This is a genomic window from Alteromonas sp. 38 (assembly GCF_902506055.1).
Lineage (GTDB): Bacteria > Pseudomonadota > Gammaproteobacteria > Enterobacterales > Alteromonadaceae > Alteromonas > Alteromonas lipotrueae.
In genome coordinates this window covers 807,399-922,741 of the sequence record NZ_LR733300.1, presented here as the reverse complement: position 1 = coordinate 922,741, position 115,343 = coordinate 807,399, and the positions used below count along the sequence as shown (strand labels likewise).

At 43.4% G+C, this 115,343-nt stretch carries 106 protein-coding genes and 1 other RNA gene (2 of these 107 cut by a window edge); 44 read left to right on the top strand and 63 right to left on the bottom strand.

Going from position 1 to position 115,343, the window contains the following annotated elements:
• Positions 1-951: the 5' portion of a helix-turn-helix domain-containing protein gene (locus tag FLAVO9R_RS03940; protein ID WP_232370577.1), read on the bottom strand. The gene continues 27 nt to the left of window position 1, outside the view; only the first 951 of its 978 coding nucleotides appear in the window; its start codon is at positions 949-951; its stop codon lies off the left edge, out of view.
• 510 nt (positions 952-1,461) lie between these two features.
• Between FLAVO9R_RS03940 and FLAVO9R_RS03935 the strand changes: the two genes are divergently transcribed.
• Entirely contained in the window at positions 1,462-3,147 is a 1,686-nt protein-coding gene (locus FLAVO9R_RS03935; protein WP_159528954.1) for a glycoside hydrolase family 9 protein, read from the top strand.
• A gap of 294 nt (positions 3,148-3,441) precedes the next feature.
• Here the strand turns inward: FLAVO9R_RS03935 and xylA are convergent, their stop codons facing one another.
• On the bottom strand, positions 3,442-4,761 hold the full coding sequence (gene xylA / locus FLAVO9R_RS03930) for a xylose isomerase (protein ID WP_159528952.1): 1,320 nt from the start codon (positions 4,759-4,761) through the stop codon (positions 3,442-3,444).
• Positions 4,762-4,822: 61 nt separating this feature from the next.
• Positions 4,823-6,283 carry a xylulokinase gene (gene xylB / locus FLAVO9R_RS03925; RefSeq protein ID WP_159528950.1) on the bottom strand — a complete coding sequence of 487 codons (1,461 nt, stop codon included), beginning with the start codon at positions 6,281-6,283 and terminating at the stop codon, positions 4,823-4,825.
• Between the two features lie 172 nt (positions 6,284-6,455).
• On the opposite strand from xylB, the gene FLAVO9R_RS03920 reads away from it, so the two are divergent.
• The 4 genes from FLAVO9R_RS03920 (at position 6,456) to FLAVO9R_RS03905 (ending at position 10,578) form a co-directional block, all read left to right on the top strand.
• On the top strand, positions 6,456-7,670 hold the full coding sequence (locus FLAVO9R_RS03920; RefSeq protein WP_159528948.1) for a XylR family transcriptional regulator: 1,215 nt from the start codon (positions 6,456-6,458) through the stop codon (positions 7,668-7,670).
• A 32-nt stretch (positions 7,671-7,702) separates the two neighbouring features.
• Positions 7,703-9,121 carry a sugar porter family MFS transporter gene (locus FLAVO9R_RS03915; protein ID WP_159528946.1) on the top strand — a complete coding sequence of 473 codons (1,419 nt, stop codon included), beginning with the start codon at positions 7,703-7,705 and terminating at the stop codon, positions 9,119-9,121.
• A gap of 309 nt (positions 9,122-9,430) precedes the next feature.
• A complete protein-coding gene (trhA, locus tag FLAVO9R_RS03910; protein ID WP_159528944.1) occupies positions 9,431-10,066 on the top strand; it encodes a PAQR family membrane homeostasis protein TrhA in 636 nt (211 codons plus the stop codon).
• Complete coding sequence (locus FLAVO9R_RS03905; protein WP_159528942.1) at positions 10,063-10,578, top strand: hypothetical protein; 516 nt, start codon at positions 10,063-10,065, stop codon at positions 10,576-10,578. Before trhA ends, FLAVO9R_RS03905 begins: the two co-directional genes overlap by 4 nt.
• A 60-nt stretch (positions 10,579-10,638) precedes the next feature.
• On the opposite strand, the gene FLAVO9R_RS03900 is transcribed toward FLAVO9R_RS03905, so the two are convergent.
• From FLAVO9R_RS03900 to FLAVO9R_RS03885, 4 genes are all read right to left on the bottom strand, one after another.
• Positions 10,639-11,550, bottom strand: a complete 912-nt coding sequence (locus FLAVO9R_RS03900; protein WP_159528940.1) for a hypothetical protein — start codon at positions 11,548-11,550, stop codon at positions 10,639-10,641.
• A 16-nt stretch (positions 11,551-11,566) separates the two neighbouring features.
• The gene (locus FLAVO9R_RS03895) at positions 11,567-12,289 is read right to left on the bottom strand and encodes a hypothetical protein (protein ID WP_159528938.1); all 723 of its coding nucleotides are present in this window, start codon (positions 12,287-12,289) and stop codon (positions 11,567-11,569) included.
• Positions 12,290-12,820, bottom strand: coding sequence for an RNA polymerase sigma factor (locus tag FLAVO9R_RS03890; protein WP_159528936.1), 531 nt, complete (start codon positions 12,818-12,820; stop codon positions 12,290-12,292).
• 93 nt (positions 12,821-12,913) lie between these two features.
• Positions 12,914-13,822 carry a hydrogen peroxide-inducible genes activator gene (locus tag FLAVO9R_RS03885; protein ID WP_126873054.1) on the bottom strand — a complete coding sequence of 303 codons (909 nt, stop codon included), beginning with the start codon at positions 13,820-13,822 and terminating at the stop codon, positions 12,914-12,916.
• Positions 13,823-14,022: 200 nt separating this feature from the next.
• Here FLAVO9R_RS03885 and FLAVO9R_RS03880 point away from each other — a divergent pair, with 200 nt between their 5' ends.
• Positions 14,023-15,021, top strand: coding sequence for a universal stress protein (locus tag FLAVO9R_RS03880; protein WP_126873053.1), 999 nt, complete (start codon positions 14,023-14,025; stop codon positions 15,019-15,021).
• A 105-nt stretch (positions 15,022-15,126) separates the two neighbouring features.
• On the opposite strand, the gene FLAVO9R_RS03875 is transcribed toward FLAVO9R_RS03880, so the two are convergent.
• From FLAVO9R_RS03875 to FLAVO9R_RS03855, 5 genes are all read right to left on the bottom strand, one after another.
• Complete coding sequence (locus tag FLAVO9R_RS03875; protein WP_013785310.1) at positions 15,127-16,395, bottom strand: inorganic phosphate transporter; 1,269 nt, start codon at positions 16,393-16,395, stop codon at positions 15,127-15,129.
• Between the two features lie 290 nt (positions 16,396-16,685).
• Positions 16,686-17,402 (bottom strand): phosphate signaling complex protein PhoU, encoded by a 717-nt coding sequence (gene phoU / locus FLAVO9R_RS03870; RefSeq protein ID WP_013785311.1) that lies wholly within the window; start codon positions 17,400-17,402, stop codon positions 16,686-16,688.
• A 36-nt stretch (positions 17,403-17,438) separates the two neighbouring features.
• Entirely contained in the window at positions 17,439-18,245 is an 807-nt protein-coding gene (gene pstB / locus FLAVO9R_RS03865; RefSeq protein ID WP_013785312.1) for a phosphate ABC transporter ATP-binding protein PstB, read from the bottom strand.
• Positions 18,246-18,253: 8 nt separating this feature from the next.
• Entirely contained in the window at positions 18,254-19,831 is a 1,578-nt protein-coding gene (gene pstA, locus FLAVO9R_RS03860) for a phosphate ABC transporter permease PstA (RefSeq protein WP_159528934.1), read from the bottom strand.
• Positions 19,824-22,007: an ABC transporter permease subunit gene (locus tag FLAVO9R_RS03855; RefSeq protein ID WP_159528932.1), complete on the bottom strand. Its 2,184-nt coding sequence runs from the start codon at positions 22,005-22,007 to the stop codon at positions 19,824-19,826. Before FLAVO9R_RS03855 ends, pstA begins: the two co-directional genes overlap by 8 nt.
• Before the next feature lie 250 nt (positions 22,008-22,257).
• Between FLAVO9R_RS03855 and FLAVO9R_RS03850 the strand changes: the two genes are divergently transcribed.
• From FLAVO9R_RS03850 to ppx, 3 genes are all read left to right on the top strand, one after another.
• On the top strand, positions 22,258-22,764 hold the full coding sequence (locus tag FLAVO9R_RS03850; protein ID WP_159528930.1) for a glycine cleavage system protein R: 507 nt from the start codon (positions 22,258-22,260) through the stop codon (positions 22,762-22,764).
• 146 nt (positions 22,765-22,910) lie between these two features.
• Entirely contained in the window at positions 22,911-24,989 is a 2,079-nt protein-coding gene (gene ppk1 / locus FLAVO9R_RS03845; RefSeq protein ID WP_159528928.1) for a polyphosphate kinase 1, read from the top strand.
• An 8-nt stretch (positions 24,990-24,997) separates the two neighbouring features.
• A complete protein-coding gene (gene ppx, locus FLAVO9R_RS03840; RefSeq protein ID WP_159528908.1) occupies positions 24,998-26,527 on the top strand; it encodes an exopolyphosphatase in 1,530 nt (509 codons plus the stop codon).
• Between the two features lie 136 nt (positions 26,528-26,663).
• Here the strand turns inward: ppx and FLAVO9R_RS03835 are convergent, their stop codons facing one another.
• The 4 genes from FLAVO9R_RS03835 to tkt form a co-directional block, all read right to left on the bottom strand.
• The gene (locus FLAVO9R_RS03835) at positions 26,664-27,563 is read right to left on the bottom strand and encodes a fructose bisphosphate aldolase (RefSeq protein ID WP_159528906.1); all 900 of its coding nucleotides are present in this window, start codon (positions 27,561-27,563) and stop codon (positions 26,664-26,666) included.
• Between the two features lie 122 nt (positions 27,564-27,685).
• On the bottom strand, positions 27,686-28,861 hold the full coding sequence (locus tag FLAVO9R_RS03830; RefSeq protein ID WP_159528904.1) for a phosphoglycerate kinase: 1,176 nt from the start codon (positions 28,859-28,861) through the stop codon (positions 27,686-27,688).
• A gap of 77 nt (positions 28,862-28,938) precedes the next feature.
• Positions 28,939-29,949: an erythrose-4-phosphate dehydrogenase gene (epd, locus tag FLAVO9R_RS03825; protein ID WP_159528903.1), complete on the bottom strand. Its 1,011-nt coding sequence runs from the start codon at positions 29,947-29,949 to the stop codon at positions 28,939-28,941.
• Between the two features lie 17 nt (positions 29,950-29,966).
• Positions 29,967-31,961, bottom strand: a complete 1,995-nt coding sequence (tkt, locus tag FLAVO9R_RS03820; RefSeq protein ID WP_159528901.1) for a transketolase — start codon at positions 31,959-31,961, stop codon at positions 29,967-29,969.
• 387 nt (positions 31,962-32,348) lie between these two features.
• Between tkt and metK the strand changes: the two genes are divergently transcribed.
• Positions 32,349-33,494 (top strand): methionine adenosyltransferase, encoded by a 1,146-nt coding sequence (gene metK / locus FLAVO9R_RS03815; protein WP_159528899.1) that lies wholly within the window; start codon positions 32,349-32,351, stop codon positions 33,492-33,494.
• 118 nt (positions 33,495-33,612) lie between these two features.
• On the opposite strand, the gene FLAVO9R_RS03810 is transcribed toward metK, so the two are convergent.
• On the bottom strand, positions 33,613-34,140 hold the full coding sequence (locus tag FLAVO9R_RS03810) for a CYTH domain-containing protein (RefSeq protein WP_159528897.1): 528 nt from the start codon (positions 34,138-34,140) through the stop codon (positions 33,613-33,615).
• A gap of 318 nt (positions 34,141-34,458) precedes the next feature.
• Between FLAVO9R_RS03810 and FLAVO9R_RS03805 the strand changes: the two genes are divergently transcribed.
• Positions 34,459-34,929 (top strand): hypothetical protein, encoded by a 471-nt coding sequence (locus tag FLAVO9R_RS03805; RefSeq protein WP_159528895.1) that lies wholly within the window; start codon positions 34,459-34,461, stop codon positions 34,927-34,929.
• 27 nt (positions 34,930-34,956) lie between these two features.
• Here FLAVO9R_RS03805 and FLAVO9R_RS03800 read toward each other — a convergent pair whose 3' ends face one another.
• Both FLAVO9R_RS03800 and FLAVO9R_RS03795 read right to left on the bottom strand, forming a co-directional pair.
• The gene (locus FLAVO9R_RS03800) at positions 34,957-35,511 is read right to left on the bottom strand and encodes a 3'-5' exonuclease (protein WP_232370576.1); all 555 of its coding nucleotides are present in this window, start codon (positions 35,509-35,511) and stop codon (positions 34,957-34,959) included.
• A gap of 189 nt (positions 35,512-35,700) precedes the next feature.
• Positions 35,701-36,849, bottom strand: a complete 1,149-nt coding sequence (locus FLAVO9R_RS03795; protein ID WP_159528893.1) for an iron-containing alcohol dehydrogenase — start codon at positions 36,847-36,849, stop codon at positions 35,701-35,703.
• Positions 36,850-36,933: 84 nt separating this feature from the next.
• Between FLAVO9R_RS03795 and FLAVO9R_RS03790 the strand changes: the two genes are divergently transcribed.
• From FLAVO9R_RS03790 to FLAVO9R_RS03775, 5 genes are all read left to right on the top strand, one after another.
• Entirely contained in the window at positions 36,934-37,848 is a 915-nt protein-coding gene (locus FLAVO9R_RS03790) for an AraC family transcriptional regulator (RefSeq protein WP_159528891.1), read from the top strand.
• Positions 37,849-37,957: 109 nt separating this feature from the next.
• The gene (locus FLAVO9R_RS03785) at positions 37,958-39,199 is read left to right on the top strand and encodes an ABC transporter substrate-binding protein (protein WP_232370575.1); all 1,242 of its coding nucleotides are present in this window, start codon (positions 37,958-37,960) and stop codon (positions 39,197-39,199) included.
• Positions 39,199-42,069: an ATP-binding protein gene (locus tag FLAVO9R_RS03780; protein ID WP_159528889.1), complete on the top strand. Its 2,871-nt coding sequence runs from the start codon at positions 39,199-39,201 to the stop codon at positions 42,067-42,069. Before FLAVO9R_RS03785 ends, FLAVO9R_RS03780 begins: the two co-directional genes overlap by 1 nt.
• A 155-nt stretch (positions 42,070-42,224) precedes the next feature.
• Positions 42,225-42,683, top strand: a complete 459-nt coding sequence (locus tag FLAVO9R_RS20420; protein WP_232370574.1) for a hypothetical protein — start codon at positions 42,225-42,227, stop codon at positions 42,681-42,683.
• An 89-nt stretch (positions 42,684-42,772) separates the two neighbouring features.
• A complete protein-coding gene (locus tag FLAVO9R_RS03775) occupies positions 42,773-44,110 on the top strand; it encodes a putative bifunctional diguanylate cyclase/phosphodiesterase (protein ID WP_232370573.1) in 1,338 nt (445 codons plus the stop codon).
• Positions 44,111-44,152: 42 nt separating this feature from the next.
• Here FLAVO9R_RS03775 and rnpB read toward each other — a convergent pair.
• The 4 genes from rnpB to FLAVO9R_RS03755 all read right to left on the bottom strand — a co-directional run bounded on the left by rnpB (position 44,153) and on the right by FLAVO9R_RS03755 (position 49,157).
• An RNA gene (gene rnpB, locus FLAVO9R_RS03770) (RNase P RNA component class A) lies at positions 44,153-44,502 on the bottom strand.
• Positions 44,503-44,555: 53 nt separating this feature from the next.
• Entirely contained in the window at positions 44,556-46,016 is a 1,461-nt protein-coding gene (locus tag FLAVO9R_RS03765; protein ID WP_159528887.1) for a potassium/proton antiporter, read from the bottom strand.
• A 90-nt stretch (positions 46,017-46,106) separates the two neighbouring features.
• On the bottom strand, positions 46,107-48,692 hold the full coding sequence (secD, locus tag FLAVO9R_RS03760) for a protein translocase subunit SecD (protein WP_159528885.1): 2,586 nt from the start codon (positions 48,690-48,692) through the stop codon (positions 46,107-46,109).
• A 69-nt stretch (positions 48,693-48,761) separates the two neighbouring features.
• The gene (locus FLAVO9R_RS03755) at positions 48,762-49,157 is read right to left on the bottom strand and encodes a hypothetical protein (protein ID WP_159528883.1); all 396 of its coding nucleotides are present in this window, start codon (positions 49,155-49,157) and stop codon (positions 48,762-48,764) included.
• A 499-nt stretch (positions 49,158-49,656) separates the two neighbouring features.
• Here FLAVO9R_RS03755 and FLAVO9R_RS03750 point away from each other — a divergent pair, with 499 nt between their 5' ends.
• From FLAVO9R_RS03750 to FLAVO9R_RS03725, 6 genes are all read left to right on the top strand, one after another.
• Positions 49,657-50,481 (top strand): hypothetical protein, encoded by an 825-nt coding sequence (locus FLAVO9R_RS03750; protein ID WP_159528881.1) that lies wholly within the window; start codon positions 49,657-49,659, stop codon positions 50,479-50,481.
• A 125-nt stretch (positions 50,482-50,606) separates the two neighbouring features.
• The gene (locus FLAVO9R_RS03745; protein ID WP_232370572.1) at positions 50,607-51,335 is read left to right on the top strand and encodes a phage tail protein; all 729 of its coding nucleotides are present in this window, start codon (positions 50,607-50,609) and stop codon (positions 51,333-51,335) included.
• A gap of 18 nt (positions 51,336-51,353) precedes the next feature.
• Positions 51,354-52,064 carry a phage tail protein gene (locus FLAVO9R_RS03740; RefSeq protein ID WP_159528879.1) on the top strand — a complete coding sequence of 237 codons (711 nt, stop codon included), beginning with the start codon at positions 51,354-51,356 and terminating at the stop codon, positions 52,062-52,064.
• A gap of 19 nt (positions 52,065-52,083) precedes the next feature.
• Complete coding sequence (locus tag FLAVO9R_RS03735; RefSeq protein ID WP_232370571.1) at positions 52,084-52,791, top strand: phage tail protein; 708 nt, start codon at positions 52,084-52,086, stop codon at positions 52,789-52,791.
• A complete protein-coding gene (locus tag FLAVO9R_RS03730) occupies positions 52,749-53,744 on the top strand; it encodes a hypothetical protein (RefSeq protein WP_159528877.1) in 996 nt (331 codons plus the stop codon). The genes FLAVO9R_RS03735 and FLAVO9R_RS03730 overlap by 43 nt, the downstream gene beginning before the upstream one ends.
• Positions 53,745-53,979: 235 nt before the next feature.
• The gene (locus tag FLAVO9R_RS03725; protein ID WP_013785336.1) at positions 53,980-54,504 is read left to right on the top strand and encodes a DUF421 domain-containing protein; all 525 of its coding nucleotides are present in this window, start codon (positions 53,980-53,982) and stop codon (positions 54,502-54,504) included.
• 28 nt (positions 54,505-54,532) lie between these two features.
• Here FLAVO9R_RS03725 and FLAVO9R_RS03720 read toward each other — a convergent pair whose 3' ends face one another.
• A complete protein-coding gene (locus FLAVO9R_RS03720; protein WP_159528875.1) occupies positions 54,533-55,732 on the bottom strand; it encodes a helix-turn-helix domain-containing protein in 1,200 nt (399 codons plus the stop codon).
• Positions 55,733-55,931: 199 nt separating this feature from the next.
• Here FLAVO9R_RS03720 and FLAVO9R_RS03715 point away from each other — a divergent pair, with 199 nt between their 5' ends.
• On the top strand, positions 55,932-56,846 hold the full coding sequence (locus FLAVO9R_RS03715) for a DUF2306 domain-containing protein (protein WP_159528873.1): 915 nt from the start codon (positions 55,932-55,934) through the stop codon (positions 56,844-56,846).
• Positions 56,847-57,327: 481 nt separating this feature from the next.
• Here the strand turns inward: FLAVO9R_RS03715 and FLAVO9R_RS03710 are convergent, their stop codons facing one another.
• The 9 genes from FLAVO9R_RS03710 to FLAVO9R_RS03670 form a co-directional block, all read right to left on the bottom strand.
• The gene (locus tag FLAVO9R_RS03710) at positions 57,328-57,876 is read right to left on the bottom strand and encodes a restriction endonuclease (protein ID WP_159528871.1); all 549 of its coding nucleotides are present in this window, start codon (positions 57,874-57,876) and stop codon (positions 57,328-57,330) included.
• A 34-nt stretch (positions 57,877-57,910) separates the two neighbouring features.
• Positions 57,911-58,579 carry a hypothetical protein gene (locus FLAVO9R_RS03705; protein ID WP_159528869.1) on the bottom strand — a complete coding sequence of 223 codons (669 nt, stop codon included), beginning with the start codon at positions 58,577-58,579 and terminating at the stop codon, positions 57,911-57,913.
• 622 nt (positions 58,580-59,201) lie between these two features.
• On the bottom strand, positions 59,202-59,507 hold the full coding sequence (locus FLAVO9R_RS03700) for a hypothetical protein (protein WP_159528867.1): 306 nt from the start codon (positions 59,505-59,507) through the stop codon (positions 59,202-59,204).
• A 257-nt stretch (positions 59,508-59,764) separates the two neighbouring features.
• Positions 59,765-60,028, bottom strand: a complete 264-nt coding sequence (locus FLAVO9R_RS03695; protein WP_159528865.1) for a hypothetical protein — start codon at positions 60,026-60,028, stop codon at positions 59,765-59,767.
• Complete coding sequence (locus FLAVO9R_RS03690; RefSeq protein ID WP_159528863.1) at positions 60,015-61,625, bottom strand: TnsD family Tn7-like transposition protein; 1,611 nt, start codon at positions 61,623-61,625, stop codon at positions 60,015-60,017. The genes FLAVO9R_RS03695 and FLAVO9R_RS03690 overlap by 14 nt, the downstream gene beginning before the upstream one ends.
• The gene (locus FLAVO9R_RS03685) at positions 61,622-62,536 is read right to left on the bottom strand and encodes a hypothetical protein (protein ID WP_159528861.1); all 915 of its coding nucleotides are present in this window, start codon (positions 62,534-62,536) and stop codon (positions 61,622-61,624) included. The genes FLAVO9R_RS03690 and FLAVO9R_RS03685 overlap by 4 nt, the downstream gene beginning before the upstream one ends.
• Positions 62,537-62,540: 4 nt before the next feature.
• Positions 62,541-63,836, bottom strand: coding sequence for an AAA family ATPase (locus FLAVO9R_RS03680; RefSeq protein WP_159528859.1), 1,296 nt, complete (start codon positions 63,834-63,836; stop codon positions 62,541-62,543).
• Complete coding sequence (locus FLAVO9R_RS03675; RefSeq protein ID WP_159528857.1) at positions 63,829-66,036, bottom strand: integrase catalytic domain-containing protein; 2,208 nt, start codon at positions 66,034-66,036, stop codon at positions 63,829-63,831. The genes FLAVO9R_RS03680 and FLAVO9R_RS03675 overlap by 8 nt, the downstream gene beginning before the upstream one ends.
• Entirely contained in the window at positions 66,024-66,926 is a 903-nt protein-coding gene (locus FLAVO9R_RS03670) for a TnsA endonuclease N-terminal domain-containing protein (protein ID WP_159528855.1), read from the bottom strand. The genes FLAVO9R_RS03675 and FLAVO9R_RS03670 overlap by 13 nt, the downstream gene beginning before the upstream one ends.
• 1,469 nt (positions 66,927-68,395) lie before the next feature.
• On the opposite strand from FLAVO9R_RS03670, the gene FLAVO9R_RS03665 reads away from it, so the two are divergent.
• Genes FLAVO9R_RS03665 through FLAVO9R_RS03655 form a run of 3 tightly spaced genes read left to right on the top strand, consistent with a single transcriptional unit; the run spans position 68,396 to position 70,836 of the window.
• Positions 68,396-69,289 (top strand): type IV toxin-antitoxin system AbiEi family antitoxin domain-containing protein, encoded by an 894-nt coding sequence (locus FLAVO9R_RS03665; protein WP_159528853.1) that lies wholly within the window; start codon positions 68,396-68,398, stop codon positions 69,287-69,289.
• 13 nt (positions 69,290-69,302) lie between these two features.
• The gene (locus tag FLAVO9R_RS03660) at positions 69,303-70,178 is read left to right on the top strand and encodes a nucleotidyl transferase AbiEii/AbiGii toxin family protein (RefSeq protein WP_159528851.1); all 876 of its coding nucleotides are present in this window, start codon (positions 69,303-69,305) and stop codon (positions 70,176-70,178) included.
• Entirely contained in the window at positions 70,165-70,836 is a 672-nt protein-coding gene (locus FLAVO9R_RS03655) for a PP2C family protein-serine/threonine phosphatase (RefSeq protein ID WP_159528849.1), read from the top strand. The genes FLAVO9R_RS03660 and FLAVO9R_RS03655 overlap by 14 nt, the downstream gene beginning before the upstream one ends.
• 210 nt (positions 70,837-71,046) lie before the next feature.
• Here the strand turns inward: FLAVO9R_RS03655 and FLAVO9R_RS03650 are convergent, their stop codons facing one another.
• Positions 71,047-71,769, bottom strand: a complete 723-nt coding sequence (locus tag FLAVO9R_RS03650) for a YebC/PmpR family DNA-binding transcriptional regulator (protein ID WP_159528847.1) — start codon at positions 71,767-71,769, stop codon at positions 71,047-71,049.
• A 120-nt stretch (positions 71,770-71,889) separates the two neighbouring features.
• A complete protein-coding gene (gene zapE, locus FLAVO9R_RS03645) occupies positions 71,890-72,987 on the bottom strand; it encodes a cell division protein ZapE (protein WP_159528845.1) in 1,098 nt (365 codons plus the stop codon).
• A 263-nt stretch (positions 72,988-73,250) separates the two neighbouring features.
• On the opposite strand from zapE, the gene FLAVO9R_RS03640 reads away from it, so the two are divergent.
• The 3 genes from FLAVO9R_RS03640 (at position 73,251) to FLAVO9R_RS03630 (ending at position 76,461) form a co-directional block, all read left to right on the top strand.
• Positions 73,251-73,688 carry a ZapG family protein gene (locus FLAVO9R_RS03640; protein ID WP_159528843.1) on the top strand — a complete coding sequence of 146 codons (438 nt, stop codon included), beginning with the start codon at positions 73,251-73,253 and terminating at the stop codon, positions 73,686-73,688.
• Positions 73,689-73,774: 86 nt separating this feature from the next.
• Positions 73,775-75,136 (top strand): DegQ family serine endoprotease, encoded by a 1,362-nt coding sequence (locus tag FLAVO9R_RS03635; RefSeq protein WP_373996586.1) that lies wholly within the window; start codon positions 73,775-73,777, stop codon positions 75,134-75,136.
• Between the two features lie 254 nt (positions 75,137-75,390).
• Positions 75,391-76,461, top strand: coding sequence for a trypsin-like peptidase domain-containing protein (locus tag FLAVO9R_RS03630; RefSeq protein WP_159528839.1), 1,071 nt, complete (start codon positions 75,391-75,393; stop codon positions 76,459-76,461).
• 150 nt (positions 76,462-76,611) lie between these two features.
• Here FLAVO9R_RS03630 and murA read toward each other — a convergent pair whose 3' ends face one another.
• From murA to mlaF, 7 genes are all read right to left on the bottom strand, one after another.
• Positions 76,612-77,874, bottom strand: a complete 1,263-nt coding sequence (gene murA / locus FLAVO9R_RS03625) for a UDP-N-acetylglucosamine 1-carboxyvinyltransferase (RefSeq protein ID WP_159528837.1) — start codon at positions 77,872-77,874, stop codon at positions 76,612-76,614.
• A 14-nt stretch (positions 77,875-77,888) separates the two neighbouring features.
• Positions 77,889-78,146, bottom strand: coding sequence for a BolA family protein (locus FLAVO9R_RS03620; protein ID WP_126872504.1), 258 nt, complete (start codon positions 78,144-78,146; stop codon positions 77,889-77,891).
• 44 nt (positions 78,147-78,190) lie between these two features.
• Positions 78,191-78,499 carry an STAS domain-containing protein gene (locus FLAVO9R_RS03615; RefSeq protein ID WP_159528835.1) on the bottom strand — a complete coding sequence of 103 codons (309 nt, stop codon included), beginning with the start codon at positions 78,497-78,499 and terminating at the stop codon, positions 78,191-78,193.
• Entirely contained in the window at positions 78,496-79,149 is a 654-nt protein-coding gene (locus FLAVO9R_RS03610; RefSeq protein WP_373996587.1) for an MlaC/ttg2D family ABC transporter substrate-binding protein, read from the bottom strand. Before FLAVO9R_RS03610 ends, FLAVO9R_RS03615 begins: the two co-directional genes overlap by 4 nt.
• Before the next feature lie 110 nt (positions 79,150-79,259).
• Complete coding sequence (gene mlaD, locus FLAVO9R_RS03605) at positions 79,260-79,733, bottom strand: outer membrane lipid asymmetry maintenance protein MlaD (RefSeq protein WP_159528831.1); 474 nt, start codon at positions 79,731-79,733, stop codon at positions 79,260-79,262.
• A gap of 9 nt (positions 79,734-79,742) precedes the next feature.
• Positions 79,743-80,519 carry a lipid asymmetry maintenance ABC transporter permease subunit MlaE gene (gene mlaE / locus FLAVO9R_RS03600; protein WP_013785352.1) on the bottom strand — a complete coding sequence of 259 codons (777 nt, stop codon included), beginning with the start codon at positions 80,517-80,519 and terminating at the stop codon, positions 79,743-79,745.
• Positions 80,516-81,316 carry a phospholipid ABC transporter ATP-binding protein MlaF gene (mlaF, locus tag FLAVO9R_RS03595; protein WP_159534367.1) on the bottom strand — a complete coding sequence of 267 codons (801 nt, stop codon included), beginning with the start codon at positions 81,314-81,316 and terminating at the stop codon, positions 80,516-80,518. Before mlaF ends, mlaE begins: the two co-directional genes overlap by 4 nt.
• A gap of 416 nt (positions 81,317-81,732) precedes the next feature.
• Here mlaF and FLAVO9R_RS03590 point away from each other — a divergent pair, with 416 nt between their 5' ends.
• The 12 genes from FLAVO9R_RS03590 (at position 81,733) to mgtE (ending at position 91,066) form a co-directional block, all read left to right on the top strand.
• The gene (locus FLAVO9R_RS03590) at positions 81,733-82,689 is read left to right on the top strand and encodes a calcium/sodium antiporter (RefSeq protein ID WP_159534365.1); all 957 of its coding nucleotides are present in this window, start codon (positions 81,733-81,735) and stop codon (positions 82,687-82,689) included.
• Complete coding sequence (locus tag FLAVO9R_RS03585) at positions 82,689-83,663, top strand: KpsF/GutQ family sugar-phosphate isomerase (RefSeq protein ID WP_159528829.1); 975 nt, start codon at positions 82,689-82,691, stop codon at positions 83,661-83,663. Before FLAVO9R_RS03590 ends, FLAVO9R_RS03585 begins: the two co-directional genes overlap by 1 nt.
• A complete protein-coding gene (kdsC, locus tag FLAVO9R_RS03580; protein ID WP_159528827.1) occupies positions 83,663-84,229 on the top strand; it encodes a 3-deoxy-manno-octulosonate-8-phosphatase KdsC in 567 nt (188 codons plus the stop codon). Before FLAVO9R_RS03585 ends, kdsC begins: the two co-directional genes overlap by 1 nt.
• A complete protein-coding gene (lptC, locus tag FLAVO9R_RS03575; protein ID WP_159528825.1) occupies positions 84,226-84,804 on the top strand; it encodes an LPS export ABC transporter periplasmic protein LptC in 579 nt (192 codons plus the stop codon). The genes kdsC and lptC overlap by 4 nt, the downstream gene beginning before the upstream one ends.
• Positions 84,773-85,336, top strand: a complete 564-nt coding sequence (lptA, locus tag FLAVO9R_RS03570; protein WP_159528823.1) for a lipopolysaccharide transport periplasmic protein LptA — start codon at positions 84,773-84,775, stop codon at positions 85,334-85,336. The genes lptC and lptA overlap by 32 nt, the downstream gene beginning before the upstream one ends.
• A 2-nt stretch (positions 85,337-85,338) precedes the next feature.
• A complete protein-coding gene (gene lptB, locus FLAVO9R_RS03565) occupies positions 85,339-86,064 on the top strand; it encodes an LPS export ABC transporter ATP-binding protein (protein ID WP_057793757.1) in 726 nt (241 codons plus the stop codon).
• Between the two features lie 75 nt (positions 86,065-86,139).
• Positions 86,140-87,624 carry an RNA polymerase factor sigma-54 gene (locus FLAVO9R_RS03560; protein ID WP_159528821.1) on the top strand — a complete coding sequence of 495 codons (1,485 nt, stop codon included), beginning with the start codon at positions 86,140-86,142 and terminating at the stop codon, positions 87,622-87,624.
• A 29-nt stretch (positions 87,625-87,653) separates the two neighbouring features.
• Complete coding sequence (hpf, locus tag FLAVO9R_RS03555) at positions 87,654-87,941, top strand: ribosome hibernation promoting factor (RefSeq protein ID WP_013785361.1); 288 nt, start codon at positions 87,654-87,656, stop codon at positions 87,939-87,941.
• Positions 87,942-87,949: 8 nt separating this feature from the next.
• Positions 87,950-88,393, top strand: coding sequence for a PTS IIA-like nitrogen regulatory protein PtsN (gene ptsN, locus FLAVO9R_RS03550; protein WP_159528819.1), 444 nt, complete (start codon positions 87,950-87,952; stop codon positions 88,391-88,393).
• Positions 88,394-88,431: 38 nt separating this feature from the next.
• Positions 88,432-89,277, top strand: a complete 846-nt coding sequence (gene rapZ, locus FLAVO9R_RS03545; RefSeq protein ID WP_041453031.1) for an RNase adapter RapZ — start codon at positions 88,432-88,434, stop codon at positions 89,275-89,277.
• On the top strand, positions 89,277-89,549 hold the full coding sequence (locus tag FLAVO9R_RS03540; RefSeq protein WP_013785364.1) for an HPr family phosphocarrier protein: 273 nt from the start codon (positions 89,277-89,279) through the stop codon (positions 89,547-89,549). Before rapZ ends, FLAVO9R_RS03540 begins: the two co-directional genes overlap by 1 nt.
• A gap of 158 nt (positions 89,550-89,707) precedes the next feature.
• Complete coding sequence (mgtE, locus tag FLAVO9R_RS03535) at positions 89,708-91,066, top strand: magnesium transporter (RefSeq protein WP_159528817.1); 1,359 nt, start codon at positions 89,708-89,710, stop codon at positions 91,064-91,066.
• A 37-nt stretch (positions 91,067-91,103) separates the two neighbouring features.
• Here the strand turns inward: mgtE and FLAVO9R_RS03530 are convergent, their stop codons facing one another.
• From FLAVO9R_RS03530 to rplM, 10 genes are all read right to left on the bottom strand, one after another.
• The gene (locus FLAVO9R_RS03530) at positions 91,104-93,122 is read right to left on the bottom strand and encodes a cache domain-containing protein (RefSeq protein WP_159528816.1); all 2,019 of its coding nucleotides are present in this window, start codon (positions 93,120-93,122) and stop codon (positions 91,104-91,106) included.
• A 187-nt stretch (positions 93,123-93,309) separates the two neighbouring features.
• Entirely contained in the window at positions 93,310-94,203 is an 894-nt protein-coding gene (locus FLAVO9R_RS03525) for an AraC family transcriptional regulator (protein WP_159528814.1), read from the bottom strand.
• Positions 94,204-94,435: 232 nt separating this feature from the next.
• A complete protein-coding gene (locus tag FLAVO9R_RS03520; protein WP_159528812.1) occupies positions 94,436-94,789 on the bottom strand; it encodes a tRNA-binding protein in 354 nt (117 codons plus the stop codon).
• 222 nt (positions 94,790-95,011) lie between these two features.
• Positions 95,012-95,467, bottom strand: coding sequence for a ClpXP protease specificity-enhancing factor (locus tag FLAVO9R_RS03515; RefSeq protein WP_159528810.1), 456 nt, complete (start codon positions 95,465-95,467; stop codon positions 95,012-95,014).
• Positions 95,464-96,096 (bottom strand): stringent starvation protein SspA, encoded by a 633-nt coding sequence (gene sspA / locus FLAVO9R_RS03510; protein ID WP_013785368.1) that lies wholly within the window; start codon positions 96,094-96,096, stop codon positions 95,464-95,466. Before sspA ends, FLAVO9R_RS03515 begins: the two co-directional genes overlap by 4 nt.
• 109 nt (positions 96,097-96,205) lie before the next feature.
• On the bottom strand, positions 96,206-96,940 hold the full coding sequence (locus FLAVO9R_RS03505) for a cytochrome c1 (protein WP_126872493.1): 735 nt from the start codon (positions 96,938-96,940) through the stop codon (positions 96,206-96,208).
• Positions 96,940-98,202 (bottom strand): cytochrome b, encoded by a 1,263-nt coding sequence (locus FLAVO9R_RS03500; protein WP_013785370.1) that lies wholly within the window; start codon positions 98,200-98,202, stop codon positions 96,940-96,942. Before FLAVO9R_RS03500 ends, FLAVO9R_RS03505 begins: the two co-directional genes overlap by 1 nt.
• Position 98,203: 1 nt before the next feature.
• Positions 98,204-98,836: a ubiquinol-cytochrome c reductase iron-sulfur subunit gene (gene petA / locus FLAVO9R_RS03495; RefSeq protein WP_013785371.1), complete on the bottom strand. Its 633-nt coding sequence runs from the start codon at positions 98,834-98,836 to the stop codon at positions 98,204-98,206.
• 484 nt (positions 98,837-99,320) lie between these two features.
• On the bottom strand, positions 99,321-99,713 hold the full coding sequence (rpsI, locus tag FLAVO9R_RS03490; protein WP_013785377.1) for a 30S ribosomal protein S9: 393 nt from the start codon (positions 99,711-99,713) through the stop codon (positions 99,321-99,323).
• Between the two features lie 12 nt (positions 99,714-99,725).
• Positions 99,726-100,154 (bottom strand): 50S ribosomal protein L13, encoded by a 429-nt coding sequence (gene rplM / locus FLAVO9R_RS03485; protein ID WP_013785378.1) that lies wholly within the window; start codon positions 100,152-100,154, stop codon positions 99,726-99,728.
• A gap of 286 nt (positions 100,155-100,440) precedes the next feature.
• Here rplM and FLAVO9R_RS03480 point away from each other — a divergent pair, with 286 nt between their 5' ends.
• Together FLAVO9R_RS03480 and FLAVO9R_RS03475 are read left to right on the top strand one after the other, a co-directional pair.
• Positions 100,441-101,331, top strand: coding sequence for a transporter substrate-binding domain-containing protein (locus FLAVO9R_RS03480; RefSeq protein ID WP_159528808.1), 891 nt, complete (start codon positions 100,441-100,443; stop codon positions 101,329-101,331).
• Positions 101,332-101,424: 93 nt separating this feature from the next.
• Positions 101,425-102,069, top strand: a complete 645-nt coding sequence (locus FLAVO9R_RS03475) for a tetratricopeptide repeat protein (protein WP_159528806.1) — start codon at positions 101,425-101,427, stop codon at positions 102,067-102,069.
• Between the two features lie 31 nt (positions 102,070-102,100).
• Here the strand turns inward: FLAVO9R_RS03475 and mazG are convergent, their stop codons facing one another.
• From mazG to djlA, 11 genes are all read right to left on the bottom strand, one after another.
• A complete protein-coding gene (mazG, locus tag FLAVO9R_RS03470; protein WP_159528804.1) occupies positions 102,101-103,042 on the bottom strand; it encodes a nucleoside triphosphate pyrophosphohydrolase in 942 nt (313 codons plus the stop codon).
• A complete protein-coding gene (relA, locus tag FLAVO9R_RS03465) occupies positions 103,020-105,203 on the bottom strand; it encodes a GTP diphosphokinase (protein ID WP_159528802.1) in 2,184 nt (727 codons plus the stop codon). The genes mazG and relA overlap by 23 nt, the downstream gene beginning before the upstream one ends.
• A 12-nt stretch (positions 105,204-105,215) precedes the next feature.
• Positions 105,216-106,637 (bottom strand): 23S rRNA (uracil(1939)-C(5))-methyltransferase RlmD, encoded by a 1,422-nt coding sequence (rlmD, locus tag FLAVO9R_RS03460; RefSeq protein ID WP_159528800.1) that lies wholly within the window; start codon positions 106,635-106,637, stop codon positions 105,216-105,218.
• A gap of 17 nt (positions 106,638-106,654) precedes the next feature.
• Positions 106,655-107,032, bottom strand: a complete 378-nt coding sequence (gene acpS / locus FLAVO9R_RS03455; RefSeq protein ID WP_159528798.1) for a holo-ACP synthase — start codon at positions 107,030-107,032, stop codon at positions 106,655-106,657.
• Positions 107,033-107,086: 54 nt separating this feature from the next.
• Positions 107,087-107,824, bottom strand: coding sequence for a pyridoxine 5'-phosphate synthase (pdxJ, locus tag FLAVO9R_RS03450; RefSeq protein ID WP_159528796.1), 738 nt, complete (start codon positions 107,822-107,824; stop codon positions 107,087-107,089).
• Between the two features lie 155 nt (positions 107,825-107,979).
• Complete coding sequence (gene recO / locus FLAVO9R_RS03445; protein ID WP_159528794.1) at positions 107,980-108,693, bottom strand: DNA repair protein RecO; 714 nt, start codon at positions 108,691-108,693, stop codon at positions 107,980-107,982.
• Between the two features lie 84 nt (positions 108,694-108,777).
• A complete protein-coding gene (locus FLAVO9R_RS03440) occupies positions 108,778-109,053 on the bottom strand; it encodes a hypothetical protein (RefSeq protein WP_159528792.1) in 276 nt (91 codons plus the stop codon).
• A 41-nt stretch (positions 109,054-109,094) separates the two neighbouring features.
• Positions 109,095-110,816, bottom strand: coding sequence for a single-stranded-DNA-specific exonuclease RecJ (recJ, locus tag FLAVO9R_RS03435; RefSeq protein ID WP_159534363.1), 1,722 nt, complete (start codon positions 110,814-110,816; stop codon positions 109,095-109,097).
• Positions 110,817-110,954: 138 nt separating this feature from the next.
• Positions 110,955-111,677, bottom strand: coding sequence for a bifunctional protein-disulfide isomerase/oxidoreductase DsbC (gene dsbC, locus FLAVO9R_RS03430; RefSeq protein WP_159528790.1), 723 nt, complete (start codon positions 111,675-111,677; stop codon positions 110,955-110,957).
• Positions 111,678-111,860: 183 nt separating this feature from the next.
• Positions 111,861-112,778 (bottom strand): site-specific tyrosine recombinase XerD, encoded by a 918-nt coding sequence (gene xerD / locus FLAVO9R_RS03425; protein WP_159528788.1) that lies wholly within the window; start codon positions 112,776-112,778, stop codon positions 111,861-111,863.
• Positions 112,778-113,644, bottom strand: a complete 867-nt coding sequence (djlA, locus tag FLAVO9R_RS03420) for a co-chaperone DjlA (protein ID WP_159528786.1) — start codon at positions 113,642-113,644, stop codon at positions 112,778-112,780. The genes xerD and djlA overlap by 1 nt, the downstream gene beginning before the upstream one ends.
• Before the next feature lie 441 nt (positions 113,645-114,085).
• Here djlA and FLAVO9R_RS03415 point away from each other — a divergent pair, with 441 nt between their 5' ends.
• Positions 114,086-115,343, top strand: partial view of an LPS-assembly protein LptD gene (locus FLAVO9R_RS03415; protein ID WP_159528784.1) — the 5' portion only. Its footprint extends 977 nt past the window's final position; the window shows 1,258 of its 2,235 coding nt (coding positions 1-1,258); it begins with the start codon at positions 114,086-114,088; its stop codon lies beyond the right edge, outside the window.

Here is a 115,343-nt window from a genome sequence, read left to right as displayed (position 1 = left end):
GGTAGGTGTTTTCTCTGTTAACTTTTTAAAGAACGTATTAAATGTGGCTTTACTGTTAAAGCCCGCTGCATCCATTATATCTAACATGGTCGCGCGGCGATTCGACTCGCTTTCTAATAGCAATTTACTCTCTTCAATTCGGTAATGATTAATAAACTCAAAAAAGTTTTTATTAAAATGATGATTAATAATATGAGAGAGAACCCGAGGGGGGACGTCTAATTGGTTTGCCAGATTTTCCAACGTTAGTAGATGGTTCAAATAAGGCTTGTTTAAATGCATGTAACGGGTGATTTTATCAACCTGCCGAACGTCTATTTTCGGTTTTTCTTTTGTGGCCGCGGGGGTAAGCTTACTGTCAATTCCACGAAATATGGTGGAATAACCTGCACTAAAGAATATCAGTCCAGATATCATTAACAAAACCGCATAGTTTGAACTTAGACCTATAAACCCATGGTCGATATAGAGCCCAAATTCATACGCAGAAACAATGGCAAGCGCCGTTACTACGGCAATAACTCTAACAACTAAAAAGCCTATAACTAACGCTTTTAACCACGTCAAATCCACACTCTCAGTTTCTGCAACTTGTTGTTTAAGCTGCCTCTGATAACTATTGAGTTCTATTAGGCACAACACCCCGCACGCCACTCGAAAAGCTTCACGAAACAAATATATTGCTCGCTCTACGAATGGAGTATTGGCAATAATATCCCCCTGCAAGGCGGCAATTTTCACAGCCTCATCTTCAAGCCACCAATTGTTAGCAAAATAGATGGCGTAAACCAAGAAAGGCAGTAAGAAAAGCAGGTCGTAGCGTCTGAACTGGTAGTCTTTGTATATTAGACTACGAATGTAGAAAAGTAATAATGGCGCTTCAACCCAGTACGCGAGTCCGAATGAGTAAAAAAGGTTTGGTGAAAAAGACAACGCTATAGAACGAAACATCTCTCCAAAATTGATTAGATTGTCTAAAGGAATTGCCGCTTGTGAAAGTAAAAAGGCGGCGAGCAAAAAATGTGTTTTTCTTTTGCCGCGCTTGAGTGTCGCCAAGAAAAGAGCAAATAAAAGGCACTGAAAAACAGTGAACAGCAAGACCATATCATGAAAGTTAAACAAAACGATTTTCATTAATAACCAAACACTTTTTTATTGTTTTATAACGTGTTCAATACCGTGACGCAAGAAGCGAATTGACCTAAATTGTGTAAATGGAATGTTTTTTTTCTTAGCCATCAACCAAACATGTCTACATTCGTTTAAATACACGTACAAAGCGTCTATTTCTACGCTTTGCGCCTTTAGTAAGACGACTTATCGTTGTATTTTGACAAAAATGTAACAACTTAAAACCACATAACACTAGGGTCTCTAATGTATCGCTTCTTGTCAGTTAGTTCGCGAATTATGAACCGAACCTTATTTCTTTTGCTATTAGTCGGTCTGACGAGTTTGATCTTGAACGGATGTGCAGATGACAATGGCAAATCTAAATTTCAACAAGCTCGCTCAGAAAAGCCCTTGAGTATTAAACTCAATCAGGTGGGATACCTACCAAATGGGAAAAAGCATGCACTTGTGCCAACGTCAGCATCAGGCAAATTTTCAATAAAGCGCTCAACGAGCGATGACGTTGTCTATCAAGGAGAGTTGGAAGTAACTAGCTCGTGGGACCTTAGTAATGACCCATCGTTAAAATTAGCGAGTTTTAATGACTTCGATGAACTTGGAGAATTTTACTTAGACGTTAAAGGTATACCGCCCTCTTTGCCCTTTACCATAAGCCCAACTATTTATGATGACGCCCATCGCGCTGCATTTAAGTCGTACTATTTTAATCGCTCTGGTATGGCGCTAAGTGAAGAATATGCTGGGCAATGGAAGCGACCAGCTGGTCATCTGGATACGCAAGTTAGTGTGCACTCCTCTGCCGCCACCTCTTCAATGGACGCTCTTAGCGCTCTGCCCTCTGAAAAGGGCTGGTATGATGCAGGCGACTACGGAAAATATACTGTTAATGCTGGCATTGCGACTTATACGTTACTTGCCGCTTACGAGCACTACCCTCAATACTATGAAACGGTAGACGTCGCGATCCCAGAATCAAACGACGGGGTTGCCGATTTACTAAACGAAGTGCGTTGGAACCTAGACTGGATGGCAAGTATGCAGCGCCACGACGGGGCCGTATTTCATAAGCTCACGACGTTAGAATGGGCAGGTGTTGAAATGCCCCACGAAGATAATGCGCAGCGGTTTATGATTGGTGTATCCACAAGCGCTACGTTAGATTTCGCCGCCACAATGGCAATGGCGAGCCGTATTTACAAAGACCTAGCACCCGATGTAGCCCACCAATGGTTGCAACAAGCTGAAGCAGCGTGGCAATGGGCGACCCTCAACCCTGATGTTCGCTATGTACAACCTGATGATGTACAAAGCGGCGAGTATGGCGATGACCAATTCGACGACGAATTTTTCTGGGCGGCGTCCGAGCTATACATCGCCACAGAGAATACCCGTTACCTCAGTCAAATTGAAAATAGTGAAATCAATTTTAGTATACCTGGGTGGGCAGATGTTGAAACATTAGGCCTGATTTCATTATTGAAAAATGCGCAGGACAAGCTGTCAGTTTCGCAGCTTATTCGGCTAGAATCTGCTTTTATCGCGCTGGCTGAAAAAATTACCGAGCAGGTATCTACCTCACCTTATTTAGTGCCAATGCAAGAAGATGATTTTGTGTGGGGGAGTAATAGTGTGCTCCTCAATAAAGCCTTTATTCTTTTAGCCGCATATGAAATCAACGGCACTGCAAAATATAAAGATGCAGTCTACGACAGTATTTCTTATATCTTCGGCATGAACCCAACAGGCTATAGCTTCGTTACAGGCTATGGAAGCCTCACGCCTATGTCACCCCATCACCGTATTTCAGCAAGCGATGGAGTGATAGCGCCTGTACCTGGCATGCTAGTGGGTGGGCCGCATGCAGGGCGTCAAGATGAATGCGATTATCCCTACCCTGAACCAGCAGAATCTTACATTGACGATTGGTGCAGCTTTTCTACCAATGAAATTGCTATTAATTGGAATGCGCCCTTGGTATATGTTTTAGGTGCTATTAACGCGTTGCCACAGTAAATCTGCATGGTAATGCCATTCAAAAAGAACGCGCATGGTATAAAATTTCAACCCTGCTGCGCTTTTTTATACTTCATTCGTTGACGTCGGTTAGCATGAAGGCGTTTTTGTATAAAGGTGTTCTGGCATGGAACGCCCCTGCACAAAGTGAGTTGGCATCATTGGCTTCGCGCCATCAGCAGCTTGTATAAACTGGTGTAGTGAATCTGGGGTGAAAAGACTTTTTGTAAACAGTGCTTGAATAAAGCAAAAAAAAGCTGCCATTGGCAGCTTTTTTTATTTCTTCACATGCATTTATTTATAAATAATTTGGTTTACGTAGTTCTCCAGCCCCTCTTGTTTTCCAGAGAATGGCTTAGGATCTAAGCCATTAGCTAGCGCATGTTTCGCCAGGGATTCTAAAGACATATTACCTTCTAAAATTTTCTGCCCAACTGTTGAACCCCATCCAGCATAGCGATTTTCCACATTCTGTGTGAGCACGTCATTTGAAAGCATTTCATATGCTTTCTTTAAACCCAGCGCACAGGTATCCATTCCACCTATATGACCTAAGAACAGGTCTTCTGCATCCAAACTTTGGCGTCGTAATTTGGTATCGAAGTTAAAGCCGCCCGATGTGTAGCCACCATTTTTCAGTATTTCATAGCAAATGAGGGTCATTTCTTCTACCGAATTAGGAAATTGATCGGTATCCCAGCCTAATTGCGCGTCTCCACGGTTCGCATCAATGGAACCAAAAATACCTAGCGCAAAAGCTGTCGCTATTTCGTGATGGAAAGAATGGCCAGAGAGTGTGGCGTGATTCGCTTCAATATTTACCGCAAATTCTTTCTCTAAACCAAACTCTTTTAAGAAGCCATAAACAGTTGCAGTATCGTAGTCGTATTGATGCTTAGTAGGCTCTTGTGGTTTTGGCTCAATTAATAATAATCCGTCAAAGCCGATTTTGTGTTTATGCTCAACAACCATGTTCATAAAGCGCCCAAATTGCTGACGCTCTCGTTTTAAATCTGTGTTTAAGAGCGTTTCATAGCCCTCTCGCCCCCCCCACAAAACATAATTCTCACCGCCAAGTGCCTTCGTTGCATTCATGGCGTGATAAACTTGGGTCGCGGCACGAGTGAATATTTCAGGGTTCGGGTTTGTGGCAGCGCCAGACATGTAACGTGGGTGACTAAAAACATTGGCTGTGCCCCAAAGCAACTTCATGCCAGTCTCTTCTTGCTTACGTGCAAGCACATCTGTCATTTCTGAAAGATTGCGAATGTATTCGTTAACTGAATTGCCTTCAGGGGCGACATCAATATCATGAAAGCAATAGAATGGTGCGCCTAGTTTTTCAAAAAAAGAAAAGGCCACATCGGCTTTTTGCTTAGCACGTTCCATGGGATCACCGGCTGCAAGCCAGGGCCTATTGAAAGTACCAGTGCCAAATACATCAGCACCATCCCAACAGAAATTATGCCAATAGCACGCAGCAAACCGCAGGTGCTCTTCCATCGTTTTCCCACCCACCTCTTCTTTCGGATTATAGTGTTTGAAGGCAAGAGGATTAGTCGACTCCGCCCCCTCATATTTTATGGTAGGGATGTTTTCGAAGTAGTTATTCATGGTTTTTCCTTTATCTAAAATGCGTAATAAATGACGATAAGCTTTGAGCTCGCTTGCGTTGCTACGTGAAGAAAGGCTCTACTGCGTAATAAAGTTCTCGAAACTGTTGACGCTTAAGAAGGTATCTATTGTGAATGTCTTTCTGAGGGCTGTAAGACGCTTCAAGAGGCGGCTTAAAACAAACATCACTTGGCGCTAACTGAGGGTTAGCAGCAAGCTTGGCTAATCGCGCGGCACCCAAAGCCGGCCCCACATCGCCGCCCTCTCTATACTCTAAAGCGTAGCCGCTGATGTCGCTGAGAAGCTGTCGCCAGAATATGCTTTTAGCGCCCCCGCCGATGAGGCTAATAGATGTTGTCGTCACGCCACTTTGGTGTACGGCATCGATGCCATCTGCAAGCGCCATCGATACCCCTTCAACAACAGCGCGAGCCATATGTACACGGCGAGTCGACGCCGACACACCAAAAAAAGCGGCTTTTGCAGAAGGGTTATTGTGAGGTGTTCTTTCACCCGTTAAGTAGGGTAAAAATAAAGGGGTTTCTGAATCTAACTGGGTGGTATTGCGCTGAATGTCTTCCATCATTTCAACTACATCTTTGTAGCCACTTTGAAGGCAATACCATTCTAAACAACTTGCGGCACTGAGCATAACGGACATCATATGCCACCGGTCAGGCAATGCATGACAAAAGCTATGAACCGCTTGTGCAGTATTCACTGAAAACCTTTCGGTAACAGCGAAATAGACACCTGAGGTACCTAGTGACAACATGGCATGTCCGGGCTCGAAAATACCACAGCCTATCGCGCCAGCAGCATTGTCTCCTGCGCCACCAGCAATCACGACATTATGCATACCCCACCGCTCAGCCAGTGAAGCTTTTAAAGTGCCAGTCACTTCACTTCCTTCAAAGAGCGCAGGCATATTATCAACTCCAAGACCACATGATGCTAATAACACTTCATCCCATTGACGCGTTTCAGTATTCAACCACATGGTGCCAGCAGCATCAGACATATCAGATGCAAACTCGCCGCTAAGTTGATATCTTAAAAAATCTTTGGGTAGCAACACTTTACTTACTTTCGCAAATACCTCGGGCTCATATTTTTTAACCCAAAGTAGCTTGGGGGCGGTGAACCCCGCCATAATGACGTTGCCTGTGCGCATAGCTGAATCAGGAACGGCCTTGTTTAGCTCGTCACATTCGGCAACACAGCGTCCATCGTTCCACAGGATTGCTGGCCTTAGCACGTTCCCTGACTCGTCAAGCAGCGTTGCACCGTGCATTTGGCCACTTAAACCTATCGACTTAACATTGGACAATTCAATCTGTTCAGATAGCTCATCTAAACAATCGCACGTTGCCTTCCACCATTCGCCAGCATCTTGTTCGGACCACAACGGCTTAGGCATGGATACATTAAGCGGCCTGCTTACTGAGACCGTAATTACCCCCTCCTCATCCATTAACACTGTTTTTACACTGGATGTGCCTAAATCTACTCCTAAGTACATAGTCTTTCCGCGGTTATATGAGGCTATGCCTTAAATATTGATTACTAAAAGCGTCAATATCAATTATGAAATTTTGTAATCGTTTTGTTAATTACCACTTACTCGTTTAGTATATTTAAAACTAATAAACGTAATTGGTTTTACGTAATTTGTTTATATTCAGGAATTAACTATGGTTGAAAAAGCGCACAGTATTACGCTGCTTTTGAATGCAAGTAAGATATTTGATAGGCAAATAATTGAAGGTATCGGAAGCTACCTGCAAGCATCAAATGCCGATTGGGACCTGTATTTAGAAGAAGACTTTTTAACTCGTCTTGAGCATTTTGATGAGTGGAGTGGCGACGGCGTTATTGCAGACTTTGACAACCCCGCTATTGAGCAAGCGCTGAGTAACACCAAGATACCAGTCGTAGCGATAGGCGGCTCTTACCAAGATGATGCTAGCTATCCAAATGTACCCTATGTGGCGACAGACAATTATGCTTTAGTGGAAGCCGCTTTCAATCATTTACGGCATAAAGGAATTGAAAGGTTTGCATTCTACGGCTCGCCAATTGGCAAAGCGCAAAGGTGGGCGCAAGAAAGAGAGCAAGCCATGCTGTCTCTCGCGACACACTATGGCTATGAATGTTATGTCTATCGAGGCCATGCGGTTAGAGCCGAAACGTGGCAATATTCTCAGAAGCGCTTAACCGATTGGCTTAAAAGCCTACCCTCTCCCACAGGGATAGTGGCAGTGACAGATTCTCGCGCGCGCCACCTTCTTCAAGCGTGCGATCACCTAGGCTTTCTTATTCCAGAAAGGTTTGCCGTGATAGGCATTGATGACGATGAACTAACACGCTTTTTAAGCCGAGTTAGCTTGACGTCTGTACGACAAGGTAGTTTGGAAATGGGGTATCAGGCAGCACGATTACTGCACAAGCAATTAAACGGAACCGCAATAAAAAACAAACAATTGTTAGTCCCCCCTGTGACGGTAGCAGAACGCCAGTCTACTGATTTCAAAGCGATTAAAGATCCACTTGTAATGCAAGCGTCCCATTACATTCACATGAATGCGTGTAAGGGAATTAAAGTAGACCAAGTGCTAGATCATGTAGGCATCTCGAGATCTAACTTGGAATCGCGATTTCGAGAAGAAAGAGGCCATAGTATTCATACAGAAATACACAACGAAAAACTAAACCGCGCATGCCAAATGCTCAAAGAAACTGATGCCAATAGTGGTGATATAGCCAAGCGTTGCGGCTATCCGTCGGTGCAGTATATGTATGCTTTGTTTCGAAAGCACTTTGATAAAACGCCCGTTGAATACCGTCAAGATTCACAGCCCAACCATTTTGAAAATGAGCCAAGCTCATCAGTCATAAAAGCCAGTTGATATCGGAACCTTACCTTAAAGAGAATAATAATATGGACACTACAACAAATATTGACCTGCCTAATGAAGCCTCGGGGAATGGCTTCGTTTTATTTATTACTATCGTGGCTACCATCGGAGGCTTTCTATTTGGATTCGATAGCGGGGTAATTAATGGAACTGTAGAAGGGCTAAGCGTAGCATTTCAATCAGAGAGTGTCGGTACAGGATTTAATGTATCCAGTATGCTACTTGGATGTGCAGTAGGTGCTTTTTTTGCTGGTCGTTTAGCTGATAGATACGGAAGGAAGTCATTGCTCCTTGTAGCCGCAACCTTTTTCCTGGTTAGTGCATGGGGCTCAGGTATAGCAGGCAGCGGATCGGAATTCGTTATATATCGTATTATTGGAGGACTTGCCGTAGGGGCAGCGTCGGTTATGGCACCTGCTTATATTGCAGAAGTCGCACCGGCAAAGTATCGCGGCATGCTGGCGTCTATTCAACAAATAGCCATTATTAGCGGCTTGTTCGCTGCTTTTCTAAGTAACTATTTTCTTGCCGACTATGCGTCAGGTTCTACACAGGTGCTTTGGTTAAATTTTGAAGCGTGGCGTTGGATGTTCTGGATGGAAGTCATCCCAGCATTGCTGTTTTTCCTCATGTTACTTTTTATACCAGAAAGCCCTCGCTTTTTAGTGGTTAAGAAAAAAACAGATAAAGCGAGTGAAGTATTGGGCAAACTTTATGGCGCTAATGGGCAAAAGAAACTGGCCGAAATTGAAGCGTCTTTGTCGCAAGATCATAAACCGCAATTAAAAGATCTTATTGATAAAAACTCTGGAAAAGTAAGATCAATTGTTTGGATAGGGATTGGGTTGGCTGCACTTCAGCAGTTAGTTGGGATCAACGTTGTATTCTATTACGGTGCCGTATTGTGGCAAGCCGTGGGCTTTTCAGAAGCAGATGCACTACTCATTAATGTGATAAGCGGAGCTATCAGCATCGCGGCATGTGTTGTGGCGCTATCTGTTATCGACAAGATTGGAAGAAAACCATTGCTTAAATGGGGTTCTATAGGCATGACGGTATCGCTTGCCGTAGTAACGTTAGCCTTCCTAAACTCAGAACAACATGTTGATGGCAGGCTGGCGTTAAATGAATGGGGGCCTGTTGCACTCATCGCTGCCAATCTTTATGTATTCTGCTTTAACTTTTCTTGGGGGCCGGTAATGTGGGTAATGCTAGGAGAAATGTTTCCTAACCAATTAAGAGGCTCCGGCTTGGCCGTAAGCGGGTTAGTGCAGTGGTTTACTAACTTTGTTATCACATGGTCTTTCCCAATGCTTCTTGCAGGAATAGGCCTTGCGGGTGCTTACGGACTGTATGCTTTCTTTGCCTTGCTCTCTATCGGCTTCGTTCTTCGCTATGTTTATGAAACAAAGGGCTTAGAGTTAGAAGAAATGAAGGGTTAACTACGCCCATGACTACATAACGTAAACAAGACTCTACGTTCAACACTTTTACTGATTGTCATTCACACGCGATGAGATAAGTGACGAATACTTTTAGCGACAATGATACGAAAGGTTACGCCTTCATCAACGTACAATGTAAAATTGTCATACTCGTCGACAACGCTTCTGTTATACTTTAGCGAACAAGTGTACGCTGAAAGCGCGCTAAATGAATTACACGCGTTAAGGTACAAACATATCGCACAATTGTATTAGCAATAAACGTATCAGTACGGCCGCTAGATTAAAATAGAGTTGGAGGAAGTCATGACAAGTATTACGGCAAAAGCCTATTCTGTATTGGAAGAATGGCTTAACAGTATCAGTCATGGTGTTGGTTTTATTGCTGCCATTGTAGGTATGGTATTTCTACTCTACCGCGCAGATAACACCCTAACCATTACCGCCGCTGCGATATACGGCGCTACGCTCATTCTTATGTTTTTGAGCTCTACCCTTTATCATGCTACGTCACACCATAAGGCAAAGGGCTGGCTAAAGCTATTCGACCACAGTGCAATATATTTGTTGATAGCAGGTACTTACACACCTTTATTGTTAGTGTCGATTGGAGGCGTACTTGGCATCACCATGACGGCGGTAATTTGGTGTTTAGCTCTTGGTGGCGTTGCCTTTAAGCTTATTGCGCAGCACCGTTTTCCAAAAATATCCGTGATGACCTACTTATTGATGGGGTGGATTGCCATTGGGCTCATTTACCCGCTGTATGTTGCGCTACCAGGTGCTGGATTATGGTTACTGGTCGCGGGTGGTTTATGCTTCAGCCTTGGGGTGTGTTTTTATGTGGCGAAAAAGGTAAAATATACTCATGCTATCTGGCATGTGTTCGTATTAGGCGGGTGCAGCTGCCATTACTTCTCAATATATTATTATGTGGTATGAATAAAAACGAATCATCATCTGTATCCCAAGGTACAAATCGCCAAACATCCCTTGCGTGGTTTTCACTTAGCGCTGGAAAGATCTGTCTGGGGCAAAAACCGACATCTGATACCTATGCAAGGTTGAAAGGGTTGGGGGTTACTCACCTTGCCACGGTACAAACCGGTGAAGAAGATGCCCCTGTTATTCGCGATGGAGCTAAAGCAGCTGGGTTAGAGTGGATATGGCTGCCTTTTTTACACCCTTCAGCAGATTCACCTACCGATGATGTTCACTTGCATCAATATCTGCACGAACTGTCGCAGATGCTATCTGAAGGCGCCAGTGTGTACTTACACTGTGATGGTTCACAGCATCGCTGTAGCTTACTGTTTTATGCCTTGTGTCATTATTGCCGCGTGCCTTCAAACAGTGCTTACAGTGCATTACATAGCTTTGGGGCAAGTTCGGCAAATGGGTTGTCGCGCGGTGAACTACAATGGGCGGCAGAACTCGGCCATACCGCCCCTTAGTTAGTGTCGTAATCGTATTGCGTACGCGCTGGTTTTGAATGTCTGGTTTTAATAGTACAGTTAAAAGGTATAAATAGTAGCGCTAGTCAATAGTGCTTCGGCGTCAATTTTCTCTTGTACACATGCTTTTATTTTGGCTTTGCTGAACACATAAATTCGGTCGTGCTTGTTATTATCATCGCCGTATTCAAAGTCTTTTAATATCATGCTGACGTGTTCTCCCTCAGGTAACCCCCTAAGTCCTGCGCCAAATCGGCAAAATGTGCTGCCAATACTGGCTTCAAAGTTAGCCAAAAATGAACGATAGGCTTGCTGACGACTTTCCTTTTGTTTCGCTAATTTTACTTGCTGCTCACCTTCTAATTGACGTACTTCTTCTTCTAGTTCCGCCGACTGGGCATTTATTGATGCTAAAGACGATTCAAGTTCCTGCATTTCTTTTTCAAGCGCTTCTTTTCTATCGTCATCAGCTTGTCTTAATTCAAAAGACATATCGCGCTTGCGGCGCTCGAGCTCGCGAGTTTCCCACGCTAATTCTCTAGAGCGAGAGCGGATATCACGTATTTGGTCGTTGTTATCTTCAAAAACCTCGGCAATTCGACGGCTTGCTTCGCCCGCAAAATCTTCCCATTCACGGCTTAGCTCAAAAACAATACCACCACCTTCTGGGGCAACCGGCGCTGCTGGAGGCGTTGGCATGCCTTCCACCATGGCTTCAATATCGTGGATCCAATCAGCACTTTTGCCTCGTACAGACACAGTGAACACTGCCCCCTGCCCCGCTAGATAACTGCTTTCTAGTCGCGATACTCGCCACCCTTTTGGATTGGCGTTTTGACGAAAAGCGGTGTTCATTACGCCCGACATAATTTCCAATTCATCTGACAAAGACGCATAAGAAGTAGCATTACTTTGGGCAAAGGTTAACGCACTAACACTGGTTAGTAAGCAAAGAGATAATAGTCTTTTCATAAGGGCTACCTATTGGTTATTCGTCTAATGGAGACGCTGAATTCGAGTTGGGAAGCACAACGCTATATCCCATACCTATGCCATCAATTTCATCTTGTAACTTGCTAAACTGACGGGCGTAAAATCGCTGATCATCAATGCGCTGATCGTTAATAAATTGAAGCAACTCAGCAAAATCTTGCTTACGCGCCTCTCGGCTAGAAGCCAATAAATATTGAGTGAGCTCGGCACTCGTCTGCTGTTGCTGTGCAGCAAGTGATTGTGCATATTCTTTAAACAACACTTGATTCGCTTCTTGGTACATTTCCCGCTGCTGTTTTACTTGCTGGCGCACTTGCACACGCACTTGTTCGGCAACCAAGCTTGATAGCTGCTCGGCATCTACATTGTTTGGTGTTTGCGCCGTTAGTAACTTCCCATTATCTTTATTGGGCATACCCGTAAACACCAATACAATGGCAACCGCGGATAGCGCACAAGCCAGTGCAGGGAAGCCTTGCCACTGAAACCAACTCGATTTATCTTGTGCTGGAAATAGCTGTGCTTTATTCCAATCAGGCACTGGGGGCGCAACAAATTCACTGGCGCAGCCTGCCAGAGCACTGGCATTATCAGCCGCGGCTGCAAACACGCTATCTTGGGCGTATTTTTTAGAAAATGTCGCTTTTTGTTCTTGGGTAAGGCTGTTGTTTACCCACGCGATAATTAATGCTTCATTGGTATGGTCAGGTTGATTCATTTATTCCAACTCCAACTTTAATTTGGTTAGTGCGCTATACAAACGCGACTTGGCGGTATTAACCGAAATATCCATTTGCTCTGCAATTTCTTCAAAAGTGAACTGCCCAAAAAATTTCAGCTCCACCACAGCTTTTTGTGCCAAGGGCAAAGCTTGCATAGCTTGCGTTACCGCCCGACTTTGGCGGTCGCTGGTAAGCTGCATTTCAGGGCATGAAGCTTCACATAGAGGCTCTGAAATATCATCGATATCGGTAAACGCTTTTCGCTTTCGGTACAGCTCCATACATCGACAATGGGCTATTCGATACAGCCAGCTTTTAAATGTGCCGTCGCCGCGATAATTCGCCAGGCTTCGATAAACCGAGACAAAAATATCCTGCATCAAATCAGAGGCGTCATGGCTATTTCCGGTCATGCGGATACCGTATTGGTACATGGCCGTTTCATAGCGCGAAATAAGCGTGAACCACGCTTTTCTGTTGCCTTTTAATGCTTGTTGTACGAGTTTTTCATCCCGTTTTATGAACACTGCGTTCCCCGCGATATAGGTGTTTTTTTATATTCCCTACTCTTACAGTCGACGCAGTGGGCGAAAAAGTTTGAAACTTTTTCGCCAAAAACATTATTTAAGGGTGGGAACAGGTAGAAGAGGAGAGATGATTTCGCCAATACGACGAAACAATTGCATACGCGTAGTGCCTGAACGCCACACTAAACCTATTTCTCTAAAGCCTTGCTCTTCGGCGGCAAAACTTTTTAAGTTGGTGTGTGCCAAGATAGATTGGTTAATGGCAAGCTCGGGTAAGAAGGTATAACCCATTTTACTGTTTGCAAGCTGTACCAAAGTGTACAAGCTACTGGCAGCTACAGAGCTTATTTGGTCGCTGTGCTGAAGGTTACATGCACTAACCGCGTGGCCGGTCATACAGTGCTCTTGTTGCAGTAAGAAAATACTCTTCTTGGGTAAAGAAGAAATATCGACGGGGTCGGGCAATTTGTCAGCCATTTCTTCATGGGCCACAAGATGGAAAGGGTCGTGCCCCAATACCATTTGCTTACACCCTGGCGTTTCCATCGGTAACGCTAAAATAAGTAAGTCTAAACGCCCATCAATTAACTGCTGAAGCAGCTTTTCCGTAGTGTCTTCTTGCATCTCAACATTGATGTCAGGCAAGAAGGCGTTAAATGCTCCCAGCATGCCTTCAAACAAAAATGGCGCGATGGTGGGGATAACACCTAGCTTCAGTGTACCTCGTTGCCAATTCCCTGCATTTTGTGCGTATTCCACCAGCTCACCGGCTTCTTGCAGCAGCAACTTGCTTCGTTCAACAATATCTAACCCCAATGAAGTAAACACAAAAGTCTTGTGCTCCCGTTCCAGCAACTGGCTGCCAAAATGTTCTTCTAGGTTTTGAATTGCCGTGCTCAATGTAGATTGGCTTACATTACAACGCTGGGCAGCGCGGTGAAAATGCTGCTCTTGATATAGGGTAACTAGGTAATGTAAGTGTTTGAGATTAGGCCACTTCATAACAACTCTTTACTGATTAGGAAATTAGGTTTTAATCTAGCACAAAGATTACAAAAGACCCAATAAGAATACGGTTATTACCCTTTTATGAAATCGCACTTTGTTATGATGTAAATCATGCTTTCAAGGTAGCAAGCTTGCAAATCAAGCGTTAGGATGAAGAATAAGAACGTATAGCGCCTCAATAGCTAAGGATTTCTATGGACAGCCATTTTACTAATATTTTATGTGTACTCAGTGACTCACATCGCCAAGACGATGTGGTTGCCCAGGCCATTCATATTGCAAAGAGCAATCAAGCATCACTAACCATTATGCTTACCTTAGAAGCCCTGCCCCCTAATGCAAATATGGTAATGGAGTCATTTGCCTATATCGACTCACACCAATCTATGGAGTCTCAGGCAAGAAATTGGCTTACCGAGCAGGAAGAAACATGGTCGAAAGAGTACCCCGTGCAAACCGTAGTCAAAATCGGACACCCACTGATTGATATTGTAACCGACGTGCTAAGACACCATTACGACTTGGTTATTAAACGAAGCGAAGAAGGCTTTTTAGACCGCCTATTTGGCGGGTTAGATATACGCCTGTTTCGTAAATGCCCCTGTCCGGTTTGGGTGTTAAGTAAGAAAAACCGTAGCCAATATAAAAACGTGGTGGCGGCACTCGATTTAAATTATCACTACCCTAAACACGAAATCTCAATTCGCAAAAAGCTTAATTTAGATATATTACGCCATGCTGCCCGCATCGCTATGTTGGAATTTGCACAGCTTCATATTGTGCATGTTTTTGATGCAGTCCCGGAGAACATCGTACGAGATGGTTTTATTACCGTAGACAATGACCAAATGGAAACCGACCTCGCCAAAATTCATGACGAGAGAGAGCAAGCCCTCGAATCGTTATTAAGCGAATTAGAAAGTGAACTAGCCCCTGACATTATCGACTTCTTGCAACCTGAAAAGCATATTGTGCATGGTTATCCTCGTAGAGAGATAGCGGCTACCACAAAATCACTTAATACTGATGTTATTGTAATGGGTACTGTGGCCCGTATTGGCGTTCCAGGCTTTATTATGGGCGGTACGGCAGAAGAGACTATTCAACAACTTAACTGCGCGGTGGTAGGCATTAAGCCCGAGGGGTTTGACTCTCCCATCAAGCTTGATGAATCTGAACAGGCTGAAGAGTAGCGAATACAAAATAGCGCGGGCTTCCGCGCTATTTAAATATACGCGTTATTAAAAAAACAAAAACCGCGTTAAACGCGGTTTTTGTTTTCAAATCTTAATAGGCAATTAAACGCCGAAAGCTGCCTTCAGTGCGAAGAAGAAAATAATGGAAAGAATTGCGCCTGCAGGCAGGGTAACAATCCACGACACCACAATATTTCTTACGATGCCGAGATTAAGCGCAGAGACGCCTCTGGCCAGCCCCACACCTAACACCGCGCCCACAAGGGTTTGCGTAGTTGAAATAGGAAGACCGGTTCCTGACGCTATCACTACAGTAGTAGCTGCCGCTAATTCGGCCGCGAAACCACGGCTTGGCGTAAGGTGAGTAATACCTTGGCCGATAGTTTTAATGACGCGGTGACCGAATATGGCTAAACCAAGCACAATACCCAAACCACCAAGCGGTAAAATCCACCATGCTAGGTTGGCACTGGCATTAATTTCACCGCCAGAAGTCACCACACTCACTACCGCGGCCAAAGGCCCAATAGCGTTAGCAACATCATTTGAACCATGCGCAAATGCCATACAACAGGCAGTAACAACCATGAGTAAGGCGAACACTTTTTCCACATTGGCAGCTTGTAAATCAGCGTCTTCTGAACCGCTGAACTTCATGCGACCAATAAACCACTTACCAATTATGGCTAATATAATAGCGATAATCACAGCCAATATATAACCGTTCACGGCGCTCATTTCTAAGCCCACGTGTTTAAGCCCTTTTTTAATGGTAACTAGCGACATAATGAAGCCTGCTAGTGCCATATAGAACGGAACATAACGCTTGGCATTTTCAAACGGAGATTTGGTTTCAAAGATAAGTTTATGGGCACTCATGAAAATAAGGTATGCAATAATGCCCGAAATAGCTGGCGTCACTACCCAACTACCAACAATGCCGCCTACTTTGCCCCATGCTACCGCGTCCATACTAACGCCAGTTGCGGTAAAGCCGATAATAGCGCCAATAATAGAATGCGTAGTAGATACAGGCCATCCTAGCCAAGATGCAAAGGCTAACCATATACCTGCTGCAAACAGAGACGAAATCATACCGAGTACGAGGTACTCAGGAATAGCGGAAAAATACTCTGGATCAATAATACCCTTACGAATGGTAGAGGTTACTTCCCCACCCGCCAAGTATGCTCCGGCGAACTCAAAAATCATGGCAATAACAATTGCCTGTTTTATTGTTAACGCTTTAGAACCAACAGATGTTCCCATTGCATTGGCGACGTCATTTGCACCAATACCCCAAGCCATAATGAAGCCGACACCGGCAGCAAGGAGAATAAGAATGAGACCATAACTCTCGAAAAATTCCACGGATAACCGCTCCTGATCTTTACGCGATTTAAGCTAGCTACTGCCACATCACCCGACAAATGTACGGCTATGATGAAGACAAAAAATGATAGTTACACGGCAAAACGATTCTTAGCAAAGGCTTAGATTATTTTTTGCACGAATTATACTTTGCTGCGGCGCATGATAGCGTAATCGTCTGCAGAGCCATAGTGAAAATCTACGAAAAAACAGAAAACGCAACGGAATTAAATTCATACGATGATAATTTGGGCAAGTGTTGCGGTTTTGTGACAGTTTTTGAGCATTTTTTAACTCAAATCTTCTAACTTTTGATGAATGTTTTCTAGCGGCGTATGCCTTACATCCGTCCCCCTGGTTAAATAAACTACGTATTCGCACACGTTTTTACACCTATCTCCAATCCGCTCTAAGGAACGCATGGCCCACAACACGTCTAGCCAGTCTTGCATATCTTCTGTGGTTTTTTCCATTTCTGTGGTGGTGTAGGTAAGCAGGCGTTTATATTCGCTGTCTATTCGGTTGTCTTGTTTATACACCGCCAAGGCTGCACTTTCATCCTGACGCGCAAACGCATCGAACGTACCCCGCATCATCGCCGCTACACGTTCGCCGATTAACAACATGCTGCTTTTAATAGTGTCAGAGCTGGGTAATTTATTACGGGTGACCAGCTTAGCGATACGTTCTATTTCGTCGCCCATTCTTTCAATGTCGGTGATGGCTTTAGAAATGGTCATGATTAAGCGTAGATCGCTTGCCGTAGGATGGCGCTTGGCGATAATTCGAATACATTCTTCATCTATCTGGATTTCCATAGAGTTAATCTTAAGGTCATTCAACACCACTTTTTCTGCCAAGCCAGGGTGGTTTAATTTAAGCGCTTTTAAGGTATCTAATAATTGCTGTTCTACTTCGCCGCCCATGGTTAATACCGAGTTTCTTAAATTTTCCAACTCAATATTAAAGGTTCCGGAAATATGGGTATTCAGTGCAACCTGACGCATTGTATCGCTCCTATTCACTACTGCTGATTCTGCTAATTAGCCGTAGCGGCCAGTAATATAATCTTCAGTCTGTTTCTTCTCTGGCATAGTGAATAGCGAATCGCTGTCTGCATATTCAACCAATCGCCCCTGATGGAAGAACGCCGTGTAATCTGAAACTCGAGAGGCTTGCTGCATATTGTGGGTAACAATCACTATGGTACAACGCTTCTTAAGCTCAGCCATCAACTCCTCAATGAATAAGGTCGTTAATGGGTCTAGCGCTGAGGTAGGCTCATCTAACAACAAAATGTCGGGTTTGAGCGCTAGCGCTCTGGCAATAACAAGGCGCTGTTGCTGACCACCGGATAATGCATTAGCCGACTCAAACAACCTGTCTTTAACTTCATCCCATAACGCTGCTTCTTTTAATGCGCTTTCTACCGCATCGTCTAGATGGCGACGAGTTTTAATGCCTTGCAGGCGAAGTCCGTAACATACGTTATCGTATATACTCATGGGAAAAGGATTAGGCCGCTGGAATACCATACCTACTTGGGTACGCAGCCGCGACACGTTCACTTTTTTACTATTGATGTTGCGACCACCAATATTAATTTCACCCTCGTATTTGCAGCCATCGTACAAATCGTTAAGCCTATTGAAGCAATTAACCAAGGTAGATTTCCCGCACCCACTTTGCCCGATTAATGCGGTGATTTTGTTTTTTGGAATACGCATAGAAATGTCGTTAAGCACATGCTTATTTCCAAACCATAAATTAAGGTTACGCACATCGATAGCCGTGGTGTCATCAGTGATGTCGGCCACGTTGAGCGTATTGCGTTCAAACAACTTCAGCATGTAAAAGGTTACCCTTGTAAATAGCGCTTTCTTAACCGCGTTCTTAGTATAACTGCCAGCACATTCAATACAAATACCACTATTAGCAGTAGCAAGCAGGCGGCAAACATCATTGAAGAATTCTTCGCATCAGTATGACTATGAAAAGCGCCATCATAAATAAGTACGCCCAAGTGCATGAATTGACGTTCTAAATGCAGATACGGGAACTCTCCATCTATAGGTAGCGTAGGAGCAAATTTCACCGCTCCAACCAGCATTAGAGGCGCGACTTCGCCTGCCGCCCTAGCGATTGCCAAAATGACGCCTGTCATTATTCCGGGTGACGCTATGGGCAGAATGGTTTTAGCGATAGTTTCTACCTTGGTGGCGCCAAGTGCATAACTTCCCCGCTTCAACCCTTCTGGTACCCGCCGCAAGCCTTCTTCGGTGGCAACAATAACGACTGGCAAGGTTAAAATAGCCATGGTCAAACTCGCCCAGAACACACCTGGGGTCCCCATGGTGGGCGCTGGCAATCTATCAGCAAAGAAAAGTGCATCTATATTGCCACCCAAGGTATAAACAAAAAAGCCTAAACCAAAAACCCCGTAAACAATTGAAGGTACGCCCGCCATATTACTAACGCTTATTCTTATAGCGGTGGTAAACGGCGTATCTGGAGCGTATTCACTCAAATAGATAGCCGCAAGTACGCCAAAAGGCGTCACGATAATGGTCATTAAAAATACCATCAGCACGGTGCCAAATAGCGCGGGATATACCCCTCCAGACGTATTCGCCTGTTTGGGAGAATCAGTAAGGAAGGTAGCAATACGACTAAATACCACCTGCCATTTTTCAAAATAGCTAAGCTGGCTTACATAATCGACGCTTTTAATTTCCGACACCCGAATAGCGTACGCTTGCGCATTGGCAAAAGTGACGCTGAGTTCGTATTCGTCTCGCTCTTCCTCTAGATGAATAACTTCATGCTGCCAGCGTTCAAACTGAGTCTCTAAGCGCTCTCTTGCCGGTGCATTTTGATCAACACCTTTGCTATCTAGTGATGCCAAAGATTCATGAATGGGCGATAGTCGCTCGCGTCTAATTTTCTCAATTTGAGCACTTAGTGCCGATACTCTGTTTTGAATATCTGAAAACAGCGACAAGTCTTCCCGTCGGCTGTCTGGTGTAGATAAAAACTCTGGCTGTCCCAATACAAAGCGACCATCTTTTGTTTTTATTTCGGCACTGCCGTAAGCAAGTTCTTTGTTAATAATATCCGCACTGGCCAACTGCATTTGTGAGCCGTAAGGGCTTTGTTCGTCAGCAAAGTGAACTTGATATATTTGCTCTACTTCGTCTGCCATATAAAGCTGAGCGAACATTTTATGTTCGGATTTAGCACTTTCATTGGCTCCGGTAACTTTATATGTCACATCATAAATGGGCTCAGGCCAAAAATACGCACCACCACGAAAGGTAATAAGGAACAACACACTCACCAAAGCAATTAACAGCAAGCTAGTAAAAAACGCCGTTAACGATATCACTAGCGACTGGCGATGAACGGCATTAAAGCCGCCTTTGAACATATTATTCATAATAAGATCTACTGCGTAAGCGTTGACGAGTAAATTCAGCAATCGTATTTACAACAAACGTGAAAACAAACAGTATGCCAGCGGTAAAGAACAGAATTTGATAGTGTGCAGATGACACATCGGCTTCGGGTAATTCTATGGCTAAGTTGGCCGTTAATGCCCGTAAGCCTTCAATTAAGCCCCAGCTCGATATTGGGGTGTTTCCCGTCACCATGAGCACAATCATGGTTTCCCCGAATGCGCGACCAAAACCCAGCATAATCGCCGCCATAATGCCCGGAAACGCGACATGCAGTACTATATATTTAAGGGTTTGAAGCCGCGTGGCGCCCAACGCAAATGATGCATGCTTTAACTCATCGGGCACGCCCCCAATGGCATCTTCAGCAATGGAGTAAATACTCGGTGAAATAGCCACACCTAAGGCTATCGCCACCACTATCGTCGTTTTTCCTATGGGGCTATCAGACTCAGCGGCTAGCATGTCAAAACCATCTACATTAATTAAGCTAAAGAACCATTCTGGCGCCCATGCCACACTAATGTAACCCAATATAAAAACGCCAAGTAACGCAAAGCCCAACTCAGCGCCATGTCGAAGTTTAGCGGGTAGGCGGTCGGCAACAGGGCGTTGAAAAAACGCCACGGCAATGAGTACAAATGGAACAACAATAAGAAAAAAAGCAAAAGAAAATAGAAACTGTTCAGCCATGGGGGCTAGCCAAATGGCAGCGATAAAACCAATAAGCACACTGGGAACAGCTTCTAGCATTTCGATAGCGGGCTTCAGGGCATGGCGAAGTCGCTCTTTTGCAAAAAAGGCGGTGTATATCGCTGCACCTATTGCTACCGGTATAGCAATAAACAAAGCCAGTAGCGACGCTTTCAAGCTACCTATAATTAACGGCGTAAGACTAAACTTGGCCTCTTGGAAATCCGTGGCGTTTGTGGTTTGCCACACCGTATCTGCTTCGGTATATCCCTCATAATGTTGCGGCGCAAATAGCGACCGCCACGTAGTAATGCCGCTTAAATTATTCGCCCGCCAAATGAAAATAGAATCATCGTTATAGCCGTAAAGACGGTTGCCAAACCAAGAGATTGATTGCATGGGTTCAGGCAAATCAATTGTCGTAACCACTTCACCTGATACTCGATTTATAAATAGTAGGCGTTGTTTATCGGTAAGCGCTGCCACCACATTAATACTGGCATGCTCTTTTATATCAATCAGCCGTTCGTCCGCGTTCAAAAGGAACTGGTAGGTTTCAATGAAACCGAGCGTGTTCGCATCGCGATGTAATACCCAGCGGGTAACTTGGTTAGTGCCATCTTGTAAGAAAAACGTTCTGTCTTTCTCTAGAGATAAAATAGAAATGTCATTACGGCTGAGTTTATCAAAAGACGCTAACAGCGAGAGCTGTGATTCATCCTCGAAAAGCCGTGAAAGGAACAAGTGTGCTCCTTTTTCTACCAACACCATTTGTGCACCAGGCAACAAATGTACTTTATCGACATTGGCAAAGAACTTATCAACCATTTGCGTAGGATTGAGTTGGTTCACTCCTCGTATATATGTGCCCGACTGTGTATGCAGCGCTATTGCCGCCCACTTAGATGAGAACGCAAATTGCCAAGACGTAGTTTGTGACCAATACTTGCCCGGTAGAGCAAAAGATATTGTAGAGGACACAAGGCTTGAAGGTTGAGCTAAAGGGTCTGAATGATTCGCGATTATTACACTGCGATACGCTAACGATCTGACGGGCACCACCCGAACTTGCCCGCCCGCAGAGATATCCACAATCGCATTTTCGCCCATTAAAGAGGTCGTCGACAACTGATGTTCACAAGGGCGAATATAGTCGTGATGCTTAGCGAAATCATTATCTTTGTAGCCATATAAGCTTAAACGGCAATCCTCACCGTTAGTTACCACTAATTGGCCGCCAAGCAAATCTCCAGCGCTTTCTACTTGGCTACCTTCGGGTAATGCAAGCTGGTGCTCTTTCTCAATATTAGGCACTAACGCCAGAGGTAAAGCCTGACTAACAAGGTGCGAAATTAAAATAACCAGCGTCAGCAATACCAGCCCACCAAAGCCGGTGACGATATATCGCCCCCACTTATCATTGCGTTGGCGTTTTTTATTGATGCTATCGCTGTAGGAAGTCATTCTTATTTAATAATATTATCAGGTGTAAATTACACTGGTGAGCAGTGTAAGTTTTGTTATGCTAATAGCAAGCGAAAACTTTTGGGTTAGTTCCGGTGAATAACGCCTAAAGTAAGCAGCCTCAAACACTGTTGCTATCAAGGTTTATTAACAATACTAACCAGTAGCGCTTTTTCAGTGTGACTTATGGTATTACCGTAAAACCACAGTAGCAAACGTATTTCTACAGATTCTGGAATAGGAGTTTCTCATGCAATCGCTCATTATTAGTATTATGGGTAAAGACAAGCCTGGTTTGGTTGATACGCTAGCTAAGTGCATTTACAAGCACAAAGGTAATTGGCAAGGCTCTAGCTTTGCACATATGGCGGGCATGTTTACCGGCTTTGTTGAAGTACACGTTCCCGCTGACGAGAACGAAAAACTTGTCGACGCGCTAAATGCCATTTCCGATTTATCGGTTCAGTCTGTGGCAGTGAATACATCAACCAATTCATTAACGAATCAACTTACCGTTGATGTAATGGGCAACGACAAAGCCGGCATAGTGCAAGAGTTAACCTCGGTGCTAAACCAATTTAACCTTAACATCCTCAACTTCTCATCACGCTGCGAAAGCGCACCTAACTGGGGAAGTTTAATCTTTAAAGCTAATGCAGTTATTGCGGTGCCTGAAGGGTTTGATGACGATGCGTTGCAAGACGCCCTTGAATCGTTGGCGAACGACTTGGTAGTGGATATACAGGCCAAGCAATAAGGCCCTAGCGACACAGAAAGGTTTCAAATCACCTCGTTGAGTTAAGGGACTACGAATTAACCCTATTATATCTAAGGGTTGTCACAGTAATGTCATTGACTGATGTCAGTCTTTGGCCATTTTAAGAAGTGAAAAAACGATAAATTATGGATAACCCAGAACTATATTATCCCAAAGAACTTAGCTGGTTAGCATTTAACGAAAGGGTTTTGCAGGAAGCTGCAGATAAGAACAACCCTGTAGTAGAACGTATTCGGTTTTTAGGTATTTACTCCAATAATCTTGACGAATTTTATCGTGTTCGTGCTGCTGACGTAAAACGCCAAATAACGATTGCCCAAAATGATGGCAACGAAGAAGAGGCGGAAAAGCAAACCGCGCTAATGGCGATTATTCAGCAAAAGGTTGTTCAGCTTTCCGACAAGTTCGACCATATTCATAAAGACGTTTTAAAAGCGCTCGCGCGATACAATATTCATATTCTGCAAAAGCATGAATTAAACGAGTATCAAAAGCAGTGGGTACGTAACTTCTTCGTCAATAAGGTGCTTCGCCATATAGCCCCTATCATTATTGACAAGAAAATGGACTTGTTAAGCCGTTTAAATGGCACATCTGTTTATTTGTATGTCGCGCTGCGCCGTAAAGACCGCAACACGCGCTATGCGGTTATTCAGGTGCCTACGTCTGAAATGTCTCGCTTTATGCTTATTCCGCCGGAAAAGAGTCGAAAGAAAAAGCATATTATTATGCTCGATGACATGATTCAGCTTAGCTTAGAAGACATTTTCCGCGGCTTTGTTAAATTTGACGAAGTCGAGTCATTTTCATTCAAGATGACCCGAGACGCCGAATACTCTATCAATGACGAGATTGACGAAAGTTATGTAGAAAAAATGTCTGAGAGCATGAAACAGCGCTTAATTGCCGAGCCTGTTCGGGTTATTTACGACAACGATATGCCTGAAGATATGATGCAGGATTTACGTAAGCGTTTACGTATAACTAAACTCGATACCATGCATGCTGCAGGGCACTATCGTAACTTTAAAGACTTCATTGGCTTTCCAAACGTGGGCCGCGAATATTTAGAGCATGCTCCGCTACCGGCTATCGACAGCAACGCTTTTTCCAATTTTAATACGGTATTCGATGCCATTACCGCCCACGATATTCTACTGTATTACCCATATCACCGATTCTTACATGTTACCGAATTTGTCCGCCAAGCAGCATTCGACCCTAGCGTAAAATCTATTCGCATTAATATTTATCGTGTGGCCAGTAACTCTCGCATTATCAACTCGCTCATTGATGCCGTTGATAACGGTAAAAAGGTGACCGTAGTGGTAGAACTGCGCGCTCGCTTTGATGAAGAGGCCAACATTGAATGGTCTAAACGCATGACCGATGCGGGTATTCGCGTAGTGCTCGGCGTGCCAACCTTAAAAATTCACTCGAAGCTTTGCGTGATCACCCGCGAAGAACGTGGCGCGATGATTAACTATGCGCATTTTGGTACGGGTAACTTCAACGAAAAAACCGCAAAAATCTATACCGATTACAGTTTATTCACTCGAAACCAAGAATTGGCCAATGAAGCGGTGGCAGTATTTGACCTTATTCAATACCCTTTCCGCCGGTATAAATTTCAGCATTTGCAGATTTCACCGTTAAACGCGAGAACCCGAATTCAGTCACTTATTCGTCAAGAAATTCAGCATTTAAAAGAAGGCCGTCCTGCACAAATTACCTTTAAGATTAATAACCTTGTTGATAAGGAATTAATGGATGATTTGTATCGGGCCAGTCAAGCAGGGGTGAAAATTCGCGGTATTGTTCGCGGGATGTGTTCCATAATACCTGGCTTAAAAGGTATTAGCGAAAACATTGAAATCATCTCTATTGTCGATAGGTTCTTAGAGCACCCTAGGGTGATGGTATTTGAAGGCGGCGGCGAGAGAAAAGTGTTTATTTCTTCTGCTGACTGGATGACCCGCAATATGGACAACCGCATAGAAGTAGGCTGCCCTATTTACGATAAAAACCTGCAACAGCGCATTGTCGATATTATGGATATACAATTCCGTGATACGCTTAAAGCGAGAGTGATTGACAAGGAACAAAGCAACAAGTACGTTGCTCGAGGCAATCGCAAGAAATTACGTTCACAAATAGAGATTTACGACTATCTTGTGAAAGAAGAAAAAGAAGCAGGAAAATAAAACCCTAAATGACTCAGCATGAATCTGTTTTTGATACCGTTGAAAGCCGTGAGGTTAATAAAGTAGCCGCGTTAGATATTGGCTCGAATAGCTTTCACCTTGTGGTAGCGCGTATTGTTGCTGGGTCTGTTCAAATTCTGCATCGCGTTAAACAAAAAGTAAGGTTAGCTGAGGGGTTGGACGACGACAATATTTTGTCTGATGAAGCCATGGAGCGTGGTTTAAAGATGCTACGTATTGTGGCTGAAAGTCTACGCGGTTTCGAACCCGACTCGGTTCGTATTGTGGCCACACACACTCTGCGCAAGGCCAAAAACGCCGACCACTTCATTAATGCCGCGAAAGATATTCTGCCCTACCCTGTAGAAGTAATTTCAGGCGTGGAGGAAGCCCGCCTGATTTACTCTGGCGTAGCACATACTAACCATGCTGATGGACAACAGTTAGTGGTGGATATCGGTGGGGGCTCAACAGAATTTGTGATTGGCGAGGGCTTCAACCCACTTATTTGCCGCAGTTTGCAAATGGGCTGTGTTAGCTACACTAAGCGATTCTTCCCAGACGGGTCATTAAAAAACAAATCTTTTGAGCTGGCCATTACTGCGGCTGAACAAGAGCTGGAATTTATTCAAGATAAGTACCGCAAGCTGGGTTGGGTACAATGTGTTGGTACGTCGGGCACAATTCGCTCGTTGTTCACTTTATGCCAACAAGATAGACCCAACGACCACGATATACCCGTTACGCTCAAGAGTCTGCGTAACTTAATGAAGCAGTTTATTAGTGCAGGTCATATCGACAAACTCAACTACCCTGATTTAACCGAAGACAGACGCGTGGTTATTGCCGGCGGTTTGGCTATATTAGTGGCAGTATTTAAAGCGCTAGAAATAGACACTTTGGTTTATTCCCCTGCTGCATTACGCGAAGGCGTGATTTACCAGATGGAAGATGAGCTGCATCATGCCGATATACGCGGCAGAACAGCTAGCAGCTTAGCTACCCGCTACGATGTTGATACCGCGCAAGCTACGCTTGTGCTTAACACGTCACTTAACCTCTTTAGCCATGCTGAAAAAGCCTGGAAACTTAAACACCACGACTTTAAAAGCATGTTGGGTTGGGCGGCGTTGTTGCATGAAGTGGGCATTCAAATTAACTCGCGCGGTGTGCAGCGCCACAGTGCCTATATTCTCGCTAACGTAGATATGCCTGGATTTACGCAAGAACAACAAGAATTATTAGCCACCCTAGTACGTTTTCATAGAAAGAAAGTGCGGGCGAACGATCTTCCCAACTTTAACTTGTACGATTTAGCGGCCGTTAAAAAGCTTATCGCTTTATTACGTATTGGCGCGTTGCTCAATATCAAACGCCAAGAAGGCTTCTTGCCGGATATAGAGATTGATGCAGATAAGAACGGCTTAAGCCTTACTTTTCCTAAAGATTGGTTGGAAGAAAAACCAATTCTGGCAGCAGACTTGGTTCGAGAAAGTGCGTATTGGAAGGCGTTAGACTTAACCCTTTCTATTAAATAAGCCGGTTTGCGAGCAATAGAAAAGGGAGCATTAATGCTCCCTTTTTACGTTTTACGTTTTACGTCAACGTATTTCAGGACGGGACATAACTAACAAAAAAGGGGCGCTGACAAGCGCCCCTTTTAAACAATAAAACTTATGCTTTTGAAGCTTGGTAAATACCTTCAATCGCACCATCTAGTGTCGCTTCAAACTCGTCATCAGACTGTTTGTCAGAAACACCTTCAGTTAGTGCTCTTGAGAAACTTGCGATAATGCCTTGGTTTTCTGAAAGCTTCGCATTGGCTTCTTCACGGTTGTAACCGCCAGATAATGCTACCACTTTACGTACACGAGGATGATCAACAAGCTCTTTATAGAAGTTAGCTTCATTAGGCAGTGTAAGCTTTAACATCACTTCTTGGCCTTCGCTCAACAAATTAAGCTGAGTAAGAATTTCAAGTTTAAGCAGTGCTTCTGCTTCCGCTTTTTGAGGACTATGAATATCTACTTCAGGTTCAATGATAGGCACTAAACCTGCTGCGATGATTTGCTTACCTACTTCGAACTGCTGCTCTACCACATCTTTAATACCTTGATGATTGGCCAGTTTTACCACTGAACGCATCTTGGTGCCAAAGACATCTTGGGCAACGGCTTTAGCCAGTAACGCATCTAGACCAACAATCGGCTTCATCACCTGTACACCGTTGTTCTCTTCAACAAGCCCTTTATCCACTTTCAAGAAAGGAATAACGCGCTTCTTCTGCCACAAGTAGTGGGCAGTAGACATACCTTCAATTTCACGGTCTAGGGTATTTTCAAATAAAATAGCGCCTAGAACACGCTCGCCACTGAAAGGGGTGCTGGTGATAATACGTGTACGCATTTGGTGAACAAGGTTAAACATTTCTTCGTCAGAGCTGTATTCTGACTCTTCAATGCCATATAAACGTAGCGCTTTTGGTGTACTACCGCCGCTTTGATCCAAAGCTGCAATAAAACCAACTTGCGTGTTAAGTTTATCTAGCATGGCCTGCTGTGCTTGTGATGCCATTGCAACACTCCTTTTTTATAATACTGCTCTAAGAACAGGTGTAGGGTTTATCGTTATATGCCGACGTACTTCAATGTATCGCCGGCGAAAATCGGAATCGATTTTTTAGTAGTCTGCTAATTTTATTTGTTTTTTTCTTCTAGCATGGCTACTGCAGGTAATGTTTTGCCTTCTAAAAACTCTAGAAATGCACCACCACCTGTAGAGATATAAGATATCTTATCAGCGATTTCATATTTATCTACTGCTGCCAGTGTATCACCACCACCTGCAATTGAGAACGCATCGCTATCAGCAATGGCTTCGGCTAACGCCTTTGTACCAGCACTGAATTGTTCAAATTCAAATACACCAACAGGGCCATTCCAAACAATAGTGCCCGCATTTTTAATAATGCTTTCAAGAGCTTTTGAGGAATCAGGGCCAATATCAAAAATCATGTCATCGTCAGCGACATCGCTAACGGCTTTAAGCGTCGCTTCTGTGTTTTCATCAAAGGCTTTACCCACTACCACATCGGTAGGTACTGGAATATTCCCACCATTTGATACTGCATCGCTCATTAGCTGCTTAGCTTGCTCGGTTAAGTCCATTTCAACCAACGACTTACCTACGTTATGACCTTGCGCGGCAATAAACGTATTGGCAATACCGCCGCCAACAATAAGCTGGTCAACTTTTTCCGCTAAGGTTTTCAGTACGGTAAGCTTAGTTGATACCTTAGACCCGCCTACAATGGCTACCATTGGACGTTTAGGGTTATCTAGGGCTTTGCCTAGTGCATCTAGTTCTGCCGCAAGAAGTGGGCCTGCACACGCTTTAGTGGCAAATTTTGCCACACCATGGGTAGACGCTTGTGCACGGTGCGCGGTGCCAAATGCATCCATCACGAAAATATCGCAAAGGGCTGCATATTGCTTGGATAGGGTTTCGTCGTCGCTTTTCTCACCTTCGTTAAAGCGTACGTTTTCTAGAATAACTAATGAGCCTGGTGCTACATCAACACCTTCCAAATAGTTTTTTTCTAAAGTAACCGGTACGTCTAGCGCGTCGTTCAAATAATTCACAACAGGCTGAAGTGAGAATTCTTCCGCTGGCTCACCTTCGGTAGGACGGCCTAGATGCGACATTACCATTACCGCAGCACCAGCATCTAACGCCGCTTTAATAGTAGGAATGGAAGCTTTAATACGCGCATCAGAGGTCACTACGCCATCTTTTACTGGCACGTTTAAATCTTGTCTTATTAATACGCGTTGACCATTTAAGGCCAAATCACTCATACTTGGAATTGCCATTGTCTTTCCCTTGTTAATCGAATAACTGTGAAAGCTGCCAAGGCTGGCGCTACCAACCTTGGCAGCAAAATTCTTAATTAGCTTGCGTCATACATTGCTTGCGCAGTGTCGAGCATTCTGTTTGCAAAACCCCATTCGTTGTCACACCACACTAGTGTTTTTACCAGTTGCTTATGACTTACGCGGGTTTGCGTACCATCCACAATACAAGAGTGAGGATCGTGATTGAAATCAACAGAAACTAGCGGCTCTTCAGTGTAATCTAAAATACCCTGCAATCGCCCTGCTTTCACTCGCTTGAGTGCTTGATTGACATCCGCAATAGTCACTTGCGTACTTAAGGTTACACTTAAATCCATTGCAGTAACATTAATGGTTGGCACCCGTACCGCAATAGCTTCAAATTTACCTGCAAATTTAGGCAAAATACGCTCTATTCCCGCCGCTAACCGTGTGTCTACCGGAATAATAGACTGACTGGCTGCGCGAGTACGGCGTAAATCTGGGTGGTAAGCATCAATTACTTGCTGATCATGCATAGAAGCGTGAATAGTGGTAATAGTTCCGCTTTCAACCCCAAAGGCCGCGTCTAGCGCTTGAATAACCGGCACGATACAGTTAGTGGTGCACGACCCGTTAGACACCAACTTATGCGCCGCTTTCAGCGTGTCATCGTTAGTACCAAAAATGATAGTGTTGTCTAAATCTGGCGAGCCTGGAGAGGAAAAAAGTACCTTTTCTGCGCCTGCATTAATATGTGCCTGCCCCGATACTCTATCATCGAACTTACCTGTGCATTCCAGCACAATATCTACCCCAATTTCGCGCCAAGGTAGTAAGTTGATATCCGGTTGTGCTAACAAGCGAATAGCATCGCCTGCCACGTTAAGTGTGTTGTTTTCTAGTGTCACATCAAAACCGAACCGCCCGTGGGCGGTATCGTATTTTAATAAGTGAGCTATACCTTCTGGCTTAGCAACATCGTTAATCGCAACCACATTAAAGTGGTTATTGCGCCCGCTTTCATAAAGCGCGCGCAATACATTGCGACCAATACGACCAAACCCGTTTATGGCAATGTTTACCATAGACTGCGGTGACCTCGTTAGCTAAGAGACAATGCTGCCTCTACCACTGCTTCAGTAGTAATATTGAAATGTTTGAACAAGTCACCTGCTGGTGCTGATTCACCGAACGTATCCATCCCAATGATGGCGCCGTTGAAACCTACGTACTTGTACCAGCTTTCTTTAGATAACGCTTCAACTGCAACGCGCTTAGTTACGCTAGAAGGCAATACGCTTTCACGGTAATCCGCTGATTGACGGTCGAAAACGTCGGTAGAAGGCATAGAAACTACACGAACCGCTTTACCATCTGCAGTTAGTTTATCTGCTGCTTCAACAGCAAGTTGAACTTCAGACCCTGTAGCAATAAAGATGTATTCAGGCGTGCCTGCACAATCTTTAAGCACATAACCACCTTTGGCAACGTCAGCAACTTGCTGTTCGTTACGTTCTTGCTGAGGCAAACCTTGGCGAGTGAAGATCAACGTTGAAGGACCATCGTTGCGCTCAATCGCGAACTTCCATGCAATAGCAGATTCAACTTGGTCACATGGACGCCAGTTATCTAGGTTTGGTGTAGCACGCAGCGCCACTACTTGCTCTACAGGTTGGTGAGTTGGACCATCTTCACCCAAACCAATTGAATCGTGAGTGTATACGAAAATAGCAGGTTGCTTCATAAGCGCCGCCATACGTACCGCATTGCGAGCGTATTCCATAAACATTAGGAATGTAGCACCGTAAGCTTTAAAACCACCATGAAGGGTAATACCGTTCATCATGGCCGACATACCGAACTCACGTACACCGTAATAAATGTAGTTACCCGATGCGTCAGTGGCTTCAACGCCTTTACTGCCATCCCAAATAGTCAGGTTTGAACCGGCTAAGTCGGCAGAGCCGCCTAGAAGTTCTGGTAACAAAGGACCAAATGCATTTAATGCATTTTGTGATGCTTTACGTGACGCAATGTTTTGCGGGTTAGCTTGCAAATCAGCAATGATTTTATCCGCTTTATCGCTGAAGTCTGCTGGCAATTCGCCATTTACACGACGCTTAAATTCAGCGGCTAATTCAGGGTATGCACTTTCATATGCTGCGAAGGCGTCGTTCCACGCGCTTTCAGCATCGCCGCCCTTGCCTTTAGCATCCCAACCGGCATAAATGTCGTCTGGAATTTCAAACGCACCGTGGGTCCAACCAAGCTTTTCGCGGGTAGCAATAATTTCGTCATCACCTAATGGTGCACCGTGGCAAGACTCAGTGCCTTCTTTGTTTGGCGAACCAAAACCAATCACCGTTTTACAGCAAATTAGCGTAGGCTGAGCGCTGTTCGATTTAGCTTGTTCAATAGCGGCTTTAATTTGTTCAGCGTCATGACCGTCAACACCTTCAATCACTTCCCAGCCGTAGCTTTTAAAGCGTGCTGGTGTGTCATCGGTAAACCAACCTTCTACTTCACCGTCAATTGAAATGCCGTTGTCATCCCAGAAACCAATAAGTTTGCCCAGGCCTAATGTGCCCGCTAGTGAACAGGTTTCATGAGAAATACCTTCCATCAGGCAGCCATCGCCCATGAAGGTATAGGTGTAGTGATCGACAATATCATGGCCATCACGGTTAAACTGAGCCGCTAATACTTTTTCAGCTAGCGCCATACCTACTGCGTTACTAACGCCTTGGCCAAGTGGGCCAGTGGTAGTTTCAACACCTGGTGCATACCCATATTCTGGATGGCCTGGCGTTTTAGAGTGCAGCTGGCGGAAGTTCTTAAGCTCTTCAATAGGCAGTTCATAGCCTGAAAGGTGAAGCAAAGAGTACAACAGCATAGAGCCGTGACCGTTTGAAAGCACGAAGCGGTCTCTGTTTGCCCAAGACGGGTTTGCTGGGTTGTGTGATAGAAAATCACCCCATAGTACCTCGGCAATATCAGCCATCCCCATAGGGGCGCCTGGGTGACCAGATTTGGCCTGTTGAACAGCGTCCATGCTTAAAGCACGGATGGCATTGGCAAGTTCACGACGAGAGGGCATGTTGTCTCCTGATTTATTTGTAGCTGAATTTCGCTAAGGGAACACTGTGGGCAAAATCCCTTTGTTCAACCTTAAAGCGCTGCATTGCTGTATATCGTAATGTGGGCGTTATTCTTACCCATGCCACCATTCAGTTCAATGGCTTTTCATTGCCATTACCGAAAGTTGGCTAAAATAATGAATATTCACATCATTCCTTTGCAAGCCAATGTCGCTTCACTAGGAAAGCGTGGCTAAATTTACTCAATTATCTATAAAAGTGATCCGCGACTGTCAACAAATCGTAACGAAAGGACTTTTAGACGTCTAGAAGTAAAGACTGGTATTTATACCTTGTTTTAGTACAATACTCACCTATTTTGAACAATAAACGCTTATGGAGCATGTATGGCCACGCATTTATTCACCTCCGAGTCAGTGTCTGAAGGACACCCGGACAAAATCGCCGACCAAATCTCAGATGCGGTTCTAGATGCTATTCTAGAACAAGATCCTCGTGCCCGCGTGGCCTGTGAGACTTACGTTAAAACCGGAATGGTATTGGTAGGTGGTGAAGTCACTACCTCAGCGTGGGTTGATATTGAAGAAATCACACGTAAAACGGTAAGAGACATAGGCTACGTTCACTCTGATATGGGTTTCGATGCTGATTCTTGTGCCGTATTAAACGCTATTGGTAAACAGTCGCCAGATATCAACCAAGGCGTTGACCGCGAAAGCTTAGAAGAACAAGGTGCAGGCGACCAAGGCTTGATGTTTGGTTACGCCAGTGACGAAACTGATGTATTGATGCCAGCGCCTATTACTTATTCTCACCGCTTGGTACAGAAACAAGCTGAAGTGAGAAAATCTGGCAAGCTAGACTTTTTGCGCCCTGATGCGAAAAGCCAAATTACCTTTAAGTACGAAAACGACAAACCTGTAGGCATCGATGCCGTAGTACTTTCTACTCAACATTGTGACTCAGTTTCTACTGCGCAAGTACGCGAAGCGGTAATGGAAGAAATTATCAAACCAGTGCTTCCTAGCGAATGGATTGATAGCAACACCCGTTTCCACATTAACCCTACTGGTCGCTTTGTTATTGGCGGACCTGTCGGTGATTGTGGTCTAACTGGTCGTAAAATCATTGTAGATACCTACGGTGGTATGGCCCGTCACGGTGGTGGTGCTTTCTCAGGTAAAGATCCTTCAAAAGTAGACAGAAGCGCGGCATACGCAGGCCGTTATGTTGCTAAGAACATTGTTGCTGCTGGACTAGCTAAGCGTTGTGAAATTCAAGTGTCTTACGCCATTGGTGTTGCCGAGCCAACCTCTATCAGTATAGATACTTTCGGTACCGGCGTAGTTGATGAGAAAACTCTAGTGGCCTTGGTTCGCGAACATTTCGATTTACGCCCTTATGGCTTAATCAAAATGCTTGATTTAGAACGCGCTATTTACTTACCTACTGCTGCTTATGGTCACTTCGGCCGTGAAGCCTTCCCGTGGGAAGCGACTGATAAAGCTGAAGCGCTCCGCTCAGCGGTTTAGTCTGCTCAGCGCCGTTAATCTAGCTCAAAACTGAAAAAGGGTCGCTTTGTAAAGCGACCCTTTTTAATTTCAGGTCATTAATTTGCTATAGCTTGGCGATAGCGTGCTTATATTTTGGCTATATGGAACCTGCGAGAATGGAAGCACTTTTCGTACTCCCACTCGCTATGACCATATCAGGCAAGCCAAATCGCGCTAACGCAACATTTTGAAATTCTTTCTTGTGGGTCACTTCCGTTTCAGCAAAATCTGGCGGCAAAAACTGTCGACTACTCATTTCACTGTCAAATTCAACTTCCACTACTTTCAACGGTGCTAAGTTACCGGTGAAAATATCTATCACCAGCTGAGCTCCAAAAAAGTCGATACGATATCGCTGCTTTTCCACCCGCATATTTTGGGTTAAAGGCCATAAATCAGCGAATTGCTCAGAATCCAACGCAATTCGCGTGTCTCTGCGTTTAAGGCCAACACCTTGTTTAACGGCCATGGTGTAGTTACCGCCTTCATCTCTAATTCGAATATGCTTATCCGGCTCGGTGGCTAAATAACCTTGTCTTATTGCCACAGGTTTTCGTGTATCTAACAAACCTTCTGGCACATAGCTTACTAAAAACTTTCGTTCAAATTCCCATTCCGTTTGCATCACTCACCTCCGGCCATGTTCCCTATTTGAAAGTACTGCTTTGCCTACTAAATTGAAGTAAGTCTTACTACTACCCTTTAAAAGTTAGTTCACAATAGAAATATCTAACAAGTTTATTTTTAACCTTTTAGATAAAAGACTACACTTACTATTCAGCACTCATTTTTTGTTTCAGTTTTGTGTCAAATTTTTATTTTAAAGTTAGGCACATAGGGCGAACAAAATACACTCGTGGCTATGAAGCTACCACTTATATTTATAATAATCGGTAGTCATTAGAACAAGTTAACGCTGTCTCACTCGACCAGGAAATTTTTCATGAAAACATACCCAACTTGCGTGGTTTGTTTAATATTGCTTGCCCCTTTGAGTGCCGCTTATAGTGAGGCCGCTGATTGGGACAGCTACTACGGCCCTATCGTGTTTAAAAGCGAAAAGATAGCAAAGTGGAAAATTAAAAGTCGCTTCAATGAAACGCGCCTCGAATCCATACCTGGCTACGATAGTCATTTTAATGCCAGCAAAAATAGTCAACTATCAATTCGCGCTCACCGTGCGTTAACGCTACTTTTCGAACAACAAATATATGCCTCGTTTAATACGAGTCACTCACCTTTACAGTACTATCCTGAATGGCGCTATATACCCGAAGACTTAGGCACTTTTACTCGATTGGGTTGGCTAGTTGGTGACGAGAGTGGTTTAAATATGGCGCTGGAATTTGAACATCGAGAAGTAGGAGATAAAGAAAATAATGCGCTTACGTTAGGTGTTCAATACTTTTTCTAATGTCTGGAAGAACCCTTAATGCGGGTTCTAATTTTTGTGTTTTGCTGCTTCCACCTGATTACGGGTTTCCACATACGTGCTTTGAATAACTTTTGCATCGGTACTTGCTCGATGGCGACGGTCGTCGCTTTGCGATTCAATATTTGATTTAACGCCGTGCCAAAGTGCCATTTGAGGTTCGCTTAACACATACTCTAATGCACGACATGAAAAAGACATTTGAACCGAGGCTGCTGCAAAAAGTTTAATAAGCCAAGGGTTATCTACCACCCAACCATCGCTGTACACAATGGTATTGCTTAAAAAGGCGTTAAGCTCGTGGCACACTTTGACCGGACAAACGCCGTAAGTGTTCAACATGGCTCTGGTGATACCATGCAAAGACTCTGCTTCTTTATCCCAATGAACCCAACTATCAAAGGGACGAATGAGTTTGCACCATTTTGCACCATCATAGCGCACTATCCCTATTTCAATAGGATAACTACGGGCACCAAACCCACTGGCTTCCAAATCAATAATGGAAGGGGGATAATTTCTCTGCAAGCTAACTCCCATCTGCGCTGACGTAAAATGCGCCATACCTTCTTTAAACCTAATAAATTAACTCAGAAAGCGCAAACGGAATTGAAAATCATACTTCTGTTGTATAATTAAAAAACAAATCGACACTTCATCTACCGTGTTAATAGTAGAATCGTGCCAATTTGTATTATTGTACAATCAGAGCGCGAGCTATAAATAAAGCGACAGCCCGCTTTTAGGTGGTTATTACTCAGCCACTGCCAAGTTGAGAATTTGCTCACTTACTTCTGGGGTAATGGCACCCGTTTCACCGAGTGAGAGCATTTTGTTTCCTTTCAGCTTTTCGACCACAGCATTAACGGCACTTTGCTTGTCGCCTTCATGCTCAGTAAGCTGGGTAGCGACTTCAAGACTCTGATAGAACGCTTCGATAGCGTCGATAGTTCGAAGCGCAATATCATCGCTCTCGTCTAAACCAAATACATTTTGGCCCATCTGCGACAACTTTACTGACTTAGTGTCAAGTTGAACCCGTAGTAGTGACGGCTGAACAATCGCTAATGAACGAGCGTGATCTACACCATAAAGTGCCGTGAGTTCGTGGCCGATCATATGGGTAGCCCAGTCTTGCGCAACACCCGAACCGATAAGACCGTTCAATGCCTGGTTTGCAGACCACATTAGGTTAGCGCGCCATGCATCATCTTTGTTATTAATTTTTCCGCCAAGTTGAATGAGGGTTTTCAGCAAAGTCTCGGCGTAACCATCTTGAACCGGTGCATTTTGCGGGAAGGTTAAGTACTGCTCGCAAACGTGAACAAAGGCATCGACTAAGCCGTTAACTACTTGGCGATGCGGAAGGCTTTTTATTACATCAGGGTCTAATACAGCAAATTGCGGATAAACCAATGGAGACATAAACGCCAATTTTTGCTTTGTCGCTTTTTTACTAATAACAGAGCCGCCGTTAGATTCAGAGCCTGTTGCTGGCAAGGTCAGAATGGCACCGATAGGCAGCGCGTTATCAACGGTGTGCTTGCCCGTTAGAATATCCCAGCCTTCCCCCTCATATACGGCGCTTGCCGCAATATATTTGGCACCATCGATAACGCTACCACCGCCTACTGCAAGAATATAGTCAACGCCGGTCTCTTTAATTAGCGCAACAGCTTTGTCTAGCGTTTCAATGGTTGGGTTGGGTTCAACGCCACCGAAAGATTCCCAATTGTAGCCTACTAGCGCGTTTTCTACTTGCTCATACACGCCATTTTTTTTAATAGAACCGCCGCCAAATAACACTAATACGCGGCTGTCTTTTGGGATCAGGGTATTGATTGAGCCAATCTGCCCTTGGCCAAATTGAATGCGAGTTGGGTTGCTGAATGAAAATTTCATAGTCTTTCCTCTGTCATTACATGCTTGTGTTAATGCATAATAGTGCTATTACGCGTAAACAAACCGTCTATTTCTGGAAAAAATTTGCCTATTTCTACAAACAATACTGTTTCCACTCCTGATATGATTTTATTAAGTCAAATTCTAAAGCAGTTTTTAAGCACCCTCGGTAAATCAGCGCTTAGTGGCGTGAGCAAAACGGATATAGAGGGCATACGAGTTTTTCGCGACCCTCATGGAAGCCCCAAGCAGCCTCTACTTTATCAGTCAGGCATTATTATCATGTTACAAGGCACTAAACGCTTGTATGTTGATAATCGTGAAATAGAATACAAGAAAGGCGATTACATTGTTTTCGGTGTGCCCTTGCCTGCTCAGTGTGCAGCAACCTTGGATGATGACGACTGCATATTGGGTTTAGTCATTGATATTCCCGCTTCGTTACTTGTAGAGCTTTCCCAATGGCGTGACGCCAAGGCAAAAAATAGCCCCGCTCCTACCTTCACAGTAAGTCAGCAGTCATTAGATAAAAACATAGCCGATGCCACACGCAGACTACTTCAAGCTTTAGCCCACGGTAATAGTGCAAAGGCATTGGGCGCAGGTTTTGTACGAGAAATTGTATATTACATCCTTAATGGCCCTGCCGGTCATGTTCTTTGCGGCCTTACCGACAACGGACATTATGCGAGAATCGCACAAGCTTTGCGGACGATTCATGATGAGTATGCCTCTGCGTTAAACGTAGATTCACTTGCCGCCCGTGCGAATATGAGTGTTTCTGGTTTTCACCGCGCATTTCGGGAAGTAGTATTGGATTCACCCGTTCAATATATAAAGAAATTTAGACTGTCTAAAGCCAGAGAGTTGATCGCATTAGGTTATCGAGTGGGAGACGCTGCCGACGCGGTGGGTTACAACAGCCTGTCTCAGTTCTCTAGAGAGTTCAAACGCTACTACCAATTCACCCCAGTACAAGACCGTCAATCTGCTCATTAATTACCGTAATATAACTAACTTAACGCTGTTATTCACCGAACAAAACCTTGCTAAAAGTGCGGTTTATGCATGACTAATAATTAAACAAAAATAGACGAAAGAATAATGTTTGGAAGGTAAAACTAACCAATTAATGCTATACAATTACAAGCCTTACCCTCAACTTAAAGATTTTATGCGCTTACGTTTCACTTTTTGGCTGTTAACGTTAATGACATTAAGCTTTCACTCTAACGGCAGTGAGGCGTCTTCACCACTTTATATTGGTATAGACGCAGACTTTTCGGCTGTCGCCGTTGACGGTGGTGTAGCTATTAAACGGGGCGTTGAACTTGCGGTAGATGAAATTAATAAAAAGGGGGGCTTACTAGGCCGTCCAGTTAATATCATTTTAAAAGATCATAGAGGCAACCCTGCCCGCGGCATTCACAATATTAAACAGTTCGCCACCAACAGCGATTTAATCGCCGTAATAGGGGGCGTACATACGCCTGTTGCGTTAGCCGAGCTTGAGTCTATTCATCAACTTAACTTGCTATATCTCGTTCCTTGGGCGGCAGGAACACAAGTAATTGACAACCAATATGCTCCTAACAATGTATTTCGCGTGTCAGTTCGTGACGCAGAGGCGGGGAAAGTACTTATTCAGCATGCTGCTTCTCGTGGTATTGAGCGTGTAGCACTGGTGTTAGAGCGTACTGGGTGGGGTCGCTCTAACGAGGCATCACTCACCTTAGCCGCTGCCGACATGGGGATAACCATAACGACTATTCGGTGGATTAACTGGCAGCAGAAAAAATTTGAAGAGGATATATCTGCTATCAAATCAGACAAAGCAGAAGCCATCATTCTGGTTGCCAACGCACCTGAAGGTGCGGTAGTAGTAAACGAATTAGCAGCACAAAACCTCACAGCTTTACCTGTTATTTCCCATTGGGGCATTGCTTCGGGGAACTTTATAGAGCGTTTAAACGTTGAGCCGGACTTACTTAATTTGTCGGTTCTACAAACCTTCCACTTTGATTATCAAAAACATGCAAAAGCCCAGCAGTTGTTAGAGGCTTATCACAGCAAATATGGCCTAGTCGATCCTTTAGCTATTCACGCGGTTACAGGTATTGCGCACGCTTATGATCTTGTCAATATGCTAGCGTTAGCGGTAACCAAAGCAGGCAGTACCACGGTAGATGCGCTGAGAAATTCACTGGAAGATTTAGGTAGTTTTGAAGGTGTAATCAAAACTTATGACCCAGCATTTACACCCACACAGCATGACGCATTAATGGCTAAGGACTATTTTATGGCTTCATTTGATAAAAAAGGTAACTTGGTCGTTCTGGAAAATCAGTAATGCAATTTCAGCCACCACCGCTTAGAAAGCGCTTATTAACCAGTATGCTACCCCGTTTGTTCGGGTTGATTTTAATTGTTGCGTTAATGCTTTTTGCGTTTGCCTTCTTTTTTGCCAAGCAGCAAATCGAAACTGTACAACAACAGTCTATTGAAGGCTTAAAACAAGACCTTTCTTTTATCGTTAATGATACGACGCGACAATTATCAGACCTGGCGTCTAATGACATCATTATTAATTCCCTGGTCGACTTTGAGCAGAGAGACAATTATCTCCCAATGTTCTTTAGGTCGTTAAAGTTAACCCAAACCCGTAATGTTGAGTTTGCGTTGTACGACTTTTCCGGTGAGATGGTAATTCAGAAAAATTGGAGTCATTCTATTTCTGAAAAACTAGATACTGCGTGGCAACAAAGAACACTAGGCGCGTCGCTATCATTTTCTTCAATCACCCAAAATGGGGTGCTTTTTTCAGTTCCGGTTTTGCTTGGCGGTGCGGCAGAAGGGGCATTGGTCATGTATGTAGAAAGCCTTCAAGCCTTATTAGCCCCCTACCCTAGGCTAACTAACCAAATTGTTACTGAAGAAAATGGGCTGGTACTTTTCAGCAGTGATCCTGAATTTATCGTTCCCGGCACACCGTTTAGTGATGTCGATACCATGGGCTATGTGTTACAAGACTCGCGCTATCAAAACTTAATCCTGTATAGCATTAAACCTATCGGCAATGCTCTAAAAGGCTTGTATTGGTTGGCGCTGCTCATGCTGGCCATTATTGTAGGTATTGTCTTAGTTAATTTTCACATGATTCGAACCACTGCACTACTTGCAGAGAATACCTTATCAGCCCTTTATAAAGACATTGTTAATCGTATTAAAGATACCGACTCACAAGAGCCAGTGATTGTAGAAGAGGCTAGAGAATTAGCCAATATTCGCAGTGCGTTTGATACCTTAATTTCTGACCTTGCAGAGATGTCCTTATCGAATGAACAGTTTTCTAACGTTATTGATTCGATGGGAGACATGCTCTTAGTCGTAGATGAAAACCACCGCGTAATGTTAAGTAATAAGCGATTCGATGCTTTTTGTGACGATCAATATGGTGAGCGTGAAGGTACGGTTAAGTACATTCTCAACAAGCTCATTAATAAATCGGCAGGAGAGTTAAAACACTTCTCCATCGAAGATGGTTTAGAAAAGCATATTAAGTGGACGAACACACCACTTGAAGATGCTAACCATAAAATTAAAGGCGCAATATTCGTAGGGGTCGATTATAGCAACCAGCGTTCGCTAGAAAGCCATGTGCAAATTCTTAATCACGCTATGGATGAAGCCACTGTCTCTATTGTTATTGCGGATATAAAGCGTACGGGTCAACCAATTATTTATGTAAACAATGCGTTCAACCGCCTGACTGGTTACAATAAAGAAGATATTATTGGTAGAAATTGCAGGTTTATGCAAGGAGAAGGTACTGATAGCAATACCACCGCACTAATACGAAGCGCTATTGCTAACCGCGAGCCAATTGAAACCACCATTCTCAATTACCGTAAAGACGGTGTCTCTTTCTATAACAAACTCATACTCACACCCGTAAAATCCGATGGCGAAGTTACACACTACATTGGTTTTCAACAGGATGTTACACAGCAGCGCCAAGCGGAGCGCTATTTACAAGATGCGAAGCAAAAGGCAGAAGAGTCAGCGCATATGAAATCTGGCTTCCTTGCCAGTATGAGCCATGAAATTCGTACGCCTATTCACGGTATTTCTGGGGTACTGCAGTTGCTATCAAATTCACCATTGAACGACGAGCAAAAGCATTACCTCTCGCTTGCTAATTTTAGTATTCAAGGCCTACTGCACATCGTTAATGACATTCTTGATTTCTCTAAAATTGAAGCAGGGCAGCTTCAAATTGATGATCAACCCTTCGATTTACTCGAAACCCTTGAAAGCTTGCAGTCGCAATATGCCATTTTATGTCAAGAGAAAGGACTACGTCTGCATTTTCATTTTAACCTTCAAGGCTTTCACGTAGTCATTGGAGACTCTGTTCGCTTCCGGCAGATTCTGTCTAACTTGATTGGCAACGCGGTTAAATTCACTGAGAAAGGTGAAATTGACGTAACTACCACCTTAGAACACACCAACAACGACAAGCTTCGCTTAACCTGCGCAGTAAAAGATTCAGGGATAGGTATCGCGAAAGACAAACAAGCAGGAATTTTTGATGTGTTTACCCAAGAAGACCTGTCTACAACCCGCAAATTTGGTGGCACCGGGCTAGGGCTTTCTATTAGTAAACAGCTATGTGAACTTATGGATGGTGAAATTCGTTTAGAGAGCGAGAAAGGTGAAGGGAGTACATTCACTTTCAATATCATGCTAAAAGAAGGTGATGACAGCCTAGTTACTCCCCAGCGAAGTAAAACCCATAGCCACAACACAGCAACGCACAAACGTAAAATTCTCATTGTTGAAGATAACGACATCAATCAAGTCATTGTGAAACAACATTTAAGCGCTCACAAAACATTGAGTGCGAAATCGGGTATTGAAGCATTGGAAGCCTTAAAGAAAATGAAAGTGACTTTTGATTTGATATTGATGGACTGCCAAATGCCTGACATGGATGGTTTTGAAGCAACCCGCCGTATTCGTCGCGGTGAAGCTGGCGAGCGATATGTTAACGCCCCCATCATTGCACTAACAGCGAATGCCATGAAAGGTGACAGAGAAGACTGTTTCAACGCTGGTATGAACGACTATTTGAGTAAGCCCTTCGATGTTCAAGACCTATTAGAAAAAGTAGATTACTGGGCTGATAAAAGCGCCGTAGCCAAACTTCAGCTTAGCTGATTCATTACTCTTGTTTACCTCAAACACTATGCACTTTGAATAGGGTAGATTTGTCGTCTATCCTATTTACACCCATCAAAAAAATAACTTTTCAATAGTAAATACCGTTAAGCAGCAATGGCTTAATATCATGACTTAATGAACTCTTGGTAAACATGACTCACACCCCTGAAATTACAACAGGCCAACAAGAAATGTTGGCAGTACGATACCGTCGACGCTATAGGCTCTGTCAGGTTTTAACTATATTAGGGGTGCTTTTCCTATTTGCGTTAGGGATTTTTAGCGTAGTCGACGGCGCTCATGTCTTAGGCACCATATTAATCGTTAACGCTCTGGTCGGCCTACTAAACCTTTACCTTTTACAACGTACCGGAAATATTGAGCGCGCAGCCACCATTTTAAGTGGTATTCTTTTTTTCTTATCAATGAGCTTAATAATTACAGGCGGCAAGAGTAATACTGGAATCTTATGGGTTTATCCTATTGTTGCCATTAACCTATTTATCAATCGCTTCTGGCCTGCGGTGTTTTGGTTTGGGGCTTTCAGTATTGCCAGTGTTCTACTGCTGTTTACACCCGTTTCAATTTTATTGATAGCTACTCACTCGTAGAAGCAATTCGGTTTATTTTAACGATGCTAGCACTAAACGCGATCTGTCTAGCTGCCTTACGTTCCGAGGAACAAGCCTACCGAACGATTATGCAATTGCATGATGATGATATCCGGCAAATGGCCTTTTACGATACGCTGACAGGCCTTCCTAACCGCTGGAGCTTCAAAACTAACCTAGAACGCCTGCTAACCCGAGCAGGAAAAGATAAACAACGCATTGGCTTGTTGTATATTGACCTAGACAACTTTAAGCAAGTTAATGACCAATACGGCCATGAAGCAGGCGACCGACTATTGCTTGGGTTCAGTGAACGGCTTTGGGAAGCAATACGTCCCACCGATCAACTGTTGAAGCCGGAAGCAGAAAGTTTGGCAAGACTCGCTGGCGATGAGTTTGTTGTGCTACTTCCTAATATCAAAGAGCCGCTCGATGCCAGTGTCGTCGCAACACGTATACTAAATATCTTCGATGGTGGTTTCGAAGTCGATGACGTAACACATATAATTTATGCCAGTATTGGCATTGCCGTGTATCCCGATGATGCCACCGAGTCCTCTATGTTACTTCATCATGCAGATGCGGCAATGTATGACGCCAAAGATAACGGCCGTAATTGCTTTAGGTTTTTCACCCAGAAAATTGCCGATACGATGCACCAACGACAACAGATTGAAAGAGGCTTACGACAGGCGTTAAGTGAAGAGCATTTCTCTTTGGTTTATATGCCTATATTTGACTGTAAAGATAACACTATTGTAGCCGTAGAAGTACTACTTCGCTGTCAAAGCCCTGAACTAGAAGGGTTTGGCCCAGACCACTTTATACCGGTTGCGGAAGCTACTGGCTTTATCAAAGAAATCGATTTATGGGTCATCGACAATGCCCTGCAAGCGCTAGTAATCTTGCAGCAAGAACATTATTTTAAGGGACAAATCTGTATAAATATCTCGGGGGTAGAGCTGCACAATGAACCATTTCCCGCACAGCTTAAGAACCTATTAGAGCGCCATAACATTGCACCTGAAAGTGTAGAGCTTGAAGTCACTGAAACCGCATTTGTGGCTGATGATGCAATCGGCTTAGAAACGCTAAAAGCACTGGATGAGCTAGGGGTGTCGTTAGCGCTCGATGATTTTGGTACAGGCTACACTGCTTTTAGTCAGTTAATACATTACCCTGCTGATTGTCTGAAAATTGATCGTTCTTTTGTTAATGACCTTTTTTCAGAACGTGAAGCACGCAACAAGATGGTGATGATTATTCAAAATTTGGCAAAGCTTTACGATCTTCGCGTTATTGCTGAAGGCGTTGAAACTGAAGCTCAGATGAATTATCTACGTGAAAACGACTGTGACTGGGCACAGGGATATTATTTATCGCGCCCGCTGCCTTGGGATGACTTACTTAAATTATTGAGCGATTGATGAAATGGCAAGTGAAGCAGACGCTTCACTTACTCAAAAGAAAGGTGGAGTTGGCCGATAAGCCGGGTTCTGTCGTGGGCAACCATTCCTCTAGATCAGCAATTACTCACTGATTCAAGCAACCTACCCGATCCCCATGCGGGCCACACGTTAAGGGATCCTATTTGGTCTTGCTCCGGGTGGAGTTTACCTTGCCACAACCTGTTACCAGGTGTGCGGTGCGCTCTTACCGCACCCTTTCAGCCTTACCGGCCATTGCTGGCTTAGGCGGTCTTCTCTCTGCTGCACTTGTCGTCGGCTCGCGCCGCCCAGACGTTATCTGGCACCCTGCCCTTTGGAGCCCGGACTTTCCTCCCCTTTCTTACGAAAGCGGCGATTGCCTGGCCAACTCCGCGGCGCATTCTACATGAAGATAGCCTATTTAGCGACAATCACTTGGCAGCTTTTAGGTATCGCCGTAAAAGCAAGTCTCTACCACGTTTTTATCAAGTAGTTTTGTTATAACAAAAACCTGATCTTCTGCCCGTAAAACTGTGCTCCCTTTGGGAATAAGCGTACTTTCACCACGGGCGACTAACGCCACAACGGTATCTTCGGGTAACCCCAACTCTGAAATACTTTTGCCTGTTGAGGCGGACATAGCGTGAAGCACAATTTCAATTAACTCGCGTTTGTCTTTAGCCACTTTAACGATTTCTAGCGTGTTCGATTCACCTCGAGGGTTATCGAGTACTAAACCCAGTTTGCGCGCAGCAAATGGCAAACTTGCCCCTTGTAGTAGGGCTGAAATCATAACAATGAAGAACACCACGTTAAAAATAAGTTCGGCGCTGGGTAATTCAAAAATGAGTGGAAAAATTGCCAGAATAATAGGCACAGAACCACGAAGCCCTACCCATGAAATAAGCACTGAAGCTTTAAATGAAAACCGACTGAGTAATAACAATGGCATTGCCACCAGCGGCCGGGCCACAAAAATAAGTACTACGGCAATCAACAAGCCTTCTTTCCAGGTATGTAGAAGCTCAGAAGGGGTAACCAACAAGCCTAAAATAACAAACATCGCTATTTGACTTAGCCAAGCCAAGCCATCTATGAATACAAAGGTATTTCGTTGATAGGAAAATCGGCTATTACCCACAATTACGCCGGTAATAAAAGTCGCCAAAAATCCGCTGCCATTTAAGTTTGAAGCTAAACCAAAGGCCAACACCCCAAATAACATAACGAACACTGGATATAAACCAATCGCCATAAGCGTTACGCGCCTAAACAACGCAACCGCTAGGCCACCTACTACTGCACCTGTAATGGCTCCCACGCCCATTTGGCTGACAAACAATAACGCTAATTCTGACGCCTTTGTGCTGCTATCTTGAATAAGTGTGATAAGACCAATGGTAAGAAAAATGGCCATAGGATCGTTTGACGCACTTTCCAGCTCTAGGGTTGCTTTTAGTCTTGATGGAATAGTAATGCCCGCATTGCGCAGTACAGAGAATACTGCCGCAGCATCGGTAGACCCAACAATGGCACCAAGTAATAACCCTAAATAAAGGGGCAAATCGAGAATGTACATGGCTGCCACACCGGTTATTGCCGCTGTGCCTACCACGCCTATAGAGGCAAGTAATGCAGCAGGCTTCCACGCCCGCCTAATCGACTTCTTTGAAGTTTGAAGCCCCCCATCAAATAAAATGAGGATAAGCGCAAAGGTCCCTATGGAATGGGCTGCATCGGCATTATCAAAAGAAATGCGACCGATACCATCTTCACCAGCCAGCATGCCCACACCTAAAAAGAGCACTAATACTGGCACGCCAAAACGGGGGGACAGTTTGCTGACCAATACGCCAAATATCGCTAACAAAGCACTGAGTAGAATGATTTGGTCTACAGCAAACACACGTTATCTCCCTTTAACTTAGTAATAATAGTATACAGATGAAATGAGCAAAGCGGTATTTCACCGCTTCGCCTATTTCGATTTTAGCGGTTAAGGTATATGTGCCAGCGACGCTTTTACCTCCTCAGAAGTAGGACGAAGTTGAGCCTTCCCTTTTTGCTCTCTACGTTTACCCAGCATGTGAAGTAACGATGAAGTAATAAACAAAGTCGACGAGGTGCCAATAACCACTGCAAATACCATGGGTACGGCAAAACTGCTAACTGCATCTCCTCCTACTAGCGCCATCGGTAGCAAAGCAAGCAGTGTGGTTAACGAAGTAAATACCGTTCTGCTTAGCGTGCTGTTTACCGCGTCGTTGATAATATCAGCTAGAGAACGCTCTGGGCCAAAGCGCAGCAACTCTCTTACGCGGTCTAACACTACCACTTTATCGTTAATTGAATATCCTATTAAGGCCAGTAGCGCGGCCACTGCGGTAAGATTAAATTCAATACCGGTTAAGGCAATAAAGCCAATGGTTTTAGTTAAATCAAGTAGCACGGTAAGTAAGGCTGCGGTAGCAAAATGTGCTTCAAACTGAAACCATAAATAGGCCAGCATTCCACCTCCAGCAATAAGCAAAGCTAAAATGGAAAGGTCGGCAAAGCCATCACTCACCTTCGGCCCCACAACATCAACCTTATTAAATATCACGGTGCTATCGGCGTCTTGTATCACCTGTTTTAGCGCTTCGATGTTGCTACCTTGCGGGGCTACGGTACTGGATCCGGCATTAGCTTCAGTAATAGGTACAGTGTTCGATTTTGCTGATACTGGCGCACGCAATAAATACTGATTTTCGGCGCCATATTCTTGAATTGCGATGTCTTCAAAATGATGTTGTTTTAGCACTGTGCGCAATTGCTCAGTAGATAGTTGCGGCGCAGAAATTTCCATCATAGTACCGCCGGTGAAATCCACCCCGTACTGCAAGCCAGGTTTAAAGAAGAGCGCCATGGAACACAAGGTTAATATCAGTGAAATACTCAAAGCTAACTTTTTAGATTTTATAAAGTTAAACGGCCCTAATTTATCCGCCATGGTTAACAATGGCGAAGATAAATTAATTGGCTCTCTTTGATGCTTCCTTGTTGCCCGCTGCATAAGCAACTTAGTAAGCGCTACCGAAGTAAACAGTGAAGTTATCAAGCCTATTGCAATAGTGACGGCAAAACCTTTCACTGGACCACTACCAAAAACAAACAATAAGCTAACGGCAATTAACGTTGTGAAGTTTGAATCAACAATAGTACCGAACGCCTTATCAAAACCAATTTTCAGGGCACTACCTGCTGGCCTGCCTTTTTTCGTTTCCTCACGAATACGTTCGTTAATGAGGATATTTGCATCTACCGCCATGCCCATGGTGAGTATCAGCCCAGCAATACCAGGCAGAGTAAGTGTGGCACCAAACAACGTAAGCACGCCAAATACCAGCGCCATATTCACCGAAAGCGCAACACTCGCAATTGCGCCCCAACGGCCGTAAATGGCTAACATAAATACTAAAACCCCGAGTGCCCCTGCAATGCCGCTTTTCACGCCGGTTTCAATAGCATCACTGCCTAAATCTGGCCCTACCGTGCGTTCTTCAATAATATGCAATGGAACGGGTAGTGCACCAGTGCGCAGCATTAGTGCCACATCTTGCGCTTCGCTCATGGTAAAGCTACCGGTAATCTCGCCTCTGCCACCGGGAATAACACTATTGATAACCGGCGCCGTGACGACCGTGTCATCAAGTACTACTGCTAACACGCGACCAATATTGTTTTTCGTCATGATAGCGAATTTTCGAGCGCCATCGTTATCTAAACGAAACGTCACCACGGGTTGACTGGTTTCAGGGCTAAACGCCGCTGACGCGTCGGTAATATGCTCACCTTCTAGCGCAACATGCTTTTCAAGTAAGTACTGCCTGCCGTTAATGTCAGCCCGAGTAAAGCTCTCACTATTTTTCACCTGAGTTTGCCAGTGAAAACGCATTTGCGCTGTAGTACCTAGTAAGGCTTTCACACTGGCTGGGTCTGAAATACCGGGCATTTGCACTAAAATAGCATCGCTACCTTGGCGGGTAACACTGGGTTCTGTGAGGCCGGTTTCGTCAAGTCGTTTGCGTACCACCTCTAGGCTACGATTAATCGCATCTTTTACTACTGCTGCTTGGTATTCCTCAGTAAGCTCAAGGATAATCATATTCCCTTTTTGGCTAATACCTTTTGGAGCAGTGCCTTGCTGTGTCAGAAGCAACGCGCTACTGCCATCTGATTGCAGCGACACTTCATTTGCCCGTTGCTTAACGTTGTAAAGGTCATCGGGGTTCGAAAGCGTAAATTGTACTGCTAACGCGTTTTTGGAAGTATGTTTAACATAGCGAATGTTTTGTTCTCTTAAGTCACTAAAAAGCGCAGAAGAGTAGGTATCTAATTGCCGAGCAAACAACGCGTCAGTATCAGCTTCCAGCAATAAGTGAGAGCCCCCTTGTAAATCTAAACCAAGCGAAAGCGTGTGTTGGCTGTACCACTGTGGTACATGCTGCTTAAGTGAATCGGGCAATATATTGGGCGCGGCGCTAAGTAGGCCTAGTAAAATAACCAGCGCATACACTAGGCCACGAAATGAAAATCGTGTCATAAAAATCCTGCAATAAACCTTTAAAAGTTGAGAAGCACTGCAACTGCAGCGCGTGATATCAGTAAGGTATTACAGGGAAGAAGGTGGGCCGCGATTCGATATGCCCTTCCAATAAAAGGCAATATATTCAAAGGGAGTGCTAAAGATAGTATTCGAGAAATCGACGAAAGCTAAATGATTTTGATATCCAAAGAGAAATACATGTTCATCTGAATTATCTAAATCGGCATCTTGCGGTTGAGGGTGCTGAGTAAACCCAAAGCGTGAAGCAACAGAAAGCCCGAAGTCGGAAAAGGATACCTGCGGGGTTTGCTCATTAAACGATGCGGTATCGTTTGCACAATAGGCTGAAAATGGCGCGCTGAATACAAGCACCGACACCACAATAGAAAAGACCCACGCATAAACTGAAGACGCGTAGTTTTTCTGAGAAGGTGAATGAGCGTCATTGTGACGTTCAGGCATAAAACGATGCATAAGGGCGGTAGTGATAACTTTCTATTATTCCGTTGCGCTGTATATGGGTACGAAATAGTAAAAAGCAAATTTGAGAGTTGCTCTTAATGCTTTTTTAAAGATTTTGTACTCTAGAACACTGCAATGACTATCTACACTGACGTTATTAGGCCGCTCCAATCTTGTAGAGACGTTAGGTTTTTATTATCCCTTAGTATCAACTCCCAAGTGCAACTACGGGCACTTCCACTACCGCTGCTTTAACTTCAAGCCTATCGATATTCGCACTCCTGAAAATGGTGATATTGACTGATAATGAGACGGACTCGGCTACACAACCACTCACTTGACTAACTCAATATCGATGTCAGGTTTATTTACATAAAATTTACTTTATATAAACATTTTTCACTGATTGAATTATAAGCAGTTGAATTAGAATGCATTTAAATCATTGGCTCGATTAATGCCTATTAATCCATCAATTATTTGATTTTTGGAAAACACTATGAAGTTACGCTTCACACTTTACGCTCTTATTGCCGCTTCATTACTTACCTTTCAAGCCAGCGCGGCCATTATCCCAACTGGCTTGAACATTAGTGGCGTTTTACTAACAGATTTAATTGAAGGTGATGGAGACATTATTGCCTCTTTAGATAGAATCGAAAATAGTATTATTGTCCCATCGACGACAATTTCTGGCCCATTGGATACTTCAACGACCATTGGTGACGACCCATTAGAAATAGATCGGCTCACACACACCAGTTCTGGCTTTAAATTCGAGAGCAATTTTAACGGTGTAGCAGGTGCATTGGGTGAGTCCTACCTTGACGGTCAGTTCATCTTCGTTGCAGATAACCAAACCACTGATGACTTTGCGCTTACATGGTCACTTGTCTTTAGCTTAACCGCGAGTGCAGGCGATGAAGCCACCGGTGACTTCATGAATACTTACCTAGTCTTAGATAATGTTTTTAGTACCTTATTCGAACGAGATTTATTTTCTGACACCGTATTAAGTGACCTCCTAATTACCGATGGCGTAGAGTCTGAACCCGGTACACGAGGGGCAGCCATTAGTACCTCGGGTGAGTTCTTTTTTATGCAGACAGTGAGTGCCGGTAGCTTTGATGGATTTGGCGGAATCTTCGGATTGCAATCTATCCTTGATAACGCACTGGGTACCCACAACAGCTTGATTAGCTTTGATATTACATTGTCTGGTATTGAAAACTTAACCACCCCACCAACCACTGTCAATGGGCCAGCGCCACTTGCACTCGTATTTCTGAGTCTTGGTCTTATGCGTTTATGTCGTCGCAAATAGACGAACAAGCTCAACGAAATTAGGTTAGAGCATATATTTAGCATTCAAATTTTAGTTTATTAGTTATAAACACGACTTCCTTGAAAGTTTGCAGTTGGGAAGCGCGATAGAATAGGACGTTTTTTATGAAAAAACTCAGATGTATCACGCCACTTGCCACAGCAAGCTTGCTAATAGCCAGTATCCCGTTAACCGCACAAGCAAACTGTGGCCAGGAGGCTTATATTGCCAGTATGTGTCCATTTGCTGGTAACTTTGCTCCACGCTCAACAGCCTTTGCGCATGGTCAGTTATTAGCTGTTTCAAACAACGAAGCACTATATTCATTGATTGGCACTACTTATGGCGGTGATGGACGCACCACCTTTGGCTTGCCCGATATGCGAGGCAGAGTTGCCATCCACCAAGGGCATGGGCCTGGTTTGTCAAACTACTCCATTGGCAGTAAAGGGGGCCTTGAACAAGTCACATTATCTTCTAACCAGCTTCCTTCGCACACGCATGCAGCAACAACAGTAGCCACGGTGTCCGTTAACAATACAACGTTAAATGCTGATAGCACAGTAACCTTAATGGGAAGTGATTCAGCAGCTAATATCTCTTCACCAGCGGGCAATTCATTGTCGCAGTTGGGCGGTCGAAGGGCACGAATGTACAGTAGTGCCACCCCCGATGTAGTGATGAGTAACGACGCAGCCACGCTCAATGTTAGCGTTGATGAAGCATCGCTTAGTGCTGGTGTAGCAACAACTGTAGGTAATAGTGGAAACGGCCTATCCCATGAAAATCGACAGCCCTACCTCGTCGTTAATTGGATCATTACCTTGCATGGTATTTTCCCTTCACGCAGTTAACTCAAGAGAACTCGTATAATGAAAACAATACTTAAGCCTGTGTTACTTACATCGGTAGTACTAGCAGGAATTTACACAAGCCCTGCGAAAGCTTGTGACTCCGAGCCATTGATTGGCAGCTTATGCACTTTCGCCTTCAACTTTACACCACGAGGTTGGGCAATGGCGGATGGACAAATTTTATCTATCAACCAGAATCAAGCTGTGTTTTCTCTTTTTGGAACGACTTACGGAGGTGATGGCCGCACAAGTTTTGCCCTACCGGATTTACGCGGTCGGGGGGTTATTGCTCCAGGCCAAGGGCTGGGGCTTACTAATTATAGTTGGGGACAAAGAGTTGGCGTAGAGTCAGTGGCGTTAACCGCTGCGCAAATACCTGCTCACACTCATTCAGCATCGACAACCATCTCGGTCAATATTGCAGATGATAATGACAGCGTTACCGCTGTAGCAGTACTAAAAGGCGCAACATCTTTAGGTGATTCAGCTACCCCTTCCGCAGCTATTTTTGCTCCAAATGTTGGCAGCGCTAACGCATATTCAACCGCTACGCCTGATGTTGCACTAGACGCTGACAGTATTGCTGTATCGCTATCCGGCAGCACTAACGCAACAGTGACAACGACAATTACCCCAGCAGGAGCAGGACAGGCACATTCCAATCGAATGCCTTATCAAACCCTCACTTGGGCAATCGCGCTTCAAGGCCAATTCCCCAGTCGCTCATAATATAAAAAGGAAATTAATCATGAATAAATTTACGTGTTGGATTATTGGTGCGGCAGCAGTAACTGGGTCTATGTTCACTCCTCATGCCATAGCATGCCCATCCATTCCGACCATTGCGCAAATGTGTGTGGTAGGTTTTAACTTCGCCCCCCGAGGATGGGCGCTTGCAAACGGCCAATTCTTACCCATTTCTCAAAATACTGCTCTGTTTTCACTGATTGGCACTAACTATGGTGGTGATGGCCGAACAACGATGAAGTTACCCGATGCCAGAGGGCGTGTTTTAATTGGCGCAGGTCAAGGACCTGGCTTATCTAACTACAGGCTGGGGCAGACTGGCGGTGTTGAGTCAGTAACTCTGACAATGCAAAATATGGCTAATCATAACCACAGCGCCACATCCACCGCGGACATTACTGTGGAGATCACTGGTACGCTACAATTAGCAGGTGCTAGCGGCAGAGCAAATCAAGCCTCTTTAAATGCAAATACCATGGCCAGAACGAGTGGTTCTACGCGAGTTTATGTGGTGGCAAATGGTGATGTTCCTGTTGTTGATATGCATGCGGATAGTATTGTGGTTACTTTGCCAACAATTGACGTTAATGGCACAGGCGAGACAACACTTGGAGATGCCGGTGGCAATCAACCACATGAAAATCGCGCTCCCTCATTAGCGATGTATTGGATAATTGCGTTGGAAGGAGCATACCCATCAAGAAGCTAGCACATTCATATATTGCATTGCTTTGTCTGCTGTCAGCAGGAAAGGCTATTGCTGATACACAGAAAACTGTTGATTCGTCGTTGTGGACAGAACAAGTAAATCAAGCGCAAACACTAGAACAGCAAGGCCAACGTGTTCAAAGTGTGGCTTTGCTTAAGAAGTTTGCTGATGCTGGCAATGGGTTAGCGCAATTTAGCTTTGCATGGCGCACTAAATTAGGTTCCAGTGAAATAGCTGCCAATCGCTCCCTTGCGTGTGAGTACTTCGTTAAATCTGCGCAATTAAATATTCCTGTGGGGGCACAAGAGGCTGGTCATTGTTATCGCGACAATATAATAACTAGTTCACAAAGCAAACATACACAGCTAGCGAAGCGGTACTATCAAATTGCTATCGACAATGGTTTAGTTGCTAGTTATTGCGATATAGCTGCGTTACAACAAAGTAAGCCAACAATAGAACTTAATCAATTGGTTGCTCAGTGCGAACAGGTCGCTGTGCAAGGCGCTGTTTATGCCCAAGAAATTCTCGTGGATATTTACGCAAATACCAAAGGTATTAATAATAATGAAAAAGCGATTTATTGGTTAAAAATTGCTGCTGATAAATCGGCTAAGTCGGCTTATCGCTACGCGCTAACCCTACATCAATCGGGGCAGATCAAACCTGAATTGATTCGTTACTATTTTGAATCAGCAGCATCTAAAGGGTATATTCCCGCCTACTTAGAGACAGCGGCTTTGTATTATAACGCAGCTACCGAAGAAGTATCTGATGACAACGCTGGGGCACTCATTGCAAAAGCCTATTTGTGGTCTAAAGCGTGGCAAGTCAGGAATCCTCAGGTTGAAGTCCCAGAATGGGTTATACAAATAGGTCAGCAAATACCGACACAGTGGAAAGTAGAACTTGACCAGAAAGTGACAGAGCACGTTAGTCTCTATCCGGTTTAAAGGGTAATGGTTTTAAGAATTAATTGTAAAGACCTAGCGCTAGATATTTTGGGATCGCAATTGATAGAACCGGCAAGCCCTCTCCCCTACTCTTTCCTCACTTATACTGGAGGCCATGAAGGCTATTGACCTCCAACCCACTACCCTTTGCACACTAAACAATATGAAAAATACTAATCTCTTTACTCACTAGCAGGGTACAAACATTGTTAACAGCCACGTGAAGGAATACATCATGTTTAGCGCCATCCCTACCCTAGATTTACTGCTAAAAGGCTTACTGTTAACCACCATGGGGATGTTCTGGGTGGTGCTGCTGGTACGCGTGAACGGGTTGCGTTCCTTTTCTAAAATGACCAATTTTGATTTTGTGATGACAGTAGCGGTAGGTTCATTGCTAGCAAGTGCGTCTCAAACTAATAGTTGGAGCGCGTTTTTTCAGGCAATGATTGCTATGGCAGCATTGTTTTTAGTGCAGTTCGTCACTGCCCGATTGCGCAGACGTTCCGATAAAATTGAAGCACTTATGCAGAATACCCCTGTTATATTGATGCGCGACGGTGAAATTATCGATTCTGCGCTAGCCGAAACGCGGGTCGCCCGTAGCGATCTCATGGCAAAGCTTCGAGAGGCGAACGTGCTTAACATGCAGCAAGTGAGAGCGGTAGTACTGGAAACCACCGGCGACATTTCTGTGCTTCACGGCAACCATTGTGCAGATGACATGCTAGAAGGCACTAAAACTATTGGTCATCGATGATTCTTAGTGTAAATCTGAACTTCTGTTTTTATAGGATTGGCACACTACAATTCATTGTGCTTCCCTGCTTCCTATATTCATTTGGCATTTGCCCTGAAATCGCCTTAAACACCCGATTAAATGTTGCTAAGGACGAAAACCCGCTCTCTAGCGCGATTACCAAAATGCTCCACTGCTGACATTCGTTGCTTCGTAACAATTGCTTAGCGTGTTTTACCCTGAACTGATTTACGAAAAGGTTGAAGTTGGCAGTAGCAAAATAGCCTCTGATGGCCTTGCTTACTTTGTATTCCGACGTGTTCAACGCTTGCGCTAAATGAGCAATTTTTAAGTTTGGCTGCAAGAATATTTGTTCTTGATGAATTAACCTATTTATTCCTTTCACAATAGACATATCAATGGCTTCATCTTGTTGTATTGCGTCGCCCTCGCTGCAAGTGCTAGTGAGACAAGAAGAAGCAGACATGCCGCCATTTAATGATTGACTAGGTGTGTCAGCGTTAACTTGATTTCGTGGTTCATTCTGTTGTTGTTTTATTATTTGGCCGCTAAGTTGAACACTCATTTTTTGCGCGTGAACCACGTACTGAATAGCGCCAAGAATTAGCATTGCCGAAGAACATATTAACCAGGGTGCGTAATATTCAATTTCTGTGGGCGTGAATAGAAACTTAGGTAATATTGAAGAATTAAATAAGCCAAGGAAAAAGGCAGTGGCAAAGACAATCGACTGGCGCTTTTGGATGTTATTTTTGCTCTTAAACCCGCGTAAAGCTTCCCAAAATGACAACGCTAAAATGCTTGATGAAAGCAAGGTCGTAATTTCATTCATTCCCTGTTTAAGTTTAAGCATCTGTGCTTGGTTTAGCAGGTGTGGAATATCGCTCGATACTACTAAGTGCCACGTTTGATTAAATATCACTAATCCTGCAATCACAAATGCTACCACAATATGCCTACGACTTAAGGGCTTGTGCTCTCGAAATAGCGTTCTTGCAATTAACCAAACCACATTGCATGTCGCACAGGTTGCTAGCCCAATAACATATTGATATACACCAAGGGTATCAGCACTTAATTTCTGCGTGGCCACCATGCAAAGGGACGCACTAAATATAGCGACTAAATAGTTTACCAATTGCTTATCTTTTTTGAGTGCATGAGTAAGCATTATGCTCAAACTACAGCACACTAAAAGGTAATAAGGTAACTCGTTATGCCATGACACAGGGGTTGCACGCCTTGATAGGTAACACTTTCACCATTGTAAGAACAATTGCCCCACGGCACAAAATAACTTTGTTAAGGAGTATGTCAAAACCGCTAATTTAAGGTATTCATTTTTCGAATTTGAGAAGAGTGAGCCCTTATTTTCTATACGATAGAGGGATATTAGAGGGCAAAGCATTTATTCAAGAGGCAAAGATATGTTGGCGAAAAGTACCTTAGCACCGGTTTCTCATAAACCTGAAACCCCAACTCCCGATCCACTAACACCCACTACTGCGACACCCACTAGCTTATCAGCCGCATCGAAACTTTATGAGGCGAGTCAGAAAATAGCATTTTCTTGTTTGCTCATCGCACAAGCTTTTTTTGTTAGTTATCTGATTGCAGGCTATGGCTTTACAGGTGTGACTGTTGGAGTATCTCAATGGAATCGCTTTAATAGCACGGCCTATGTTGCGGGCGACTCACTTGGCAATGGGATGTACGCCGCGCATGTTTTATTGGCGATAGTAATGATTATTGGCGGAAGCTTGCAGCTAATACCAGCCATTAGGCGTAACTATAAAACGTTTCACAAATACAATGGCCGGCTTTTTGTCACTCTTGCGTGCAGTATCTCGCTAGCGGGCATGTATCTCCTGTTATCTCGGGGTACCGTTGGGAATCCTTTACTACATGGGTTAACGGCTTTTTCGGGCGTGATGGTGATTGTCAGTAGTTTCTTTGCGATTCGTGCCATAAGAAACGCTAACGTGACGCTACATCAAAGGTGGGCGCTACATTTGTTTTTAGCCGCCAATGGCGTGCTCTTTTTTAGGTTATTCATATTCGCTTGGATGACACTTTTTGGCACTCTTGGCATTAATACTGCCGACTTTACTGGTCCTGCCGTAATAAGTGTCAGTGTGCTTTCTTATGTCGCGCCTCATATTATTGCGCAGTTAATTTGGGTGGTTAAAGTAACTGCTACCGACCGTGCTACTGATAATACCAATCGAGTATCCCTACTCAAACACCTAATAAGCGTAACGCTGCTTGTTGTCTCTGCTGTGTTTATTATCGGTCTTTTTGGCTTAACATTAGGGAGTTGGTATCCCGCCGTTGTCGCCTAGTTTTACCTTAGGAAACGACCCTAGGAAATGGGCCTAGAAAATAGAGCCAGAAAATAAACGAAGTGTAAATGTAGACTAAAAGTACTCTGACCCCATTTTTCCAATAATTTCGTCAAGCCTATACAAACGAAAAAGCCCTCAATCATAGAGGGCTTTTAAAGAGTAGATCGTGTTCGGCTTAGTGTTTACAGTAAATAAGTTGTTTAATGCGAACCAGTAAACAAAGGCTATCTAGAAAGCCCCTTTTGTAAGTAAGATGTTTACCAATATGACGATTAATAGCATCAAAGTATAAGGTGGATTAGGTGTAGTAGCTTATACTTGATCTTACACATTCATTTATAGATTTAGACACAATCTGACAGACGGCTTTAGACAAGGAGCGGACATTCAACGCCCTGTTAACAGGCAAAAAATAGTTGGTTAAAATTAGCGACGAAGGAGCAAAACCAACTGTTTTTTGTCCTTGTTTAACAGCTTGTTAGGGTTTGTTGGCTATATCAAAGAAATCATCTGCTTCAAGTTCTATTGCCCTAATAGAGATGGTTTCATTTTCAGCAGCTTCGATCTGCCACCCCATAAAATCGGGGAACTCTAAATATGCAGGCGGCTCAACAGGGTAAGCAGATCTAGTTTCATAACACGCATTACCTTCTGTAATTCTAATAAGGGCAATACCATGCTCTTTAGCATATTTAATTGCACCAGATTGAAATCCTGTTGTAGCGAAAAGCATCCCCTTTTGAGCACCTAAAGAACGAACTCGATCATGTAATATTTGAACTAAAGATCTAGGAATTGCATTTTTATGCTTTTTGCATTCAATTACAATTTTAAATTCAGCGCCTAGTGCTTCGAATACAGCCAAAACATCAATTTGATAAGTCCCGTCATGGGCTTCAAGTTTTACGTTGTGTTTAGCTTCAAAAGAAGTGAGCTTTTGCCCTGAATTCTCAATCCATTTTTGTACTAATATTTCAAAGTCTGTAGGTGATATATTTATTCCTATATCGGAAAAAAGTGATCTCAAAAGTTACTCCAAACTTATTTAAAACCCTAACGCCTCAATCAGCCGACGCGTTAGCGGTCGGATTCATTGATTTGTTAGGCTTTACTTCGATATTGGCATGATGGTTTTTGCTTTCACCCCATATATAATAAGCATTTGAAAACGCAGCTAATAACCCGCTCACCAAGACAAATATGGCAAGATATTTTGCTAATCTGTAATTAAGCTCGCCAGATTTTACACGCTTCCACTCATACTTTAGGAGAGGCTTACTAGCCTCCCTCAATGGTTCACAAGCTTTTCTCGCTTCGACCAATTCGTTTTTATGGTAATGCTCTCTAGTTTTATTAAGAGCTGATAGAAAAGTATCGTTTAAATCTTTACCTTTCGAATTTTTTTCACTGTCATTAATTCGAAAAATTATGTCATTGTATGATTCGTTGACTCTTGCATATATTTCTTCCACATCTCGGGCCATCTCGAATTTATCTCGCTCATCCTCCGAGCGCGCAGAATAATGAATATATAGCGTTGATAAATATGTAAGTGATGAAATATATCGCGCTATAGAATTTCTGAGAGAATTGATCCACTCCTGCCTAAATTCCGATATTTTGTTTTCTTTTGATGCAACGAGATTTGTGAACGCAAAGTATCCCGCAATTAGGGCAGCAAACATTGCCCCCAACAAAACGATGGCGTTTTTTCCGATTACTGCGTCCAATCTATGTTCTCCTTGAGAGCCTAACAATTTAATATAGCGCGATTTGCGCGTTTTTCTGCCGACGCATCGCTCACTTTTATACTTCCGCTATTAATACCAAACTAACTATCATATTGCTACATAAAGGAAAACTGGTGATCTGGATAAAATGATAAGAACAAAAACGAGCGATTGGGTCGTTTTCCTAAATATATAGGAAAGCCCTTTAACTTGTATATCCAAACAGGGGATTTACGCCTAAATAATCAAAAATATTTTAGTCAGCTATTTTAGTGAATACAGAAGGGTAGAATCAGTCGAGGGACTCCTGATCGCTCATTGACGTCAGTCAATTTTTCTAGTGCCAACTTCCGCTTTACGTACACAAGAGACTGTCAGCTTTAGTCGCATTCTGTTATTGAAAATGTCAGACTAGATAATGACTAATCCAGATTAGGCCAATTCCCTCCCTCGCTTCGTATCACAGAGCTGGGCTAAACCTGACAATCAGCTCTGTGCCAATTTCAGCTCATCACGCTCTAGTATGAAAACGGCAGTAAAGTACGCTTAAAAGACCCTGTCTCAGCAGCGATGATCTTGTGATCGGCCAGAAACAGTTATTCGCAATAATTTCATTAGAAAACTAACAGCGATCTGAGTTCAGACCAAACTTTTCGTCAGGGAGGTTATTTTCATCATCATCAAACATGAATAAAGATCTTTTGTGGTCTTTTAGAGCGAGAAGAGCAACTTTGAAACATCTTTCGCACAAATCGAGATGATATGTGTTTCCGTCTTCTTTCGATTTCGACCCGTAGCCCCATTTTGCTTTTAACTCACCAAATTCTTCAACTCGGCCTTCACCAACGTCTGTCATCACGCTTTCTTTGCAAACGTCACAGACACGATCAACGACAGTTTCAACTATTCTTTCTTCGAAAATTTTCATTCGTACACCTTACATTCACATTGATACCGCAATAAATTACTCATGGGTTCCTCAACGGACTGTGTTGACCATATGTTCCATTTTGGAACCCATGAGTCATTTGTGAAGACGTGTTTGCTCAACGTCTCTTGATCGCTCGTTGCTAACTATCAGATTTGGGCCAACCCTTCGAGAAAATATGTCAGATAGGATATGACCCACTATATATCAGGATTCGGAAAGTTCTAGGCGCTAGTGACATGGACTGGTTAACGGTTTCAGTCTCTGACTCTTTCCTTTTCATTTACCTTATCAACTAAAGCTATTTCAAACTCACCGGACATCAATTGCAGTTGCTCTAGCCCTGTTAATTTTTTTTCAGCTGCACTGCCAAGGTATGCCCATTGCTCAATCTGCTCGGTAACAGTTTTAGGGTATCTTTCTAAAGCTGCTTCAGCTTGCGTAATTAGAAAGTTGTCGATATGTATATCAACAGTACCTTCATCAGTTGACGCCTCTGCTTTTTCATTATTTTTTGACATTATCTATTCTCCTAGCATTGTGGTTAATTTTAAATTTAAGCTTGTCGTACATACGCTTACATTTGGTCAATTTGTCGAATTTGCATGTAAACCAACGATGATTACCAAATGCTTTGTCTAACGCATATTTACTAGGCAATTTATTGGTTGTTTCTAGTTGTTGTTTAAGGAAATCTTTGAATTTTGGAAAAAGGGATGTGTCTCGCTTCTCCCAAATTTTTGTACTGTGATTAGCATGGTTGCCTTGGATGGGAAACGTAGCATCAAGCCATTTTTTGTCATATTGATATGCCCAGTTCAAAGCATTTCCTTGACGCTCTTTTAATTCTGCTCGGTTAATTAAGCCACTACGATTTAGCTCCTCATTTAAAGTCGCTCTTACGGCATCCCGCTTTTCATACATTCTTAAATATTGACGCCATAGGCTTAGTCCATCAACAGACTGAACTACTCCAGTAATCGATGGTTCTGACACACCAAGTTTGGCTGCAATATCCTTACAACTCATATTTTCGATTGCCATTTTCGTTGCTTGTCGCTCTATATCAGCGGTGACAACTTGTTTTCGCTCAGTTGTTTTGACTCCAGTTCGGTTGGCTAATTGTTTTACATAGCCATGACTTACCTTAAGTCGTCTGCTTATCTCCGCAACGTTAAATTGATAACTTTGTAATAGCGCTATTGCTTGTGACTCAATGGTCTCAGACATCTTCAGGGGTTTAGGAGCAGGTATTGAGGGAGGCGATGATTCTTTGCGCAGTCCTTTTACTGCAAATTCGAGCAAAATAGGTTTCAATGGATGGATACTTAAATCTTGTTCGAAAACTATTCGACGAATACTTCTGGTATTCAACACATTGGGAACACAAAGCGCTTCAGCTACTTCAATACAACGTTCTATCACTACAGGCATGCGAATATGCATTTGCGATGTCAGCAGCCCACGGGTCTTAAATAGACTTCTAAAGTGTTGCTGGCCAGCATTTTCAATAGTGTTGCTACGTAGCAATTGCACAATATGCTTTGCAAACTCTATCTGGAGGGTATTAGCGCCTGAAGGAACAACAGATTGTATTGACTCAAAATAAAGCGGGAGGCGGTATTTTCTGGGGTTAAAAGGCACACTGGTTAATTCACTGCCATGTTTGTAGCATGCCCTAACACCCCACAATTGGTGTGACAAATGCCAAAACGCGATACCTATTTTAGACACGTCTTCTTTAGCACACTCAGGACAGTAATTACTTTTCGTTAATGAACCAAATGCCAACTGTGGTGAGCATGAAAGGTTTGCTATATTCATATCACCAGCGCCACACATTGACGCCTTCAGTGCGTCATGGCGGGCGTTATAAAGAATATGCAAAGGGTAAGCTGTATGGTTATGTAGAAGATGGTCTATGCCGTATTCTGAATGACGAGAGATATCCTGAATATGGCTAGGCAAAAGCTGATTTAAACACACCCCTTCATATCCGAACCAATCGCTCGCAGTATCTTTATATGAGACATCACCCCATAGCCAATGACACCGAGCAACATACGAAAACAAAGTTTCATCAGGTTGAATTCGCGGTGTGTACAAGATTCTACTCATGGTCGATATTCATGCATGTAGAAAAACTTAAATAACAAAAACATTAAAGGATGAATGCTGCCATTTTCAGACATCATAGCGCTGGCTTTGAATGCAATATTGTTAGCAGTGGTTTCAGCAGAACTTTGTAAATTTGGAAACAAAATAGTGAAGTACCGTTGGAGCGCACTTTGCCATTGCTTATTAAGAGCAACGCTCACTTTACTTGGAGAATGGGAATAGAAGCTACTCTCCATAAACACACGCTTGTGAAGTTCGACTTGCTCCCGCTGATAATCAACACCTCCTCTCATCAGCAGCTTAGTTTCCCAATCAAGCCAACGGTGAAAAAGTGTAATATGAGGGGTGCTAAAAGAAGATTTATCAAAAAAATCGCCTGAGCATTCAAACCCATTAAACTCGCTCACTAAACGTTGGCTCAGCGCTGAATTATGCTGATGGCAAATAAAAGCTGACATTGCTTGATGATCTGCTTTCCAGATAACAAAGCCCTTGGCTCTTACATCTTCATCATGGCACTTTGAGCAGTATTTTAGAGAGTGGTAAGGCATTAGTAGCTTTTCAGCATTAAACAGTACGCGTCCCGTTGCCTTGTCATTCAATTGATTTTTCATATGTACATCTAATACATCACGAGAGACGAATCCTTGCCAATATTTGCCCACCATATTATCAGTCAATACATCCTCGAATCTTTTTCTTCCATAGGCTTGTACGGCAAACTTCACTGCCCACCTTGGCATGGTCTCTCCTATCAAACGAGGACTTGATATTTGAAAAAGACTTAAAAATTCCTTTGGAGCAAAAAAATCCGCATACTCCATGAGTCGATAGAAATAGGTTGGAAAATACTCACCGGGTTTGATGTTAATATTCTCTAGCAGTATGGATGAAAGACTGGTGTTCAACATGAGATCACTCGTCCCCCATATCTAGGGCTTGAAGTCGTTTTATTCGCTCAATGCGTTCTTGGTTTTTTGAGTCCTTCTTTTGCGTATTTTTATCATCTATTTGTGCTGTTTTTTCCGCAGAAACGACTGGCGTGATATCAACATTAGGTAACTTTGGTTTAATCGATTCTTTGCGTATGTGAGTGGCCGCATGCGCTGTATACAAAGAATTAAATCGATTACTATTGGTCATACTCAAATTCGCAATTAGTATATGATTTACTAGACGCTTCAACTTGCTTATGTTCCCCTCGCAATAATAAAAAATTGCATGTTCAAACTCCTTATCAACTAACTTCTCGCTCATACCTAAAAAGTTCATGCTTAAGGCTTTAACCATTGTATTCCATGTTATGTGTTCAATAGAGTGGTCACTTAGAACAAACTTGCCATCACTGATTAAACGCCGTTCAGACTGCTCGCTCTGTTCAGGAGCACTGAAAAGGTCTCCAGCTTCAGGCGTACCAATGAATATCATTGGCACGCCTAAGTCGTTGAAAAATTCTTCTAAAAAAACATTAGTAACAACCTTGTTATCCTTCGTCGTTTTAGAGTTTAAAACCCATTGGACATCATCTATTACAAGTAAACCAAGGCCAACCATTCGACATATTTTAATGACATAAATAACCTGCTCACCAACAGTGTCTCTGCTTGGAAGCTTTGCAGTGAAATGACTATTGAGCTTTTTATCGATGGCATTAAGAATCGAAACTAAGAAAGCTTTTTTACTTGTCGCACTTTTAATATAAGTTTTTACGAACATGACTTGCGGTAGTCGTCTAAATCCAGTGCTTTCAGAAGGAGGATGAAAGTTATCAAAAGGATTAAGGGTTTCTAATATTTTATCATGAACGGTAGTTTTGCCATGCCCAGAGCGCCCCATACAAAGCATGGCAGTTCCTGCGTCTAGTAGAGTATTTGGTGCAGGCAAGTCTTTTACCGAAACCTCGCCGTTTTCAACTAAATTGAGATACTTATCGTAATCGTCTGTCTTAGGGTGGCGATTGAGATAACCAATAAGGATCATGTGATGAATTTGATTATACAAATCAAATGCATACTCTGGAGGAACATAGAATCGTTTAGCCAAACCAATACGTTTGGTACTGTTTGGTAATGTAGAATAATTGGGAGTAATATCGTCCCTTGCCGATAGTCGAGATATCAATTCAGATTCAGTTAGTTTCAGCATCTGAAGCGATGTAATAAATGGATTATCATCAATCCATTGTTCAAGCAGAAGGGTCGCTTCAGTCATCACTGCCTCCTTCGCTATTTGACGATGGAGTATCAAGGTCATCTGCGGATGAATCAATTGCACTAGTGCCAAACACATTTCGAGTTTCGATAACATCTCTGGCGTTTTCTGATTTCTGTGCTTGCTTGAAATTTTCCTGTATTCCGGCGACTATGCCTTTACGATCTGGAGGTCTGGTAGAAGTGTTTTCGTTTGATAACTCACGTTCTTCAGCGATCGATGCTTGCAAGGCAACGTTTGACATTCTTCGGTCTTTGCGATTGATAGACATCCTTTTCTTTTCGATTTGTTTTTGCTGTTTAATTTCTTCAGCAGTTAAGTCTTCAAACCTCTCATCATGTGACGCCAGTGTAAATTCGATGATTTCCGTGCCAAACTGCTTTGATAAATACCATGCGTAACGCGGGTCATTCTTGTTTACACGCACTTTTATTGAAGGCTTCGTCTGACCACGAAAGCCGATCTCTTGTTGCCAATCTTGGAAGCCTTTATGAGATGTTCTATATAAAAGCTCACTTGATAAAATGAATATACCGTCGAGGGATACTTTTGCTTCCTCTTGTTCCAACATCGCGTACATCACTAGTTTTTTGGGTCGGCGATTCCCGCCTGCCATTCTTTTAGAAATGTGCTTATTCCATAGCGCTAAAGGCGTCGGCTTAACTCCTTCAAACACATCAAAAGATTGTAACCGTGTGTGATTCATTCTTTGACGATTAAACGACAAAATCGATTCAATAATTAGTCGATTTAACGAGTCAATATCATGTATAGCGAAGTTTGAAGGGTGAACGGCATCTTTTGCAGGGTTCGGCTTTACACTCCCGTCCAATCGCTGAAACAGAATTTTGTCTTGAGAATCAAAGTTCACCTCTACAGTTCCCTTTCTCTTGCTCAAGTAGGAAGTCGCAAAGGTAATGGTTTCTAATTTTAAGTCTGCTGCCAGCATGGCATCATAAAGAGTAGTGGTATATTCACCCCCTCTATCGCAGAACAATCGTACGCAAACGTGTTGGCAAGGCCAATCTTCTTCATCGATTTGAATTCCGTACCTTGCACAAAAATCCACTTTATTTGTAAAAGCATTGTAAAGTGCTTTTTTAACCGCAGAAACGCCGCGCTGAAACGTAATGCAATAGCCTACGATAATCCCCGAAAAGGTATCAACTACGAAGTACAAGTACGGGCGACCAATCACCTCTTTATCTGTATATTCTCCCCTGCTGTTGATTCTCGATACCACGTAAATATTTAGTGTAGTGGCGTCAATTTCATATGTGTCACTTGGCCCAATAGAGTTTTCTTGTGCTTTACCGCGTGTAATGTCTTGGTTATTTTGAACTGCCTTTACACTCGTTTTAAGCTCTGCCCATTTCTTCCAATCAACATGTTTTTTAAAATGATCCGTAAATTGATCAATAGAAATATACTTACGAAAGTCAAGATAGCGCTCTTTATGTCCATATACGACAGTCCATGAATAACAAAGGCGTTGGCAAAACTCGCTATGTAATGACGTATATTTGTGATCAGAAACTTTAGATAAGTATTTTTTTATAAATTTTTTAATTCGCTTTATGTCTTCTTGCGTAGCATCTCGTCTTAAATATTCGTCTGAATCGCCTTTTGCGCCAATAAAATTTCCACCTCGTTTAGCTCTTTTCGCCTCAGCCTCTTCAATATTTAAAGGTAACTTTCGATTAGTTCCACAAAGATACTTTAGTGGTAATAGCGCTAAAGGATGAGAGCCAAATGCTAAATATTGATTGAGGTAGTTATATAACGACTGAGGAGCTATATTGGCTAGCTCTGCGTAAGCATCGAAAGATTTTCTGGATAAATCGCCTTTGATATATAATTCTATGTCATCAGAATCAATTAGTGGTTTTATTTTTGAATATCTATCAAACGCGGTGGATACGCGGCTTTCTGTGGCAGACAAATAGTGTTCAGACGTACTAAACGTATTAGGCGATCTTTCAAACATATCCCATGCACGCCCGTCGATGTCATCGCCAACTTTAACCAGAATAGGCTTAATAGGTTTTTTACGTTGTAGAGATAGCGCAACTACATTTGATTCAGGAAAAGTATACGCAACCGTATATTCTAGTTCTTTTTCATCTGTATTTTTAGCTTTTATGATTTCGTTAATTGAATAATCAAATGCCTTTTCTGTCGGAAGACCTACCATTCCCATGCGTAGTCCTCCTTAGCATTAAAAACAAAACTTGCATCAGCAAGCGGACGAAATAGATCTACCTGTAAGCCTTTGTGCCAGATGAGATACCAAAATACGCCGTATGTTTTTTCAGGCGAGATAGTCATTTTTTTGGATACCAGAAAAACCAAATCTGCCAATCGATGACGCTTTCTACCAGTAAGGAGTTCTAAAAAATGAACTTGAAAAGACTTAAGAATAATATGGGGAATATCAAGGTCACGATGCCTTCTAGCTATTGCAATATTTTTTACTAAATTCGGACTCAATGTCCAATGTGAAGATGTGATTAACCTATACTCTTGCTGCTTTTTATATTCCCAATAAACTTGTTCGATTTTTAACTTATCTATTGTTCGGCCAATAACCCTATCACCACCATCTACAATTAATATTTCATCATTGTATTTTAACGAGACAGCAATCTTTTTTATTTCACCTGTCATAATATCGACATATTGAAAATAAAAATCTGTAGTCATGATAGACGCTTGATACCCTTGATTAGCATCTTTTACCAATCCACGTTTTGGTGCAAAACGGGGATGGGCGATATTAAGACGAGTCGCAACCGCTAATGTTGTATCAACATCTATTAAAGGGTATTGCGTCTTTACCTTGGAGACATTTTTTAAATAACTGAGTGTCAATCCAAAATGCCGTTCCATGTCTGAAAAGTATTCATGACGTTGTGCATCTTGGCCTAGTTGCTCAGTTGAGGCATTTCCCATGCTTGAGAACTGACGAGCGGTTTTATACGGAATGTACTTACCTTCGAATTCTCTCCGGGTTACATAATCGTCAATTTTATTTTCAGTTAACTCAGTGACAGTTGGCTGTTTAATTTTAGGTGAATTTGCATTATTCATAACTTATTTTCCAGTGGCTACAAATCGGAAAATAGTCTCGAATAACGAGAATGACAAGGAAAAGCATAAAAACCACGAGAAGTTATTGGTAAAGACAATAAATTCGTTGAAAACAACAGAAAATACTAACTACAAACAACTAAAATATGTAATTATTTAAGGTTTTTATTAATAAAAATGAGGGATTGAACTGAATTTCACTTCGAAGCGCAATTTATCGTAACAAATAAATTGATTTTGTCAACACACGTCATATTTGACGAGGGGTTAATGCATTACTACAATTTTAAAACTCACAATTTACCTAACATTGGCGCAATGAGAATAACAGAAGAAAAATTGATTAAATTTGATAACTTTTTAGATCAATTCCAGAAACCTAATAGACAAGCATTCATAGCGTTTGTAGAATTGATCAAAAAGCATGGTATTGATATTTTAGATTTCCCTTAGCCTAAAAAAGATCAGCAAAAAATTAATAATTAATCCACTACACTCGGCTAACGTTTTGGAGACAATAATTTACAGAACTAAAGTATCGTCTGATGGATACAACGTTCATTCTCAATTTTTTAATAACTAGCCAGAAATCTAGTTAGTTTCAAGCTTGCAAAAATTATCATTATCTAATTTTAGCTTCTAATTAATATTAATACTTTCACAAAAAAATATTCAAAGCTGGAGATGGTGCTTTGACAAATGGATAGGGACGCTGTGGGGGTTTTTCAAGTTATATAAATAGTGCTAAGAATGTAAAATTAGTCTGTGTAACTTTAGTAACTCATATCTGAGCTTACAATTTATGAGAATAGGCTAAAACTTCATCTGAAAGGCAGCTATGAGCGAAAAGCAGATCCTGATGATTTTAAATATACATCCACAAAACAGGCACTGTGGAGACTCATGACTTTTAAAAAGGACTGAAACTTCGGAGTATAGATTTGTAACGCAACACCTAGGATGTTGCGTTTTCGCTTCCCTGCTTACGAAAAGCTCGGAGAATTAAAACAAATCCCTGTCGAGGTATACTTGCGTCCTAAGGACGCAAGTATACCTCGATTGAGCTTTCTTTGAAACTTGTTTTTATTAACCTTTTAGAAGAAATTGAAATTAAAAAACTTGACCAACCATGAGTGTTGATGTATAAGTCCTAAGGACTTATACATCAACACTATTTAATGATTTACTTCAAAACAATTTATTAGTTTCCCTCAGTCTAATAAAATAAATCCCCCTTTCTAAGAGCGTGCGTTATAAGCTAATTTTTAATTTCAACAGAATGCTAAGCTAACGTCCTTAGGACGTTAGCTTAGCATTCCTGAGTGAAGTTGTCAAAAAATGAAAAAATTCAGATATAACAAAGTATTAATAAACTCATGGCTTAAACTATTCTAAGATAAAAATTTGACAAAACAACAAAACAAAGGTATAAGTCCTTAGGACTTATACCTTTGTTATTGATGGTGACTATGGAAACAATTTCTTTAAAAGAAGCTTTAAGACTTTCTATTATTAATACTCACAATAAACCGGTTATTACAGAAGTCGAAGTCACGAAGTACCTATACCGACTGTATAAAGAAAAAAAATATAATGACATCAAAATAGGAAAGATTACTAAAAGCGAACCTGATTACTTCGTAATCCGCAATAATCTTGCAGATCTCATATCTTTGGGGGTCATTCAACAAGTTCAGACTCTCCCTTTATATAGCTTAACGAGCTACTCTTCACCCTCAGCTCAACAAATTGCTTGTTCCGCTAACCCGTTTAGTTATGTTGCCTATCTAAATGCAATGGAAATACATGGCTTAACAGATAGAATCCCTAAATCTCTTGAAATGATAACCTGCTCAAGTACTAAATTTAAAGAATTAGCAAATGAGCAAGTAAATAGTGAGTTTCCTGAAGCACTTGAAAAAGGCCCTATTACACCTAAAAGGGTCCTAAACTTGCCCAAAATTGATGGAAAGCGAATTGAGTTTCATCAAAAGAAAAATTTTAATCTGCCTAAGGAGAAGCAAAATTCGAACGGCATAAGGGTGCCTTCAATAGGAGATACTTTCTTAAGTATGTTACAAGATCCTGAATTATGTGGCGGCTTTAGCCATGTGTTGGAAGTCTTTGAAGAATACGCTGAAGATTACTTGGCATTAATAGTTCGATCTATTACGAAAAATGGAACTTCTATGGATAAAGCTAGAGGAGGATATATTTTAGAAGAGCTTTTGGGGATCTCGCATAAATCCATAGATGAATGGAAAAAAAGCGTAAAAAGAGGCGGTTCAAGAAAGTTAATCGCATCGAAACCTTACGTTAATGTATTCTCTGAAACTTGGTGTATATCTTTAAATAATAAGTAGGGAAGTTAATCAAATGGAATATGATATTGAGCTTTGGGTAGCTGACGCTCCTCAAGACCGAAAAGAGTTTAGGCAAGCTATTCATACAATATTGCATGCAATATCAGAAAGCGAATACCTCAAGCCAAAAATGATAATTAAAGGAGGTATGTTAATAGCCATTAGGTATAAGAGCGATCGATTTACAGAAGATATTGATTTCTCTACTTCTGAAAAGTATCAAGATCTTAATACTCAAGAGTTTCAAGAAGAACTAAAAGATGCCTTACTAATTGCATATGATGAACTTCAATATGGGGTTAAATGTTCATTACAATCCTTGAAAGTGCAACCAAAAAATCTACTAGAAAAAGCAACTTTCCCTTCACTTAAGCTCAAAATCGGATATGCAAGTAACTCTAATGCTGCGGCAATGAAGCGATTAACAGCTGGTAACAGCGCCAATACCGTAAAAATAGATTACAGTTTTAATGAAATCACACACAAAATTGATGACTTAGTTCTAGATGATGGTTCTGTTCAAGCGTATGGGTTTGAAGATCTAATAGCTGAGAAGCTCCGATCAATGCATCAACAAGTTACTAGAAACAGAAGTCGTCGACAAGATGTATATGACTTGCACTATTTACTCAGCAACTCATCAACCGTTACCGAAGAAGAAAAATTAAACATACTTCTTTTTCTGTTTGAAAAGTCTGAAAAAAGACTTCCTGATGGCTTTATTAACCAAAATTCACTAAATAACGTAGAAATAAAGACTCGTTCACAAGAAGAATATCAGTTGTTGGCTAAAGAAATTGAGGGTGACCTTCCCGACTTTGAAAGCATATTTACTCACGTAAAAACCTTTTATGAATCCTTGCCATGGGATCAGTATGTTAAAAAATAACTTCCAATTCTCAGTCAGAGGAACAAGAAATACCCAACTGGATCGGGTTGGTTATCATCAAGGGGAAAATTGGACTTTCGCTTATATCTTAGATGGGCTAGTCGAAACAACTCCTCATTTTGTTGACTGTGTTGATAGAAATTTTAAAAGAGCTTTTAAGACTATAGAACGACGCCAATCCCTGAATTCAATACGAGATCTAGCTATAAACGCAATTATTAAAAATGTAGTGAATGAGGGGAAAGCTAGTATTGCTTTGCTAATCTGTGTCGATGGAAAGGTTTTAACACTTACTGTTGGAGATACACGAGTGTACTTCTTGAATGAAAGAACTCGCACTATTGATCATTCAAGAGCACAAGAATTGATTTCATCAGGAAAGTTAAATGAATCACTTTTAAACCAGAACAGTTTTAGAAAATATCTTACTAAAAGTGTATGTAAAGATATGGCAGAAGTTGAATTAGACGAACGAATTCACAATCAAGTACCAGAAGGTAGCAAATTTATAATATGCTCTGATGGCTTTTGGAGTAGCTTTGACGATGACGAAGAAATTTATAATTTTAATAGTAAAACTTTAGAGGCCTACTTAAGTGCTTTATCCATTGAGAACCTTTCAGATAACACGAGCGTAATGCTATTAAAGAAAGAATAAAAAGTTTGATTACCAACGGATACTGACGGTGTAGGTACCAAGAGATTTTTTTCGTACCTTGATATGTATTAATTTAAAACCAAGAAACTTTAAATTAGACAAAAAATAAGAACAGCCCACTTTAAAGTGGGCTTTGGATATCTATTAAACGCTTTATTTACTGTAAACGACTTATTTAATCCCAGTAAACGTTTTATTTACTCAAATCACTTAGTTCGGTGTTATACCGTTATGGTAAACATCTTGTACGTCGTCGCAGTCGTTCAGCATGTCCATGAATTTTTCAAACATCGGCATATCTTCTTCGCTGATTTCTGATTCCGTTTGCGGGATCCAGCTCATCTCTTCTGCGTCAAAGCTAATATCTGGGTAAGCTTCAGTAAGGGCAGTTTTAACTTGGAAGTACTCAGTATGCGGTGCATAAACGGTAATTTTTCCGTTTTCGCCTTCCACTTCAGTCACATCAACATCCGCTTCCATTAAGACTTCCAAAATAGCGTCTTCGTCGTCACCATCAAACTGGAATACGGCTTGATGATCGAACATGTGCGATACCGCACCTTGAGCGCCAAGCTTTGCATTAGTCTTCGTAAAGCAGTTACGTACTTCAGTAATAGTTCTGTTAGCGTTGTCAGAAAGACAATCCACAATTACCATACAGTTGCCCGGGCCAAAGCCTTCATAACGCATTGGTTGGAAGTCTTCACCTGCGCCACCAGCGGCTTTATCAATAGCTTTATCGATAACGTGACCGGGTACTTGGTCTTTTTTCGCTTTTTCCATTAAACGGCGAAGCGAAAGGTTAGTATCTGGATCGGCGCCGCCGTTTTTAGCGCACACGTAAATTTCTTTACCGTACTTAGAATAAACTTTAGTTTTCGCGCCAGCGGTCTTGGCCATGGCGGCTTTTCTTACTTCGAATGCTCTTCCCATCTTAAGATTCTCTTTTTTACAAATGGAGTTCTGCCATCAGTAGCAGAAAAAATTGGGCAAATTCTACCGATTTTATGCCCAACAATACAGTGCCACGGGCACTCTCGCTGTTTTTATTGGTTAAGGTAAGTGCTCAGTAGCTAAGTATTCGTGCGATTGCATTTCACTTAAACGGCTTAAACAGCGCCTAAATTCAAAGTTAAGCACCCCCTCACCGTACAAATTCTCCATCGCAACTTCGGCAGAAATAATCAGCTTTACATGGCGTTCGTAAAATTCATCTACCATGGCAATAAAGCGGCGTGCAACATCATCATTGTGTTGCCCCATTTCTTTTACGTTTGCCACTAACACCGAATGGTAACAACGACTTAGCTCTATATAGTCGCTTTGGCTTCGCGGCCCACCACATAGTGCATTAAACTCTATCATTAACACGCCATCGGCATCTCTAAGCGTGTCTATTTGTCTATTATTAACTTCTATCGTTTCGTTTTCAGAACCCGCTTCAGGCGCCAACTGTACAAAGTAACTATGCAAATTCTTAATCGCATCCCCATCAAGGGGGTAATGATAAATTTCAGCTTGTTCAAGGGTTCGAAGACGATAGTCCACACCGCTATCTACGTTTATTACTCGTGTATTTTGATTTATTAAATCGATAGCAGGCAAAAAGCGTGCTCGCTGAAGGCCATTTTTGTATAAGTCATCCGGTATAATATTTGATGTAGCCACCAACACGATGCCATAACCGAAAAGTTCTTCCATTAGCGTGCCTAAAATCATGGCATCGGTAATGTCTGATACAAAAAACTCATCAAAACAAATCACCTTAGTTTCTTTCGCTAACTTGGCGGCAATCGTTTTTAACGGGTCTTGTGCGTTAGTAAGCTGCTTGAGCTCGTCATGAATGCGGTGCATAAACCGGTGAAAGTGCACGCGCATTTTATTTTCAAATGGCAGGCAATCGTAAAAGGTATCTACCAAGTAGGTTTTCCCTCTGCCTACGCCGCCATAAAAATAAATACCTTGAATGCCTGCGTTCTTTTGACCCTTACCAAACGCCGACTTAAGCTTTACCCGCCACGTATGTTTTTTCTCTGGCTGGGTTAACTCCTCATATAAACGCTGTAATTCTTTAACTGCATTTTCTTGTGCTGCATCGTACTGAAACTCAGGCGACGTCAAATCTGCTTGATATTTTTCCCATGGCGTCATCGCCTATTCCACTCCCGCAAAATGTCAATAGTGGCCGTGGCTGCACCGACCTGCTTGAAATTATCAATTATGACCTTAATTTTAATGGAAATCACGGTAGAATCGTACCTAGTTAATTTGCATAGCTCGTATAAACACAATTAATGCGATCTCTATGCGCTTTTCATACCGGCTCTTGCTATATTCAAGTAATGGTCGAATGCATTAAGTGGCACGTATCAAGGTCTACTTAATGTGAGTAGTACGTTAATTCGGAGAATAGAATGGAACTGTTAGTGTCTCTTGCTTTACTAGTGGTGGGGTTAATCATTGGCTTTTTTATAGGTCGTTTTGTACAAACCAAAACGGGTGGGAATAATGCGGCTCAAACTGAGCAGCAAGTGAAAGAGATATTAGCTCAGCAAGCTCAACATCACATTCATCAAACTCGTCAAAGCCTAGAAGGTATTGAAAGTCAGTGCGAAACGCTGAAGCAACAAATTGAAGAGTACGAAGCACTGCTTTCGCAAAGTAGTGACAATGAAGATGCCAAAGTGCCCTTCTATGGTGAACAGGCAACCTCTTACCTTCGCAACAATTTGAAAAGTTCTGAAAAGTCTAAAGTGAAAAAAGTATCCGACACCCAACCAAAGGATTTTGCAAATTCAGGGTCGGGTCTATTCGTCGGCGGTTCTGAGCAATCTACCGCAGATAAGTCATAACTTAGGAACTTTTTCAGTTATTTCAGAGTCTTTAATTAAATGATTCAATATCGCAATAACCTGAAGGAGTATAAGCGAGCATGAAAGTGTCTTTTCGTCAGTATGTCGTGGCGTCTGCAGTATTAGTAAGTTCTCTTGGCTTTAGCGTGAACTCTTATGCGGCGTTGCCGTTTTTTTCAGATAAAAAGGATGAGGTGCCGTCTCTAGCCCCAATGCTAGAAGAAGCAACACCCGCAGTTGTAAGCATTGCCGTTGAGGGAACCCAAACTTCTCGTCAACAAGTGCCAGAAATGTTTCAGTATTTTTTCGGCGCACCGCAAGAACAGGTTCAAGAGCGACCGTTTAGGGGCCTAGGCTCAGGTGTTATTATTGATGCGGATAAAGGCTATGTGGTAACCAATAATCACGTTGTCGATAATGCCGATGAAATTACTGTCAAGCTTACCGATGGCCGTGAGTTTAAAGCGAAAAAGCTCGGTTCTGATGAACAAAGCGATATTGCATTGTTAAAAATTGATTCCGATAACCTCACTGCATTACCGTTGGCCGATTCAGATGCATTACGAGTGGGTGATTTTGTGGTAGCAATTGGTAACCCCTTTGGTCTGTCACAAACGGTTACGTCAGGAATTGTTAGCGCGCTTGGCCGCTCTGGTTTAAACATTGGTGGCTATGAAGACTTTATTCAAACCGATGCCGCTATTAACCGAGGAAACTCCGGTGGGGCCTTAGTCAGTTTGCGCGGCGAACTCGTCGGTATAAACACCGCAATTTTTGGCCCTAATGGCGGTAACGTGGGAATTGGCTTCGCTATTCCTAGCAATATGATGAAAAGCTTAGTTGATCAAATTGCTGAATATGGTGAAGTTCGCCGTGGCTTACTCGGTATTCTGGGCAGCGATATAGATGCAGGCCTTGCAGAAGCCATGAACGCTGATGTTAATATTGGTGCGTTTGTAAGTGAAGTAACCCCAGACTCCGCTGCTGACAAAGCAGGCATTCAAGCGGGTGATATTATTACTGGTATTAATGGTAGAAACTTGCATAGCTTCCAAGAATTACGAGCTAAAATATCTAGCATGGGCGCGGGTGCTGAAGTTGAACTTACCATCATGCGCAAAGGCAAGAAGATGGATATGGATGTTGTGCTTGGCGATGCCACACAATCAACCGTCACGGCTGCACAAATTCACCCTGCATTGGAAGGCGCTACATTAACCAATGGCAGTGATGAAGCGGGCAATGCTGGCGTGGTTATCTCTGAACTGGCTAATGGCAGCCCTGCTGCGCGTATTGGCTTGAAGCCTGATGATATTGTTATGGGTGTGAACCGTTTACGTACCCCTTCAGTGGCTGAGTTTAGAGATGCGTTAGATAAAGCAAAAGGGGTTATTGCCCTTAATGTTAAACGTGGAAACTCAACGCTTTACCTATTGATTCGTCAATAGCTGTCATAAAGCTATACATTAAAACAGCGCCTTTAGGCGCTGTTTTTTTATGCGTAATTTACTGAAAGTGTAGGTCTACCGTAAAATGCCTATGCCCAATCGGATTAAAGACGACAGATTGACGGATAAGGTGATATCCTTTAACTTAATCAAATAAAAAATACCATCAACACAAAGCCTTATTTTGCCAACTATCTTGGCTCAAATTTGTGGGCTTAAGTGCTTTGGCATTAAAAACAATGTAAGTGTGGCTTGTGACTGGCAGCTCGATAGTTAATTTCATTATAAAATCAATATTTCTTGGAACAATAGTAGCCTTGCTTCTGTTGTTTTTACTGCCGGATTTACGTCAAGGTAGCGGCCTTACACAAGGACTTTTCACCGAGCCCTCTGTGAGTGCTAGCCGTGAAAGCTATTTTGCCCCCTTAAGCCGCTCTGCCCCTGCGGTAGTGAATATTTATAGTGTCAGTATCGAGAACGACACTGGCTTGTTCCGCAATCAGCCCAGAGAGCGCGCCAGTCTAGGTTCAGGCGTCATCATGACGGAAAACGGCTACATTCTTACTTGTCACCATGTAGTAGAAAATGCTGATAGTATTTATGTTGCGGTGCAAGACGGAAGAATTCTTGAAGCCCAGATTGTTGGTAACGACCCCCTTACCGATTTAGCGGTATTGAAAGTTACAGCAGATAACTTACACATTATTCCCCAAGTTTCTGAGCCAGATATTCACGTAGGTGATGTGGTAATGGCTATCGGTAACCCCTTCGATTTAGGCCAAACGATTACTCAAGGTATTGTGAGTCGCGCTGGACGCAACGGTCTATCTAACTATGTTGATTTTATTCAAACCGATGCCGTGCTGAACCAAGGGAATTCGGGCGGTGCACTGGTTGATAGCAACGGTATATTACTGGGTATTACCAACGCGAATTTCCAAGTACGTGATTCTCGTAATCGTGTTCGTAATGTAGATGGCATTAACTTCGCGGTACCTTACGAGCTCGCCAAGCGCGTGATGGACAAAATTATCAATAACGGCCGTGTTATTCGTGGTCAGTTAGGATTTATTGGTGGTGAGTATCGCAACCGTCCCGGTATTGAAGTAACGGCGGTAGCTAACGGTAGCGCTGCAGATGAAGCTGGCTTGCAACCAGGTGATATAATATTGGCCATTGACGGTATTCGTTTGGAAAGTGCATCCAAAACACTTGATATGATTGCAGAAACCACTCCGGGTACTACCTTAGAGCTGGAAATCAGCCGTGGTGGAAACCCGCTTACTATTCATGCATTAGTTGCTGAGCTGCGTGCCCAAGAATAAAGCGCTGTAGCGCAAGCGAACGCTAACGAGTAAGAGCATTGGTATCGAGCATAAAAAAGCGCCTTATGATAAATAATCATAAGGCGCTTTTTTCATGGGGAGTCGATAAGCCGCAAACTCGCTTAGCTTTTCGCTCTTTATTCCAGATTTCTATTCTTTTACGCGTTCGATGTTGGCACCAAGTGCACCTAACTTTTCTTCAATTGCCTCGTAACCGCGATCCAAATGATAGATACGGTTTACGTGAGTTTCCCCATCAGCAATAAGCCCAGCTATCACAAGGCTTGCAGAGGCACGTAAATCGGTTGCCATTACAGGTGCGCCCTTAAGCGCAGAACTGCCTTTAGACATCGCAGAGTTACCTTCAAGGGCAATTTCAGCGCCCATGCGTTGTAGCTCTGGTACGTGCATAAAGCGGTTTTCAAAGATAGTTTCGGTAATCACACCAGTGCCTTCAGCTACGCAGTTTAGCGTAACGAACTGTGCTTGCATGTCGGTGGGGAATGCAGGGTGTGGCGCGGTTTTAACACGCACAGCTTTAGGCTGCTTTCCTTGCATATCTAGTTCAATCCAGTCTTCACCTAAGGTGATAACCGCACCGGCTTGCTCAAGCTTGTCGATAACCGCATCTAACGTTTCTGGTGCAGCGTGAGTACAACGAATTTTACCGCCAGTTACCGCTGCAGCTACTAGGAACGTTCCTGTTTCGATTCGATCTGGCAGAACACGGTAGTCACAACCATTTAGGGTTTCTACCCCTTCGATAGTAATTTTATCAGTTCCCGCGCCAGAAATAACCGCGCCCATCTGAATAAGACAGTTAGCTAAATCGACAATTTCAGGCTCACGCGCAGCGTTTTCTAACACGGTTGTACCGTCTGCCAACGCAGCTGCCATCATCAAGTTTTCGGTAGCACCAACGCTAACCATGTCCATGAAGATGCGTGCACCTTTCAAGCGACCATCAACTTCAGCGCGAATATACCCTTCATCTACTTCAATTTTAGCGCCCATTTTTTCAAGGCCGGTTAAATGAAGATTAACGGGTCTTGCCCCTATAGCGCAGCCACCAGGAAGCGATACGTTTGCCTTACCTTGCTTTGCAAGCAAAGGGCCAAGCACTAGGATTGAGGCACGCATGGTGCGTACTAACTCGTATGAAGCTGTAATGCTTTGCAGCGTACTTGAGTCTAAGACCACATCGTTCAGTGCAGGTTGCGCTACTTCAACGCCTAACTCTCGTAATAGTGCCACTGTGGTATTAATATCACGCAGTCGAGGTACGTTGGTATAACGACATGGCTGGTCGCTAAGCAAACTGGTCATTAACAATGGTAATGCAGCATTTTTAGCACCGGAAATACGCACGGTTCCCTGTAGTGCAGGGCCTTTCTTTATAACAAGTTTATCCACGAAAAAAGACCCGCTTACTGAGGAATGTGAAACTGGCGCTCACGCTCCCAGTCTTTTACTGAAAAGGTTTTGATGGTAATGGCATGCATAGAACCATCGGCAATCTTATCTGATAAGGGTGCATAAACGGCTTGTTGGCGCTTAACACGGCTCATTTCATTAAATATATCGCCAACGGCGATAATGTTGAAATGAGATCCTTCGCCTTTAACATGAACTTCGTGAAGCTCTAAGGCGTCGGTGAGAATTTTTTCAATTTCGGACAATTCCATAACTTACTTCTTTACCTGCTTGTTCTTTACCTAGCTAATTAGGATCATTCTACTGGTAAAAAGCCATCAACGTCGCTTATTTTAGCCAGTTTACGTAATTTTTCTGGGGGTTCACGCAAGCTAACATTAATCCCCTCACGCTTTCCATCTCTAATTGCGTTTAATATCCACGCTAACCCAGCACTGTCTACTCGCTCAACATCGCCTAAATCTATACAACACATGCCTGCTTTGGCCAAGACGGCGCTTTGCGATGAGGTTAAACTTTCCCAAAAGTTTTTAGTCAGCGTGTCACGATCTAAATGACCATGTACACTGACTTGGGCGTTATCGTTAACCTGAAAAAGGCTCACGCAGCATCTCCGTCGAAATCGATAGGTTCATCTTGGTTTAGCTCAACAGGCTTACCAATCTTATCTCTCATTAATGCAATGACGGCATCAATACCGTCTTGACGAAGAATAGATTCAAACTCACTGCGCTTACTATTTAGCATGCTGATACCTTCAGCTACCATGTCGTATGCTTTCCACTCATTTGTTTTTGAGTCTTTACGTACTTTAAACGCAATTTTAATTTCGGGGCGCTTTGGATCTTGTACTACAGCACGAACCGTCACTGATTTTTTATCATCAAACGACGACTCAGGCTCAAACTGAACCGTTTGGTTATCGTAGTAACCCATCGCAACCGCGTAAGACGTAATTAGGTATTGTCTGAATACGGTTATGTATTCACCCATTTTTTCTTGTGGAACCGATTTGAAGTGCTTGCCTAATACCATGAAAGCAGCAAATTTATAGTCGATATGAGGTACTAGCTCTTCTTCCATAATAGTGCGCAACATTTCAGGGTCCGCTTTAACCGCTTCTTGGTTCGCTTTAATTCTATCGAAGGTTTTAGAAGCAACGCCTTTAACCAACTCATACGGGTTTTGCTCGTTGATTTCTTGAGCTTGTGCCACTCCGACTAAAGAGAGCATCCATACACTCATTATTACCATTAATTTTTTCAATGCTTATCTCCTGAAACTAAATTCTTATTACAACAGACCTGACAATTCCCTTTTTGGTTTCATCAGGTCTTTATTAATTCTAATTAACGTTTGTATTCTTACTCTTCGTCACTCCCGCGACTAAATAAGAATTGTCCTATCAAATCTTCTAAAACCAACGCCGATTTTGTGTCTTGTAAGTAATCGCCGTCTTTGAGGTTTGCGACCCCGTCAAACGAGAACCCAGGCTGGAAGCCTACGTATTGCTCGCCCAGCAGGCCAGAGGTCAGTATGGAAACCGAGCTGGTTTCTGGAAAGCCGTCGTAGCTTTTCAAAATTGACAACTCTACTACGGGCGTGAAGTCTTCTTGATCAAGTGTGATAGAAGTAACACGACCCACGTTTACGCCCCCCACCTTCACCGATGAACGTGCTTTCAAGCCACCGATGTTATCGAACTTAGCGTACAAGGTGTAGGTATCACCATCTCCACCAACCGATTGATTTGCCACTTTCAATGCCAGTAACATCACAGCAGCAATGGTTAATACAACGAACATGCCAACCAATACTTCAGATTTATATTTATTCATGACTTAACCCTACTCAATGCCGAACATAAGGGCGGTAAGCACGAAGTCCAGCCCTAATACTGCTAATGAAGAATACACTACAGTTTCTGTAGTAGCTTTGCTGATCCCTTCCGACGTTGGAATAGAATCGTAACCCTTAAATATGGCTATCCAGGTGACAACCAAGGCAAAAACAAGGCTTTTAATGATGCCGTTTACCACATCTTCGCCCCATTCCACCGTAGACTGCATAATTGACCAATAACTGCCAACATCTACACCTAACCAATCAACGCCCACTAGGTGACCGCCCAGAATACCTACTGCACTGAATATCAGCGCTAGCATTGGCATTGAAATGATGCCCGCCCAAAAGCGAGGCGCGACAATACGCCTTAGCGGGTCAACCGCCATCATCTCTAAACTGCTAATTTGTTCAGTTGCCTTCATTAAGCCAATTTCTGCGGTTAGTGCAGAACCAGCTCTACCAGCAAACAATAATGCGGTAACTACAGGACCAAGCTCACGAAGCAGCGATAACGCCACCATAGGGCCTAAGCTACCTTCAGCGCCGTAATCAACTAAAATAGTATAGCCCTGCAACGCCATTACCATGCCAATAAACAATCCTGACACGATAATAATTAACAAAGACTGAACGCCCACCACATGAACCTGTTTAATGGTAAGCGGAATATTTTTTAATCTAGGAAGGGCAAGTAGCGCTCCCATTAACATGTAGGTAGCTCGGCCAATAGCGGTTAATTTGCCAATGGTCTTAGCGCCTATCGATTGGAAGAACTTCATTTATCCCCTCCGAAAAAGGTATTTTCTATATCCGGAGCAGGGTAATGAAACGGCACTGGGCCATCTGCCTTACCTTTTAAGAACTGCTGAACTAACTCTGAGTCGCTTTCTCTAATTTGCTGCGCGGTTCCTTCACCAATCACCCGCTTGTCTGCCAAAATATAAATATAATCGGCAATAGTGAGCACTTCCGTCACGTCGTGGGTTACCACTACGCTGGTTAAGTTTAGTGCGTCGTTAAGCCCTCTGATTAATTTAACCAGTACACCCATGGAAATCGGATCTTGGCCGGCAAATGGTTCGTCGTACATAATAAGATCTGGGTCTAACGCAATCGCTCTGGCTAATGCTGCTCGACGTGCCATACCACCAGAAAGTTCGCTTGGCATTAATTGCGCTGCACCTCTTAGCCCTACAGCCTGTAGCTTTAATGCGACAGTCGTGGCGATAAGATCTTCTGATAATTTGGTATGTTCACGTAGTGGAAACGCCACATTGTCAAAAACCGTCATGTCCGTGAACAAAGCTCCGCTTTGAAAAAGCATGCTCATTCGACGACGTGCTCGATAAAGTTCTTTACGGCTCATGGCAACGATAGAGTCACCATCAAACTGTATATCACCTTCATCTGGCGTTAATTGCCCGCCTATAAGGCGCAGTAAGGTGGTCTTCCCTATACCACTGGGGCCCATAACGGCCGTAATTTTTCCTTTCGGAATGCTCAGCGTAATACCGTCATAGATAACACGGTCTGCGCGTCGAAAGGTTAGGTTGTCTATCTCGACTAAATGGTCCATAGCGATTTTATTTATCGACCCTTGAATAATTAGTGATACCAGCAAAGCAAGTAATGACAAACATTACTCACTTCCTATAGATGTAAGGTTTAAGCTACTTAAGTCGCCTTTAACGCTATATTGTTTTCCATAACTGCTAAGGCAAGTTCTATGCCTTCGAGTACATTAAATCGATAAAGTTTACTGAGCAGTGTAATTTAGTGTCATTGTACGCTTTTTCAAGCGCGGCACAAAAGCAAAACGTTACAAGTTATGTTCGATTTATACGAATTTACAAAATTCGAATGATTTTCAATCAGCAAGCCTGATAAAAGGGACACTTAATACCACCTTTACTAAAATAAGCGATAGTTCCCATAGGCAAATGGCATTGTTTTTGCGACAATCTTGTGAAATTCCTAACTATGCTGGTTGTTGTGTTTTTAAACGTAGTCATTTTTTTAGTTGGACTGATTGTACTTAGCTGGAGTGCAGACCGTTTTGTTTACGGTGCATCAGCGTTTGCCAAGAATATTGGTATGGCGCCCATGATGATAGGCTTAACCATTGTCGCAATGGGGTCGTCTGCGCCTGAAATCGTGGTATCAGCCGCGGCGTCTATTAACGGTAATATGAATACCGCTGTAGGTAATGCGTTAGGCTCGAATATTACTAATATTGCCCTTGTGCTTGGTATTACTGCGCTAGTTAAACCACTCCTTGTTGCCTCCTCTACGTTAAAGCGTGAACTCCCTGCCCTGCTTTTTATTACCATCATTGCTGTTGCTTTTCTTTTCGATGGCGAGCTTACTCATCTGGAAGGCATCATCCTTATTAGCCTCTTCGTGATTGTTTTAGGCTTAATGGGTTGGTTGTCTATGAAAGTAGATAAAGAAGACCCGTTAGTGAGCGAGACCACAGATGAAATCCCCAACGATGTACCCACCTCCTCTGCTCTTTTCTGGATTGTAGTTGGCCTAATACTGTTACCGTTAAGTGCACACTTCTTAGTGGGTTCAGCAGTAGAAATAGCCAAATACCTAGGTATGTCAGATTTAGTTATCGGCCTAACCATCATTGCTTTAGGCACAAGCTTGCCCGAACTGGCTGCCAGTATTGCTGGTGTGCTTAAAGGCGAAGACGACTTGGCCTTGGGGAATATTATTGGTTCCAATATTTTCAATTTACTTGCCGTATTAGGCATGCCTGGCTTAATAGCCCCTGGCGCATTAGACCCTGATGTTTATAACCGCGATATGTTCGTTGTGCTCGGGTTAACCCTATTACTGTTCCTGTTTAGTTTCACCTTAATGGGTAATCGACGAATAAGCCGAAGAAATGGCGGCTTATTGATTGCTTGCTTTATTGGTTATCAATTTTGGCTTTTTGCGTAATGTCACAAGAAAATAGCTTCATCACTTCAGCAAAGCGTGTCATAGAAATAGAAGCGCAGGCAATATCAGCGCTTTCATCTCGCATGGACGAAGACTTTGTTACTGCATGCACCTTGTTGCAAAATTGCGCGGGCAAGGTGGTGGTGTGCGGCATGGGTAAATCTGGGCATATCGGGCATAAGATTGCTGCAACGCTTGCCAGTACCGGAACACCATCGTTTTTCATGCACCCTGGCGAAGCCAACCATGGCGACTTAGGCATGCTGAGTAAAGGTGATGTGCTACTCGCTATTTCCAACTCTGGTGAAACCGCAGAGCTGGTTAATTTACTGCCTATCGTAAAGCGTTTGAGCGTGCCTGTTATTGCGATGACGAACAGCGTAACCAGTTCATTAGGCCAACACGCAGACGTGGTATTGAATATCAGTGTTGAAAAAGAAGCCTGCTCTTTAGGCTTAGCACCTACCTCTAGCACTACCGCCACCTTGGTAATGGGTGACGCCCTTGCCGTAGCGCTACTTGATCGCAAAGGTTTCACCTCCGACGACTTTGCGCTTTCTCACCCAGGTGGCAGCTTAGGCAGAAAATTACTGCTTAAAGTGAGTGACATCATGCTAACGGGCAGCGAATTACCCTTGGTAGACGAAAACGCCCTCGTTGCAGAAGCACTATTAGAAATCTCCAAGAAAGGCTTGGGTATGACAGGGGTTATCGATAGCCACGGCATATTGATTGGAATTTTCACCGATGGTGATTTACGCCGTATTTTAGATGCACGTATAGACTTGCATACCGCTACGGTTACACAGGTTATGACCAAGGGCGGCAAAACAACCATGCCAGAGCAGCTCGCCGTCGAAGCGCTAAACTTAATGGAAACTCATAAGATAAGCGCGCTTATGGTAACGGATGAAACCCGCAAGCCCGTGGGCGCGTTCAACATGCATATGCTACTTAAAGCGGGAGTTTTATAATGAGAGACACCCAATCAACCGTAAATACACTCTATACCGCTATGTCAGAGGCTTTGTATTTATCGCTGAAGCACGTTCGCTTATTAGTGTGTGATGTAGATGGCGTGTTTTCAGATGGCCGTATTTACCTCGGTAATGCTGGCGAAGAATTAAAAGCATTTCATACCCGCGATGGCTACGGCGTTAAAGCCCTTGTGAATTCTGGGGTAGAGGTAGCAGTCATTACTGGCAGGCGCTCTGCCATTGTCGAAAATAGAATGGAAGCGCTGAATGTTGCGCACATCGTACAGGGTGAAGAAAATAAATCTGACGCACTTGCTGAACTGATGGCTCGCTTATCACTTAAACCCGAGCACGTGGCGGTGGTAGGTGACGATATGCCAGATACGGGCATGTACCCCCACGCAAGCGTAAAAATTGCAGTAAAAGACGCACATCCTACGGTTGCACAACAAGCAAATTGGATCACTACTTTGCCAGGCGGCTTTGGTGCAGTACGCGAAATATGTGACACCCTGCTTCAAGCAAACGATAAGCTTCACGGTATTCAAGGTGCTAGCGTATGAAGGTATTAGGCTTTGACCGGTTAGGCTTAAGTATTTCGGTGTTATTTATATTGGCATCCGCCATGTATATTCCGATTTGGATGGAAGAAGATCCTACCCAGCAAACTGACCAAGGATTGGATGCATTAAAGCCCGCGTACAAAGCAAAAAACTTAACGACCACCTTATATAATCAAGACGGCCAATTAAATCACAAAGTATTTGCGGCATCGATGGAACATTACGACCAATTGGGCTTTGTTTTATTCCAAAAGCCCAGATATACATTATATACCGACGACGCACAGTCACCGTGGGAAGTCACCGCAACAGAAGGTACTTTGTACAATAACGAATTGATACAGCTAGAAAATAATGTCGTTATTGAAAACCAAAGTGTCGATGACTTTGTAAGGACAATACGTACAGCGTTTATAGAGATAAACCTGTACACTAAGCAAATGACATCTGATCAGCCCGTGGAAATACGTGGCTTACAATATGTGATTAACAGCAATGGGTTTAACGCCAACTTGCGTACCCAGGAATACGAGTTAATAGACCATGTACAAACCATTTATTCGCCTAGCCACTAAAGCATTAGCGACCAGCCTCGCTGTTAGCCTTTTCTCTACTGTGGCTTTAGCGGCTGAAAGCGACTTCAACAAACCGATTAAAGTTGACTCTAAATCGCAATTTGTTGACGGTAAAAACAAAACTTCATTGTTTAAAGATGATGTACGAATTACCCAAGGTTCTTTGGTGATAAATGCCGATGAAGTTGAGGTTATTGCCAGCGAAGGAGATGGACGAGAGATATTTGTTGCTCGCGGCAAACCTGCCAGCTACTCGCAAAAATTAGAAGATGGCGCCCCCGTTACCGCCAAAGCCAACGAAATACGCTATGAAGTGGTAAATCGAACTATTTCTTTACAAGGGAATGCAGAGCTACAGCAAGATACCAGCAAAGTACAAGGCGACAAGATTACTTTCGACATGGTCACGGAACAATTGCTTGCAACAGGCGGCGAAGACGGTGAAGGTGGTAGAGTAACTACGGTATTTACGCCTGAGGCAATACGTAAAGCGTCATCGAATAACGAAGGCGATAAGGCGGACGGCAACTAATCATGGCAACGTTGAGCGCACAGAGTCTTGCAAAGGCGTATAAAGCCCGTCAAGTGGTTCGCGATGTAAGCTTATCAGTTTCGACTGGGCAAATCGTTGGATTACTCGGCCCCAATGGTGCCGGTAAAACCACAACTTTTTACATGATTGTAGGCTTAGTACCCCTTGATAAGGGCAAAATCAGTATTGATGACAGCGAATTAACCCATGAGCCCATGCACGAGCGTGCACGACGCGGAATTGGGTATTTACCGCAAGAGGCCTCAATTTTTAGAAAATTGACGGTGTTTGAGAACATCATGGCTATCTTACAGACCCGTAAAGGGTTGAGTTCAGCGGAACAAGAACAAGAAGCCGATGCGCTACTTGATGAATTTAATATCAACCATATACGTAATAGTACGGGTATGAGTTTATCCGGTGGTGAACGTCGCCGGGTAGAAATCGCGCGAGCATTAGCCGCTGATCCGCAATTTATTTTGCTTGATGAGCCATTTGCTGGTGTTGATCCTATATCGGTTAATGATATAAAGAAGATCATTCAACATCTTCGTGACAGAGGAATTGGAATCCTCATCACCGATCACAACGTAAGAGAAACACTGGATGTGTGTGAGAAAGCGTATATTGTGAGCCAAGGCGAACTCATCGCGCAAGGGACAGCAGAACAAGTTTTAAGTAATCAGAAAGTAAGGGATGTATACCTAGGAGAACAATTCAGGCTATAGTTACTGTAACCGAATTGTCATTTTCAGTTTTAAGCACGGGTATATTCACAACAAGAGTTTAAAAATAAGACGTAGATGAAACCATCTTTACAGCTAAAGTTCAGTCAACAACTTACCATGACACCGCAGTTGCAGCAGGCAATCAAGCTGCTGCAGTTGTCTACGCTCGACCTGCAACAAGAGATTCAGGAAGCACTAGACTCAAACCCACTTTTGGAAGTTGAAGAAGGCGGCGATGACCATCCTGTTGAGAAAAACAACATGGACGGCGACGACCCTTCTGTAGAAGCTGCTCCTACTGCATCTAGCGATTCGTTAGAAGCAGGTGACGCGCTTGAAAAGAACGACCTTCCCGATGAACTGCCAATCGACAGTACGTGGGATGAGTATTACTCGGCCTCTTCTGCTCCCGCCCCTGGTCCATCAAATAATGATGACGACCAACTGTTTCAGGGTGAAACCACCGACAATATTCAAGACCACTTGCTATGGCAAATGCGGTTAACCCCGTTTTCGGATACCGACCGCGCCATTGCTACCGCCATTATCGACTCAATCGATGAATCTGGTTACCTGAACGTCCCCATCGAACAGATTTTAGAATCAGTGAATTCTGACGACGTAGAAGAATTGGTGGAAATGGACGAAGTTGAATGTGTACTCAAACGTATTCAAATGTTCGACCCTATCGGTTCAGGTTCGCGTACACCGCAAGAATGTTTGCTTGTACAGCTTCGCCAGTTCTCAGACGATACGCCATGGCTTGCAGAAGCAAGACAACTTATCAATGAGTACTCGGACCTACTTAGCAGCAAAGACTACCGTACGTTAATGCGCAAGAGCCGTTTGAAAGAAGATCAACTTCGCGAAGCCATGCGCTTACTGCAAACGTTGAATCCTCGTCCAGGTAGTGCATTAATTACCAAAGAACCGGAATACGTTATTCCTGATGTTTCGGTAAACAAGAAGAATGGCCGCTGGGTGGTAGAACTTAACCCCGATAGCTTGCCAAAGTTAAGCGTAAATCAGCAATATGCCGCTATGAGCAGACGCTCTAAAAACAGCAGCGATTCGCAATTTATTCGCTCACATATGCAAGAAGCCAAATGGTTTATAAAAAGCCTTGAATCAAGGAACGACACCTTGATGAAAGTAGCAAACTGTATTGTGCAGCAACAAATGGGCTTTTTCGAGCACGGCCCAGAAATGATGAAACCAATGGTGCTAAATGATGTCGCAGAAATGGTAGATATGCATGAATCCACCATCTCACGTGTCACCACGCAAAAATATATGCATACCCCACGTGGCATATTTGAGTTGAAATATTTCTTCTCTAGTCACGTAGCAACGGAATCTGGTGGTGAGTGTTCATCTACCGCTATTCGCGCACTAATTAAAAAGCTTGTGGCTGCGGAAACGCCCAGCAAGCCATTAAGCGATAGCAAGATTGCTCAATTGTTGGCCGAACAAGGCATCAAAGTTGCCCGGCGGACAATAGCAAAATACCGGGAATCATTATCGATTCCGCCGTCAAACCAACGCAAAAGCCTTATTTAAAGGCCTTGATAATTTAAGGAAGACGAAATATGCAAATCAACCTTACCGGTCATCATGTCGAAATTACTGATTCTTTGCGTAGCTATGTCGATACTAAGTTCAGCAAACTAGAGCGTCACTTTGATCACATATCTAATGTGCATGTCATCCTGAACGTCGAAAAACTTAATCAAAAAGCCGAAGCCACCATGCACCTCAGCGGAGCAGAAGTGTTTGCTTCATCACATAACACCGACATGTATGCGGCGATAGACAGCATGATCGACAAGCTCGACAGGCAAGTTATCAAGCATAAGGAAAAGCTGAAAAAGCACTAAATATTAGTATGGAAATTCAAGCCATAGTAAGTTTGGACCGCACCGAGTGTGCGGTTCAATGTAACAGTAAAAAACGTATTCTAGAGATTATTAGCGACATTGCTGCTAAAAATAATCCCGACATCGATCAGGCCACAGTGTTAAATAGCCTACTCGCCCGTGAACGAATGGGAAGTACGGGTATTGGCAATGGTATTGCATTGCCTCACGGTCGATTACCGGGCTTAGAACACGTTATCGCCATTATTGTAACCAGCAACCCTGCCATCGATTTTGATGCGCTTGACGATCAGCCCGTAGATATATTCTTTGCCCTGTTAGTGCCTGAAGAGAAAACAGAAGGTCACTTACAAACACTTGCTACCGTTGCGGGAAAACTAAGTGATAAAGAAACGGTGAAAGCCATTAGGCGGGCCTCCACCAGTGACGACATTATTACGGCTTTAAGCTAATAAAGCACAGCACCATATTTTAAAAGGGAGAAATGCAGGTGAAACTGATTATTATCAGTGGTCGATCCGGTTCGGGAAAATCAGTTGCACTACGTGCCCTTGAAGATTTAGGCTACTATTGCGTAGATAATATTCCGGTTAACCTTCTCCCTACCCTTACTCATACCGTGGTTGATGAATATGACCAAGTCGCGGTAAGTATCGATGTAAGGAATCTGCCAAAAAATCCAGCGGACTTGGTAGAGATTTTAGATTACCTACCCTCGTCTTGGTCTATGACCATTGTGTATATTGACGCCAGCGACGATGTGTTGGTGAAACGTTTCAGCGAAACCCGCCGATTGCATCCGCTAGCTAAGCTCAACAAATCTTTATCTGAATCGATAAAAGCCGAATCAGACTTACTTGCGCCTATTGTTGAGCGCGCCGATTTGTATATTGATACGGATAAGCTCACAATTCATCAACTCGCAGAGCTTATTCGCGAGCGAATTCTAGGTAAGAAAAGCTCTCGGCTAGTATTGGTCTTTGAATCGTTTGGCTTTAAACACGGCATCCCCAAAGACGCCGACTATGTATTTGACGCCCGCTTTCTCCCCAACCCACATTGGGAGCCCGATTTAAAACACTTAACTGGCTTAGATGCCCCCGTAGAAGTATTTTTAGGTTCCCAGCCTGTTGTAACCAAATTCATTTGGCAAATTCAGAACTTGATAACCACATGGTTACCTCACTTAGAACGCAATAACCGTAGTTATGTCACCATTGCGATTGGTTGTACCGGCGGTCAGCACCGCTCAGTATTTATTGCTCAATCGTTAGCGAAAACCTTTGGCGAAATGCATCCCGATGTACAAATTCGCCACCGCGAGTTAAATCAGTAATGACCATCGAAAAAACACTTACCATAGTCAATAAATTGGGCTTACACGCCCGCGCTGCCACACAGTTGGTTCAGTTAGCCAATCAATTTGATGCAAAAATAGTGTTGGTGAAAGGCGATAAGAAAGCCGATGCTAACAGTGTGCTGGGCTTAATGATGCTGGAAAGCCACCAAGGTGAACAGGTGAACGTTGTGGTTGAAGGTAATGATGCCGAAGCAGCATTAAACGCCATTGAAACGTTAATTGAAGGCCGTTTCAACGAAGACGAGTAATGCTGCACTCGCCTGTGTTACGATTTTCGGTATAAAGCCGCCTATAATTTCACCACATAGCCCGTAATTGTCTGTCGTTACTGCGCTTTTGTCATGACAGCGTCATGGCAATTGCGATATCCTACCGTTATAGAAAATTCCATTTTTAGGCGAAAGCAGTGGCAGAAGCACTGGTCTCAAAATACGTACAAAGCCAACTTCGGGCACTTAATGGCGCGTTAAATAACGGCCAATTTGTTTCTGTACGTAAGCTTCTGCTGGAATTACCCCCTTCTGATGTTGCACATATTCTCGAATCTAGCCCAAGCCGCACCCGAGATGAACTGTGGGAGCTTATTGATGGTGATTTCCACGGTGATATTCTAGAAGAACTCTCTGACGACGTACGTAACGGTATCATCACCAAAATGCTGCCTGCAAACGTCGTAGACGCGTTAGAAGAAATGGATACCGATGACTTAGCGGTTACCCTTAGCAGCCTTCCAGAACCAGTGCTGCAAGACATTCTAGAATCAATGGATGCACAAGACAGACTTCGTGCAGAGCAAGCATTGTCTTACGGTGAAGAGACAGCCGGCTTCATCATGAACACCGACACGATAACCCTTCGCCCTGATGTGACCATTGATGTAGTACTTCGTTATATTCGCCTTAAAGGCGAATTACCTAAAAACACCGATACCTTTTATGTAGTAAACCGTACTGATAATTTAGTCGGTATCGTACCGGTAACGCGATTACTCACCGCTGAGACTGAAGCCAAAGTATCAGATGTCATGGATGAAGAATCTGAAGCGATTCCTGTGCATATGCCAGATGATGAAGTGGCGAGCTTATTCGAACGCTATAACTGGCTATCAGCCCCTGTCGTTGACGAGAAAAACCGCCTAGTAGGGCGTATCACCATAGATGATGTGGTAGATATTATTCGTGAAGATGCCGAGCACTCTATGATGAGTATGGCGGGTTTAGATGATGACGAAGACACTTTTGCCCCTGTGCTTCAAAGTACCAAACGACGCTCTGTATGGTTGGCAGTAAACCTGGTTACCGCGCTAATGGCAGCCATGGTAAGCGACTTGTTTGAGGCCACACTGAGCCAATTAGCCGTACTCGCCATACTGAACACCATAGTACCAAGTATGGGCGGCGTAGCGGGTAACCAAACCCTTACGCTTGTTATTCGTGGTATGGCACTGGGTCACGTAAACGCCAGCAACTCCCGATGGTTAATAAGCAAAGAAATATCTATTGGCTTCTTAAATGGGGCCATTTGGGCAATATTAATTGCTTCGGTAATAGCGCTTTGGAAACAAGACTACATGCTAGGCATCATTATCGCCTTCGCCATGTTGGTTAACATGATAGCCGCAGCGCTAGCAGGCGCTACTTTGCCGCTCATCATGAAACGTTTGAAAATAGACCCTGCACTAGCAGGAAGCGTAATACTCACAACCATCACTGACGTGGTGGGTATATTTGCATTTTTAGGTACTGCGACCCTGTTTTTAATGTAATACCGTGACAATCGCCTACGAGTTGTTCTAAAGCTATTTAGCTTGGCATCATGATGAATGCCACCACATCATTTTGATAATCACCGGTTGTTTTATACTCTCTATACCCTTTAGACACGGCAACACCTATTGCGTATTTCTTACCTTGGTAATTTGTAATTCGAGAGTCTTTTTCGCCAGTTTTTAAGCCTAAAAGTGTGTCGTCTATCTCGATAACCTCTCCCACCTGCTGAGGGCTACCTTCTGTAGCAGAAATAATCATCCCATCACGCTGACAAAACATGCCAAAACAACCCGTTACAGTATACCCGCTTTCATCTTTAGGTAGCGAGTCGTTTAACATTTCAGTGAATTGTGGCTCACTGTCAAACACAATTCCTATACCGCCAACCACATTATTTCGTTCTACACTAGTGATTGACGCGTTGTAGATGTAGGTGTACTTATCATCATACTGCGCGCTAGGAACAAATTTCGACACCGAATATTTTTGTGAATCAGCACACTTTAACGCATCGAAAGCACCACTATGAGTATCAACTTTTTCTCCCACAACCGATGTATGTTTGTTGTTGGATACCGCGATAATAATGCCATTTTTGTCATAAACATATAAATTGGCATAGACAGTGTATAGGTCATTAATGTATCGAAGAATATTTGCAATTTCTTGTTGAGCATCAGGCACAATAGTTGGAAGTTGCAAATACTGACGGAATACTGTGGTAAGCGCCCACCAACGACAATCGTTCGCTCTTTCGTATAGATTTCTGTCCATAATGTCTACCGCTAAGCTAGCGCAAAACCTCACGTCAGCAAGCCGTGCGCTCAACACAGTAGATTGTAGGTTATCGATAGAATCAGAAAAAATTAACGCTATGCTCTCGCCGGTTAATCTTATCTCAGATAATACAGGCATGAATTCAACAGCATTCTTACGTGCCGCAGCAATAATGCCATTCAAGACGACTAAACTCAGATCGTCATTAATTAACATGGATGTTTTAAATATTTGCTTTAAATCATCAGAAAAGAGTTGAGAATTGAGTAACTGACAAGCGTCAGTTTGAAGCTGCCCTTTTTCATTTGAATGCTTAAAGGCATCATTTAATGGCGTCATGGCAACGCCTTGCCATGATAAACCTTTGAACCCCTGGTATCCCTTAGTTTCGGAGGTGGTAGCTATAAAGCTTTTGTGTTTTATAGTGACTAAGTCAGGAGATCCACACTTAGGTATTGTTTCCCCAACTTTGAATTTCTGTGAATGGCTGGTCGCCATGACTTCTCTGTTTTCAGACACAATCATGATGCTGCTAGCGGCACGTTCAGATTGCAAATTGCTAAAAATTGACTGCATTTCGTCGTCAAACTTAAAGCACAAACAAAGAATTCCTACTGTTCTCGCACCCGTGTCGTTACTATCTTTTATTACACAGGAATAAATCAAAGAATTGCGCTTGTGAGGCTGCAAATCTGAATAGCGAAAGGTTTCTATATAGTCGTCTTTCGATGATAACGTTTTTGAAACTAGCGGATCTTCGCTAAATTCAATTGGGCTATCAATATCCAAATTGGCCTTTACCCGCCCCTGCGTATCCAGAAGAATAATCTCATCATATACGCTATATTTTTTTACGTACTCTTCTAAGCGGTGATGAATTTTTTTAGTGTCTTCGGGCTTTCTTTCGTTATCGAGCAAGAATGCTCGGATATCATCATCAGTAGCCAAAAAGCCCACATCGGCAGTACGTTCAAACAAATTTCTGATCAGAATATCGATGGCCACTTGAGATTTGTTATGATCATCAGCCAAACGCTTTAACAAATGCTCTTTCATCAGGTTCTGAATCAGCCGTCCCTGTAATTCAGAGAATTTCTGTTTTGTGCTAAGCATTTCTTCTAAAATGCTATCAGACACATTATGGCTATTGATTTTACCTATAAGCGAAATTTTACCCCACCAATGGTTTAAGTCATCAAACCTATCGTTGTAGCTGTTGATGAGAGGAATTGCCGCTTGTAATTTTTCTCGGTTCTTTAAAAGTAATTGTTCCACTACTGCACTGCCTATTATTTTTATTTTCTGACAAATAGTTGTTGTGCTTGAAGAACGAAATTTCTTTTACAATATTGTGGTTAGTCATAGATTTCGCGTTTGACTTTACAAGGTGTAATGCACTTTTTTACCTTCCCAGTATATTTGGGACAATGCAATACAATCGGCTTACACCTTTAGTTTAATATTACAGCAATCCTGCAGGTATCTGCCTATCGTGGCTCCATTGCTTAGGTGACTGCCCATACAACCGTTTAAACTCTCGGCTAAACTGGGATGAGCTTACGTAACCCACATCCATAGCGGCTTCATTCACATTCATACCGCTAACAATCTTCATTGCAGCCGTATTTAGCCGCATAGACTTTATAAATTGAATTGGCGACATGCTCGTTGCTTGTTTGAACTTACGATGAAATACCGCCCGACTCATACCCACTTGTGATGCCATATCCTCTATGGTGACCGTTTCACTTAAACGGGTTGATAGGTAGTCGATTGCACGAGCAATCTCATTGCCTACCCCAAACGCTCGCCTTGCAGATTCGCCGGCGCCACCTTTCAATATGGCGTAATAGACTTCGCGAAGGCGACTTTCGCCAAGTACAACGGTATCTGCTCCATTTTGGCTTAACTGCAATAATCGCAGTAGTGCTTCAGCAAATTCACTATCCCAATCAGACAGCGTAATACTAGGCGGAAGTACTGCTCCCCTAGCTTTTCGCTGTATACCGCCAGCGCGCTCTACATCCATGGTAAGTTCTGTCATCACGCGAGTATCAAGGGAAATGAACACACCAAGCAGAGGATTGTCAGGCGACGCACTAGGCGTACCCGCCTCTACAGGCATAGAAATACTGCAGCACATGTATTGGTCTGTGCCATAAACATAAGACTTGCCGTCTACTATCGCCTCTTTGGTACCACTGACAATCGCCACTACTGTGGGCTCATATACCGCAGGCGCACAACGAACCCCTTCGGTCACTCTAAATAGCTGCACACCTTTAACACCAGTTTCAAATAGGCCGTCTTCGGTAAGGCTATTTTCGATGAGCATTTTAATTTCTTTTTTAGACATACCAATCAAACCAGTTGGACAATAAATTTATATAAATCGAAAACGAGACAAATAGGCAATTAATTACCCAGCATACCTGTCATAAAATACGTCATATGAGTGCTATAGTTTATCTAACGCCTAATGAGATGAACATATAAATATGAAGTTCAAAAACTTTTCTAACTTGTTAGTTGGGGCACTATTGTGGATGGATATAAACTATCGACACTCAAACTGCTTTATACCGCTGTCAGCCCGCTCTGGTGCCATTAGGCATTGGTGTTTCAGGCATGGCCAAACAAGGCGTTAATTTATCGGCAAAGCCAATATCAAACAACATGCCCTGAGACACTTCACCCGCCATTTTTTGCTCAGGTAAATTAACGACAAACAGCGCTTGCTTGCCCTGAATCTCGAAGGGGTTTTCACGTTCTTTTTTAATACCCGCAAGAATAGAACGTTGATGATCACCAAAATCGACTGTGAGCTTCATCAGCTTTTTAGACTTTTCTACGTCAGCAACTTGAGTAATGGTGCCTACACGAATATCCAGTTTCTCGACATCATTGAACTCAATAAGCGCTTTAATTGGGGCGTTTTGCATAGCTTCTCTCACAAATGTTAAATAAGCATCGTACACATAGGCAAAGTAACAGAAAAGTAGCTTCAAACACCAAGGGCTATCGGTTTAGTTCACGTAATTTTATTTAATTAGTAAAGAATCCGGACGCAATGAACGTAAGAAGTATAACGAGGTAGATATGATAAGAAGATAGAACAAAATAATAAGCTGACTTCCTGCCTAGGCAGCAGGAAGTCAGAATGCTTATTTAATCACTTTTAAGGTAGGCTTTCCCTTTTTAGGGGGAACGGGTGCATCTGTATTATCAGACGCGTCTGCGTCTTCAATAGATGCTGGCCCAGTGGTTTGAGGTTCAGATGGCTTACTTGTTTTGGCCATCTCCTCTTCGGTAGCAAACACAGTACCGGCACCATTTTCGCGCGCATAAATCGCCATAATAGCTTCGCTAGGCATGCTTAATCTTCTAGGTTGGCCACCGAAACGAGCTTGAAAAGAAAGCCCGGTTAAGTCCAACGAAAAGTTAACACACGCACTAGGCGACACGTTTAAAACGATTTGCCCGTCCTTAACAAACTCTAAAGGCACTTCCACCATTTCATTCGTTGCATCAACAACAATGTATGGGGTGAGATCGTTGTCCACTATCCATTCGTAAAAGGCCCTTAAAAGGTAGGGCTGATTAGACGTCATAGATGTCATAGTGGATTGTGGATCTCGCGCTCTTGATCGGTTAGCGATGCTTTAAATGAACTGCGAGAGAAGATACGGTTCATGTAGGCATTAATTTCTTTACTACCTGCGCCATTAAGCTCAATACCTAAAGCAGGTAAGCGCCATAATAACGGAGCAAGATAACAATCAACTAAGCTGAATTCTTCGCTCATGAAGTAAGGTAATTCACCAAATACAGGTGCTAATGCAAGTAACGCTTCACGTAAATCGTTGCGCGCAGCTTCAACGTTCCCTTCACCACGGAAGATACGAGCTGCTAACGAATACCAGTCTTGCTCGATGCGGTGCATCATAAGACGGCTTTGGCCACGAGATACCGGATAAACTGGCATAAGTGGTGGATGCGGGAAACGCTCATCAAGGTATTCCATGATGATATGCGATTTATAAAGCACCAGTTCACGATCAACAAGAGTTGGAACGGTTCCGTAAGGGTTTAACTCCAACAGATCCTCTGACAGATTGCTAGGATCTGTGTAGCTTATTTCAACACCCACACCTTTTTCTGCCAACACAATACGCACCTGATGGCTGTAAATATCAATTGTGTCAGAGAACAACGTCATAATAGAACGTTTATTCGCGGCTACGGCCATTCAATTTCCTCCGTCGAGAAACTAGTTATGCCCGCTAAATCGGGCGAAATTCAAATACTAAAAAAGGGGGCGAGAAGCCCCCTTTGCTATTATACATAATTCTGTGCGATTAGTGCACTTCTCGCCAGTATTCTTTCTTCAGCAAGTAAACAAATACAAACAGTACGGCAATGAAGATAAGAACCCATTTACCAATACGGTGTGAATCTAGCTTAGCTGGCTCACCGGTATACTCTAAGAAGTTAACAATATCGGCAACAGCTTGGTCGTACTCATCTGGAGACATTGAACCTGTACCATCAGATTTAATACCTACATATTGTTCAACCATTTCGCCGTCGACCATAACTTCTTCGTGCATTTCAGTTGGTGTACCTTGCAAAGGTTGAAGCACATGCGGCATACCCACTTCTGGGAATACTTTATTGTTAACACCAAATGGACGGCTCTCATCTACGTAGAAAGAACGTAGATAAGTGTAAATCCAATCTTCACCACGAACTCGAGCTACAAGGGTTAAGTCTGGTGGCGCAGCACCAAACCAACCTGCCGCTGCATCTTCAGGCATTGCACGAGTAATGTAGTCAGCAACCTTTTCGCCCGTAAACTGAAGGTTTTCTTGACCTAACTCGTCAGGAATACCTAAATCGGCAAACGTACGCTGATAACGCTGATACTTCATTGAGTGACAGCCTAAGCAGTAGTTCATGAACAACTGCGCACCACGTTGCAACGAGGCCTTATCGGTTAGGTCGATAGGTGCCTTATCAAGATGCACACTACCACCAGCGGCTAACGCTACACCCGGTAGAAAAAATGCTAAAAAGCACATCAATTTTTTCATTAGGCAATCCTCTCTGGCACAGGCTTAGTTTTCTCGTTACGGCTGTATAGGAACAACAACACGAAGAAACCAAAGTACATAACAGTCGCGATTTGCGACGCAACAATCTTCCAGTTTTCTTGAGGTGTAGCACCTAAGTAACCTAAGAAAACGAATACAATTGCGAACACAATAAGGTTTACTGTGTGTAAACCACAACGATAGCGCCACGATTTAACACGACCGCGATCTATCCATGGTAAAGCGAACAAGGCTGCAATAGCACCAAACATAGCAAGTACACCAATTAGCTTATCAGGTACTGCCTTAAGGATGGCGTAGAACGGCGTGAAGTACCAAACAGGGAAGATATGCTCAGGTGTTTTCAACGGGTTCGCAATTTCGAAGTTAGGATGCTCAAGGAACTTACCGCCCATTTCAGGTGCGAAGAACAAGATATAAGTGAACAAGGCTAAGAAAATACAGAACGCTACTAAGTCTTTCAGCACCATGTGCGGGAAGAATGGCAAGATGTCATCAGCGATATCGTACTTGCTTGTGTAGTACTCATGGATTTGGAATTTAGTCTTTTCTGACTCAGGTAACGAGCCTTTCTTATGCTTAATCGCAATACCGTCTGGGTTGTTTGAACCCACTTCGTGTAGCGCAATAATGTGTAAGAATACTAAAATAACAATAACCAACGGCAATGCAATAACGTGCAATGCGAAGAATCGGTTTAGGGTAGCACCCGAGATTACATAGTCACCTTGTAGCCAGATGACTAAGTCTGGACCTACAACTGGAATTGCACCAAATAGCGATACAATTACCTGTGCACCCCAGTAAGACATTTGTCCCCAAGGCAATACATAACCCATGAAGGCTTCAGCCATTAGTGCAAGGTAGATAAACATACCAAACACCCAAAGCAATTCACGAGGCTTTTGGTAAGAACCGTAAATCATGCCACGGAACATATGCAGATATACCACAATAAAGAACGCTGAAGCGCCTGTACTATGCATATAGCGGATAATCCATCCGTAATCAATTTCACGCATGATGTATTCAACAGACGCGAACGCACCTTCAGAAGTCGGTACGAAGTTCATTGTTAACCAGATTCCAGTAATAATTTGGTTAACTAAAACGATGGTAGCCAAGAATCCAAACACGTACCAAAAGTTCATGTTCTTAGGCGCTGGGTATTGGATGGCGTGCATATTCGCCACACGCATAATTGGAATACGCGCTTCAATCCACTCTAAAAAAGCATTCATATTACACAGCCTCCGCTTCTGAGCCGAGGATGATGTTTGTGTCATCTACGAACTGGTAAGGCGGAACAACAAGGTTCAACGGCGCAGGTACGTTTTGGAATACACGACCAGCCATATCAAACTTAGAACCGTGACATGGGCAGAAGAAACCGTCTGGAACCCCTTCAACCACCTCTTCGAAAGCGCCATCTTTAAGGTGCTGCGGTGAGCAACCTAGATGCGTACAAATACCGACTAAGATAAGGTACTCTTCTTTCATAGAACGGAAACGGTTCTGGGCAAACGTGGGTTGTTGCTCTGCTTCAGAGTTAGGATCTTTCAGTTTATCTTCGTGAGTGCTCAATTCTTCAAGAATTTCAGGAGTACGACGAACAATCCATACAGGCTTGCTTCGCCACATCACACGCACTAGCTGTCCAGGTTCAATCCCGCTGATATCTACTTCAACGTCAGCACCGGCCGCTTTCGCTTTGGCACTTGGATTCCAGGACGCAATAAAAGGCACTGCCGCTCCAACAACACCTACACCACCAACTACCGACGTGGCAACGGTCAAGAACCGACGACGGGTGTTGTTTTCTGGCTGGTTATCATTGTGTGCAGACTCTGTTGCATCTACAGATACATTGCTCATCCACATTTCTCCAGGTTCGGATAATTATGATGTATAACCCTAACTTTTACTGGTTTTATCACGTTAGGATCGTCCATCATATGGCTTGTCATGAAGTTAACTCAAAGGCACTTATGTGCTCATTCGAGAATTCACTAAAGTTTCGTCAAATTTCGACCGCAAATGATAAAAGAAAAGCCCTTATAAACACAAGGTTTTACTGGTATTTAAGCAATAAATTAATCTGAGGCCACTGTTAAGAATTAGTGAGTGATTGGAATAAAATCAAGAATTTGACCGAAATTCGGCCAAATCAGCGCCTTTATTAAAACATTGTTAGCTTTATGTTGAAATGAAGCGGGAAAATTTAGAATACTAATTTACTAGGTAGATGAGCGCCGTTGAAAGAATAATTACGTGACGCACTGAAGGAAGTAGATTTTCAAGCAGAAAATAAAAAACCCGGCATAAGCCGGGTTTTTTGCACAATATATAAAACGTAGAATTAACGTTTTGAGAATTGTGGACGCTTACGTGCTTTGTGTAGACCCACTTTCTTACGTTCAACTTGACGAGCGTCACGAGTAACGAAGCCAGCTTTACGTAGTGCAGGACGTAACGTCTCATCATACTCCATAAGAGCACGAGTGATGCCGTGACGAATTGCGCCAGCTTGACCGTTAGAACCACCACCTTTAACAGTGACGTATAGGTCAAACTTTTCCAACATTTCAACAAGTTCTAGAGGTTGACGAACAACCATGCACTCAGTCTCGCGACCAAAGTACTCGTCTAGAGCACGTTTGTTTACTTGAATGTTACCTGAGCCTGGACGCAGGAACACACGAGCGGTAGAACTTTTGCGGCGGCCGGTGCCGTAGTATTGAGTATCTGCCATGTCGATTGCCCCTTAGATGTCCAAAACTTGTGGTTGCTGTGCTGCGTGCTTATGTTCAGCACCAGCGTAAACTTTCATTTTACGGAACATTGCACGGCCTAGAGGACCTTTTGGCAGCATTCCTTTCACTGCTTTCTCAATAACCATTTCTGGTTTGAAAGCTAGCAGCTTTTCAAAGTTAGTTTCTTTCAGACCACCTGGATAGCCACTGTGTGCATAATAGATTTTGTTCAATGCTTTACGGCCAGTAACCGTAATTTTGTCAGCATTGATAACTACAATGTAATCACCAGTGTCCACGTGAGGTGTGTACTCTGGCTTATGCTTACCACGAAGGCGCAATGCGATTTCTGAAGCCAAACGGCCTAGAGTTTTGTCTGTGGCGTCAACCACGTACCAGTCACGTTGTACCGTTTCTGGCTTTGCAACAAAAGTTTTCATTTAAATATCACCCGAATAATATCGTCGTTACTGATTTCTGAACACCAGAAATCACCATAAAATCAACACAAAGACCCCTTCGAGCCGGTCGATTCTTCCACCTTCCCAAAGGTGGGCGTAACTGGGCAGGGCGCGAATTATACAGGTTTTGATGAAAATGCGAACCCCTAATTTGCAATTAGGGGGAGTTTTCTGCACAAAGTTTCTACAGAAACAGTGACAAGCTTAGTTAATTCCGTTAATTTCAAAGGGCAAACCATTTTAGAAGAGAATAAACAGGAAAATAATGCGCTTATCGGCTGTTTTTTTAGTTGTGGTTCAACTTCTGGCAAGTGTTTATGCTAAAGCCGAATCTGGTAACGTCACTCTCACACGGGCATTTGCCGATGACGATTATGGTTTTTATCAGCAGAAAGTACTTGAGGCTGTATTGTCTGCAACCCCCGAATATGGAAACACGCAGATTTCCTTGCACCCCCACCCTATGTCACAAAGTCGACAAGTAGTATCCCTACTACAGGGTGATGCAGATGTAATGTGGAGCGTGACTAATGCTGAACGTGAGAAATTATTAACCCCCATTAAACTCCCCCTTCTAAAAGGGTTGGCTGGGTACCGAGTATTTGTGATTGCAAACGATGCCCAACATAACTTCGCACAGACATTAACCACCGATGAGCTTAAAACCCGCACCTTGGTGCAGGGGAACGATTGGCCTGACTTGCACGTACTCAAATCAAATGGATTTAATGCGGCAGGCGAAGAATGGAGTTTATGGTTTACATCAATGTACACCATGGTAGAAAAAGGCATGGTGGATGGTTTCCCTCGAAATGTTATTGAGGTAAATGGAGACTTAGCGCGTCATGCAGACAAACCTATTACTATCGATAAAAATCACCTTCTTGTTTATCCCAACTATGAATACTTCTTCGTACGTCCGGACGATGCTGCTTTAGCAAAAAGAATTCGTATTGGCCTGTCACGGCTGATAGAAAACGGCACACTTGAAGCCATATTTAATCAATTCGAAGCTCATAAACTCGCCCTTTCATTGGCAGACGAGCCTCATCGAACCAGGCACTCACTACAGAACCATTTTCTACCCTATGTGCTTGATTACGCGCGATGGGATTTAGAGAAAGAGAAAGCCATTAAGGCCCTTACAAGCGAATAAACAACCAGCGTCACCGTTTTTCTTGTTTTATACACCGTATTACTGGTAAAACACTCGCTCAAAATACTACTTATAATCAATTAGGAACCCACAATGCGCAGTATACGTGGACTTATCACCTTTTGTATCTCTCTTATGGTTTATGCAAACCTTACCTTCGCCGACAATAGTCGTACATTGCTTAATATCCAGCAGCAATGGGCGTCAATCAATTATGACGTTGACAGTAGCGAGAAAGAGAAAGCCTTTTTAGCGCTCATCGCCGACGCTGAAGCCTTTGTTGCGTCATCTAGTAACAATGCCGAAGCCCTCACGTGGCTAGCCATTACACAATCTAGTGCAGCGAAAGCAAAAGGCGGCCTAGGGGCGCTCGATTTCGCCAAAGCAGCTAGAGCAAACCTTGAAAAAGCATTGCAGCAGGATGAACAAGTATTAGAAGGTACTGCGTTAATCGTATTAGCGGCACTCTATCACAATGTACCTGGCTGGCCGGTTGCCTTTGGCAGTGACAAAAAAGCAGCGCGCTTGTTTAAAAAGGCGCTAGCGCTTTACCCAAACAGTATGGATGCACATTACTTTTACGCAGAATACTTGTTTGATGATGGTGAGTATGAAGAGGCGGCTCGGCATTTGACGCTAGCCAAAAGCGCCCCTGAAAAACCAAACCGCCCTATTGCGGACAAAGGCCGCAGAGCAGAAATAGAAAATTTAGAAGCCAAAGTAGTCGGTAAGCTATAACACTAAAACTTTTAATAGAACGAGCTGAGCGTTATGAATTAGCAGTAGTAATTTTTGCTTGCTGCCATAGCGCTTCCATTTCATCAAGCGTCATATTTTCTAACGGTGATCCTTCACTCACGGGCTCGCCGTCTTTTATAGACAAGTCTTCACACGCTATTTTATGGGCTGATTCTGCTTTATAGGCTAAAAACTCTACCGCTCTAAAACGTTTAGCAAATTTGTTGCTGGCGTTGCGCAGCGCCGTATCAGCATCAACTTTACAATGTCTTGCCACATTAACCATAGCAAATAATGCATCACCAATTTCCTCTTCTAAGGCTTGCTGATTGACAGTTTCGGCATCAAGCTCTTGTTGAATTTCTTCAACTTCTTCTCGCACCTTGTCTAAAACAGGCTCAGCTTCAGGCCAATCAAAACCCACCTTTGCACACGCTTTTTGTAGTTTTTGGGCATACATTAATGCTGGCATTCCCACCGGCACATCATCAAGAAGACTGGGGCAAGCCGGTTTATTGTCTTTTGGCGTCAATGTGGTATTCAAGTTTTGCTTTAAAGCCTGTTGTTTAAGTGCTTTTTCTTTGGCTTTTATACTGTCCCACTGTGCAGTTAAGCCTTCCTCGCTGCTTGGCTGCGCTGAGGTATTGCCAAATACGTGTGGATGACGACGGGTCATTTTGTCGCTAATGCTTTTCGCAACATCATTAAAGGTGAAGTTGCCTTCTTCCTCTGCAATGCGGGAGTAGAACACCACTTGAAACAACAAATCCCCAAGTTCATCACGAATATCTGAAGGCTCCCCTTTCGCAATGGCATCAGCCACTTCGTAAGCTTCTTCAATAGTATACCGAGTTAAGCTGTCCATGGTTTGCTGAACATCCCACGGGCACCCAGACTTAGGGTCTCGAAGCTTCGCCATTATCTCTTGAAGTCGTTTTACCTCAGGCAACTCAGAATTGTTTGCGTTTTGCATCCGTAATGCCTTTTAATTGACGTAATCGTGCGAGCACTTTTGATAAGGTATCTAAGTCTTGTACTTCAATTGAAATGGTAATTAGCGCCGTTTGTCTGTGTTTATCACTTAAACTATTCACACCCAGTAATGGCACGTTTTCATTTGCCAGCACGGTAGTGATATCACGCAGTAAACCGGTTCTGTCGTGGCAGAAGATATCGACTGAGGTTTCAAAACCTACTTTAAGTTCTTGTGACCAGTTCACCTCAATTTGACGTTCTGGGTGCTGCTCAAGCAAATGCTGCAATTGATCGCAGCTTTCTTTGTGCACGCTTACGCCACGCCCTTGCGTGATATAACCCATAATGGGCTCACCAGGAACCGGTTTACAACAATTAGCGAGCTGGCTCATCAAGTGGCCAACCCCTTGTACGACCACGGCGTCCTTTTTACCTGCGCCCTTAGCCGTACGCTTTGTTTTTACTTTAGGGCTAATTTCAGGCTCTTCTGGCTCTGGTTCTTGTAAGAAGTGAATGAAGTTAATAACTTGCATCACTCTCACATCACCTGTGCCTATTGCCGCATAAAGATCATCAGCACTATGACCGTTAAACTTCTCGTACACTTCACTGGCTATTTTGGTGGGCAAGTGGGCGCGATGCAGTTCGCGCTCTAGCAGCTCTTTACCTGCGGTTAGATTTTTATCCCTATCTTGCTTTTTAAAGTACGAATGAATAGTGGCACGGGCGCGAGATGAGTGCACATAGCCCAAGCCTGGATGCATCCAATCGCGGCTAGGATTTAGCTCTTTACCGGTGAGCACTTCCACTTGGTCGCCACTATGCAGCTGATAAGTAAAAGGCACAATTCGCCCATTGGCTTTCGCCCCAATACAGCGATGCCCTACATTGCTGTGAATATAGTAGGCAAAGTCGAGTGGCGTAGCACCTTGAGGCAAGTCGATAACATCGCCTTTCGGGGTAAACACATACACGCGATCATCAAACACCTGACTGCGCAACTCTTCCACCATATCGCCAGATTCGGCCACTTCTTCCTGCCAAGCAAGAATACGGCGAAGCCAATTGATACGCTCATCGTAACCCGATTGTTTGCCGGTACTGCCTTCTTTGTACTTCCAATGCGCAGCAACGCCTAACTCGGCGTCTTGATGCATTTTGTGTGTACGAATTTGAATTTCTACAGGCTTTCCTTCAGGGCCCACAATAACGGTATGAATAGACTGATAGCCGTTAGATTTGGGGGTGGCAATATAATCGTCGAATTCGTTGGGTAAATGCTTGTAGCTAGCGTGCACGGTGCCAAGCGCGGCATAACAATCTTGTAACCGCTCGGCAATAACCCGCACGGCACGTATATCGAAAAGTTGTTCGAAGGTTAAGCGCTTTTTCTGCATTTTTTTCCAAATGCTGAAAATGTGTTTTGGCCTACCATACACATCGGCGCGAATGTTTTCGCTATTCATTAATGTTTGAAGATCATCAACGATGCCATCGATATAATCGGCTCTCTCTCGACGTTTACCATCTAGTTGCTTGGCGATTTGTTTGTAGGTGATAGGGTGCAGATAGCGAAAGGCTAAATCTTCCAGCTCCCACTTTAATTGACCAATACCTAAACGGTTAGCCAAAGGGGCATAAATGCTGGCACACTCGCGGGCCACCATCACCCGCGTTTCTTCATCCGCTCTTTTCGCTTGTTGAAGCGCGCAAATACGTTCTGCCATTTTAATCACTACAGCGCGAACGTCTTCAACCATAGCAAGCAGCATACGACGAATACTATCAATATGTTGTTCATCGGATTTTTCGTTGAAAGGCGAACCATTGGCTTTTCTAGCGTGCAAAGTTTTAATGGCGTCCATACGCCTTACACCCACAACTAAGTCACGAATTTCACCATCAAATTCTTGTTCAATATCAGCTTCGGTTAAACAATGTTGCTCGCAGTAGGGAAAGACCAATGCCGCTTGTAGCGTAGCGTCATCCATATTGAGTTGACAAAGAATTTCGACCATTTCTTGGCCGACGAGAAGGCGCTCTGGCATTGAGGATACACTGCGCAGTTTATCTTTCGTTTCATCACTTAAATCGAGGCTGTCTAACCATACCTCAAAAGGAGGTCTATCGGCTGCATGTACTTTTCTTGTTGTCACCATAACCGCTGCTCGCTATTGCTGTTGGCGTGTAAATAGCGCCATCGTTTCCATATGATGGGTAAAGGGGAACATTTCAATTACACCCGCTTTTTGCATTTGATAACCTCCATCTATCAGAACACGCGCATCCCGCGAAAAAGTGTTCGGGTTGCAAGAAACATACACTATCGTATTTGGTGTAGCGCGGACCAGTGCATGACAAACTGTCAATGCCCCCTCACGAGAAGGGTCAAGTAGTACTTTATCGAACCCACCCGCTAACGCTTTATCTACTGATTTCTCGTCAGCTAAGTCAAGCTGCATCCAGTCAACATTGGAAATGCCCTGTTTGAGGGCGTTACTTTTGGCACGCTGCACCATTTCAGCAACCCCTTCCACCGCCCTTACCGTAGCGCCGCTGTTGGCAATGGGCAAGGTGAAATTACCTAAACCACTGAACCAATCGGCGATGCGCTCACCGGCTTTTGGTGCCAACCATGACAAAGCTTGCGCCACCATTTTTGTATTTACTTCTGCGTTCACCTGAACAAAATCATTAGGCCCTGGTTGCAAATAAAAGCCGTCTACTGTGTTACAGGTGATTGGCGCTACTTCATGCAATTGGGTAAAATCGCCATTACCGTCTTCGATGGTCATATTCACGTTTTGTTCCGCAGCAAACTGGGAAAGCGATGCAATAAAGTCGTTGGCTAATGAACGGGTATGTTTCACTGTAACTTGCACCGTATTCTCACCCGCCAATAAGCTGATGTGCCCGACAAGACGAGCGCTAGCAAAGCCTGCAATGGCAGATTTAAGTGGCGCGATAAGCTGACTTAGTGATTCAACCAAAACCGGGCAACCACCAATATCAACAATGTTTTTGCCCGCGTTTTCTCGAAAACCGAGTTTTATTTTCTCTGGGTTTCTTGCATCAATCGCTAGGCGGGCCTTACGACGATATCTAGGCCTACCACCGCTGATAGGCGCTTGCCATGCCCCGTCGTTAAAATCGAGTTTACGCTGAAACATGCTTTTAAGGGCATCGTCTCGTAGTGCGAGGGCTTCATGGGGATCTACGTGCTGAAGCTGGCAACCACCGCACTGATTTGCCACCGCACAAAATGGCTTTTGGCGATGGTCTGAGGGGGTATTCACCTTAGTGACTTTTGCGTTAACAATCTGCTTGTTGCTTGAAAGCGCTTTTATTTGTACGGTTTCACCAGGTAAAGCACCATCTACGAAATATAAGGTTTCACCCCGAGCAACGCCCTGCCCCTGCCAATCCATACCATCAATGGTTACCACTTCATTAGCAGCATTAATGTCATCAACCGAGGGCCATGATTGTTTAGTTTTTACAATGTGCTGCTTTTCACCTGAGCCTGCACCGCGCACCCGCCCTTTTACGTTGCTTTTGTTTTTGCCCTTGCTAGGTTTATAAAATATGGCCACGTGGTGCTCCCGTTACATTAATTTTCAAGAATAACGGTAGCAACCGCATAGTGAGTTTCATCGGAAATGCTTATTACACTAGAGGTAATGGCTCGCTGCTTACATAGCATGGCAACCTCTCCAGTAAAGTGAAGTTCTGGCGCCCCTAAAGCATTGTTGCGCACTTCGATATGTTGCCAACTGACGCCGTTACCAATACCTGTACCCAACGCCTTCACCGTTGCCTCTTTGGCGGCAAAACGCTTCGCTAAGTAGCGCACTGGCTCATTGCTGGCAACATAAAGGGTAAGTTCGTAAGGCGTAAGCACACGTTTCGCGAGGCGCTCTGTGGTCGCATCGCTTTTCTTCAAACGTGCAATTTCAATAATGTCTGTGCCTAATCCAGCTATGGCCACTAGGTATTCTCTTTGTTGTTGCTTGCGTTGACGTGCTGCTGTCGAGATTCGAACTTACACGCCGCTTCGTGCTTCTAGCATAAGTTGACGCATATCAGCCACTGCAGTGGCAAGGCCATCAAACGCCGCCCGTGCAATAATCGCATGGCCAATATTCAACTCGATAAGTTGAGGGATAGCCGCAATCGGTTTGACATTATGGTAATGCAAACCATGACCAGCATTCACTTTTAGCCCTAGTTTATCGGCATATTCAATGCCTTCCACTAACCGAGCTAACTCTTCGCCAAGCTCTGCTTCGCCGGTTGCTTCAGCATACTGCCCAGTATGAATTTCAATATAAGGCGCACCGCATTCCACAGCAGCATCTATTTGCTTTTTATCTGCATCAATAAACAAAGACACTAAAATGTTCGCAGCTGCTAAACGCTCACAGGCTTGTTTCATCACGGGTAAATTGCCCGCTACGTCAAGGCCGCCCTCAGTGGTTAGCTCTTCACGTTTTTCGGGCACTAAGCAACAAAACACCGGTTTTACTTCTTCGGCAATAGAGAGCATTTCATCGGTAACCGCCATCTCTAAGTTTAGGCGGGTATTGATAGTTTGCGCCAAAATGCGAACATCTCTGTCTTTTATATGGCGACGATCTTCGCGCAAGTGAACGGTAATACCGTCTGCTCCAGCGCGTTCTGCAACATCAGCAGCATGCACAGGATCGGGGTAGTTGGTGCCACGGGCATTTCGAAGTGTGGCAATGTGATCGATGTTAACGCCAAGAAGAAGTGTACTCATTAACAGATACCTATAGTAGAACAAGTATTTGGCAATCAGCGATTAATAGAAGTTTCGCCTATTGCCTGTCTAAAATTGATTGAACCTCATTGTAACAAACTTTCGAACTGTCACGTGGTAAAAAGCGCCATTAAATATGCGTAACACTTATCATTTTAATGTTTTCGCACCACAAATAACTCTCTACTTTTTAGCGGTTTATCGCCAACTAGCGGCTTGAGTAAATCGCGGCATAAGACTTTTGCCACCCGTTTGCTCATGGGTGTAAATTCACCTTGAGCTAATGCAAGTAGCGCACTACCCGGCAATCCCTTGCGCGTATAGCCATTTGGCACATCGTCTGGCAGTGCACAAAAGCCAAATTCCGGCTGAAGCACATAGTGTTTTTCAGCCTCGATAGGCATCTCATACTCTACATCTTGGGTAAAGTCGGGCAGTAGCCCCATTTCGTCTAACAGTGAAAGCTCAAATTTTCGCAGGGTAACTTCAATATCCTCATCGCGGAAAAGCGCCATTAGTGCCTGCTCATAAGCTTCAAACACCGCGTCACTGGCAAGGCCAGCAGGCATTATTCGGTTAGTGAGCTCATTGAGGTACATGGCACAAAATAATGGCGTGCCCGCTAAATTAATAGAAGGTGCGGTACTTTCAACGTGCCGCAAATTTTTCAAATCAGATTTACCAGCAAGTTGAAGCTTGAGGGCTTGAAAAGGTTGAAGCAGGCTTTTCTTATCAGATTTACTGTTGCGTACACCTTTTGCCACGGCACTCACTTTACCGTGTTCTAAGGTAAAGAAATCGACGATATAACTGGTCTCCCGATAGGCTCGGCGATGCAACACAAAAGCAGTCAACCAGTCGTTGTTCATTCATCTTCCCGTGTTTTTTTCAGCAGTTCTGGTATTTAATTTTAGTGAAGGTAGCGTTCTTGCACATTTAGCCGACTAAAGGGCTTAGCTTCGTTTAATGCGTACCACTTTCATGGTTTCAAACTCAATACCTGCCACCTCTTCTACCTGACGGTAGTAAGTAATATTAACCCGCGCCCCTTTCAAGCTTTGATACTGCTTTTTGCGGCGGTAGATAAATGGCACGTCAATACCTTCAAGCATTACCGTATGACGTATCCAGTCTTCTTCTTCACGTTGAACGTGAGACACCACCTTCATATTATCAGACTGATTTAACTGGCCGTGCTTGCTGATTAATTTGTCAGTCTCTGATTTCATATTATTTACCTTGCACCGCGTTATATTCTGGTGTGTGGGCTTTATGCGCTTTCTAGCTGCTCAACAATAAGCTGTACCGACTCTTGGCCGCGAAATACGTTAACATCTAATCGGTAGGCAATGCGTACTTGTTTTACCATGGCATTCGGCCACACTTTAATATCAATATTAAAGGCAATGGCATCCACTTCGCCAACCGAAGGCTCTCGTAGTACCAACTTCAAGTGTTTTTCACCCACCAGTCGTTGTTGCACTACGTGAAACTCGCCATCAAATAATGGCGATTCAAAGCCTTGCCCAAACGGGCCAGCTTGCCTAAGCAAATGCGCAAAAGGCAATGACAGCTCTTGACCTGTCAGGCTGCCATCAGACAATAACACTTGATTACCATCAAGCTTATCCATGTGCTGCTTTGCAATGTCAACAAAGGCGTGTTCAAAAGCCGCTAAGTTAGCAACGGGCAAACTTAACCCTGCTGCCATCGCGTGGCCACCAAACTTGTCAATAACGCCCGGGAAACGCGTATTCACTTCATCGAGTACATCGCGAATATGTACCCCAGGAATAGAGCGAGCTGAGCCTTTTATTGTCATATCATCTTGATGAGCGAAAGCGATAACGGGTTTCAAATACTTTTCTTTTAAACGCCCCGCCACAATACCAATAACACCTTGGTGAAAATCGGCTTGATACACCACCAACGCGGCAGGAATATCACCTTCAGTGAGAGACATTTTTTCGAGCACTTGTTCCGCTTGTGCCTTCATACCCGTTTCTATTTCTCGGCGTTCACGGTTAAGTGCATCTAGTTCCGAGGCAATCATGCGGGCTTGCATCGTGTCGTTTTCCAAGAGGCAGGCAATGCCTTGAGACATATCGTCCAGCCTGCCAGCGGCATTTAAACGGGGGCCAATAACAAAACCTAAATCGGTTGAAGTAAGGTGAGCACAATCACGATTAGCCACTTCAACCAATGCTTTAATACCCGGTCTGCATTTACCTGCACGAATACGCTGCAGGCCTTGATGTACCAAAATTCGGTTGTTTTTATCTAAAACCACCACGTCGGCCACCGTACCTACGGCTACAATATCTAGTAACGATGCCAAATTAGGCGCTGGAAGATTCTTTTTAGTAAACCAATTACGTTGTTGTAGTTCGGTTTTAAGCGCTAACATGATGTAAAACGCCACACCTACCCCAGCTAAGTTTTTAGAAGGGAAAGTACAACCGGGTTGATTTGGGTTCACAATAGCATCGGCGGGGGGAAGATCGTCCCCAGGTAAATGGTGATCGGTTACAATAACATCTATACCTAACGCTTTTGCATGGGTAACCCCTTCAATACAGGCAATGCCGTTATCAACCGTAATAATAACGTCGGCACCCTGTTGCTTGGCGATATCCACAATAGGCACGCTAAGGCCGTAACCAAAATCAAAGCGATTTGGCACTAGATAATCAACCTTAGTAAACCCCATCATTTGCAATGAATGGATACACACTGCAATACTGGTGGCGCCGTCGGCATCGAAGTCACCCACAATGATGAGCGTTTTTTCTTGCTCAATAGTGTCAGCCAGAATACTTGCCGCACCGGCCATGCCTTTTAGCTCATTGAAATGGGTAAGGCCCTTCAGCCCATTTTCTAATTCACTAACATCTTGCACGTTTCTACCGCGATAAATACGGTCTATTACAGGGTGCAAAGTAGAAGCAAGAGGGGCGTCACCAGTTTCACGGCGCACTACAGGCAATATCATCGACATTCATCACTACGGTTAATTAGAGGGCAATAATACCCAAGGGAATGAGGTAGGTAAAATCAGAACATAAAAAAACGCACCTAGCCTAAGCATTAACTTTTGCTATGGTGCGTTTTAGAAAAATTGAAATTGGCGCTATTCGGCTTGTTCAATAGCCTGTGCAATCATACCTGCAGGTTGATACCCAGGTATTAGCGAGCCATCTGGCAACACGATGTTAGGCGTACCATTTACACCCAATTTTTGCCCTAACAAATATTGCTCTGCAACGTTATTAGCACATTTAGCGGTTGCCACATCGTTGCCCGATTTTGCGTCAGTTAATGCTTTTTGCGGGTTCACTGCACACCATACCGACACCATATCTTGGTAATTCTGGCTGTCTAAACCAGCACGAGGAAAGGCCAAGTAATTTACGGTAATACCCATGTCGTTTAAGTCGCCGACTTCTTTATGAAGCTTTCGGCAGTAACCACAGGTGGTATCGGTGAAAACACTGATCACATGCTTCTCGTTTTTAGCTTTAAACGTAATCGCCGATGGAGCCATCTCTTTAACGCCTTCAATACGAAGACTCGAATAAGCGACTTCGGTTTCATTACGCATGCCTTCATCAATATTGAGAATACGCGCCTGAACCAAATATTTAGCATCATCACTAACATAGAAGAAACCGCGATTGGTAGATACTTGTACCAAGCCTGGAATGGGTGAGTCGGCAAGAGAGTCAACCTCTAGCCCCAGCATATTAGTCAGCTTACTTTTAATTGCCGTTTCGTCAGCTGCGCTTGCGACATTCGCGAAAAGGCTCGTAGTGAACACCAATGCAACCAATAAGCTAAATTTTACTACTTTCACTATATTTACTCCGACAGCAACCATGCTTTCAAAATATTAAAATGGGATATAACTAAGACCGCTCATGCATGAGAAAAATTTCATTTACGCATTTCACTAAAGCGATATTTAGCAAGTATTTAACGTAATGCTATCACACCACTCGCTGGGTAACACTGAAGTTTGCCTTACCAATTAGTGGAGTTATCCCCGAGGGTGATGGCTGTGAATGAGCGTTTGTAAGCGCTCTGTCGCCACATGCGTATAGATTTGGGTCGTCGACAAGTCGCTGTGCCCCAACAACATCTGCACAACACGCAAATCGGCACCATGATTGAGTAGATGTGTGGCAAAGGCATGACGCAAGGTGTGTGGAGACAGGTGCTGTTCAATGTTGGCTTTCACAGCATAATATTTAATACGATGCCAAAAGGTTTGCCGCGTCATTTTTTGACCACGTTTACTCAAGTAGACATAGTCTGATTGCTTAGTCGCGAGTACAGGGCGGGCAGTCTTAATGTAAGTTAACAGCCATTCTATAGCGTCTTCGCCAAGTGGCACTAACCTGTCTTTGTTACCTTTCCCGGTAACCCGAACCACGCCTTGCTGCAAACTTACCTCGCTCATTTGTAAACCGATAAGCTCACTAACTCGCAATCCTGTAGCATAAAGCACTTCCAGCATGCTTTTATCACGACATTCTATTGGGTCTTCTACTATCGGGGCTGCGAGTAAATCTTCGACTTGGCGTTCACTTAACGAGGCAGGCAAAGATTTTGGTAGTTTGGGGTTTGATAAGGAAGATATAGGGTTATCTACCCGTATTTGCTTACCGATTAAATACGTATAAAAGGCCCGTAATGCACTCATTGCACGTTGTGTGCTTCGTGCTGAGAGTCCCTTGTCGTGGCGGTAAGCCAAGTAGTCTTGCATCATTTCGGTGGTCAGTACCGCTATGTCTTTAATGCCTTGGTTATTACAGAATATAGCCAGTTTAGTTAGGTCGGTACGATAGCTTTGTTGAGTATGATCAGACAGCCCCTTCTCAAGCCAAAGCATGTCTATGAAGCCATCGATATGCGCCTGACTCACGGCAGGCACATAGGTAAGATCACGCTTCATTAAAAGCCACGCATTTGTTTTATAAGCTCGTAGGCAGACTGAATATCTTGGGTCTTTTTCTTCGCCATTTCCATGGCTTGTTCAGGCAATCCTTTAGATACAAGCTTATCGGGATGATGCTCTGCCATACGTTTTCGGTAAGCACGTTTAATGGTTTTTTCATCATCAGACCCAGTAACGCCCAAAATACGATAAGCATCATCAAGAGATTGTTTTTCAGTATAGGCGCTTTGTTGCGAAGAACGCTGCTGGCCATTGGAGCCTTGTCCATTGGGGCCACTTTGTCCGCCTCGCTGCCTAAAGCGTATTTCAGCTTCAAACATGGAAATCAGATAATCGAGATCTCGGCGCCTAAAACCCAGTGGCTTCGCTACTTTTTCTAGTACCACATACTCTTCTTGCGTTAACTTTCCATCGGCAAATGCCGCTTGAATCAATATTTCCAAGAAAACTTGTAATATATCTCTGCGACCATGGCTGGCCTCGTACAACCCTTTCAACGTATCAGTAATAGGGAAGTCTCTGGCTTTACCTTCACGAAACGCTTCTTGCGCTTCTTTGCGCGCATCACCGGTTAACTTCATGTCATCCATCAGCGCTGTGGCGATTTGAATTTCACGGCTTGTTACTTTGCCATCGGACTTCGCTAAATGACCCAGCGCCGAGAACAAGCTATGAAAGAATACCGCTTGTTGCTTCATGCTATTTTGATCGGTAAAGAAGCGGCCGAATCCGCCAAGTTGATTAAAGTCTTGGCTGTAAGCCTTATCAAAGAAATGCCCTACGATTAGCCCTAAAATAGCACCGGGGATTTTTAAAAACATAAACCCAAAAAGTACACCAAGGATTTTCCCCCACACGGCCATGTCTGCATTCTCCTGTAATCAATAGCGCATTGTTGATGATGATTTTGCACCTAGCCAACGCCTGCAATCGTTGTTTAAGCACTATGATCTGCAAGCCCTATAAGGCTATAAAAATAACGTCATCATTAGAAGTAGGTATAGCTTGACGCTTTTCAAGCTAAAAACTCGTCTATTCACTTCATTAATTGAGTATTTTTTTATCCAATAAGTCAGTAAATATGCGGTAAATCACTATTTAGATAAAGAGAAATACGATTTTTTTAATCCAATGGTTGGTAAATACAACAGAAGTGCTTAGAATTGACGGCGAATTACATTGCGTTAACTGCCAACGCTACTAGGTTGGCGTATTATTAACTCTATGCAGAACTATATGTGCGCCTTAAGGTCACATCATTATAGTGTAAGCAACGAATAACAAAACAGGCCCTTCACCACCGCATGAAAAAGACCTGCGCCATGCTTGTTTCCGCGACTTTGTCTACTCACGTCGCGTTTGCACAGGAAGCTAATCCAGAATCAGTCTCACCGCTAGCCTTTTGCTCGGTGGAGCCCATTGTCTTTAAAAGCTCTGCACTTATGCCTAAGGGGCATGTAAAGGTGGAAGCCAACCGAACTGAAATCATCGAAAATAAAGTGGCACTGTTTTCAGGTAATGTTGATATTACGTCTGATAGCGCCATCATTAGTGCGTCTCAAGCACAAGTCAATGGCAATGGTGAAGACGTACTGGCAAAAGGCGATGTGCATTTTCGCGATGCACAGTTAAGCGTAGAAAGTGATGCGGTGTCGCTTCGTTCAAAAGAAGAACGCTTAGAAATGCAAAATACCCGTTATCAATTGACCGGGTTTGTTGGACAAGGTGCTGCCGAAGACATATTGGTTGATACCAATGAAGGTATTATTTTACAGGAAGTGAGTTTTACTACCTGCCCTGAAGGCCATGAAGATTGGATGATTCGGGCAAGTGAGATCAGTATTGAAAAAGGCACAGCATGGGGTAAAGCGAAACATACTCGGTTCTATATTGCGGATGTTCCTGTTTTCTACCTTCCCTATTTTGCATTCCCTGTAAGTAATGAACGTCAAACGGGCTTATTGTTTCCAGAGATAACAAGCTCTAGCAATGCAGGTATTGATTACACTCAGCCGTTCTATTGGAATATAGCCCCTAATTTTGACATGACCATTTCGCCTCGGGTGATGACCCAGCGTGGTGTTCAGCTAAATACAGAGTTTCGTTACCTAACTGAAAAAAGTGAAGGAACGGCTTACGTCGAGTACTTGCCAAGTGACAGTGATATTGACGGCTCACCCGATCGATACTTCTACCGTTTACAGCACCAAGGGCAACTTAATGAAAATTGGGTGTTGGGAGTAGACTTCAACGGATTAAGCGATGATAACTATATTGTCGATTTAGGCTCTGATTATTATAACAGCGCAGATACACACCTTTACCGTACCGTAAGCCTGGGTTATTACACCCGTGATTTAACGGTAAATATGCAAATAAAAGACTTCGAAATATTGGGTGATACCGCCGATAGTTATCGTGCGTTACCAGAAGTTAAGATTGATTATCGCACGCCTTTTGGTCGCTATTTCGAATTTAGTGTGAACTCTGAACTAGCGTATTTTGATAACACTTCCGAAACCGCACCAACAGCAACCCGCTTTCATGTAGCCCCTACCCTTG

Coding starts and splice junctions, on each gene's coding strand:
- xylA (WP_159528952.1), bottom strand. CDS start 4,761: ATGAATAACTACTTCGAAAACATCCCTACCATAAAATATGAGGGGGCG.
- xylB (WP_159528950.1), bottom strand. CDS start 6,283: ATGTACTTAGGAGTAGATTTAGGCACATCCAGTGTAAAAACAGTGTTA.
- FLAVO9R_RS03920 (WP_159528948.1), top strand. CDS start 6,456: ATGGTTGAAAAAGCGCACAGTATTACGCTGCTTTTGAATGCAAGTAAG.
- FLAVO9R_RS03915 (WP_159528946.1), top strand. CDS start 7,703: ATGGACACTACAACAAATATTGACCTGCCTAATGAAGCCTCGGGGAAT.
- trhA (WP_159528944.1), top strand. CDS start 9,431: ATGACAAGTATTACGGCAAAAGCCTATTCTGTATTGGAAGAATGGCTT.
- FLAVO9R_RS03905 (WP_159528942.1), top strand. CDS start 10,063: ATGAATAAAAACGAATCATCATCTGTATCCCAAGGTACAAATCGCCAA.
- FLAVO9R_RS03900 (WP_159528940.1), bottom strand. CDS start 11,550: ATGAAAAGACTATTATCTCTTTGCTTACTAACCAGTGTTAGTGCGTTA.
- FLAVO9R_RS03895 (WP_159528938.1), bottom strand. CDS start 12,289: ATGAATCAACCTGACCATACCAATGAAGCATTAATTATCGCGTGGGTA.
- FLAVO9R_RS03885 (WP_126873054.1), bottom strand. CDS start 13,822: ATGAAGTGGCCTAATCTCAAACACTTACATTACCTAGTTACCCTATAT.
- FLAVO9R_RS03880 (WP_126873053.1), top strand. CDS start 14,023: ATGGACAGCCATTTTACTAATATTTTATGTGTACTCAGTGACTCACAT.
- phoU (WP_013785311.1), bottom strand. CDS start 17,402: ATGCGTCAGGTTGCACTGAATACCCATATTTCCGGAACCTTTAATATT.
- pstB (WP_013785312.1), bottom strand. CDS start 18,245: ATGCTGAAGTTGTTTGAACGCAATACGCTCAACGTGGCCGACATCACT.
- pstA (WP_159528934.1), bottom strand. CDS start 19,831: ATGAATAATATGTTCAAAGGCGGCTTTAATGCCGTTCATCGCCAGTCG.
- FLAVO9R_RS03855 (WP_159528932.1), bottom strand. CDS start 22,007: ATGACTTCCTACAGCGATAGCATCAATAAAAAACGCCAACGCAATGAT.
- FLAVO9R_RS03850 (WP_159528930.1), top strand. CDS start 22,258: ATGCAATCGCTCATTATTAGTATTATGGGTAAAGACAAGCCTGGTTTG.
- ppk1 (WP_159528928.1), top strand. CDS start 22,911: ATGGATAACCCAGAACTATATTATCCCAAAGAACTTAGCTGGTTAGCA.
- ppx (WP_159528908.1), top strand. CDS start 24,998: ATGACTCAGCATGAATCTGTTTTTGATACCGTTGAAAGCCGTGAGGTT.
- FLAVO9R_RS03835 (WP_159528906.1), bottom strand. CDS start 27,563: ATGGCATCACAAGCACAGCAGGCCATGCTAGATAAACTTAACACGCAA.
- FLAVO9R_RS03830 (WP_159528904.1), bottom strand. CDS start 28,861: ATGGCAATTCCAAGTATGAGTGATTTGGCCTTAAATGGTCAACGCGTA.
- epd (WP_159528903.1), bottom strand. CDS start 29,949: ATGGTAAACATTGCCATAAACGGGTTTGGTCGTATTGGTCGCAATGTA.
- tkt (WP_159528901.1), bottom strand. CDS start 31,961: ATGCCCTCTCGTCGTGAACTTGCCAATGCCATCCGTGCTTTAAGCATG.
- metK (WP_159528899.1), top strand. CDS start 32,349: ATGGCCACGCATTTATTCACCTCCGAGTCAGTGTCTGAAGGACACCCG.
- FLAVO9R_RS03810 (WP_159528897.1), bottom strand. CDS start 34,140: ATGCAAACGGAATGGGAATTTGAACGAAAGTTTTTAGTAAGCTATGTG.
- FLAVO9R_RS03805 (WP_159528895.1), top strand. CDS start 34,459: ATGAAAACATACCCAACTTGCGTGGTTTGTTTAATATTGCTTGCCCCT.
- FLAVO9R_RS03800 (WP_232370576.1), bottom strand. CDS start 35,511: ATGGCGCATTTTACGTCAGCGCAGATGGGAGTTAGCTTGCAGAGAAAT.
- FLAVO9R_RS03795 (WP_159528893.1), bottom strand. CDS start 36,849: ATGAAATTTTCATTCAGCAACCCAACTCGCATTCAATTTGGCCAAGGG.
- FLAVO9R_RS03780 (WP_159528889.1), top strand. CDS start 39,199: ATGCAATTTCAGCCACCACCGCTTAGAAAGCGCTTATTAACCAGTATG.
- FLAVO9R_RS20420 (WP_232370574.1), top strand. CDS start 42,225: ATGACTCACACCCCTGAAATTACAACAGGCCAACAAGAAATGTTGGCA.
- FLAVO9R_RS03775 (WP_232370573.1), top strand. CDS start 42,773: ATGCAATTGCATGATGATGATATCCGGCAAATGGCCTTTTACGATACG.
- secD (WP_159528885.1), bottom strand. CDS start 48,692: ATGACACGATTTTCATTTCGTGGCCTAGTGTATGCGCTGGTTATTTTA.
- FLAVO9R_RS03755 (WP_159528883.1), bottom strand. CDS start 49,157: ATGCCTGAACGTCACAATGACGCTCATTCACCTTCTCAGAAAAACTAC.
- FLAVO9R_RS03750 (WP_159528881.1), top strand. CDS start 49,657: ATGAAGTTACGCTTCACACTTTACGCTCTTATTGCCGCTTCATTACTT.
- FLAVO9R_RS03745 (WP_232370572.1), top strand. CDS start 50,607: ATGAAAAAACTCAGATGTATCACGCCACTTGCCACAGCAAGCTTGCTA.
- FLAVO9R_RS03740 (WP_159528879.1), top strand. CDS start 51,354: ATGAAAACAATACTTAAGCCTGTGTTACTTACATCGGTAGTACTAGCA.
- FLAVO9R_RS03735 (WP_232370571.1), top strand. CDS start 52,084: ATGAATAAATTTACGTGTTGGATTATTGGTGCGGCAGCAGTAACTGGG.
- FLAVO9R_RS03725 (WP_013785336.1), top strand. CDS start 53,980: ATGTTTAGCGCCATCCCTACCCTAGATTTACTGCTAAAAGGCTTACTG.
- FLAVO9R_RS03715 (WP_159528873.1), top strand. CDS start 55,932: ATGTTGGCGAAAAGTACCTTAGCACCGGTTTCTCATAAACCTGAAACC.
- FLAVO9R_RS03700 (WP_159528867.1), bottom strand. CDS start 59,507: ATGAAAATTTTCGAAGAAAGAATAGTTGAAACTGTCGTTGATCGTGTC.
- FLAVO9R_RS03695 (WP_159528865.1), bottom strand. CDS start 60,028: ATGTCAAAAAATAATGAAAAAGCAGAGGCGTCAACTGATGAAGGTACT.
- FLAVO9R_RS03690 (WP_159528863.1), bottom strand. CDS start 61,625: ATGAGTAGAATCTTGTACACACCGCGAATTCAACCTGATGAAACTTTG.
- FLAVO9R_RS03685 (WP_159528861.1), bottom strand. CDS start 62,536: ATGTTGAACACCAGTCTTTCATCCATACTGCTAGAGAATATTAACATC.
- FLAVO9R_RS03680 (WP_159528859.1), bottom strand. CDS start 63,836: ATGACTGAAGCGACCCTTCTGCTTGAACAATGGATTGATGATAATCCA.
- FLAVO9R_RS03675 (WP_159528857.1), bottom strand. CDS start 66,036: ATGGGAATGGTAGGTCTTCCGACAGAAAAGGCATTTGATTATTCAATT.
- FLAVO9R_RS03670 (WP_159528855.1), bottom strand. CDS start 66,926: ATGAATAATGCAAATTCACCTAAAATTAAACAGCCAACTGTCACTGAG.
- FLAVO9R_RS03665 (WP_159528853.1), top strand. CDS start 68,396: ATGGAAACAATTTCTTTAAAAGAAGCTTTAAGACTTTCTATTATTAAT.
- FLAVO9R_RS03660 (WP_159528851.1), top strand. CDS start 69,303: ATGGAATATGATATTGAGCTTTGGGTAGCTGACGCTCCTCAAGACCGA.
- FLAVO9R_RS03655 (WP_159528849.1), top strand. CDS start 70,165: ATGTTAAAAAATAACTTCCAATTCTCAGTCAGAGGAACAAGAAATACC.
- FLAVO9R_RS03650 (WP_159528847.1), bottom strand. CDS start 71,769: ATGGGAAGAGCATTCGAAGTAAGAAAAGCCGCCATGGCCAAGACCGCT.
- zapE (WP_159528845.1), bottom strand. CDS start 72,987: ATGACGCCATGGGAAAAATATCAAGCAGATTTGACGTCGCCTGAGTTT.
- FLAVO9R_RS03640 (WP_159528843.1), top strand. CDS start 73,251: ATGGAACTGTTAGTGTCTCTTGCTTTACTAGTGGTGGGGTTAATCATT.
- FLAVO9R_RS03620 (WP_126872504.1), bottom strand. CDS start 78,146: ATGGAATTGTCCGAAATTGAAAAAATTCTCACCGACGCCTTAGAGCTT.
- FLAVO9R_RS03610 (WP_373996587.1), bottom strand. CDS start 79,149: ATGGTAATAATGAGTGTATGGATGCTCTCTTTAGTCGGAGTGGCACAA.
- mlaD (WP_159528831.1), bottom strand. CDS start 79,733: ATGAATAAATATAAATCTGAAGTATTGGTTGGCATGTTCGTTGTATTA.
- mlaE (WP_013785352.1), bottom strand. CDS start 80,519: ATGAAGTTCTTCCAATCGATAGGCGCTAAGACCATTGGCAAATTAACC.
- mlaF (WP_159534367.1), bottom strand. CDS start 81,316: ATGGACCATTTAGTCGAGATAGACAACCTAACCTTTCGACGCGCAGAC.
- FLAVO9R_RS03585 (WP_159528829.1), top strand. CDS start 82,689: ATGTCACAAGAAAATAGCTTCATCACTTCAGCAAAGCGTGTCATAGAA.
- kdsC (WP_159528827.1), top strand. CDS start 83,663: ATGAGAGACACCCAATCAACCGTAAATACACTCTATACCGCTATGTCA.
- lptC (WP_159528825.1), top strand. CDS start 84,226: ATGAAGGTATTAGGCTTTGACCGGTTAGGCTTAAGTATTTCGGTGTTA.
- lptA (WP_159528823.1), top strand. CDS start 84,773: ATGTACAAACCATTTATTCGCCTAGCCACTAAAGCATTAGCGACCAGC.
- lptB (WP_057793757.1), top strand. CDS start 85,339: ATGGCAACGTTGAGCGCACAGAGTCTTGCAAAGGCGTATAAAGCCCGT.
- FLAVO9R_RS03560 (WP_159528821.1), top strand. CDS start 86,140: ATGAAACCATCTTTACAGCTAAAGTTCAGTCAACAACTTACCATGACA.
- hpf (WP_013785361.1), top strand. CDS start 87,654: ATGCAAATCAACCTTACCGGTCATCATGTCGAAATTACTGATTCTTTG.
- ptsN (WP_159528819.1), top strand. CDS start 87,950: ATGGAAATTCAAGCCATAGTAAGTTTGGACCGCACCGAGTGTGCGGTT.
- FLAVO9R_RS03540 (WP_013785364.1), top strand. CDS start 89,277: ATGACCATCGAAAAAACACTTACCATAGTCAATAAATTGGGCTTACAC.
- FLAVO9R_RS03525 (WP_159528814.1), bottom strand. CDS start 94,203: ATGTCTAAAAAAGAAATTAAAATGCTCATCGAAAATAGCCTTACCGAA.
- FLAVO9R_RS03520 (WP_159528812.1), bottom strand. CDS start 94,789: ATGCAAAACGCCCCAATTAAAGCGCTTATTGAGTTCAATGATGTCGAG.
- FLAVO9R_RS03515 (WP_159528810.1), bottom strand. CDS start 95,467: ATGACATCTATGACGTCTAATCAGCCCTACCTTTTAAGGGCCTTTTAC.
- sspA (WP_013785368.1), bottom strand. CDS start 96,096: ATGGCCGTAGCCGCGAATAAACGTTCTATTATGACGTTGTTCTCTGAC.
- FLAVO9R_RS03505 (WP_126872493.1), bottom strand. CDS start 96,940: ATGAAAAAATTGATGTGCTTTTTAGCATTTTTTCTACCGGGTGTAGCG.
- FLAVO9R_RS03500 (WP_013785370.1), bottom strand. CDS start 98,202: ATGAATGCTTTTTTAGAGTGGATTGAAGCGCGTATTCCAATTATGCGT.
- petA (WP_013785371.1), bottom strand. CDS start 98,836: ATGAGCAATGTATCTGTAGATGCAACAGAGTCTGCACACAATGATAAC.
- rpsI (WP_013785377.1), bottom strand. CDS start 99,713: ATGGCAGATACTCAATACTACGGCACCGGCCGCCGCAAAAGTTCTACC.
- rplM (WP_013785378.1), bottom strand. CDS start 100,154: ATGAAAACTTTTGTTGCAAAGCCAGAAACGGTACAACGTGACTGGTAC.
- FLAVO9R_RS03480 (WP_159528808.1), top strand. CDS start 100,441: ATGCGCTTATCGGCTGTTTTTTTAGTTGTGGTTCAACTTCTGGCAAGT.
- FLAVO9R_RS03475 (WP_159528806.1), top strand. CDS start 101,425: ATGCGCAGTATACGTGGACTTATCACCTTTTGTATCTCTCTTATGGTT.
- mazG (WP_159528804.1), bottom strand. CDS start 103,042: ATGCAAAACGCAAACAATTCTGAGTTGCCTGAGGTAAAACGACTTCAA.
- relA (WP_159528802.1), bottom strand. CDS start 105,203: ATGGTGACAACAAGAAAAGTACATGCAGCCGATAGACCTCCTTTTGAG.
- pdxJ (WP_159528796.1), bottom strand. CDS start 107,824: ATGAGTACACTTCTTCTTGGCGTTAACATCGATCACATTGCCACACTT.
- recO (WP_159528794.1), bottom strand. CDS start 108,693: ATGAACAACGACTGGTTGACTGCTTTTGTGTTGCATCGCCGAGCCTAT.
- FLAVO9R_RS03440 (WP_159528792.1), bottom strand. CDS start 109,053: ATGAAATCAGAGACTGACAAATTAATCAGCAAGCACGGCCAGTTAAAT.
- recJ (WP_159534363.1), bottom strand. CDS start 110,816: ATGATATTGCCTGTAGTGCGCCGTGAAACTGGTGACGCCCCTCTTGCT.
- xerD (WP_159528788.1), bottom strand. CDS start 112,778: ATGAAGCGTGATCTTACCTATGTGCCTGCCGTGAGTCAGGCGCATATC.
- djlA (WP_159528786.1), bottom strand. CDS start 113,644: ATGGCCGTGTGGGGGAAAATCCTTGGTGTACTTTTTGGGTTTATGTTT.